We start from the raw sequence: 113,596 nt of genomic DNA on the forward strand, positions 1-113,596 counted from the left end.
GCGCCGCGACAATCAAAAACACAAACCACTTGATCGCGGCTGAAAAGACCGCCATCGTCACAAACGTCGCGACCAAGGATTCTCATCCTGATTGACGCGCTCTTCTCACCCAGATTGTCGCGCTACAACGACGTGCAAATGGACGCGCAATCGAGGCGATTTGGTCTGAGAATGTTCGGCGTGGGCAAGCGGGTGCCTGACATCGCCAACGGCAAATTGCGAGATCAACCGTTACCTCGTCTCCATGCGCGGGATAATCCTGCAGCCGCCGACGCCGCCAGCCGTGACGTCGGCGTGAATGCAATCCACAGTCTGGGCAAATGCCGTTGGGAGCCAAGACGCCAGATACAATCCACCCGCCTCTTTCACTTCGCTCAACGCTTTGAACGGCAACATCGCTCCCGGGCGACCAGTGCTTCTTCGAACTCACAACTATACCTCCTGAATTTTCCAGTTTCAGGATAGTTGCGCCACACAAAGTGAGGCAGAACCCAATTAAGGGCTACGCGACAACTGGCCAGCCTCGAAAGTACGGGATGAGAGCGAACCCGCCGTTCTTGCCGCCATGAACGACCCTGATCTCTGTGTGACGACAGGCGGTATCACTTCGATCAACCAGATGCTGACCGAACGATATCGGAAATGGTCCAGTGCGCGCCGCACAGAGCTTGCAAGGCTGCATCGTGAACTCGAAGCCTTGGCACCGCAGGATGATACCGCCGCGCTGTTGGTAGGCTATTTGCGCCAAGATGACGATGATGAAGAGCTGCAAGGCGATATCGGGGCACTACTGGAGGCGCTTGACGACAGGCGCGAGAGTGCTGACGTACCGTGGTCCGGCGACGAAATGCTGGCGCTGTTCAAAGGGCTGCTGGATGACCTATCAACCGATGAAGAGCAAGAACACGACAGTGTCTTGCGGTCTAGGCTGGCATCGTATCTTCAGGACTTTTCCGGGCGCGAGGGCAATTTTGCCCGGATGATGTCTGGTGCAACCCCACCTCAAACACGCCGCTTGCTGCAGTCCGCATTCAACCGCGCCTCCAGCTGGCCAATGGTACTTCTCGCTCAATCCCGTGTTGGGCGGGAGGGGTTAAACCTGCATGAAGCCTGCCGCACTGTGGTCATACTGCATGCAGAATGGAACCCGGGTATTGTCGAACAACAGATCGGTCGCGTGGACCGCAAGGGCAGCCGTTGGCTCCAAGACTTGGAAAATTGGTATGGGCACGCCGAGGGCGACCCACCACGTATACGCATTCATCCTGTCGTTGTCAGCGGGACCTATGATGATCACAACTGGCAGGTCCTGAAGGAGCGGTGGATGGAGCTGCGTGCACAATTACACGGGGAAGTTTTGCCGCATCAGGGAACCCACGCAGCAATTTCCCCAGAACTCGAAGCTCTTAGGAACCGTATCATTGTATCCACGCCAAACTTTGCGCCATGGGAGTGATGTGAAGTTCCAAAAATACCAACCGAATGGTCACGATCATATTCATACACCAGGAGAAGCTATTGAACCTTCATCGCGCCATTGAAATCGCTGCGGAAGCCCATCGGGGACAAACCGACAAGGCCGGCGCGCCGTATCTGCTACATCCGCTCCGGGTGATGATGTCATTAGAGACCGACGACGAACGGATCGTTGGCGTCCTGCATGACGTGGTCGAAGACGGCCCTGGCTGGACATTCAAGCGCCTTGAGGAAGAAGGGTTCTCGCCGACTGTGCTCGACGCTTTACGCCTTGTCACGAAGAGGCCCGAGGATGAAGGCGACAGCGAGGCCGTCTACGTGGCCTTCGTCCGACGCGCCAAGGGCAACAAGATCGCGCGCCGGGTCAAAACGGCAGACATCCTCGACAATCTGAACGCGTCGCGACTGTCGGCACTGACCGAAAAGGACATGCGCCGCATGAACCGCTATCTGGCTGCTCTGCGAGAGCTGCGGGACGCGGAAACCTGAAGGGAAAAAATCCGGAGATCACTGGCGCGCGGCCAGCACATCGAAGAAATCTTCAGCCAGCAGCTCATCATGCCTTTCGGGCATCGAATTTGCCTCTGTTGAGCGCGGCTCAACGATCCGCCACATTCGGTATCGTCCCTGCCCCGTAACTTCCCGGATGAGGCCCTGCTCGTCCATCCAGTCGATGTTGCGCTGAACCGTTGCCCGATGCGTACCTGTCAGTTTCTCGGCCATCTGTACTGAGACCAGCGGCCAGCTTGCGAAGAGGTTCCGCAGCATCGGCGGCGTCTTGCCCGAGAGGGGAGTCATCGCGCGCTCTGCGGCAGCCGCCCAAGCCTCGATCTCCTCGAGCCTGCGCAGGGCTGCGAATGTCGCGCTCTCCATCGCGTTCAGCCAGCGCGCTAACCGGGCGGGCGGGTCCCCGATCGCGCGAAAGCCCCCTCCCCCGCCCATGGCGGTCGGTGCGAAGATCGCGCCGGGCATGCTCCCTGACGGTGCGAGTTCGGTGATCGCAACACGCGACGCCGTCACCGCGGCCTCGAGCGGATCGTCGATCGGCGAGAGCTCCGCGACATGCCAGAGATGAAAGCCCATGCAGGCCCGCGTCACGGGGTGGAGGTTTTCGGCCTGATTCATCATCGCAAGCCATCCGGCAGCCCGGTCCTCGAAGGCTTCACGCTCTGCCATCTCGACCACGCGCGAGGGAGCATTGGCATCTTCGAACCGCTCCCCATGCCCCGGGCGGTCGCGCCGATCAAGGAAGGTCTCGAGATCGCCGACACCCGACCGACGCATCAGCGGCGCGGGTCCACCGGTCAGCCGACGCACGGTCCAGCCGATCCGGTACAAGGCCTGCGCATCATCCGTTACGGTCGAAACCCGCAGCGCCATGTAGAGTGACAGCCGGTCGAGTCCGATCCGGTCCTGCGTCAACCAGCTCAGGTCCGCAGCCTCGATCAGGGCGAGCCGCTGCCGCCAGCCTGCAGGGCCCCGACGCAGGCGTTCATCGAGGATCCCCAGGCGCGCCGCAACACGGGCGAGCTGCGCCGCCTGCCCGGCCTCGGCCCCGCGCCAGGCATCGACGATCTCGGATTCCTTCGCCTCAGACCTAGGTCCGGGAGGCAGGTAATCCGGTTCGTCCTCGATCGGCCCGGGCAGGAACCAGAGGTCGGCGTCATCCTTGTCCTCGGACGCCTCCAAGTCTTCGAGAGGCATCTCGTCATAGTCCATGTGTGTAGGGCGAAATCGGCTCATGCGCGCATTATAAAGCTATTTTGCGCGTTTGGCGATGGAGTTTGAGGGACTGCGTTTTCCTCTACTATAGAGGCGTTCGAGGATCGTGCCTTCTCGAGAGCGCTGGAGCGCCTCTCGTGGCCGTCAGCCCATAGTTACAAGGCTTCCCGAATTCAGCGCGACGAGAGAAATACCTATTGCACGCGTTTTCAAACGATCGTTTATTAGTGGTACATGAAACTGCAAACGGCCTGTTTTGATGCCCCTGATCGGCTATGCGCGCGTCTCAACCGAGGATCAGACCCCCCTGCCCCAGTCGCAGGCCCTGAAATCCGCGGGTTGCGCCGAGATCCATGAGGAACAGGCCTCGGGCGGCAATCGTGCGCGGCCAGTGCTTGCGCGGGTGTTGGAACGCATCGGCAAGGGCGACACGCTGGTCGTCGTTCGGATCGACCGACTGGCGCGGTCGCTGTCGCATCTGCTGGAGGTGATCGAGCGGCTGGAGGCCAAGGGTGCGTTCTTTCGTTCCATTCAGGACCCGATCGACACCGGATCCCCGCAAGGCAAGTTCACGCTGCAGGTCCTGGGCGCTGCGGCCGAGTTCGAGCGCGCCCTGATCCGGGAACGCACCAAGGCCGGCCTCGCCAGCGCGCGCACAAAAGGCCGCGTGGGCGGGAACCCTGGGCTGCGGGCCAAAGACCCTGCTGCTCTTCGCAAGGTGCGGCTGGCGCGACAGGACGGCTACATTGAGCGTCTGAACGAGACGGCACAAGATTGGGTGCCCCATGTGCGCCGGTTGCGCCCCGACTTGGCCTGGGAGGATGTGTTGCGCATCGTCAACGGCCCCTTGCCCGAGGCGCGTCGCTGGACCCAAAGCCGTCTTTTGCGCGCCGTGAAGGCCTATGTCCGCGATGGGTTCCTACCCAACGAGGTTCTGGCCCGCGCCGGCCGCCGCGAAAGGGACGATCGCCTGCCCGCCATTATTGCCGCCATCAAGGGCGCGGATCCCGAGATCACGCTTCAGGCGATCTGCACCCGGCTGGAAGCGATGCGCGAACGCACGCCCCGTGGCCGAACGAGATGGCAGCCCTCATCGGTCAAGATGCTGTTGGAGCGAGCCGAGAGGCTGGGGCTGCTCGATTGAGATTCCCGAGAATCGCCCATCCGATTCTGCCGACTGATTTCTGTACGCACTCACAATACATCTTGTGGTCACTACGTAGTTGGCAACGAGGTGTTGAAGTAGAGCGAGAGCGCAGTCGCCCAAGACGCTGATTTTTAACAGTTTACCGTCGACAGAAATCGGTGCCTTCAACACCCCCAGGCCGCTCAACGGTTTGGTCTGGATTTATCCACAATATCTGTTAAGCTTTGCAAAACAATAAAGACTTGAGGGCAGTGATGAACGGGATACGGGCCTCCCAGAGATTTGAAGTCATGTCCAAGCGGCTTGGTAGTCGGTTGCGTGAACATGCGCAGGAAACCTTCCCACCGGACGCTCAGAAGGGCCTCCGACGCTTCGCCATGCGGGAAGCGGCTGAACTGCTTCGCATTAATCAGAATACCTTTCGCCATCATGTGTCAAACCTCGAAGGCTTTCCCGAAGGTGTCCTGGAGGGCGGCAACCGCCGTAGCTTCTCTGCAGAGGAGATGGTCGAGGCACAACGCGTACTTCTCGAGACTGGAAGGATCAAGCCAGAAGAACACCCGCACAGAAGACCGGGAGAGGCTTGTCAGGTCTTGACGATCTTCAACCTGAAGGGTGGTTCGGCAAAGACGTCATCTGTTGCCCATGTAGGACAACTACTGGGTCTGCGCGGCTACCGGGTCTTGCTGATCGACCTCGACAGCCAGGCAAGTCTGACAAACCTGTTCGGGGTTACTCCCGAGCTCGATCCGGAGATGCCGACTTCATACGATCTTATCCGATCCGACGATCCATTGCCCGCAGCAGATATCATTCGCAAAACGAACTTCCCGACTGTGGATCTGATCCCGGCATCCATGGACATCATGGAGTACGAGTTCGAGGTCGCCCTGAGCTTCAGACACGGCGCCACCACGTTCCATAGCCGCATCCGGGAAGCGCTTGAGCCCGTCCTCAACCGATATGATGTGGTGATATTTGACACCCCACCGCAGCTGAACTTCTCGGTGATCTCTGCCCTCTTTGCATCGACCGGGGTCCTGATCCCGCTCAACGCGTCGATGCTCGATGTCATGTCGCTGGCGAGCTTTCTGGGCATGGCGAGCAACCTGATGGGCGTCGTCGAGGCACACGCCCCGGAACATGGACTGAACTTCGTGCGAGTTCTGATCACCCGCTACGAAAATACGGATGGTCCGCAGGTGCAGATTTCATCTCTGCTTCGGACAGTCCTCGGGGATGCCGTGCTGTCTGCCGAGTTTCTGAAATCAACAGCCGTAGGTGATGCTGCGAACACCCAGCAGAGCATCTTCGAGGTCGAACCTCGCGACGTGAATCGCAGAACTTACGAGCGCGCGATCGAGTCCGTCTCGCGCGTGACCGACGAAGTCGAACGCGAAATCCTGAAAGCATGGGGGCGTAGCCATGGCGCGTAAGGTCTTCGGGGACTCACTCAAGAACGCGATGGGCAAAACGCCGCCTTCGGACGAGAATCTGGATGTGAAGCGAACGAGCCCGACTGTAGCTCGCGCACAAGCATCCGTGCTCGAAGAGGATAAACACGCCACGCGGCTGATCGACCCGACCGCCATACGGATGTCCGCGGTCATGGACCGCATCGATCCAAGCGATGGTCTGGATGAGCTTGTCTCGTCGATCCGCGAGCACGGTCAAAAGGTTCCAGTGCTGGTTCGCCGAACCCAGGACGGTGCGCTTGAGATCGTCTACGGACGCCGTCGGCTTTTAGCTTGTCGCCAACTTGGTCAGAAAGTGCGCGCCACGGTCATGGAGATGACCGACGAGGAAGCTCTCATTGCCCAAGGCGTAGAGAATAATGCGCGCCAAGACCCATCGTTCATCGAAAGGGCTCTGTTTGTCGCCGGGATCATTCGAGAACTTGGGAAAACCGACGAAACGCGCAAGAACGCTCAAACGATCGCGTATCGGGCACTTCAGATCGATGAATCGCTCGTCTCGCGGATGAACCGTATCGCTACGGGCATCCCGATGGAACTGATCCAGGCTATCGGACCTGCACACGGCGTTGGCCGACGGGTTTGGGAAAAGCTTTTCAGGCTGTGCGAGAAAGACGTCGCGAGAGCCCGAGAAGTTGCCGGCGAAATCCCTCGCAACATCCCGGGCCCCGACCGTCTCGAAGCGGCGGTTGCCTTGCTGACAGCCACCAAACCATCGACGCAGAAGACACATCCGAGTGAGCGCGTGAAGATCGGCCGAAAGGGCAACCGCATCACCATCGATGTGGACGCTGATCTTGTCCCTCGTGTTGAGGAGGCAGTCCGGAAGCTGGTCATGGAGCTTCTTGACCGCGGTCAAGACGGGCCAGAGTGACGACCCCGTGTCTTGACCGCGGTCAAGACATCAAAAGCAACGAGCAGAAAACGAAAGGAGGACCGGCTAGAAAAAGAAAGACCCCCCGAAAGCGATGCTTCCGAAGGGCCTCAATCAGTCTCGACATCTGATTGATACCCCAAAAACGAATCGATTTCAACACCGCTCGCGGTGAACGGGGAAGCTTTTTCTTCCGAAACACCATGAGACATGCAACTGAAACAACGACCGCCCTGGCGGAACGGATATCTCTGCCCTGCCCTAACCCCTACGAGCTTCTGGGCCCAGTTCGCGTACTGAGGAAGGAGCTCGGTCTCACAACCAATGACCTCGCCGTTCTGACCGCGCTCATTAGCTTCCTACCCCGCAAAGAACGTGAGATTCAGGACAGCCAGCGACTTACGCTCACTGTCGTGTTCCCGTCGAACGCTTCTCTGTCAGAGCGCGCAAATGGACTCGATGAGAGAACACTTCGACGCAGCTTGGGACGCCTCTCAGCTGCTGAACTAATCGAACGCAAGAACTCAGCAAATGGCAAACGCTTTCCGCTGCGGTATGGAGGCGTTATCAGAGATGCCTTTGGCATCGACCTGAAGCCCTTGATCCAGAGGTACGGCTCGCTCGCGACGCAAGCCTTGCAACTCACCGAAGAACGCGAGCGCTTGCGCTCACTGAAGGCTGAGGCGTTGGCCCTACGAGCTTCGCTACTCCAACAGACACGCTTCGACGAAGCAAAGCTCTCTACCCTCAACATGATCAGAAATGTCCTGCGTCGAGCAACATTAACCGTTGATGCAGTCCTGAGCGTTATCTCGGAACTTAGAGCCCTCGGAGCCGATACTGACGCAAGCTACGGTGAACACCATGCTGCAGAAAAAGCTGGTTCCGAAGATAATTTACAAGCTATCGAACACCGACCTTATGCACCAGAATCCAACGATCTGCCCGCCACAAACGGACAAAATGTCCGGCACATAGAGTCTATAAAAAAAGATATTAAAAAGATTGCTCACTCTACGGTCAATCGCAGTGAACAAACCACAAAAACCAAACCGACGATGAACCGAGACCCAGCACGCATGGCATGGGAAGATTTCACCCATGTTGCAGGATTTTTCCCAGAACCGCCACGGACAGGAGAAGCCCTTACCCGCATTCTATACGACCTCGGTCGATTGCTTAGAATAAGCCAAGACGAACTTCGGTATGGCATCCAGAAAGCTGGCGCGGGAAAACTGCTTCTCGTCTTCGACTACCTGATAGCAAGAGCAGACACGATCAAACACCCTGACGCCTATTTCGAAACGATCCTACGCACACAACTTGCTCCCACATGAACTTCTTGACCGCGGTCAAGAACGATCGTGAGAGGGAAAGGAGTGTTGGTTTGAGGGTGACGGGAAGTGAGATCGGGAGAGTGGCTTCCGACGCCCGTCGTGGAGAAGATCTGATGACCAAAGCTGTCCAGAAAATCACCCTGTCCCCTTCACGGGATATCCCTTTCGACAAGCTGGTGCTCAGCCAGTCCAACGTGCGGCGCATCAAGGCTGGCGTGTCGGTCGAGGAACTGGCCGAAGATATCGCCCGCCGCGGTCTCTTGCAAAGCCTGAGCGTGCGGCCCGTCGTGGCTGACGATGGTACCGAGACCGGCAAGTTCGAAATCCCGGCCGGTGGACGGCGGTTCCAAGCCTTGTCTTTACTGGTGAAGCAGAAACGCTTGGCGAAGACCACGCCCATTCCCTGCATCGTCCGCGATGCTGCGTCCGACATCCTCGCCGAGGACGATTCCCTTGCGGAAAACATGCAGCGCGTCGCCCTGCACCCGCTCGACCAGTTCCGCGCGTTTGTGTCCCTGCGCGACAAGGGTCAGAGCGATGCAGAGATCGCTGCGGCCTTCTTCGTAACGCCGCAGATCGTGAAGCAGCGCCTGAAACTCGCCTCCGTCGCCCCTGCCCTGCTTGAGGTCTATGCCGAGGATGGCATGACGCTGGAGCAACTCATGGCCTTCACCGTGAACCCCGATCACGCGCGTCAGGTTCAGGTTTGGGATGTGATTCATTCATCCTGGAACAAGGAGCCATTCCAGATCCGGCGCATGTTGACCGAGACCTCGGTCCGAGCGTCCGACCGACGCGCGGCCTTTGTGGGTGTTGAGGCCTATGAAGCGGCGGGCGGCACGATGCTGCATGACCTCTTCCAAGGCGATGACGGTGGCTGGCTCGAGGACCCTGCCCTGCTCGATCGGCTGGTGACGGAAAAACTCCAGGCCGAGGCTGAGACGGTTGCGGTTGAGGGCTGGAAGTGGATCGATGTCGCGCTTGACCTGCCCTACGGCTACAGCCACGGTCTGCGGTCCTTGTCTGGCGATCCGGCGCCGATGACGGATGACGAAGGTGCGGCCCATGCCAAGCTGCTCGCCGAGTATAGGGCGCTGGAAGAGGAATACGCGGGTCAGGATGAAATCCCCGACGAGGTCGACACGCGGCTTGGCGTGTTGGAAACGGAGATGGAAAAGATCGAGACCCGGCCATTGATCTTCGATCCCTTGGAAATCGGACGGGCAGGGTCGTTCGTCACGCTCGACCGCTACGGCGCGCTGGCAGTCTATCGCGGCTATGTGCGCCCAGAGGATGAGCCCGTTGAGGAGACCGCGGTCCAGGATGGTACTGATCCTGCGGCGGCGGGGCAGGGGGATGGTCGTGATCTCACCGATGGCCTTGGCAGTGCTGCTCATGGCGGCACCGTCATCACGTCGGGTGGCCAGCCAATTGATGGCGACTTGCCTGAGGATGAGGATGACGGAGCGCTGAAGCCACTGCCCGAGCGGTTGGTCATGGAGTTGACGGCCCATCGGACGCTGGCGCTACGTGAAGCGATCGGGCGCTCGCCGGATGTCGCGCTGACGCTGCTGCTTCTGAAGCTGGTGACGGACACCTTCCGCACCTCCTCTGCTTCGGGCAGCTGTCTCGAGGCATCCGTGCGTCCGGTCTACATGTCGGCGCAGGCGCCCGATCTCAAGGATAGCGTGGTGGCGAAGCTGGTCGACGAGCGTCATGCGGAATGGGAAGCCGATCTGCCGCTTGGCGATGATGCGGCACTTTGGGCCTATCTGACGGTCCTCGACCAAAGCAGTCGGCTGGCCTTGCTGGCGCATTGCCTCAGCTTCGGCGTCAACGCGCTGCATGAGAAGGTGAACCCATACGGGGCAGGCATCTCCGCAGGCGGTCTGACCCGGCGGATGGCGCATTCCGATTTCGTGGCGCGTGCCACAGATCTCGACATGGTCGAGGCGGGCTGGGAGCCGACGGTCGACACCTATCTCAACCGCGTGCCCAAGGCCCGCATCCTCGAGGCCGTGCGCGAAGCGAAAGGGGAGGGGACTGCCCAGCTCCTCGATCACCTGAAGAAAGGCGAGATGGCCAGTGAAGCCGAGCGCTTGCTGAAGGGCAGCGGCTGGTTGCCCGAGGTCCTGCGCCGGAACGATCTCGTGGCGCTGGACGATGAGGACCGTGCCGAAGGGCAGGGGCCGGATGTCGATGCCGAACTGGCTGACAGCGTCAGTGAGGCTGACCTTCCTGCATTCCTGACGGATGACCTGCCTGCTCAAGGCGCGTCGATGCTGGCCGCGGAATAACGTGATCCAGCGGGGGGCGGAGATTCCGCCCCCAATCACCCTATAACGTAACAATATCAATAAGATGAATGCGATTACTCGCATTCGGAATGAGGAATCATGTCTGCAACAACCATCATCGACACCGCGCCCCTTGGGGCGCTCATTCGCTACACCGACGGCAGTCCGAAGCCACCGGCACGGTTCACCAAGAAGCTTGCCGCCTGGGAGCGATCGAACGGCGTCGGCCGTCTCGTGAAGAAGGAGCCTCCCCGGGTCTATACGACCTGGACGGCACCAGCCTCCTTCACGCTACATGAGGGCAACTTCTCCTCGGACGGGGTGATCCTCGTCACCATCATGCGCAGCCATTCTGCTGACAGCGCCCTCGTCTTCGAGGTGGCCGAAGAACCGAAGCCCGGCCAAGTGCGCGTGCTTCTCGACTTCGGCGGCAACACGGAGCTGCTGCATCTGGCGGAATCCATCACCGCGGCAGAGCTTTGGATCGCCAAGGAAGGATACAGCAATGCGCGGCTCGAAATCGTCGGCGATGAAAATAGCGAAAGGGCAGGGGGCGCGGACCTGGCCGCCTGAGCCCAACTGAAACCGAGGGGCCCGTCCAAGCGCGGGCCTCTCAACCATCACAACCTTGTCCTTTGAGTTCGCGGGGCGCCAAAGGAACCATCCCCAAGGAAGGACGTCTTCAACCAAGAGCCTGCCCGGGAGGCTGGCGGCGTTAGAAGCATCAGCGGGATAACCGGCTCCAGTCGGCAGGGCACCATCCCCCGCTCGCCATTCCCTTCCTTGGCCCGAATCCTGTCTTCGAGATCAACCCGCGAGGGGTCGGACTACGGGCAAGCCCGTGCCGCCGGGCGGATTCGGACAAGCCGAACGCACCCGGTGATGTCAGCCAGTATTCGGGCCTTCGAGGTCCTGTCGCGCGGGGGATGGTCCCCCGCCTCCCAGACAGGAGCCAAACAGATGTCCCGCAAAGATGCACACGCCTTCGCCGCCTCCCTCGCTACCACGCTCATGGTCTCGATCGTCGTCTTCCAGGCTGGGGATGGAACCTTCGGCGCCGTCCCCGCCGATGAAATCGACGGCGACGAGGTCGTGATCGTCTCGGAATACGATCCCTTCGGGTGAGGCTTCGGCCTCACTTCCCGAGGGCTTGGCGCAAAAACGGCTATCGCCGATAGATGGCCTGCTCTACAGAGCAGCCCTAAGTACATAAAAAATATAAGAAAATAGCTCTCCTATCAGAAAGCTTTCCTACGTTTCTGCGATTTTCTTCAAACTATGACGTCGCCGGTGATGCGTCAGACTTCAAGGCCAATGCTCCCGATCTTTCACACGGGCATTAGGAGCATCTGTTGGCAATCTGACGGATGCCTGAAATCCAGAAGTTTCACCGGGACGTGGTGACTGGAGCAAGAGAGAGGTTTCGATCCGTTCTGCGATGGCTGAGACGATAGCGAGGCCAAGCCCGCTACCATCAGTTTTTGCATCTGCCCTCTCGAAGCGCCCTGTCAGGCGTTTGAGTGTTTCGGCTGCTACCGCGGGGCCCTCGTTTGCCACGATCAACTGCCCCTCGCTCGTGAGTGTAACCGCGACTGGGGCATTCTGCGCCCCGTGGCGTAGGGCGTTTTCCACCAGATTCCGGCACAGAATTCCCAATGCGTCGGGGTCGATATCAGACAAGACAGGCGTGTCCGGCAAGTTCAACATAAGGCGCCCGTTCTCTGTGCTGCGCGCAATATCTTCCACCACGACCCGAGTGATGGTTCTGACATCAGCGCTCTGGTCCATCCGAAGTCTACCGCCTTCCGCCCGCGCAAGCTGCAGGAGACGCTCGGACAGCCGTGTGAGACGCTTGAGCGTCGCCTCGATCTCGGCGGCGCGCGCGTCGATGGTCGGATCTTTGGTCTCTGACCGCAGTCGCTGCGCCTGGGCGATAGCGCCCGCCAATGGTGTCCTTAGTTCATGAGCTGCATTAGCTGCAAAACTTCGCTCAGCCTCGAACGCGTCGCGCAACCGAGCCAAAAGGTTGTTCAAGGTTGCGGCCAGCGGTCCGATTTCCGTCGGCAGGTCGGCCGCGGGTACTTCTGACAGGTCGCGCACGCCGCGCGCTTCAAGCCGCGTACGAAACCGATGGAGAGGGGCGAGGCTAAAGCGCACAGCGAGAATAATCGACGCGAGCGCCAACGGCAGCACGACCAGCAGCGGCAGGCCGAGGCCCATCTGGATTTCCCGAGCAACCGATGCGCGATGCGCCAACGGTTCGGCCACGGTGATGCTGATCGTCCCCTGGAGTGCGGCGTCGCTGTAGAGGCGATGTGTGGCGTTCTGCCTAAATCCCGGCCCATCGTATGGAGGGAACACGGCAGGGTCCGCCGCATGGGATTGCAGCAGGATGCGTCCCTCGGCATCGCGTACGATGTAGGTGAAGAACTCGTCATGCTCACGGATCGGCGCGAGGCGCTGCGTCACACCCTGATCTTCCCGCCCGACGATGTCGGTCACGGCCAGCGGCAGGATGCGCTCGGCGGTTTCACGCAGGGCGCTGTCAAAGACCTCGTCCATCTCGCCCCGAACGATCACCGCGGTAACCGTGGCGGCGGCGAGCCAGAGGATCGTCAGCACAAGGCCGAGTGACAAGCCGAGCCGTACCTGAAGGCTGGATGGCCACATCATGGCTTGCCCAGTCGGTAGCCCATGCCGCGCTCGGTCTCAATGATGGCGCTCCCCAGTTTCTTGCGCAGGCGGCTCACGTGCACCTCGATGGTGTTGCTCTCGACCTCGGCGTCGAAAGCGTAGAGCTTCTCCTCCAACTGCGCCTTGGACAGGAGCTGCCCAGGACGCGCCAGGAAGGCCTCGAAGAGCGCCCATTCCCGCGCCGTCAGCGGCACATGTCTGCCATCCCGATGGACGCTTCGCGCGGCAAGGTCGATGTCGAGCGGTCCGTGGGTCACGATCGGGTTGGGGTTGCCGCTGTAGCGCCGCGCGACCGAGCCAATCCGTGCCGACAGTTCCGACAGGTCGAAAGGCTTCACAAGATAGTCGTCAGCGCCTGCCTTCAGTCCCTCTATCCGGTCTGATATCTGGTCGAGCGCTGTCAGGATGATCACTGGCGTCACGTCCCGACGCGTCCGGAGGCCCTTGAGGAACCCGATACCGCGTCCGTCCGGCAGCATGAGGTCGAGCAGGACAAGGTCGTAGGAGGTTGCGCTCATCGCGTCGCCCGCCGCGTCGAGCCGCGTGACCCAGTCTACTGACTGGCCATCAGCTGCGATCTGGTCGCGCACTGCCGCGCCGAGAGTCGTGTCGTCTTCGATCAGCAATATGCGCATGGTCGTACCCGTTCTTTCCTGATGTCCCTCCATGATCCGTCTGGCTGACACGAAGCTGAAGCTTGTGGGTCGAGCCCCTTCAGGCTGCCGTCAGCTTCGCGGCGCATGAATGGCATCAAGAGGCGAGCCACTAGGAGTGTGCCCCATGAAGAAGACATTGACAATTATCGGCTTTCTCGCGGTCTTTCCGGCCGGCGCGGCGCTGGCTGACGACGATTGCTTCGTGCCGATGGCCGACTGGCAGCCGCGCGATGCTGTTGCCATGCTGGCCGAGGAAAATGGTTGGACGGTGCGCCGGATCAAGATCGATGACGGCTGCTACGAGATCGACGGGAGGGATGCCGAGGGGCGTGCGATCGAGGTGACTGTCCACCCGGCCACGCTGGAGGTAGTCGAGTTCGAATACGAGGACGACGAGGATGATCGCCGCGAGCGGGATCACGAGAGACGCGACGATGACTGATGCAGCGCGTCGCGACGGTAATGTCCCGGTGCCGGGCCTTCCTCTACTTCCTCGGCTTACCCTAAACTCTCCTCTGGCCCTGACGGGCCCGGTGCTGGTGGCGCTGCCATGCCTTCTGGCGGCTCTGCTCGGGTTCAACACTTATGCGCCCTTTGGCGCGGAAGCGGCACTTGGCATTGCCGTCGGGGCCGCGGCAGTTGTCGCGATGGCACTGACCCTGATCCTCGCCACACGACCGCCACTGGTTGAACCATTGTTCGGCGGTCTCGATCGCATGTACCGGGTCCACAAGTGGCTCGGTATTTCCGCGATGGTCCTGATGATCTTGCACCAGCAGATTGAGCCGGACTTCGAGCGTTTGGTGCGTGAAACTTCCCTTGGTGAACTTGGCGAAGAGGCAGGCGAACTCGCCTTCAACGCGCTTCTCGCACTTGTTGTTGTCAGCTGGTTCCGGAGATTGCCCTTCATCGGGCTCGAGATTCCATATCAGCTCTGGCGGTTCAGCCATCGTTTCATGGGGGCCCTTTTTGCCATCGTGGTCTTTCACCAATTCTTCGTCGATATGCCTGCCGGGGTGGACCCGACATTCATGTTGGTGCTGAATTCCTTCGGCATTGCCGGAGTGGTCGCGTGGATATTTACCGAGCTGGTCGCCCCGTACCTGCGGCGTAGAGAATTCACCGTCACAGAGATCAGCCAGACCAAGGACACCACCACGCTGACCCTCCGCCCCGAGGGGCGGGCCATGCGGTGGCGGCCGGGGCAATTCGCCTTCTTCCGCGCGCCAGAGGCGGGACTGTCCGAGCCGCACCCCTTCACGATCGCCAGCGCCCCGCGCCCTGACGGCACCCTGACGTTCTCCATCCGGGGCTTGGGTGGCTGGACACGAAGCCTGCCCGCCATCTTGCGGACCGGAACGCGTGTGCAGGTCGAAGGGCCATATGGACGGTTCAATTTCCGCAAGGGCGGTGCGCGCCAAATATGGCTTGCCGGCGGCATCGGTATCACGCCGTTCCTCGCCTGGGCGGAAAGCCTGACAGAGGCGGAGAGTCGCGACATTCACCTCATCTACTGCGTTCCGACACAAGAAGAAGCGATTGGCGTAGAGACGCTGCGCGCTGCGGTTGCCCGCAACCCGAGGTTCAGTTTCGAGGTGGTCGTCACGACGCGCGATGGCAGGCTCACGGCCGAGCGCCTGATCGGCGCGGTCCCTTTCGCGATCCGGCAAGCCGATTTGTGGTTCTGCGGCCCAACGGGTCTGAAGGATGGGATTCTCAAGGGCTTGAAAGCACAAGGCCAAACGCCTCGCCGTGTCCGCTTCGAGCAGTTTGAATTCGCCTGAACGCGGGGCAGGGCGCATAGCCATGCCAGCCCTGTAGCCTGCGCTCGCATCTTTTTGGCCCCGCCATTATCGGCGGGGCCATTTTTTTTCCTGACGGCAAGCTGAAGCAGGAATCGCTGGGGCGTCAGGAAGCCCTCAGGTCGACGCGCCAGATTGGTCTCATCAGACGAAAGGAGACCTTGCCATGAAAAAGACCCTGACCCTTCTCGCAGCGACAACGGCGCTGACCGCCGCCATCGGCGTTCCTGCCTGGAGCGCAATGGAGGACCCGGCCGACAGCATGCTTCGGCGCGTTGCCGCGCTCTTTGATGACGCCTCACAAGACATGCCTCTCATTCTCGCAAGCGACGAAGACGACGACGACCGCTGGCGGGACGGTTCGCGTCGCGGACACGACGACGATGATGACGAAGACGATGATGATGATGACTGCGACGACGATGATGACGACGACGATTGTCGGGGCGGCGCCCGCAATCCCGCGCCCGCTGGAACGGTCGCTCCTCCTCAGAACGGCCTCTTCGGAAACGGCGCCCCTCCGCAGGTTCAGGTGAACTGAACAGCTCCGAAGCACCCTGAACAAGGATCATTCCCATGAAATCACTTCTCGCAACGCTCGCGCTTACCACAGCGCTGACGCTTCCCGGCCTCGCCATGGCGCGGCCGGTGACGCTGACCACCACCCTCAACAATTACGGCGGCGACGGCGCCTACCTCGCGCTTTACGTTACCGACGTCTCGGGCGCCTATGTCGGCAGTCTCTGGATGGCCGGCGACAAGTCCAAGTACTACGAGCATCTGAGCGACTGGTACCGTGCCACGGGCGGCGATACCGCGCAGGTCAACGGCATTACCGGGGCCAGCGTCGGCGCGGGCCGCGCGCTGGAAATCACGCTCGATCTGGCCGACGCGCTGTTCGATGCGGGCTACACGCTGCACATCGACGCGGCGGTCGAGGATATGCGCGACAGCCCGAACGAGGTGGCCGTGCCGCTGACGACGGCGGGCGCGGGTACGCCGGTGACCGGGCGGCGCTACATCGCCAACTTCTCCTACGACATGTGAGGGGCAGGGCCATGATCCGTACACTGCATCGCTGGCCGGGTCTTCTGGCCCTCGCGCTCGTCACAATCCTGAGCCTAAGCGGTGCTGCGCTCTCGGTCTTTCCGGCAGTCGAGCGCATCACCGCGCCGCAGGTGGAGACTGGCCTGACAGTCGCCACCCTCGCGGACCGCATCCAGGCCGTCTATCCGGGCGTCGAGCAGATCCGGCGGTCGCCCTCCGGTCGGATCACCGCCTATTGGTTCGATCAGGGCGCGCCGGGTGCTGCCGTGATCGACCCGGCGACGGGCGCGGGCGTGGCCTCGGCCGACCCGAACCAGGCCCTTCGTTGGCTGACCAACCTTCATCGCTCGCTCTTCCTCGGGGATGGCGGGCGCATCGCCATGGCCGCCGGGGCCGCGGCGATGCTGGTCCTCTCGCTCTCGGGTGCTGTGCTGGTCGCGCGACGGGCGGGCGGATGGGGGCACTGGTTCGCGCCCTTGCGCGGTCCGCTCGCGGGCAGGCTGCATGTCGAGATCGCCCGGATCGCCGTCGTCGGCCTCGTTCTGTCTTCCCTGACTGCCCTCTGGATGACGGCGTCCACCTTCGATCTTCTGCCGGACGGAGGTGCCATCCCGGCCATGCCGACCGAGGTAAGCGGAGAGACGGGGTTTCCTCTCGATCAGATGGCCACGCTGCTGCAAACGCCCGTCGCCGAGCTGCGCGAGCTGAGCTTTCCCTATCCCGGTGACGCGACGGACGTGTTCACGCTGAAGTCCGACCGGGGCACCGGCTATCTCGACCAGGGAACCGGCGCGCTACTGGCATGGGCCGACTTGACCGGATGGGAGCGCGTCTCGGAAACCATCTACATGCTGCACACGGGGCAGGGGGCGGCGACGCTCGGCCTTGTGCTCGGGATGACGGCGCTCGGAGTACCGGCGATGGGCGTGACCGGCGTCCTGATCTGGCTTGCCGGGCGGCGCGGGCGGCCGCGCATCCGCGGCAACCAGCCCGCAGGCCGTTCCGAGACGATCCTTCTTGTCGGCAGCGAGGGGGGCAGCACCTGGGGCTTCGCCGCGACCCTGCATGCTGCGCTGACGGCAGCGGGGCGGAGCGTCCATGTTGGCCCGATGTCGGGCTTCGCACCGAAGCGCTACGCCGCGGCCCAACGGATCATCCTGCTCGCCGCGACCTATGGCGATGGTGCAGCACCCGCCTCGGCCAAGGGGTTCCTTGACCGGATGAACGCGTCGGCCCCTGCGCCTGATATCCAGATGGCCGTGCTCGGCTTCGGGGACCGCAGCTTTCCGGCCTATTGCGCCTTTGCCAAGGCCGTCACGGCAGCGGCGCAGGCCAAGGGTTGGGCCGAACTCATGCCGCTGGACACGATCGACCGCCAATCGCCACAGGATTTCGCGCGCTGGGGCCGCGCGCTTGGCGAGGTGCTTGGCATCTCTCTCGAACTTTCTCACCAGCCCGTCTCGCCGCGCACCGAAACATTGACCCTCGTCTCGCGGCGCAACTACGGGGCCGAGACGCAGGCAGCGGCCGCGATCCTGCGCTTCGCCCTGCCGCGCACGCCGCTGTGGCAGCGGCTGACGGGCGCGGGTTTCGCGCGGTTCCAGGCGGGCGACCTGATCGGTGTCCTGCCGCAGGGCAGCGCCGTGCCACGCCTCTATTCGCTGGCCTCGGGCCGACGCGACGGGTTCGTCGAGATCGTTGTGCGCAAGCATCCGGGTGGTCTTGCCTCGGGCCAGCTGACCGCTTTGGAGCCGGGCGATACCGTCACGGCTTTCCTGCGGCGCAATCCCGGCTTTCACGCCGGTCGCGGTCGCACGCCGCTGATCCTGATCGGGGCGGGCACCGGCATCGGGCCGCTGGCGGGCTTCATCCGCGGCAATGCGCGACACAGGTCCGTGCACCTGTTCTTCGGTATGCGACATGCCGACAGCGATTTCTTCTATGGCGAAGAAATGCCCGACTGGCAGGCCGAGGGGCGGTTGACACGGGCCATCACCGCGGTTTCCCGCGGGGCGCGGCGCAGTTATGTGCAAGACGCCCTGCGCGGAGAGGCTGGTCAGGTTGCGGACCTCATCCGGAATGGGGCGCGCGTAATGGTTTGTGGCGGGCGCGACATGGCCATGGGTGTGACCGATGCGCTGACCGAAATTCTCTCACCAGTCGGGCTGACGCCCGCAGTTCTGAAGGCGGAGGGGCGGTATGTCGAAGATGTCTACTGAAAGTGCGCGCATCGCCCTGAATGGCCCGACGATGGGCACACGTTGGACGGCATTGTTCTACGCGGAAGCGGGCCGCGACACGGATGCAATTCGCGCAGTACTTCAGGCGGCTGTCGACGAGGTGGACACACAGATGTCGATCTGGAAACCAGACAGCGACCTGATGCGGATCAACGCGGCGCCGGTGGGCGATTGGGTGATGGTGCCGGAGCAACTGCGGTCGGTCCTGCGCCTCGGGCTCGAGATCGGGCGCGCCTCGGGCGGGGCCTTCGATATCGGCATGGGCGATGCGGTGATGGCTTGGGGTTTCGGGCCCGGGGCCGCCGCGCCCGAGGGTATCCGCGCCGCGATGGACGCCCTCCGCCGCCCGGCGCAGGAGGTGCTGGAGATCGAGGGGATGCAGCTGCGCAAGACCGCGCCCATCGCGCTGGATCTGAACGGCATTGCCAAGGGTCATGGCGTGGACCGGCTGGCAGAAACCCTGCGCGAACACGGAATTGGCAATGCCCTTGTCGGCATCGATGGTGAGATGCGTGCAATGGGCGTCCGGCAGGATGGCGAGGCGTGGATCATCGCAGTAGAAGCACCGGACCCTGATCGCCGGACGCCGCATGCGATCCTGGCACTTCAGGATGCTGCCGTCGCGACCTCCGGTGACTACCGCCACTGCGTCGAGGTTCAGGGACGACGCCTGTCGCATACTATGGATCCGAGACGTGGCGCGCCGCTGATCGCGTCGCCCGCCTCCGTCACCGTCGTGGCCCGCACCTGTGCCGAGGCCGACGCCTGGGCGACGGCGCTGATGGTGCTCGGTGCAGAGAGGGGTGCGGTCCTCGCAAGACAACGTGGACTCGACGCCCTGTTTCTTCTGCGCGATGATGACGGGAGTGCAAGGGGCGTGGGAGTCGGGCAGCTTTTTTCCGAAGAACCAGCGGCAATCGCCTCAGGCGGGGGAAGATGAGCCGCATGGAACAGACTCGTACCGATCGCTTCAAGACCGCGCTCCTGCTGATGGCCGCAACCGGGCTGATCGTGGGACTCGCATTCTACCTTGCGGGCCAACCAGAGATCGCGAACCTGATCTGGATTGCAGGAGTTGTTCCCGCGCTCGCAGCGCTTGTGGTCGAAATCGTCCGGAGCATTGGGCGTGGCGAGGTGGGCCTCGATATCGTTGCCGCGCTGTCAATGTCGGCGGCGCTTGTCTTCGGCGAGACATTGGCTGCGGCTGTCGTCGCAGTCATGTATTCTGGAGGCACCTTCCTCGAAGCCTTCGCTGAGGGCCGTGCTCGTCGTTCGATGAAGGATCTTTTATCTCGCGTACCCCGGACCGCGACGCGGCACCGGAACGACGGTCTTGAGGATGTGCCTCTCGAAGAGATCGTACCGGGCGATCGCCTGCTGATCCGGCAGGGCGATGTCGTTCCCGTGGACGGCACGGTGGCGTCCGACACCGCCTTCCTCGACACCGCGGCGCTGACCGGCGAGTCCCTGCCAGTCCGGCTGGCGCGCGGGGCCGACGCGATGAGCGGCTCGACCAACGCGGGCGAGGCCTTCGACCTGACGGCGACGCGCGAGGCCAAGGACAGCACTTATGCCGGGATCGTCCGTCTAGTCGAGGAAGCGCAGGCGTCCAAAGCGCCGATGTCCCGGCTGGCCGACCGCTGGTCGCTGGGCTTTCTGGTCGTCACCGTCAGTATCGCCTTCGCGGCCTGGTGGTTCACAGGCGATCCGATCCGCGCGGTCGCCGTGCTGGTGGTCGCCACGCCCTGTCCGCTGATCCTTGCCGTGCCGGTTGCGCTCGTGGCCGGCCTATCGCGTGCGACGCATTTTGGCGTGCTGATCAAGGGCGCAGGGCCGCTCGAGACGATGGCGCGGATCCGCACGCTAATCCTCGACAAAACGGGGACGCTGACGGATGGCCGTCCGCAGATCATCTCGATAGACAGCCACGATGGCATGACCGAGGACGACATCCTGCGCCTCGCTGCCGCGCTCGATCAGGCCTCCAAGCACCCTGTCGCGCAGGCCATCGTTGCCGCCGCAAAGGCACAGGGCTTGACGCTGACCGTTCCGACAGAGGTGGCTGAGATCCCGGGCGAAGGGGTCTTGGGGCGTGTGGAGGGCCGCGAGGTGATCGTCGGCGGCGACAGCTTCGTGGCGTCCCGGGTCGGGCGGATGGTGGGCGATCACCCCGCCAAGGGCGCCGGATCGGTCCTTGTCGCAGTGGCAGTTGACGGTCACATGGCCGGGCACCTCGTCATGTCCGACCCGCTGCGCGAGGGAGCGGGTGCCATGCTGGACGGTCTGCGCCGCCAAGGGATCTCGCGCATCCTGCTGGCCACTGGCGACCGCGCGGACGTGGCCGAGCGCGTGACCGAGGGGCTGGGCCTCGACGGGCTGCGGGCCGGTCTGACGCCGGATCAAAAGGTGTTGCTGGTGCTCTCCGAGCGTAAACACGGGCCGGTGATGATGGTGGGTGATGGCGTCAACGACGCGCCCGCCCTCGCCGCTGCGGATGTCGGCGTGGCGATGGGGGCACGGGGCGCCGCGGCCTCGGCCGAGGCCGCCGACGTGGTCCTGCTCGTCGACCGGATCGACCGGCTGGGGCCCGGCATCGAGATCGCACGCGCCTCACGCCGGATCGCGGTCGAAAGCGTTGTCGCCGGGATCGGCCTGTCTGTCATGGGCATGATCGCGGCCGCTTTCGGTTACCTCACCCCGGTCCAGGGTGCGCTCCTGCAAGAAGTGATCGACGTTGCCGTGATCCTGAATGCCCTCCGCGCCCTGCGTATCGCTCCCCATGAGCCAGCTACGGGCAAACCGCAGGCCATCATGTCAGAGCAAGCTGACATCGTTCAAGGAGCCACGCCATGAGCCGTCTATCACATTCTGAAATCCATATGGTGCATCGCATCGGCTGGCTGCGGGCCGCCGTTCTTGGCGCCAACGACGGTCTTGTCTCGACCGCGAGCCTCGTCGTCGGCGTCGCCGCAGCGGGCTCCGGCAAGCCCGAGGTCATGATCGCTGGGCTGGCCGGGCTTATGGCTGGCGCGATGTCCATGGCGGCGGGGGAGTATGTCTCGGTCAGCTCGCAAACTGACGCCGAACAGGCGGACCTCGCCCGAGAGAGCCGTGAACTCGAGGAAACGCCCGAGGCCGAGCTCGAGGAACTAACCCGGATTTATGTTGAAAGAGGGCTGGACCGCGACCTGGCGGAAAAGGTTGCCGTGCAACTGACTGAACGCGACGCGCTCGGATCGCATGCGCGCGATGAGCTCGGCATTTCGGAAACCGTGACGGCCCGCCCTATCCAGGCGGCTCTGGTATCCGCACTGACCTTCGCAGCTGGGGCGGTGCTACCCCTGATCGTCGTTTTGCTGGTCTCGGAGGCGCAGATCGCTCCCCTGGTAGCGGGATCGACGATCCTTGGCCTTGCGGTTCTTGGTGGATTGGGTGCTTCCGCCGGCGGCGCAGGCGTCGTCCGTGGGGCCGCGCGGGTCACGCTATGGGGAGCGCTTGCAATGGCGGCGACAGCCGGGGTCGGTGCGCTGTTCGGGGTCGCCGTAGGCTAGAAGACAATCGGGTGTGAACGTGTTGCGAGGCCACGACACTCCTTGTGTGCAAAAAGGCCCACGAAGCAACTGAGCTAGTTCGGACTTGGAAACAGTCCCGACAACGGCAGCGCCGTGCTGGCTTTCACCTGTTCGAGGGCGAAAACCGAACTCACGCTCCGCAACCTGATGCTTGATGTCAGGGTGTCGTAGAATGCGTCAAATGCCGGCATGTCGGGCACGACCACTCGCAGCATGAAGTCATGGGTTCCGGCGAGACGATAGATGTCGCGAACCGGCTCGAGCGTCTCAGTGACGGTAAGGAACTCTGTGCGCCATTCTGCCGTATGATCGATGGCTTCGACCATCACGAAGGCTGTCAACGAAAGCCCAAGCGCGTCAGGGTTCAGCAAGGCCACGCGGGCGCGGATGACACCAGCCTCTTCATGCTTCTGGATGCGCTTCCAGCAGGGCGTCTGCGTCAGACCCACCTTGTCGGCGATGCGGGCGACCGGAACGGTCGCATCCCGCTGCAGGATGTCGAGAATCTTCAGATCGATCCGGTCGAATGTCATCGCGCCTCCTCTCTGGCCGTTACAGGCTGTCACCTTCGAGTCGGGGCAAGGATGCCACAATTCTCTTAAATGTCGATCATCTTTATCGTGTTTATGTGTTCGCCCTCGCTTTGTGCACAAAACCTGATAATGTTGATCTTGTTAGTCGCAGTTTTGAGAGCCACTTACGACCGATGATCACCCACAAGACCAAGTACGCGCTCAAAGCCCTCATGGTGCTCGCCGATGAAAAGGCTGGTGAAGGCACAGCCCTGCGCATCGAGGAGATCGCGGAACGCTCCGGCGCGCCGAAACGGTTCCTCGAGCACATCTTGCTCGATCTCAAGCGCGCCGGTCTGATCGGGAGCCGCCGGGGTCGCAAGGGCGGATACGAGATGATCAAGGAACCCAGACGCGTCTCGCTGGCCGAAGTGCTGCGCCTGATCGACGGCCCGATGGCCCCGCTGCCTTGCCTGTCGCGCAAAGCTTACCAGCGCTGCGAGGATTGCACCGACGAACAGACCTGCCGGGTACGCGCTGTCTTCGGTAGCTTCTACGCCACCTACATCCTGATGATCGAATCGCTTACTGTCGCCGATCTCCAGAAGGATGCGAGGACCTTGGAAAGCTTCGGCTTGCCTGAACCCGCCGCCGGAGAATGATCTTCTAAAATCACGACCAAAAAGAGCGTGATTCTTCCTTTGCTAATCACGATTAAGTCTGTCGTTATTTAGGTGTCAGGCGGCGCTGGTGGCGTGTTCGAGGCAGGGATGATCCCTCCCGGACCGCTTCCCCGGCGACCTGGCACCAGAGTTCGACAGGGATCAGCAAAAGGACAGGCTATGTATCGCACCATCCAGATCGGCGGGCACACGCTCGCCCAGGGCATCTTCCTCCGAAGTCTCGGCGATGGCCGGATTGAAATCGACGCAGGCCATGCGCGCCGGTCGGGGCATCCAGTCGCGACCCCAAGGTCGAGCGAGACGGTCAGTTTTCACTCTGCGTTCCGCAAGGCCCTGACCGGCGGTCATCTGCGCGGCGGTCTGCTGGCAGGATTGACGGGTCTGGTGCTCGCCTTTGGCGGCACGACCCCCGCGGCAGCGCAAGATAGTATCGAGATCCTGAACGTCTCCTACGACCCGACCCGCGAGTTCTACCGGGAATATAACGAGCTCTTCAACGTGTGGTGGACCGCGCAGGGCAACGCGCCGGTTACCATCCGGCAATCCCATGGCGGGGCAGGCGCACAGGCGCGTGCCGTGATCGACGGGCTGGAGGCGACCGTCGTGACGTTGGCCTTATCAGCCGATATCGACGCGATTTCGGAACGCACGGGTCTTTTCCCGGCCGACTGGCAGTCGCGGCTGCCGCACAACTCCTCACCCTACACCTCGACCATCGTGTTCCTGGTGCGCGAAGGCAATCCGCGCGGCATCGAGGATTGGGACGACCTCGTCGCCGATGGCGTGCAGGTCATAACCCCGAACCCCAAGACGAGCGGCGGCGCGCGCTGGAATTTCCTTGCAGCCTGGGCCTATGCCGAGCGGAACGACCTGGATCCGGCCGAGTTCGTCGGCGCAATGTATCGGAACGTGCCGGTGCTGGACACCGGGGCGCGCGGGTCGACCACGACATTCACCCAGCGGGGCATCGGCGACGTGCTGCTGGCTTGGGAGAACGAGGCCTTCCTCGCGTTGGCGGAACTGGGCGAGGATGCCTTCGACATCGTCGTGCCTTCGGTCTCGATCCTGGCCGAGCCGCCGGTGACGCTGGTGGATGGCAACATCACCTCCGACGCGCTGCGGGCGGCAGCCGAGGCCTATCTCCAGCATCTCTACAGCCCCGAGGCGCAGGCGCTCGCACTCAGCCACTACTACCGCGCCTGGGACACGTCGCAGGCCGCCCCCGAGGACGCTGCGCGGTTTCCCGAGGTTGAGCTGGTCACCATCGCGGATTTCGGCGGCTGGCCCGTGGTGCAGCCCGAGTATTTCGGCGAAGGCGGAATCTTCGATCAGATCTACGAGGAGTAAGACATGAGGGCGGGTATTCTCCGCTCGCCCTCACCCCTTCCGGGGTTTGGGCTGAGCTTCGGGATCATGATGACGGTGCTATCCATCGTGGTCCTTCTTCCCATCGGGGCGCTTCTGGGCCGCGGTCTGATGATCGGCCCGGCCGATCTGTGGGAGATGCTGAATTCGCGCCGGATCTGGTCCGCGCTGTCGCTTTCCTTCCGTGCGGCGCTGATTGCGTCGCTGTTCAACCTCGTCTTCGGGCTCATGCTGGCCTGGGTGCTGGTGCGCTATCGTTTCTGGGGCCGCCGCTTCATCGATGCGGCGGTGGACCTGCCTTTCGCGCTGCCCACGGCAGTGGCGGGTATCGCGCTGACCGCGCTTTACGCCCCGAACGGCGTCTTCGGGCAGGCGCTGGCGCCGCTCGGCCTCCAGGTCGCCTACACCGAGGTGGGCATCTGGGTCGCCCTTGTCTTCATCGGGCTGCCCTTTGTTGTGCGCACCGTCCAGCCGGTCATCGAGGAGCTGGAGGCGGATCTCGAGGAGGTTTCCGCTACGCTCGGTGCCCGCCGCGCCTACACGCTGCGCCGGGTGATCCTGCCCACGCTGACGCCCGCGCTGCTGACGGGCTTCGCGCTCGCGCTGGCGCGGTCGGTCGGTGAATACGGCTCGGTCATCTTCATCGCGGGCAACATCCCGAACCTGACCGAGATCGCGCCGCTGCTGATCGTGATCCGGCTTGAAGAATACAACTACGACGCCGCCGCCGCTATCGGCATCGCCATGCTGGTCATCTCCTTCGCGATGCTGCTTGCCATCAACGCCATCCAGACCTGGAGCAGACGGAGGATCGGACTTGTCTGACATGCACATCAACCGCCCCCGACACGATGATTACGCGCCCGAGCGCTCGGGCATGGCCGCTGTGGCGCTCGGCATGATGTCGGCGCTGCCGCTGATCTGCGCCGCGATCCTGACCGGGAAACCTCTTTGGTCCGTCCTGGTCCTGTGGTTTGTCGGCGGACCCGTGCTGGCGCTGATCTTCGCCTTGCTGCCGTATCTGGCGCCGCGACCGAACAGGGGGGCGAGGCATGTCTGACATCGCTCTGACATCTCCCGTGCCCGTCACCACCGAGCCGGTGCTGATCCGCAGCCTGCTGATCGGCCTCTCGCTCGCTTTCGTGGCGCTCTTCCTCTTCGCGCCTCTTGTCACCGTCTTTGTCGAGGCGCTCCGGCAAGGCTGGGTCGCAGCCCTCGACGCGCTCCGCCTGCCCGATGCGCAGGCCGCGATCCGCATGACGCTGACCATCGCGGCCATCGCCGTGCCGATCAACGCCGTCTTCGGCATCGCAGCAGCCTGGGCGATCACCAAGTTCGACTTTCCGGGCAAGGCGTTCCTCATCACCCTGATCGACCTGCCGTTTTCCGTCTCGCCCGTTGTCGCAGGCCTGATGCTGGTCCTGCTTTTCGGTGCGAATTCCACGCTGGGCGGCTGGCTCATCGCCAACGACATGCCCATCGTCTTCGCCTTCCCCGGCATCCTGCTGGCGACGCTTTTCGTGACCTTCCCCTTCGTCGCACGCGAACTGATCCCGGTGATGATCGAACAGGGCCGGGCCGAGGAAGAGGCGGCGCTGACGCTGGGTGCGTCGGGCTGGCGCACCTTCTTCACGGTGACGCTGCCCAATATCCGCTGGGCGCTGCTTTATGGTGTGCTGCTGTGCAACGCGCGGGCCATGGGCGAATTCGGTGCGGTCGCCGTCGTCTCGGGCAAGATCCGGGGCGAAACGGCGACGATGCCGACGATGGTCGAGATGTTCTACAACGAGTACCTCTCGGTCGCGGCCTTCACGCTGGCCGCCGTGCTGGCGATGCTGGCGCTTCTGACCCTCCTGTTGAAATCCCTGCTCGAATGGCGCCATGCGGACCTGCTGGCAGCCACGCGACGTCATTGAGAAAGGACCAAATCCATGAACATCGAGATTGAGGAACTGGCCAAGGAATTCGGCACCACGCGGGCGCTGCATCCGGTGTCGTTGTCGATCCCCTCGGGTGCCCTGGTGGCGCTGCTGGGGCCGTCGGGGTCGGGAAAGACCACGCTGTTGCGAATCCTCGGGGGCCTCGAATTCCCGACCTCGGGCCGGGTGCTCTTCGGCGGGCAGGATGCGACCGGGCTGTCGGTGCAGGAACGTCGAGCGGGCTTTGTCTTTCAGTCCTATGCGCTCTTCAAGCACATGACCGTGTTCGAGAACATTGCCTACGGACTGCGGGCCCGCAAACGGCACGAACGCCCGGCGGAGGCGGAAATCGGCCGCCGGGTCAACAAGCTGCTGGACCTGATCCAACTCCCCGACATCGGCACCCGCTATCCCAACCAGCTCTCGGGCGGTCAGAGGCAGCGGGTGGCCCTGGCCCGCGCGTTGGCCATCGAACCTCGGATGCTTCTGCTTGATGAACCCTTCGGCGCGCTTGACGCGAAGGTCCGTAAGGAACTGCGCCAGGGCCTGCGCGAGATTCACGACCGCACGGGCCTTACGACTGTCTTCGTGACGCATGACCAGGAGGAGGCGATGGAACTGGCCGACCTCGTCGTTGTCATGTCGATGGGCCGTATCGAGCAAGTCGGCAAACCTGCCGAGATCCGTGCGAAGCCCGCCACCGACTTCGTGCGGTCGTTCACCGCAGCGTGAGCTCGCCATGGTCGGCGATGGGATGCAGTGGCAGTGGGTGATCCGGGCTCTCTCCCGTATCACAACAACGGCGCCGACCCGGCGGGCTCAGCCGTTCCTTCCAGAGGGGTGGGTCCGCAATGCCCAAGCACTTGGGTGGTATGTCCGGCTTGCGGGCCCCCGATACTTCATCATGTGGCGCAATCGTCTCTCGCCCGACACGGCGCCTCGGATCCTCGTTCTGCCGCATCGCGATTGCGGTCTGTCATCTATGGAGTACGAAGCAGTCCTCGTCGATCTTGCCGGCCGCGCTCGCCTCCCGGTGGCCCCTGAATGGATCAAAGGTTCGGGGCAACACTACTGGCTCGAGCGCGCGGAGCGTCGCCTCGTCGAGAGGATCGCGCCGATATCGGCGCGAATGTCATGATGAAGTGTTTCAGAACGGGAAGAAGATCGGAATGATAAGCACCGCGACCACGGCAAAGATGACGTTAAGCGGCAGGCCCACCTTGATGAAGTCAGTGAACTTGTAGCCGCCCGCGCCGTAAACGAAGGTGTTGGTCTGGTAGCCGATGGGCGTGGCGAAGCTCGCCGATGCGGCGAACATCACCGCCATGATGAAGGGGCGTGGGTCGAAACCCAGTTCGATGGCCAGCGCGATGACGATCGGCCCGATCAGCACCGCGACCGCGTTGTTCGAGACCATCTCGGTCAGCGCGCTGGTCAGAACGTAGACGGCGGCGAGGATAGCAATTGGCCCGATCCCGCCCACGGCCCCGACCACCGCCTCGACAATCACGCGGGCGGTGCCAGTTTCCTCCATGCCAAGGGACAGACCAAGCATCCCGAAGATCAGGAACAGGATGCGCCAGTCAATAGCGTCGAACGCCTCCTCGGGATCGACGCAGCGGGTCATCATCACCACGACCGCGCCGATCACCGCGAGGCCCGCGATGGGCATGACGTTCAGCGCGGCCAGCCCCATCACACCGAAGATCGTGGCGATGGCGATGGGTGCCTTGGCGCGACGCTGCGGGCGTTCGGTCGGGGTCGACAGGTTGACGATACCGCCATCCTCCATCATCCGTTGAAGTCCCTCGGGCGGGCCCTCGAGCAGCAACGTGTCAGCGAATTGCAGGCGCAGGTCCTGCAATTCCTGGCTGATGTTCTGTTCCTGTCGATGTACGGCCATGAGGTAGACGCCGTACTTCCGACGCAGCTTAAGGTCCTTGATCGGCCGCCCGCGCAGGTGCGATTTCGGTCCGACACTGGCCTCCATCGTGATGGTCTGGTCGGCGGTCACCGGCTCGACATCGTGATCTTCGCGATCCCGAAATGCGATCTGCCCGTCTTCCTTTAGCCCGAGTATCTCACCCGTGCCGGTCTTGAGGACCAGCCGATCTCCGGCTTCAAGGACCAGATCGTTCATCGTGCGGCGCATCGAAACCTCGCCGCGGACCACGTCGAGGATGCGCGTCTCGGTGGTGTTGAAGGGTAGATCGGCAAGCTGCTTACCAACGTATTTGGATCCGTTCGGAATAAGAAGGCGCGCAAGGAACCGACGCTTGCCCTCCTGTCCGAGAAGGCTCGACAGAGAGGCACGGTCGGGCAACAGGTAGCGTCCGGCGAACATCATGTACGCCATGCCCACGGCCGCCAGGATCAGCCCGGGCAGCGTCATCTCGAACATAGTGATGGGGGGTTGTCCGGCCTCCTGCGCCACGCCGCTCATCAGGATGTTGGTCGAGGTGCCGACCAGCGTCAGCGTGCCGCCAAAGATTGCGGCAAAGGACAAAGGGATCAACATGCGTGAGGGTGCCACGCCCACCGAAGCCGCGACCGAGATCATGATCGGCGTCAGGAGGATCACCACGGGCGTGTTGTTCATGAAGGCGGAAGCGCCCATCGTGCCGACCATCATCAGCAGCATTGCCCGTAGGAACGAGCCGCGCGCCTGTTGTTTCAGAACGTCGCCGATGATCGTCAGCACACCCGTCCGCTCCAGCGCCGCCGAGATGATGAACATCATCGCGATGGTGATAGGCGCCGACGAACTGAACACCGACAAGAAGTCCCGCGTTTCTATAATCCCCGTCGCGAGAAGCGCCGCCGAAGCCGCAAGCGCGGTCACCTCGGGCGGGTAAATTTCCCGGATGAAGCTCAGGAAGACAACGCCCACAAGAGCGAGAACGAAGAGCTGGTCGAGACTCATGGGCGGGTACTCTCTCAAGGCAGTGGCACTTTCCCACAATAAACGATAAAGCTACTCGTGTTTTCAATCGCAATCTGTCCGGATGGCCCGAAACCGACGGGACGCGGCAGATCGCTCCTCAGGATCAGCCGATCACATGCTGCGCAAGCTCGGCACCGTCTCAGGCCTCACCCTGGTCAGTCGCATCCTCGGCTTCCTGCGCGATGTCGTGCTGGCCGCAACGCTGGGTGCCGGGCCGGTGGCGGATGCCTTCATGCTGGCTTTTCGCCTGCCGAACCATTTTCGCGCGATCCTGGCCGAGGGTGCGTTCAACGCCGCCTTCCTGCCGACATGGGCTGCCGCGGACGCAAGCAGGCACGACAGCTCGCGCCTTGGCGCAGAGGTTCTGGGCTGGCTCACGCTGGCCAACCTCGCGCTTCTGGCGCTCGCGCTTGGTGCGACCGGCTGGATGCTGGCGGTGCTCGCACCCGGCCTGTCGCCCGCCGACGAGACCTGGCCGCTTGTCGTCACGCTCACGCGGATCACCTTTCCATACCTGTTCTGCATGTCGCTGGTGGCCTTCCTTTCGGCCATGTTGAACGGGCGCGACCGCTTCGCGGCGCCGGCGTCCGCCCCGATCCTGCTCAACCTGTTCATGATCGGCGCGCTGCTTATGGCCGCGCAGTTCCCGAGCGCCGCCCATGCCGCCGCCTGGGGCGTGATGGCATCAGGCGTGGCGCAGGTTGCGTTGCTGGTCGTAGCTGCGTGGCGCGCGGGCCTGCCCCTGCCGCGTCCCCGGCTGGGCCTGTCGCCCGATACAAGGCAGGTGTTCCGCCGCCTCGGTCCCGCGATCCTGACATCGGGCGCGCTGCAGGTCGCGATCTTCGCCGACACGATCATCGCCACGTTCCTGCCGGCCGGATCACTCTCGCACCTCTACTACGCCGACCGGCTCTACCAACTGCCCATCGGCCTGATCGGTGTTGCGCTCGGAACGGTCATCCTGCCCGACATCGGGCGCCGCGCGGGCCTCGGTGACGAGGTCGGCATGCGCCGCGTGCTCGACCGGGCGCTCGTGATCTGTCTTGTCGTGGGGGTGCCTGTCGCGGTGACCATGGCGACCCTGGGCGACTGGGCTATCCGCATCCTGTTCGTTCGCGGCGCCTTCGATCTTGCGGCGGCGGAAGCATCGGGGGCCATCCTCGCCGCTTACGCCCTTGGTCTGGTTCCGGCACTCGCGCTGCGCTCCCTCGTCGCCGGATTCCACGGGCGTGGGGATACCCGAACTCCGCTTCGCCTGCTCGTTGCGGCAACGCTCGTCAACATTGCACTGAAGATCGTGCTTGCCCCGATGCTCGGCGCGGTCGGGCTTGCCCTTGCGACATCAGTGGGCATCACGGTCTATGCGACACTGCTCTTCCGGGAAAACCGGGTCCATGGTTACCTCACCGGGCCCGCGCCGATCCCGGCGGGCGCACTCGTCGCAACGGGGGTCGGATTGGGCCTGTTTGTCTTGTGGTCACGCGATGCCGTCCTGCGCGCCGTCGAGTATTTGACTCCAGGTCTTGCAATGCCGGTCGCATTTCTGATGCTGATGATCGCCATCCTGGCGGTTCAGGGATTGGCGAGCGCCTTGGTCGTCGGACGCCGCCCGTCTGAAGCAAAGGGCACACCGAAGGAATAGCTGCGATACTCCCGTTTTCGAACTCGCCCAAAATCGAAGTGTGCGCGAAATGTTCAGCGCTCGTCTTGAGCACAGCGCAAAAAATCATGCGGACCAGTTCACAGGTCAAACCCATAGCCGTGACCGCTCCAATCCGATTTATTGATTGATGGCTAAATCCCCTGTCGTCTTCCCAGCAGCTAACGCCTCTAGGAACCACTGCGGTTTGCGACCGCGGCCAGACCAATTGAGCGACGGGTTCTCAGGGTGCCGATATTTTGCCGCGGCTGGCGCACGGGAGGATTTCGTCTCAGTCCCAACAAGTTCGGCAAGGGAGTAGCCCAGATCCCGGGCAAGAGCTTCCACTTTGGCGCGCGCTTCCGCCTTTTGCCGATCCTCAAAGGTGGAGATCGCCTTGGCGACGTCCTTCTGCATTTTGTTCAGCTCGCTGAGCGACAGCGCCTCGAGATCGAAATCAGCCATTGATGCGGTCCGTGTCCTGAATGTCCCAGTATCGAGAGCCCGTCGCGGCAGGGTGCCGCAACTCCCGCAAGGCAAGGGCAGGGGTGGCAAAGGCCCGTGATCGTCGTTTTTGCCGCCAGGGAGGTGCTGAACTGAGGGTCAGGCTGTCCCGATGTGAAGGGTGACAGTGTCTGGCATAGGCTCCCCGCGCCTCTCTGGCTTCTGGTCCATCCCTTCGACTGACAATCCCCTAATCCCGTTCGGGCTCTCGCGCGCAACCCCGCGTCAGTCCGGGCCGTGTTGGCCGCCTATGGCGTCCTGCCCGCTCCACCCCGGTCCTTTGGGGGTTTCCGGTGTCCATGCTGTCCACCGTGCACGCGTCACCCGACGGGCTTTTTCAGGGTCTTGTCGAAGGGACGGTCCCGAAGACAGGAAACACAGGAGCTAATCATGCAGAACATCGTCATCCTCGCCGGCAACATCGGTCAGAAACCCGAAACCCGCACCACCCAGGGCGGGACCAACATCACCAACTTCAGCCTCGCCACCTCACGCCCCCGCCTCTCGGAAGGTCGCGTCCTGCGCGACGAGAACGGCTACCGGGTCATGGACACCGAATGGCACCGCATCACCTGCTTCAACGGTCTCGGCAAGACGGTCGCGGAGCATTGCGAAAAGGGCATGAAGGTCCTCGTCCACGGCCGCATCCACTACAGCAAGTGGATCGACAGCATGGGCAACGACCGCTACGGCTGCGAGATCATCGCCGAGAAGGTCGACTTCCTCAGCCGCCCGAAGTCGGCCGAGAATGAAAACCCCGAGCTGGTCGACCGCGACGACGAGATCCCGTTCTGAGGAACGGGGTCTCCCCCTCGGGTCCGGCGGGGTAACCCGCCGGGTTCACTGCGGTGATGGCGAGGCAGCTTCTAGCCCAGTTTAACCCCGCTCCTACGCGCGATACAAGGAATCGATGAAACGACATTGGACTGCTGGCAGGGTGCTTGCATATTGGAAGGTGTGTGCATGGACGACAATCGGAATACTGGACAATGCCTATGTGGCTCAGTTCAGTTCTGCATATCAGGAGAGTTCGAGAGCTTCTTTCTTTGCCACTGCGCCCGCTGCCGTAAGGACAGTGGCTCGGCTCATTCGGCAAACCTGTTTTCATCAACGGCAAAGGTGAACTGGGGGTCGGGCGAGAGCAATATCAAGACATTCCGGCTTTCCGGCTCACGACACATCAAGAGCTTTTGCAAAGATTGCGGTTCCGCGCTGCCAGTTTTTCAAGCGGACCTTGGTTTGCTTGTCGTGCCTGCGGGATCACTTGATAGCCGGCTCGACATTCGGCCCAATGCGCATATCTGCTTTTCCAGCCGCGCGGACTGGGACAACGACCTAGCCTCCATCGAAAGGATAGACGGACTTCCGGCTTAAAGATTCGACCCGGTGATTGGGCCGTTAAAAACGGTCATACGACAATGACGCGACAGTCCGCTTCGTCCCGCATTTCTGCCGATTACGCCAAGATTTCTAGAGTCAGAGAAGGGCTGGTTGCTTTCGCGACGGGTTGAAGGCTGGGAGAGTGGCTCCCGGCGCCTGTCACGGGAGATTGCCGATGGGCGTTGTAGAAGTTCTGGATCCGGTTCAGCCGGTACGAGCGGGAGGCTGGAAAGTCGACGTGAGCCGAGGTGAGCGTAACGGGCGGGTGTCGTCCGAATGGTTCAACCGGCCGGATGACGAGCGGTATCTCTCGCTCGACGATCTCTGGGCCAATGTGAAAGGTCGGTCCGAGCGCAGCCGCAGCCGTGTGGTGCAGACGGCGGATATCCGCGTCGAGGCCGGGCGCGACAACCCCGAACGGCTGCACCTGGTCCTGCCGAAAGCGCATGAACCCGTCGCGCCCACGCATTGGGCCTTTGGCCAGCTTGCCAGCATCGTCGGCGCTCCGGCGTCCTACCTGCGCCAGTTGCCCGCACCGCTGGCGGGGATCAACCTGCAATACGGTCTGACCAATCACCGGGCCGAGCAGGTGAAGACCTTCGAGACCGAAGACGGTCGCACCGAACTACGCGCGGTCACCGGCCCCGACTACGGCCGCATCCATGACCATGAACTGGTCGAGGCGGTGCAGCGCATCGCGGGCAATGGCACGGGCGACACGCGCTGGAAGGTACCGGGCGTGCTGGATTGGTCGACCGGCGTCTATAACCCCGATGTCGAAATCAGCCGCGACACGACCACGCTCTATGCCTCGGACCGCGATGTCTTCCTGTTTCTTGTCGATGATCGCAACCCGATCGAGGCGGGCAAGTTGGCGGACGGCTCTCCCGACCTCTACTTCCGGGGCTTTTACTGCTGGAATTCGGAGGTGGGCGCCAAGACCCTCGGCATGGCGAGCTTCTACCTGCGGGCAGTGTGCCAGAACCGCAACCTCTGGGGCGTCGAGGATTTTCAGGAGATCAAGATCCGTCACTCGAAATACGCCGCCTCGCGCTTTGCACATGAGGCGGCGCCGGCGCTGACGCGGTTCGCCAATTCCTCGCCGCAGGGCTTCGTGAACGGCATCAAGGCGGCGCGGCAGCAGGTCGTGGCGCGCAGCGACGAGGATCGCGCGGATTTTCTGCGCAAGCGGGGCTTCTCGAAGGCGGAGTCCGTCAAGATCATCGAGAAAGTGCTGATGGAAGAAGGCCGCCTGCCCGAGAGCATCTTCGACTTCGTGCAGGGCATCACGCGGCTCGCGCGCGACAAGACCCAGCAGGATGCGCGTCTGGACATGGAAGGGCGCGCCAAGAAGCTCCTCGACCGGGTCGGCTGACAGAGCCCCCACGCAGCGGTCGCCCGACACCGGGGCGGTCGCTGTAGCTATTTCTCAATATGCACGCCGCTGGCCATGCCCCGAAAGGACAGGGGGCGTCGGCGTGCGCATTTCAACGAGACACCCATGACCCCCCAAGAAGAAACCGTCATTCTCGAGGCCCGCGATATCCTCGGCCGTTACCTCAGCCAGAACCCGGTGATCGGGAGCTGGCAAGCGCTGATGGACTATTGCGCGCTGACCGTCCGAGGTCCCATCGAGCGGTTCCATGTCCTCTATCTCGACCGCAAGAACCGCATCATCGCCGATGAGCTTTTGTCGACCGGCACAGTCGATCATGTCCCGGTCTATCCGCGCGAGGTGATCAAGCGGGCGCTGATGCTGAACGCCAGCGCCCTGATCCTGATCCACAACCACCCGTCGGGTGATCCGACGCCGTCCGAGGCTGATCTCAGCATGACAAAAGAGATCCAGAAGGGCTGCAAGTATCTCGGCCTTACGCTGCATGACCACATCATCGTCGGTGCCGGGACGGAACTGAGCCTGCGGGGTCTCGGCAAACTCTGACGCTGTGGCCAGATCCATCACCGTCGCCCCTTCGAGGAAGAGGGCGGCGGTTTGGTCTTTGACGGATGAGGCGGGGAGAGTGGCTTCCCGCGCCGTTGGAGATATTGCCATGTTTGACCTTCCCCTGCCGATCCAACCGAGCCCGCGCCCGATGGGTCCTGGCACAAATGGTGGGACTGTCGCTTCTGATCCCAGCCTGCCTTTCGCGCTGACCCGGATGCACCGGACGCCAGCGGCCCTGATGTCGGGCACCGCTGCACCCGTGGTCGTTGAGCGTTTTGCGACCTTGGCCGATGCCATGCAGGGGGCGTTTGAACTTGCCGAGGACAACGGCTCCGATGCAGCGCCGCAGCTTCTGGCCATCCTTGATTGCGACCAGCGCCTGGTTCTTGCCGGGGCCGCCAGTCATGGCGCTGTGGCTTGGTGCCACCCTGTCGCCAATGCTCTTGAGGCGCGGGCCGTCGTGACCGAGGCGGTTCAACTTCGCGCCCAGGCTGGCCGTGCCATTGATTGGCACGAGCCTGAATTGGCGCAGCGACTGCGTCACCGTGCCGATCTGCTGGATGCGCGTCTGGTCGATCCGCTCTGGCGCGCCTTTGCTGCCCGCGCGCTGCAGATCGCGGCGTGACGCCCGAGAGACAGAGGAGGGATGGGAAGGGTTTGAGCCTTCGGGGGCAGAGGAGTGCGCCACCCGGGGGGTCTGACCTGTCCTCACCGAACGGAGATATCCATGACCCAGACTGAACCCACTCTGGCAGCACCACTGCGGCCTTCCACCGTCGATTTCGGGGCGATCCTTGCCGCACATGCCGAACGTACCGCCCGGACCCTCGCCCTGCGCCCGGGCAACAAAGACCGTCTCTTCGATGGTCTTTTGGCCGTCGGCATCACCCATGTCACTGTGACATTCGACGGCGCGGGGGACAGCGGCCAGATCGAGAGCATCGGCGCATGGTCTGGCGAAACCGCCGTCGAGTTCCCTGCGATCGAGATCGCCTATGCGGCACTGACCTGGGACGACCCCGAGGTCGAGATGCGGAAGCTCTCGCTTGAGGATGTCGTCGAGCAACTCACCTACGACTTCCTCTCCGACACCCATGGCGGTTGGGAAAACAACGACGGCGCTTGGGGTGAGTTCTGCTTCGACGCGTCCGCACGCTGTATACACCTCGAGTTCAACGAGCGCTTCACCTCGTCCGAACTCTACACGCATGATTTCTGAGGGGGCGACGATGGCACATCCCTACCACCACGCCCTGTCTTCAGTGAAGAAATGGGGCGGCACGGTCGATGACTTCATCGCGGTGCATACATGGTTCGACCAAAGCAAGGAGATCAGCGCCGATTTTCGGCACCGGGCCCTGCGGCACCATGCTGAGGGCATATTCATGGCCGAGACGATCTTCGGTTCGACCCTCACCCTCTCGACCGGGCGCATCATTCCGACCCGCTGGGTCGGCGAGCAGCATGTCAAGGAAGACCTCGGCTTCATCCCAAGCTTCGCCGACTGGGTGAAGGCCATCCGGCCCGAACCCTGGATGGGCCGGTCCGAGCGGATCGAGGCGCAGGTCGATCCGCATCTCGCCTCGCCCGTGGTCGAGGTCAGCTGACATGACTGATCCCGCATACTTGCGCCTCGGTCTGCCGCCGACGGCATCGCCTCAGACAGTTCTGCGCGCGGCGGTCCGGGCGCTTCACCCCGACACGCGCGCCGTGCGCAGCTTCCGGACGGCGCGCAAGCGCTTCTACCTGCAGATGCTTTGTGCGCATGCCGCGCGACAGGCGGCGGGCGACGATCCTGCCAGCTGATCGCTCCCGACCATCCCCTCATCGCGCCCGGCCATTTGGCCGGGTCTTCCCCATTCAGGAGGTCCCCATGGCGGATTACTTCACCCATTTCTCGTGCCTGCTCGACGTTGGCACCCCCGACAAAGCTGCCCGCGCGCTCGCCCTGTTCCAGAGCTTGCGCGAAGCCGATCAGGATGCCGAGGACCCGGAGGTCGCAGGCTTCGACCTCGTGCGCCAGGACGCGCCCGAAGGCAGCACCCTCTGGATCCATGACGACGAGCAAGGTGATGTCGAGGCGGTTATCCGCTTCGTGCTGCGCCTGGCAGAAGACCTCGACCTCACCGGCCTCTGGGGGTTCCAGTACGCGCTGACCTGTTCCCGACCGCGCCTCGACGCTTTCGGCGGCGGTGCGCATATCATCGATCTCGGTGCCCGCAAATCCATCGGCTGGACCAGCACGCAAGAATGGCTGGCCGCCGCGCTGAACGGGGTGGATTTCGATGCCTGAGGTCATCTGCACAACAGTCTACCAGTTCCCTGAACTCTCCGACGTCGCCAAGGAAAAGGCGCGCAGCTGGTATCGCGAGATCGGGCCCCACGACGATTGGTGGGACGCGGTCTACGAGGATTTCGAGCGCATCTGCGATATTCTCGGCGTCCGGCTCAAAACCACGCCTATGCGGCTGATGGGCGGCGAGACGCGGGCCAAGCCCTGCATCTGGTTCTCCGGATTCTGGAGCCAAGGGGATGGGGCTTGCTTCGAGGGTTATCTCAGCCACACCAAGGGCGCTGCCGCGCGCATCCGGGACTATGCGCCGCAGGACGCGACGCTGCACAGCATTGCCGACCGGCTGCAGGCCATCCAGCGGCGTAACTTCTACCAGCTCGCTGCCGAGGTCAGCCACCGCGGTCGCTACTACCACGAATACACGATGTCGGTGGACGTCACCCGCGACAGCCCGACCTGGCAGCCGCCCACCGAGGACGCAGAAGAGACCGTGACCGAGGCGCTGCGCGACCTTGCCCGCTGGCTCTACCGTCAGCTTCAGAGTGAATACGACCACCTTACCTCGGACGAGTCCGTTGAGGACGGCATCATCGCCAATGAATACACCTTCACCGCAGGGGGGCGGCGGTTCGGGTGAGAGCACGGGCAGTTCATTTGATCTTTACAATGAGGCCATATGATCTATAGTCAGGCCAATGGAGGACGCCATGTACGTCGCAGAGAAAATCCGAGAACCCGCACAGATCAACGCCGTCGCGTTGAAGGCCTATGCGCGCGTGGCCGATGCCTGGGGCCTCAACCTGAACGAAGCGGCTAGCCTTGCCGACATGACGGTGAGCACCTGGAAGCGCGCCAAGAAGCCGGATTTCGCGGGGGAACTGACCAAGGATCAGCTTCTGCGGTTGAGCGCCGTCATCGGCATCTACAAATCGCTCGAACTCTATTTCTCCGAGCCGCTCGCGCGAAGCTGGTTCACCCGGCCGAACACCGGTCCGCTGTTCGGGGGCAACCGTCCAATCGACACCGCCATCGACGGGGGTTTGCCGCAGATCCTGGCGGTGCGGACCTATCTCGATGCGTTGCGTGGTGGGGCATGAAGCAGACCGAGATTTCCGATCGCGGTCTCGTCCGTCTTCTGCCCGCTACCTACCACAAGCCGCCATCTTTGCGGGGTCTCGTCGATACCGATGACGAGATGGAGATTCTGGCGGAGATCGAGGGCATGACCAGCGGCCGTCTTTTGGCCGAGCGCGGGCGTAACCCGTATCTGGACCCGCGCGAGCTTGCCTGGCAGCGGCGCAGCCGCGATCTGCGCATTTACGGCGACAGTCATGTCAACGCCGCCTTCACCTATACCCGCGCCGGCGGGAACCGCTTCAACACCGAAGATCGTGGCGCCTGGTACTGCGCGTGGGAGGTGATGGTTTCTGTCAGCGAAGTGGCCTGGCACCGCACCCGTGAACTCGGCTTTACCGGCAGCTTCCATGACAGCGCTCGCTATGTGGAATTGTTGGCGGATTTCATCGGGATCTTCGATGATCTGACCTATGAGCCGGAACACCCAGCGCTGCATCCCGATCCGGCTGTCGGATATCCCGAGGGCCAAAGCCTGGCCCAACATCTTCGCCGGGCTGGATCGCGGGGCCTGATCTACCCCTCAGTTCGGGCTCCCGCGCCGGGCGGGAATTGCCTCGTCTGCTTCGAGCCCCACGCCATCCAGAACGTCCGGCCGGGCGCGTCTTGGGATCTTGTTTGGGATGGGACACCGCACTACTCGCTTACTGCCGTCGGCTGACGAGTAATGGCGCATGCGCTTTTTTTGGGGGGGGCGAAGACATGAAACCGGCAAACGGCAACAGGCCGGACGTCACGCATTTGAAGCCGTGTGACCATCAGTTGTTCTTTGAGGCTTTGGACTGAGTCCGCCGGTCTTCTGGGCTTCCTATAGACGCGCTGAGGAAGGCGACGTCTCTGCCCCCAAGAGACCACTATAGTTTTCTTCGATGAGGTTGCTTTTCCAGCGTTATGGACGCTCCAATATCACCATTTCCAAAGAATTGATGGACTAGCCCCACGTGAAGGGAGATCTGAAGACGCTGGGTCGAAAGACGGCAACGACTCGCAGCGGTTGCCGAAGGTCTCAGCGGTGTACGTCCCGGTCTGCCGCCGCGACCAGACCTTGGTCCTTCGGACAGGAGCTTGACCGAGGCTGATGTCCCAAAGGGCAAATCTGCCAATCTATAGGTTGGCAACTACGCTCGGTTTGCCAAGCCACGGTATGGCAGAAGCTCCGGAAGGCCGGAGCTAGCCGGTGCCGTGCTCACTTGTTCCCGTCGATCCACTTCGACATCAGCCCCTTGTCGCGGAAACACTCATCCGGCACGGCGCGGCGTTTGATCCGGGCGAGACGCTCTGCGAAGGCGACCTGTTTGGACGAGGGCAGGCTGTCCAGCGCTGTCGCAGGTGTGAGCTTGGCTTGTGCGTCGATCCAGGCGCTCAGCGACCGCCGATCTTGCTGAACCTCCCACGGCAGAAGCGTCTGGTTGCGCAGGGCCAGAGCGCGCGCATAGGCGATCTGCTTTGGCGTCGCGGGCAGGACGTAAGTGGTGCTTTCCATCGGGGATCTCCCTTCTTAGCTTGGTTTCAAAATAGAACATAACAGGAACAAAATCAAGCCACCTGCGGAAATCATGGGGTTTGAGAGGAAGAGGATGGCCGGGGAAGGTCAGGCCTGAGGGTGCCCGAAAGAGGGTGTCTGGGCCTGATCCTGTTCCTCATTCCGGAGTTTCCCGATGACCCATCTCGCCCATTTTGCGACCGAGCGCGCGCTTGCGCCTGTTGCCCCCATCCCGTCCCTCGATACGGCTGCTGCGATCTTGAGCGTGGCCGAAGCGCTGCAGCCCGATCTGGCGCAGGGTGCGCCGATCGACGCGCTTCGCCTGCGCGTTGAGATGGAGCGCGTCTTTGGCGGCTCTGACGCGACCGGCGCCTGGGACTGGAAGCTGGCCTATGAAGCGGGCGAGGCAGCGCTGGTCCTGTTCCTGCGGAAGTTCGGCCGTGCGCTCCTGGCCCGGGCGGGCTCGCCCGCGGCTCTGCTGCCGATTCTTGCCAAGGTGTCCGGCCTTTTGCCGACCCATACGCGGCGGTCTGAAGAGATGGAGCGGTTCCAGCAATTCTCGACACCGCTGCCCATGGGGCTGGCGGCACTGGCTGCAGCACAGATCACCGTGTGCGATCTGGTGCTGGAGCCATCGGCTGGGACGGGCCTTCTGGCGGTCCTCGCAGAAATCGCGGGCGGCAGCCTCGCGCTGAACGAGTTGGCCGACACCCGCGCCGATCTTCTGCGCCGCCTGTTTCCGGGGCTTCCGGTCACGGGCTTCGACGCAGCCCAGATCGACGATCATCTCGACGCGGACCTGCGCCCGAGCGTCATCCTGATGAACCCGCCCTTCTCGGCGGTGGCCAATGTCGACGCTCGCACCACCGAGGCGACAGCCCGGCATCTGCGCTCGGCGCTTGCGCGTCTGGTCCCCGGCGGACGGTTGGTCGCCATCACCGGTGCCAGTTTCGCGCCCGATGCGCCCGCCTGTGCTGAGACCTTCGGTCGCCTGACCCAGACCGCGCATCTGGTCTTTACGGGTGCTGTGTCGGGTGCGGCCTTCGCCAAGCACGGCACCAGCTTCGAGACGCGGATTTCGGTCTTCGACAAATGCCTCGGTGGCGAGGCGGGCGGCATCACAGCCGATCTGGCGCGCCCGATTTCGCCTGATGTCGCCAGCCTGCTGTCGCTGATCACTACCCATGTCCCCCCGCGCCTCGCGCTGGCGCAGGTCGCACCAGCCCGGCAGGGCCCCTCTTCCCACTTTCCGGGAAATCTTGCCCGCACCACGCGGGCAGCCATCAGCACATCGCGCGCCACGCCAGCAACACCCGCCACCAACACCGCTCCGCAGATCGAGGCCGCAGACCTCGCCTATACCCTGCGCGATGCAACCGAGGACGGGGCCAGCGCGCGCCTGTCAGATGCCATTTATGAGACCTTCCGCCTGCAGGCGATCGACATTCCCGGAGCGGAACCGCACCCGACCAAGCTGGTGCAATCGGCGGCCATGGCTTCGGTCGCTCCTCCGAAACCCAGCTACCGGCCCAAGCTTCCAGCCGTCATCCTGCGCGATGGCCTTCTGTCCGACGCGCAGCTTGAGACCGTGATCTACGCGGGCGAGGCGCATGGCGCGTATCTCGCGGGGTCTTGGACTGTCGATGAAACCGGCGACATGGTCTCGGCCGCGCCGGACGATGCCCCTGACGCCGTCCGTTTCCGCCGGGGCTTCTTCCTTGGCGACGGCACCGGGGCGGGCAAGGGCCGCCAGTCGGCCGGGATTGTGCTCGACAACTGGGCTCAGGGGCGGCGCAAGGCGCTCTGGATTTCGAAGAGCGACAAGCTTCTCGAGGACGCTCAGCGCGACTGGTCTGCCCTCGGCCAGGAGCGGCTTCTGGTGACGCCCCTGTCGCGGTTCGCGCAGGGTCGCGACATCCCGCTTTCCGAAGGCATCCTCTTCACCACCTATGCCACGCTCCGCTCGGAAGAGCGCGGCGCCAAGAAATCCCGCGTCGATCAGATCGTCGACTGGCTGGGGGTGGATTTCGACGGGGTGATCCTCTTTGACGAAAGCCATGCCATGGCCAATGCCGCCGGATCGAAAGGCGAGCGCGGCGAAGTCACGGCCTCGCAGCAGGGCAGGGCGGGCCTGCGTCTCCAGCATAAGCTGCCGAATGCCCGTGTGGTCTATGTCTCGGCCACCGGGGCGACCTCGGTGCACAACCTCGCCTATGCGCAGCGCCTCGGTCTTTGGGGCGGGGAGGACTTTCCGTTCGCGACGCGCGCGGAATTCGTCGAGGCCATTGAGGCGGGCGGCGTGGCGGCCATGGAAGTGCTGGCGCGCGATCTGCGATCCCTTGGCCTCTACACCGCCCGGTCGCTTTCCTACGACGGCGTCGAATACGAGCTGCTCGAGCACGCGCTGACGCCGGAGCAACGTGGCATCTACGATGCATATGCGCTCGCCTTCGGAGTCATACATCGGAACCTGTCCGCGGCGCTGGAAGCGGCCAACATTACTGGCGAATCCGGCGGCACGCTGAACCGGCAGGCCAAATCCGCCGCGCGCTCGGCGTTCGAGTCTGCCAAGCAGCGCTTCTTCGGCCATCTGCTGACCTCGATGAAAACTCCCACGCTGATCGCCGCCATCGACGCCGATCTCGCCGCAGGCCACGCGGCCGTCATCCAGATTGTCTCGACGGGCGAGGCGCTGATGGAGCGCCGCCTGTCGGAGATCCCCACGGACGAGTGGAACGATGTGCGGGTGGACATCACGCCAAGAGAGGCTTGCCTGGACTACCTCGCCCATTCCTTCCCGGTGCAGCTCTATGAGCCATTCACCGATAGCGAAGGCAACCTCTCCTCGCGCCCGGTCACGCGCGATGGCCAGCCGGTCGAATGCCGCGCGGCCGCCCGGAGGCGCGACGCGCTGATCGAGCATCTGGCCAGCCTGCCGCCGGTGCCCGGGGCGCTCGACCAGATCGTCCAGCGTTTCGGCACCGACCTTGTGGCCGAGGTCACGGGCCGCTCGCGCCGCATCGTGAGAAAAGGCGATGGTCCTGCCGCGCACCTCGTCGTCGAAAGCCGGGCGGGATCTGCCAACCTCGCGGAAACCGCCGCCTTCATGGATGATCAGAAGCGCATCCTGATCTTCTCGGATGCGGGCGGCACGGGGCGCAGCTATCACGCCGATCTCGGCGCCAAGAACCAGCGCCTGCGGGTCCACTATCTGCTGGAACCCGGCTGGAAGGCGGATGCGGCCATCCAGGGTCTTGGGCGTACCAACCGCACCAATCAGGCGCAGCCGCCGCTCTTCCGGCCGGTGGCCACGGATGTGAAGGCAGAGAAGCGGTTCCTCTCCACCATCGCGCGCCGACTTGACACGCTGGGGGCCATCACCCGGGGCCAGCGCCAGACCGGCGGGCAGGGGCTGTTCCGCCCCGAGGACAACCTCGAGTCGCCTTATGCCCGCGATGCCTTGCGCCAGCTTTACTGCCGCATCTATCGCGGCGATGTCGCGGGGTGCTCACTTGGCGCTTTCGAGGATGCCACAGGTCTCAGCCTGACCGATGACAGTGGGCTGAAGGATGATCTGCCCCCGATCACGACCTTCCTCAATCGCCTGCTGGCGCTGACGATCGACATGCAGGCCGTGCTGTTCTTGGTCTTCGAGGAACTCCTCGACCAGCGAATCGAGGGCGCTATCGCTGCCGGCGTCTACGACCTCGGGCTCGAGACCCTGCGCGCCGAAAGCTTCCGCGTCACGGATGCCCGGGTGATCTATACCCATCCCGGCTCCGGCGCGGAAACCCAGCTGCTGAGCATCGCGCAAAAGCAGCGCAACACGCCGCTGTCACTGGCCGATGCGCTCGACTGGCTCGACGATCCCAAGGCACGCCTGCTGTTCAACAGCCGCTCGGGCCGGTCTGCCGTGCAGGTGACCGCGACCAGCCTGATGCTGGATGATGGCACCATCGAGCCCCGCCTGCGGTTGATCCGCCCGCTGGAGGCCAGCACGGTGCCGGCCAGGATGATGGAGGACACCCACTGGCTGGAAGCCGATCGCGCGGCATTCACCGCCGCGTGGACCGCGGAACTGGCCGAGGTGCCGGAATTCTCGGAAACCACGCTGCACATCGTGGCGGGGCTGCTGCTGCCTATCTGGAAGCAGCTCCCCGAGGATGAAACCCGCGTCTACCGGCTGCAGACCGATGACGGTCAGCGCATCATCGGTCGCCGCGTTTCGCCGTCGTGGGTCGCGACCACACTTACCGCCGATGCGCCGAAGCTCACGGCGGCGCAAGTCCATGCTCTTGTTCTGGAGGGCAAGACGGTCGTGCGCTTGGCCGAAGGGATGGAGCTGCACCGCTCGCGCGTCATGGGCGTCAACCGGATCGAGCTGTCGGGCTTTTTGGGTGCCGCCAAGGACCGGCTGAAGGCAGATGGGTTCTTCTCGGAGATCATCGCCTGGAAGCTGCGGCTCTTCTGTCCAGCAGACTCCAGCGGCATCGCAGTGCTTGATCGTCTGCTTGCACGTTGTCCCGTGACAGGACTACATGCGCGTGGAGGGTGCTGAGCCATGTATTCCGAGACTGAAGATGTGATCCGCGCTCTGGCGGAGAACGCAGAGAGCGTGTGTCGCGCCTACCTTCCCGCCGGACGGCGGGAAGGGTCCTACTGGATCGTCGGCGATTTGCAGAACAACCCCGGCCGGTCGCTCTTCGTGCGGCTGACTGGACCCACATCAGGACCGGGAGCCCGTGGCAAATGGCAGGACGCGGCTGTCGGACTGCATGGCGATCTCCTCGACATCATCCGCGAGCGAACCGGGATCTCGCGCTTTCCCGATCTTCTGGCCGAGGCCCGAGCGCATCTTGGCCGTCCGCAGCCGGTCCCCCCGAATACGCCAGTGCCGAAGAAGCCCAAGGCCCCCGGTGGCACACCAGCGGCGGCGGCGCGATTGTTTGCAGCCTCGGTGCCAGTCGCAGGCACGCTTGCCGACACTTACCTTCGCGCCCGGGGCATCACCCAAGGCGGCATGACGAGTGCGCTGCGCTTCCATCCGAAGTGCTGGCATCGGGACGAGGGCCAGACCAGCAGCATCCTCAGACCGGCGCTGATCGCCGCGGTCACCGATGGGGCAGGGGCCTTGCAGGGCGTGCATCGAACCTGGCTGGCTCTTGACGGTCAGGGGAAAGCGGATGTCGAGACGCAGCGGCGTGCCATGGGTCACCTCCTCGGCAATGCCGTCAGGCTGACCCCGCATGAAGACATCCTCGTGGTCGGCGAAGGCATCGAGACCATGCTGTCCCTGTCCGAGGCGGCCTCCGGCCTTCCCGTCTGGGCGGCTCTCTCGTCGGGTCACCTCGGGGCGGTCCAGTTGCCGGAGGGGCTGCAGCGCCTTTACATCGCGATCGACCGCGATCCGGCCGGGCAACGCGCGGCAGAGAGGTTGAGCGCCAGAGCCCTTGATGCCGGGATAGCCGTACGGGTGCTGGAGCCAGGGCTCGGGGATTTCAACGATGATCTCCGGGAGAACGGCAAAGAGGCGCTGCGCCAGCATCTGGCAGGGCAGATCGGGCTTGAGGATCGGCAGCGCCTGTCAGGCTGAGCAGCATCGCGCAGGGGGCGGTCAGGGGCAGAGGGGGGTAGGGGTCCTGCAGTCCTGTCGCGGGTGTGGATCATCACCTTTGCCTCTTCCCGGGTAAATCTCATCCACCCGACACCCGCGCGGCCTTCAAGAGATGGGCAGGCGGCCGTCAAAGGGGACGCCCCATCAAGGGCGGCAGGCAAGCTATTTCCGCCGCGGGGGGCGAGCCCCCGCTTTGCATCGCGAAACAAATAGCTTGCCTGCCGCCCTCCTCCACATGCGTTCCGGCCCCGAAAGGCGGGGTGAAGGGGCGTCCCCAGTGACAGCTTTCGCAGCCCATGAAGGCCGCGCGGGTTGTCGCGCGGATGAGACAGGCCCGGAGGCAAGAAACCGATGACGATCCACACCCACGACGACGCGTATGAACCCGCCCACACCGCATCCCAGACCGCCCATGCGCTCGACGAGTTGCAGCTTTATGGCTTCCGTCCTTTTGATGAGCCCGATCCGCGCCCGATGCCCGATGGGCAGCGCCTTGCGGTCGCCGTCGCCGACATCTTCGATGCCCTCGTCGCGAGCCTTGAAGACACCCGCATGGAACCCGACCTCGAAGAGGTGCTCTGGGGCCAGGTCAACCTCTTCCACCGCGCGACGGCCCGGATCGAGCGGTCGCTCGATGAAAACGAACAGGCGCAGCGCCGCCTCCAGCGCGAGCAGGACGGCTCCGAGGTGAAATCCACCGAACTCGAGCGCCTGACGGCCGAAGGCCTGACGCTGATCGAACGTCGGAACTGCATGGACATGATGCGCGATCACGCCGCGACCGAGTTTGTCCATCATACGGGATCGACCTGGCGCCCCCGCACCGGCTCGATGGTGAACCGTCAGCACATGACCGCCGCCCTCATTGACAGCCGCGACTTCCTCGCCGCCAAGCGCCGCGCAGAAACCGAGGTGATGTTGCCCGCAGGCCCCAAGGTTGCCCTCACCGGCGGGACCGACTTCAACGATCACCGGCTGATCTGGGGAAAGCTCGACCAGGTCCGGACCAAGTATCCCGACATGGTCCTTCTCCACGGTGGAAGCCCCAAAGGCGCGGAACTCATCGCCGCCAAATGGGCCGAGGCCCGCGGCGTGACGCAGGTGGCCTTCAAGCCCGACTGGAGCAAGCACGCCAAGGCCGCGCCTTTCAAGCGCAACGACGCCATGCTGGATGTGCTGCCCGTCGGTGTCCTCGTCTTCCCGGGCACCGGCATCCAGGAAAACCTCGCCGACAAAGCCAAGAAGCTCGGCATTCCGGTCATGAAGTTCGAGAAGGGGGCATGAGCCCCCTTTTCCCCTCGCGGGGAAATCGAGGTGGAAGCGGAGGCTTCCACCTGATATTGTGTAGAAAACCTCAGTCGATCACTACATGTACCACAGCCCGATCCAGCTCGATGTCTTCCCGACCGACGTGCAGATGCGCCGGATTGATCCGGCGCGGAACATGCGTCGCTTCTATCGGCTGAGCATTCAGCCCGATCTCTTCGGCGGGGCGAGCCTCGTACGTGAATGGGGCCGCATCGGCGCGCGCGGGCAGATGATGATCGAGCAGCATCCGGATGAAGGGCGCGCCGTCACTGCGCTGATGAAGCTTGCCGCGGCGAAGAAGCGGCGGGGGTATGCATGAAGTGCGCGCGTGCGAAACGGCGCGAAACCAACGTAAGGAGAGGGAGATGACACTCGACACGGACAAGATCGACGACGCAGCCCTCGCGATCCTCAGCCTGACGCTGCATGACGGTGATCGGGTCTGGAAGGGGATCGATTGGAACATCACAGACCGGCTTTTTGAGAAAGGCTTGATCTATGATCCGAAAAACAAGACGAAATCACTGAGCTTGACGCCAGAGGGGATCGCACATGCGCGGGCAATTCTCGCGCGGGAGTTCAGCAAGGCCGAGTGAAAACGGGTTTGTGATCGTCGTAAGCGTTTCCTGGACCGCACCTTCCCAGTTTTTGCCTGACCTGCGACTCCGCGCCTGACGGAGATCGGGGCAGGAGTTTCGCGATGGCGACTACAGTGGAGTTTCTCAGGGACTACGGGGTGGAGATACGGGCCAATGGCCAGAAGCGATGGCCGGACGAGGTCAAGGCGCAGATCGTTGCAGAAAGCCTGAAGCCTGGCGTGACGGTGAACGCGGTTGCGGCGCGGTATGGGCTTCGGGCGAACCACTTGTCGGAATGGCGTGGTCGGGCGCGGGACGGGAAGTTGGTTTTGCCTGCGTTGGCGGACGACGGCTTTTGCTTTGCGCCTCTCGTGCTGTCGGATGGACATGCGGTGTCTGTGCCAGCGCAGCCTGAGCGGTCGGGCCAGTCTGAAGCGCAGCCGTTGGGACCCATCGAGATTGCCGTGGGCCCAGTGACAATCCGGCTGGACGCTGCTACGACGGCCACAAGGATTGCGGAGATTGTGCGGGCGATTGGGCCGTCGTCATGATGCTCCCCTCGAACCGGGTGCGGTTTCTGGTCTCGACGCAACCGATCGACTTCAGAAATTATGTGGCGACGGTTATTATGCGGAGTCGAAGGCGCTGATCTGAGCTTTGCCGGGGAGGTCCGGCTCCCTCAACTCCGCATAACTATCTATCGCGCGGCAAGTATCGCGAGCAGTTTGTCGGGTGGCCGGAATTTGCCTGGTTTGATGCCGAGCGGGGCCAGCGCGTCGAGCATCTCGAGTTTTTCGGTTGGATCCGCGCGCAAGTAGATCTCGGTGCTCTGAAGCGTGGCGTGACCGAGCCACAGTGCGACCTTGCGAATGTCGCGGGTCGCCTGAAGCATGTGCATTGCGCAGCTGTGCCGCAGGACATGGGGCGTTATTGACTTGGTCGCTAGAGTGGGTGCGATGCCCGCCGCTGCAGCGGCGTGCTTTTTGAGAATATATTCGAAACCGGATCGCGTCATCATCCTGTCGGCATTGTTCAGGAAGAGCGCTGTGTCGCCAACTTCGGGTCGGATCGCGATCCAGGCGCGCATTGCGGCAGCGGTCTCCTGCCAGAGCGGCAGCACGCGTTCTCTTCGTCCTTTGCCGATGATGTGGATGCTGGCTGGCGATCGCCCGTCGAATTGGTCGAGTCCGACGCCGACGAGTTCGGAAACGCGCAGCCCTCCGGAAAAAGCCAGATGCAGCATGGCTCGATCACGGATGCCCGATGCTGTTCGTCGATCCGGCGCATCGAGCAGCGCTTGCACTTCGGCCCGCGAAAGTGACGCCACAAGTCCCTGATCGATCTTCTTCATCGGTATGGCATGTACCCGAAGCGCTTGGTCCAGCACGGCAGGCACACGGTGCTCGAGATAGCGGAAGAAGGACTTCACTGCGGCGAGCCTCGCGTTGCGCGAACGGGCCTTGTTGTCGCGCACCTGTTCGATGTGTTCGAGAAAGGCGAGGATGGTCGGCACGTCAATATCCTCGATTTGCAACAAGCACGGTCGCTTGCGCAATCGACCGGCGGCGAATGTGACCAGTAATTGGAAGCTGTAGGCGTAGGCGTCGCAAGTATGAACGCTTGCGCGGCGCTCATGGGGAAGGTGCTCACGCAGAAAGGCAGCGAGATGTTTGGCAAGGTCGGTCATCTCGACACCCCGCTGTGGAATGCCTCGCTGGCAGCCGCCATGTGCGCCATCAGTTCGGGCGTCACCTCGAGATACCAGTATGTATCGGTGACATGGGCGTGCCCCAAATAGGTACTGAGGGCCGTGATATGCCGAGCCACCAACTTGGAATCGTGCGCACAGGACTCGAGAGAGCGAACGGCAAACGTGTGGCGAAGATCGTGAATCCTGGGCCCCGGTGTTCCTGCCGCGCCGCGCAAGCCGATCGATCGTATGACCTGCAGGAAGACCGTTATCACGGTCGGATAGGCGGGCGGCGTGCCCTGATGCGAGATGAATAATGCATCGCTCGGACTGGCCGCCTTCAGGCGCGTCGCGAGATACCCGTCAAGTGCGCGTCGCGTCGTTGGATGCAGCGGCAGCTGTCGGCTCTTCTTGAACTTGGTCTGGGCAATGATAAGCCCGTCAGAGGTCACGTCCGGCAACCGCATGGCCAGCGCTTCCGAAACGCGCATGCCGGTGGCCGCGATTAGCCCGAACATCGTGGCGTAGGTGAGCGGTCGGATCGAGCCGTCGGGGCCAAGTTGCCGCGCAGCGTCGATCAGCCGTTGGATCTCAACGGGGCTGTAGATGTAAGGCGTGCGCCGCTTATAACTGGCGCTGCCGAATAGATCGACGGCGGGAACTTCATGACGCGGGTCCTCGGCACGGAGCGAGAGTGCGAAGCGGCGTACTGTCAAAAGCCGGTTGCGTCTTTGTTCCCGCGAAGGTGCCTGTAGTGCCCACTCGCGCACGGTGGCTGTCGTTACGACCTGCTCGTCGCGGCTTTCGGCAAAGGCGACGAAGTTGCGCAGAAGACTGCCCTGTGTCCGGAATTTGAACCCCAACGCCCGGTGCAGCACTACATGATCGGCGAGGAGCTGACTCAGCATGCCGGTTCTCCCGGCCAGGGTTGGGCGATCTGCGCCAGCATCGCGATATCGACCTTGGCGTAATGCGCAGTCATATCGAGGGAACGGTGACGCAGCACCGTGCCGACAGCCTCGAGTGTGGCCCCCGATCGCAGCATCGAAGTCGCCGCAGAATGGCGCAGCAAGGAAGCTCCGGCCGATGGCGGGTCGGAAATGCCTGCACGCTTCAACGCCAGCGCTACAATCGTCGAGACATGGCTGGACTGCGCAAATGACCGATAGGGGGCAACCATCATCAGAAAGACCGCTTCCTGAGGCAGGCGCGGTCGTTCCTGTTCGATATACGCCAGAAGCGCATCGCCGACCTCTTGCGGCAACGGCAGCCGAACCTGGCGACGGGCTTTGCCATTCAAGTGCAGGACACCCGACGTCCAGTCGATATCGCTTAGTTTGAGGCCAGCCACATCCCCGGCCCGCAACCCCAGGCGCGCCAGCAGAAGCAAGATCGCCCGGTCACGCAGGCGCCCCCTGGCGAGTAGATCGCAGGATGCAATGACGCGTTCGACATCGGCTGCTGCAAGATATCGCGGCAACGACGAAAGGCGCCATTGCAAGATCGGCGGAATGGCGTGATCAAGATCAGGCCGGCACAGGCCTGCGCCGGCGAGGAAACGAAGAAAGCTGCGCAAGGCGCTTGTCATGGTCCTCAGGTCGGCCGGCCCGGTTTGTTCCCGCCACTTGCGGACAACACTGCGAATCCGGGTGGCGTCATAATCGAGAGTTGCAGTGCCAAGTTCCGGCAACAGCTTGTGGAGGATGCGGTGATGGCGGGCGATCGTCCGTTCCGACAATCCCCGATGCACACGCAACCAGCGCTGATACTCGTCCAGCAGGGGATACTCTGACGCGGCCTTCAGCGCGGGTGGTGCGACGCCCGCATGTCGCAGGAAAACAACGAACCTTCCGGCGCGGCGCGCGTATTTTTGCGAAACATGCTGCCATCGCCGCCCACCGGGACATCGGCACTGGTGGGAGGCGAAGCGACGAAGAACGCCGTCATCAACTTCGTCGATCGAGATGCAAACGCCTTCGAGCCAAACCACGAAATGGCGAGCCGAAGCCCTGTAGCCATCGATGGTCAGCGGCGAATATCTCTGAGCAGCAAGCTCGGCAGCGAACTGATCGATCCAAGACAAGACTGGTCCCGGATTCAGGAACCAGCGATTACGATTTTGGGTATCCATCTTCTATCTCCTCACGATGTGAAACCATCGCGAGAAAGCATAGTTATGCGGAGTGCATATGCGTGCATGGTCTGTCTAACCGACAGTAAAAATGGCATCAGCAACGAAACGGCATACTCGACTCCGCATAATAACCGTCGCCACATAATTGCGGTTATGCAGTGCTCTGCATAACCGTAAGGGTCATGATGGCTTGGCGGCGCTGGTGTCGTCTGTTTTGCGCAAGGATCCGTTTACCGGCACGGTGTTTGTGTTCCGCTCGCGTAAGGCGGACAGGCTGAAGCTGCTCTTCTGGGATGGCACCGGTCTGGTGATGGCCTACAAGCGGCTAGAGGATGCAACGTTCACTTGGCCTGCCATCACGGACGGGGTGATGGCGCTGAATCATGCCCAGTTCGAGGCGCTGTTTGCGGGTCTCGACTGGCGCAAAGTGAAGGCGCTGGAAACCCGCCCGCCGGCTGCGGCAGAGTGAATCAACCGCTTGGTTTTGCGTGTTTTTGCGGGGGTTTTATGGTAGCTCCATCCTATGCAAACCGCACCCGCCATCGACCTTTCCACCATTCCTGCCGCGCAACGTGCGGCGGTTCTGGCGTTGATGGAAACGGTGGCGGCGCTGACGGAAATCACTCGGCGGCAAGAGCATCTGATCGCTGAATTGAACCATGCCCTGCATGGCAAGCGGTCAGAAAAGCTGTCTGAAGATGAGCGGCAGCTGGCCTTCGAGGACCTGTCCATCGCCTTGGCAGAGGTCGAGGCGGAGAAGGAAACGCGGGCCGCCAAGGCGGGCGATGGGACATCCAAGCCTGCCCTAAAGCGCACCATCGGCAATCTGCCCGCGGGGCTTCCACGCATAGAAGAGGTCATCGAACCCGACAGCCTGATCTGCCCCTGCGGCTGCGGTGTCATGCACAAGATCGGCGAAGACCGCAGCGAACGGCTGGACATCATTCCCGCCCAGTTGCGCGTGATCGTGACCGTGCGCCCAAAGTATGCCTGCCGCGCCTGCACCGACGGAGTGACCCAAGCCCCTGCGCCCAGCCATCTGATCATGGGCGGTCTGCCGACCGAGGCGACGCTGGCCCATGTGCTGGTCAGCAAATATGCCGATCATCTGCCGTTGTATCGCCAGAGCCAGATCCTCGCCCGTGCGGGCGTTGATCTGCACCGCGCAGTCTTGGCCGACTGGGTCGGCAAGGCTGCGTTCCACCTGAAACCCATCGTGGACCGGATGGCTGAACATTTGAAGCGGTCATCCAAGCTGTTCATGGACGAGACAACAGCCCCGGTGCTGGACCCGGGGCGCGGTGTGACAAAGACCGGATACCTTTGGGCGCTGGCCCGCGATGATCGCCCATGGGGTGGCGAGGACCCGCCCGGCATCGTCTACTTCTATGCCCCCGGCCGCGCGGGCGGGAATGCCGAGACCTTCCTCACCGGCTTTGATGGCATCCTGCAAATCGACGGTTACACCGGCTACAACCGCCTGACCAAACCCTCGCGCAAGGGCGGCGCGCCCGTTCGGGTGGCGCATTGCTGGGCGCATGCCCGGCGCAAACTCAAGGAAATCTTCGACCGCGACGGTTCCGAGATCGCCGCCGAAGGCCTGCGCCGCATCGCCGAGTTCTATGCCGTAGAGGCCGACATCCGCGGCATCTCGCCCGGCCAGCGCCTCTCCGCCCGTCAGGCCCGCACCGCGCCGCTGGTGGCCGCCTTCGGCGACTGGCTTCAGGCGCAGCGCCGCAAGATATCCGCGAAATCCCGGCTGGGCGAAAAGCTGACCTACATCCATAACCACTGGGATGGGTTGCAAACCTTCCTGACCGACGGCCGCGTCGAGATCGACAACAACAGGGTCGAAAACCTGATCCGCCCCATCGCCCTCAATCGCAAGAACGCGCTCTTCGCCGGTCACGATGAAGGCGGCGTCGCCTGGGGCCGCATCGCCTCGCTGATCGAAACCTGCAAAATCAACGGCATCGAGCCCTTCGCCTATCTCAAGGCAACCCTGACAGCCATCGCCAACAGCCACCCGCAAAGCCGCCTCGACGATCTGCTGCCGTGGAACTTCACGCCGTCAAGCTAACGCGACCGTGGTCTCCCGCGAACGCTTACTGATCGTCAGTGTTCAGGCAAGAAGATATGTCTGCGCGAAATCACCGCCCTCGTAGATCAGCTTCAGCCGATAAGCCCGCCCACCAGCTCCGGAAAGCATCATCCCGATGGACCAGAGGCCGACAATGGACCTAGGCCAATCGAGCTCACACTTAAGCACCATCTAGGTTGTTCCGCGCTTCTTGTCAGCAGCGGCAGCCTTCATGTCCCTGATCAGTTTTAGCTTTTCAAGTCGATTTGGATCACCAAGCGCTCTCTGCCCGACCGCACTACGAATGCCGCCCACAATACCTTCAGAATGGTTGCGCATGTCGGAGTTTCGGCCACTGCCCAAGTATTCGCGCTTTAGCGCTCGCATTGAGGCAGCAATCAGAGTTTTGTCCTGCGCGCCTTTGATGCTTTGCAGATAAGCCTCCTGGTTATCGCGTGACGGCAATGTGAGCAGAGCCTCTCGAGCAAACAGTGCTCCCATTTCCGTCAACTGTGGAAGAACCGATCGCAATGCGATTGAAAGTTGTGGATTCTTTACTGCATCGGCGAGGACGCGAGACATGGAGTTTGGTGCATTATACTTGAAATCGGCGATTGATTTTTCGCGATCAAACAATGCTCCGTTATTGATAAACCGTACTCCACCAGCCACTGTAACAGGCGACGATCCTATGTGCTCACGCGCGGCACTCATGAAGCCGACCCAAACCTCGGCGGCTTCATAAAGTTTGGCAAGGTGGCGAAGTTTGTCCTTGGCGGGGATATGAAGCGCGTTGCGGATCAACTGGCCGTATAGTCTCATCGCGACCAGTAGCCGAGCCTCAGACTCGGCCACTTCATGCCTGCGCGCAACCCCTCTTCGTCTCAGAACATTCGCGAGCCGTTGATTGTCTTGACGGTCAGCGGTGTCGGGGTCAGGATCGGAACTGTCGACCTCGATAAGCTCCTTAAAGACCTCGATGACTTCCTTGGGGTCATCTGAGACAGAATTCAGCCATTCCGTTGAAAGGTCGATGCCGGCCTTTGAGTATTGTTCAAGCAATGTTTCTTCGAGCTGATCTACCTGCCTGTAGACCTGATCAAGAACGGAGCCGGTGTCTGTCCCTTCTAGTTCTCCATAGAAAACTATCTCGCCGTGGTGTTTGAATAGACCGTTTCCCGTCGTGATCTTTTCCGCGAATACTGCGTCCGATTTCATCTGCCGTGCGATGAAGTACGAAAACAAGTAGTCGGCTCTGAAGGTGATCCGCCCGCCTTCACTCACCAGCAGACCTTTCTCCTCAAACTCTTTGAGGAGGCCGCGCGGTAGTTCCATGAGATAACCAGCTTCATAAGAGCTGCGGGCATCTTTCCACTCGTTGTCCGTGAGCCCACCTGTGTCTTGCTCAAGGATTTTTCGAGCGACATAGCTGAGAAACTCTATCTTATCGTGAGACGAAAACGTCCCCTCCCGTACATCCTCGAGCTCGAAACGGCCTAGCAGGCATTCAACGTAGCGATCTAGGAGGCGGGCCTTGTTGATCGGTCGGAAGTCATGGTCCTGAACAAGGGTTTCAACCAATACAGCTACAGTACTTGGGAAAATGGGCTCGTTGATCTGTGACAGAGACTCGATGGCATGAGTGGCAAGTTTTTCAATTGTATTGTCGTTGAGCTTTTTTCGGTGCATTGCGATGACTTCACGGATCTGCTGCACGCCAAGCTCAGCAAGCTCATAGACATCATCGTCAACAAGTGACAGTGCCGGATAGTCTAGGCTCGAAACTGCCTGCCCCACCTTCTCGGTGCGCACAAAAGCGACGATGGGCACCTTCGGAAAGAATTTGCGAATTGTCTGTCTGAAGTTATTGAAGTGCTCAGCATTGCTCAAATTCAGGCCGTCTACAATCAAACGGACCGAGCCTTGTTCCGCGAGATGTTCCATCTCTGCAGTTGTATAACGGGTAAGGCCCGTCTGAACCATCGAGCGGAGGATTGAAGCCCGATTGACGCTCGTATCGCCAGCATCAAAAAATGCAGGAATGATGCCCGTATCCCGAACGTTCTCAGCTATCCCTTTCAGCGTCAAGAATGCGCAAGTGCTCAACCCGGAGTCCGCAGGAGCGATAACAAAGTGATCTCGCATGCTTGGTTCGAAAATTCGGGACAACGCGACAGGTGCCTCCAACCATTGCTCCTCCTCCCCATATTCGACCTTGTGAATCTGTGGAGTGATGAAGCTCTCGATATAGTTCGACTTCGCGCGCACATTTCGGCGGTGCCAGTCGACAAGATCGTGAGGCTCGCCTGCCAGAAACCTTTGCGCCAGTGACGAAAGCGAAGGCGAACTCTGGAAAAACTTCCTGTCGCTTTCTTTGGGATACGATATGCCGCCAGAGCCAAAATCTTCCCCCAAGACAAAGGTGCGTCGACTCTTTGAGTAAGACCGGTATGTGATTTCTGCCGCACCGCTGACTGTGTTGCAGCGGATTACAGCGTAGCCGTTGGTTCCTTTCGACCAGTCTGCACGCAACGGTGGGGATTGGATGAACGTCGCACCGTTTTCGTTGCGCACCAGAGATGTCAGGTCCGCCGTATGAACATGCCCAAACAGAACAAGATCAAAGTTTTTCGTCGCAATAGCGGTAATCGCATCTCGCGTGGTCTCCTCAAGCCAATCCAACGGGTGGTGCAACAAGAGAAGCTTGAAACTGGCTTTGGGAAGACTTTCCACATACTTCGACAGAACATGCGGCTCGACGCGCAACTTGCCTCGATCAGAATCGCCGTTATCTCGCTCATGCGACAACCAAGTCGAATTCATGCCGACAACCGATACGTCGCCAATCTGCTTCACATAGCCATAGAAGGACCGTTCGGCATATGGCTCGAACAATTCTTCCAGCGTACGATAATTGTTCAGGGGGCCGTTTGGGTTTTCTCGGAACGGGGTTTGTTTAAAAGAGTTGCCAGAAAAAAGGTAGCTGCTAGCTCGATCCTTTATGAAAGCCGCCGCGCTCTCACTATCGGTCAGCTGTCTTTCAACATCATGGTTTCCAGGTACGATCGCGATCTGATGATTGGCCTCTATCAGAGGCCCTAGCAACAGGTCGAATAAGACATCGTACTGTTCTTGATCACCCGACTGAACCAGATCACCCGTAAATGCCGTAACGACGTTGGGCCCGAGAGGAAGTGCGGCGATATCGTCCCGCAACCTCTCAATTCGAAATCTGTTTTCGACGTCGTTCTTGAAATGCAGGTCGCTCAGATGAACGATTGAAGTTTCCATGAGTACTCGTCACTCCTACTCGGTATAGCCAATGTTTAGCGGCTTAATTTATTTTTTGGTTCGTACATCAGACACCACTGCGAAGTTCGCCTACGGTGGGCATGTTGTGCTGCGTTTGCTGAAGATACGTAGGATATCATCGCTCGGAATCAGACTTTGACATTTTGGGACGTTTGAATTTTTTTACATAATGGGTCCTCACCCAGCGGCTTTTAGCATTTGCAGCGAACGTCAGCAATGTGGGCTGCGACCGCAACATCCTGAAAGTAGGGCGAACGTTCGGTCTAGGCCAAACACGATGCTGCACCTGCGAAAGTGGCTTCCATCCTGCAATGTGCGTGACTGTCTGCAATGGTGAAGGTTTCGACATGGGCAAGCCCCGCAAGCGAGACCGGGCTGCTGAGGCTTCGCCCTGAATTCGGACCCTGCTGCCTTCCTGCGCCAATACGCCGTGGTCTGTCTCATCCTGAGCCAGGCCAAGGCGTTTGCCATATGGTCGCCATCACGATCCGCTTTCAGCTCTGACGGGTCTGCATCCCTCTTGCAAGGCGGACGCAGCCGCCAGGCGAAGCCGAGGGGCTCTAGTGTTCGCCACCTAGCATAAGATTCCGAAGGGCTATGCGTCTGGCTTCTGGTCGAACAGAATAACGTGCGCGCCTTCTTCACTGTCAGGGTTGCCTACCAGCACGAACGGCATATCCGACCCGTTCTTCTCGTAGAGACAGCGGTATTTCATCTGGCCGCTGAGCGGATCGCGCACTTGGTCATAGCGAAAGCTGTGCTGAACGCCGTCTTCGATCCAGACCTTGACGCCATCGGGGGTCACCAGTGCAAGCGGCGCGCCGTCCAACAAGATTGTCTCGCCAACGTTGAAAATCTCTTTCATCTCATGGGTCTCCTATCGGTCTTCTTTGGTAGCGTTGCAAACCGTCGTCGCATTTGCAACGATCTCTGCCCCGCGTGTTCTCTCTCTCGGTGTTATTGCCCCCGGATCACAATCGTGTCCTCCTCAGCTCGCTCACGAGCATCGTAGCGCTGATCGCGGTCTAGCCCGCGTCATCATAAGGCACGTACCTCAAGTTTGCGCCGTCCGTCTGATCGAAGCCGTCGGACCATCTAGTACGGCGCATACCGCAGCGCCATTGGAACACGACGCCGACCTCGACATCTTCACCATCTACTGTCGCCAAAATAATTTCGACCGGGTAACCCGCATAATTCTTCATGCTCAACTCCTGACCTCCATTTGGTCGGAGCCGCAGTTATCAGGTGGCAGGTATATGCCTGTACCTATATATGCTTGGCCAACACAAGACGGAGTTTACAAACTGTGCTTTACAGGCCTCTACATATTGCGCTCTTTCTGGGCGCGGCTTCATCGGCTGTCGCTGCCGAGTGGGAGATCGGCTTGTCGCGAGGTCTGGAGACCTATGCTGCGACTGCAAACGACGGAACTTTGCTCTTAGTTTGCGATCCTGACCGTGTCTACAACCCAAACGTGAGCCATGCGTACTTTTTGTCGCGTTTTGACGATGACCAATTCCCGCAACAAGTTGTTCTTCTCGCGGCGACCGGAGAGCAGGCTGCCTTTTCTGTGCAGAACGGGATCGCAACGCAACGCGATGCTGATCCTGCCGAATGGGCACAGCTCATCGACATGATCGAGGCGGGCGGTCAAATCGCTGTCGTGACTGCACGCGATGCCTTTACGCTGGATCAGGACGCGCTGCCCGGGCTTCGATGCCGCTGATCTTTTGAGCGAGTTCTTCGATCTCGGATCTCAGCAGCGCCTTGCCGAAGGCGGACAACAGTTGCGTCACCCCATAGACGTTGAGCGGGTCATCAATGCTTGTCTGCAACGCCGCCACATGGGCTGCGTCGAGCCTGATCATCGATTTCATGAAGGGGGCACCAGTGCCTTTGGACTTGGCCAGGCGTGGTCGTGCAGCGGAGGCAACCTCATGCCAAGTCGTGGTGTTGCGCAGTTTTTGCATGCGGGCGCGAACCGCTTTGATCAAGGCACGCTGAACGTAGTCTGGGTCAAGGTTAGATCGTTCTGCCAGCGCATCAATCCGTGCCTGATCTTCAGCCCCGATGCGCACGTAGTAGGTTCGAGACTGCGCTTCGGGGCTATTGCTCCAAGCATCATCCGCCGACGGCTGGGTGGATACCCCTGGGTTGATGCGCGCCGTTTCAGCCGAGGCTGCCTTTTCCCCTTTCCGGGGTTCTCTCTTGTCCACTGAATTTGCCGCTGGGCCTTCTGTCGCGACCGCTGCCGCCGTACTCTGATTGAATGCGGCATATTTCGTGGCGCTCGTGGCGAACTGCCGCGACCGCGCCAGCCTGTCTTCGTTCGAGACAGCGGTCCCGGACCGGTTTGGAATCTTCCTAGCCATTGGCAGCGTCCACCATGGCCTCGATGTCGCAAAGGACATCGCTGCACAGTGTCAGGGCTGAGGAAAGATGCCCCGCCTGCAACCGATGACGAAGATCTTGTTCATAAATGTCCCGCACATATCCCAGCGATCCGGTCAACGGCATGCGCTGGATCGCAGTGAGATGGGGCACCGGCGTGGGCAGAAGTGGCAGGGTTGAAATCACCTCGAAGACCTCAAGGTCCTGCCGGTGAACCCTGCGTCTTGCCGCATCACGCTCAAAGTCATCGCCTGCGGTCACGAAATCGATCGCGCGTTTGTCCGCGTTCATCAATACCGCCGAAAACAGCGGGGCGGGGTCATCCGGTCCAAGGGTCTCGATCATGCGCATAACCCATGTCAGGGTTTTCAGGGCCGCCACGAAATCCGATTGTACCGGCACGGCCGGCACCAGGACCATGTCGCAGGCCAGCGCCAGTGTTTCGGTGTCGGGGTGCTCGCCGGGGCGGGTGTCGATCAAAACCAGATCCACACCTTCAGCCTCAAAGCCGTCCAGCGCGTGGTAAAGGCCTTCAACGGTCTCGGGGGCATCGGCCACGGTCAAGCCTGTGGGCCATGGAAGGCGTGGCAGATCGCCGAAGTCGGCGCGTGCGCTTTTTGATTCCCATTCGAGGATCTGCTTGTCAGCATCCGCATCCATGACATGCACACGGCGGCCGCGTGCCAGCATGGCGGACGCAAGCATCTGTATGAGAGTTGTCTTTCCCGAACCGCCCTTCGCGGAGATGGCCGTCACAACAAGCATTCACTGTCTCCATAACATATATTTTGATCCGTTATGGCGATGCCTCGGGATGGCGTCCACACCTTGCGCGATACAGGCGGTCAACTTTTGGGGCAGAACAATCTGTAGCTGTTGAGGCGATCTACTGTTGCTGCAATCATCGGCGTACGCGTTTGGGCAATCGAGCATGCGTACAAAGAGGCGTTTTGTCATGCATCACTTGCGCCATCGCGCCGATGCAGCAATGCCCCAGCAATGCCCGAAGCCTTCGAGGCGTTGGCTCTCATGGGCCTTATGGCGTCTGACAATTGATCCTCAATCATCCGTGTCACCACCAACGGCATAACCACTGCGCCGTGCAGGCGTTCCAATCCCACAAGGTCTTCTTCTCCTTCCGGGAAACCCCTTTGAGCATTCAACGCCATGAAGGGATATCGTGTCGGCTGCGCCGACGTCATTCCCGCGCCTGTTCAGGATCCGGGCCTACGTCCCGGATCGCGGCGCCGGGGAGGCGGTGTCCCTTCGGTCTGTTCATTGTCGCGCGGGGTTTGCAGCAGGCATGGCCAAGGCCCTGCCTGCTGATCACCGAAGGTGCGACAACGGACCGAAGGGACGTTGACAGGAACGGTATTGTGTATGACAAAACTTGTACGACAACTCATTAGAGTTTTCGTGTTTACAAAAAATATCTAATGATAAATCTTGCCGCCCATGTCCAAACGCCTCTCCACCATAGCCCGACAAGAGGTTCTCCGGCTCGCCGCGCAAGGGCTTAGCGATGGGGAGATCGCCATGCGTGTTGGCTGCTCCCGCCCCACCGTCGCTCGGGTGCGGGTGCGCGGTGTGGTGGCGGATCGAACCACAAAGGGCCGCGTTCTGCAGGTTCGGGTGTCCGCCCGTGAGGCCGAAGCATTCGAGGCGCTTGTGGCTGAGACGGGCATGACCACGTCGGGTCTGCTCCGGCACATGATCCGTCTGTCATCCGGCATTGTCGCGTTTCGCCGGGACGAGGTCACGGCGCTCAAGGCGTCGGCCAATCAGCTCAATGCCTTGGCGCGCAATCTTGCGCAGATGCTGAAGCTTGCCCATGCGGGCAAGCTTCGGTGGAACGCGCGCGACGCGACAATGGTCGGTCGGCTTGCGGACCGGGCCGAAGAGGTTGCCGGGGCTGTGCAGGCTTTGCGCGCGGCCTCGCTGCGCGGGGCCTTTGTCCGGGTGTCCGATCTTCGGGACGTTGGGGAGGGGCAGCGCGATGGCTGAAATACGCACCCTCCAGCAGGTGGTATTGGGCGAGATACTGCCTCATGTGGGGCGGCGGTCTGCAGCCATGGCAGGCGAGGCGCGCGTATCTTCGGGCCGTCGGCGTGGCACGTCCGGCGGGGCAGTTGCGGTAATGTCCTGGAACGCGCTGCGGGTGCCGCAAAGCGTGGTGAAGCGGGTCGGCACGGGCGGGTGTCATTCACCCAAAGAGTTACGCCGGCAGATGAAATACATCCTGCGCGACGAGGCGCAGGTCGCAGCCTGGTCGAACCAGATCGGCATTGATCGTGTCTTTGGCGAGCGTGGCATGGAAAATGTCATTGCCCATTGGAGTGCATCCTGGTGCGGGGCGCCGAAACGGGGTCACACCGATCACATCATTCTGTCTTTTCCCAAGGGAACCGAGGCGGAGTTGGCGGAAGCCATCTCGCGCGAATGGGCGCAGGAGGTGTTCGGCGGGGAATACCGGGATCGATATCGGTATGTGGCGGCCCTTCATTTCAACACAGATCATGTGCATGCCCATGTTCTTGTCGACAAGGTCGGGATGGAGGACGGCAAGTTCCTCTCGATCAGCCGCCATTCCGAGATCAGCTATGACATGATGCGCGAGCTGCATGCGCAGATCGCGGGCGAGCACGGGCTGGTGCTGAATGCCTCTTCCCGTCTGTCGCGCGGCATCATGGAAAACGCCCCGCGGGACACTGATTTGCAGGCGGCCCGCAAGGAGGGACGGGCCCCAGCGGTTGCCCCGCTGGATCCTGAAAGCCGCGCTCTGCGCGAGGCCAAGATACGCAGGCACGCCGAGGGGTATCGGCAGCTGGCACAACTTGCCGGGATGGGCCTGGAGGCCGACACCCCTCCGGATGGATGGATGGGGCGCATCGCGGAGGGCGCAGAGCTTGCCGCCACCAACTTGATGAAAGGAATGCCGGTGAAAGAAGGGTTTGCCGAAGGGGTTGATATCGCCGCTGCCGGAGCGGATGTGATCGGTCGTCTGATCGCCGCCCGTGAGACATTGCAGGCGGAAGCCGACACCGCCTGGAGCGCCATTCAGGACATGGCGCCCGGTGCCGAAAAGGTCGAACTGGAACAGCTCTTTGCCGGGCAGGCCCGCGAGATGGGCACGCTTCTGGGCCGCGACTTTCTTGCGGATCATTCTTCACCGGTGTCGCCGGAGCGCGATCCCTACAGTGTGCAGGGGATTGCGGGGCTGGCTGCACGGGCAGCAGAGGAGGGCAATCCCCTCGTCGCTGAGGCCGGTGCTGCACTGGGTCGTTTCCGAGCGGAATTGGCGCAGGTTCTGGCACCGATGGAGGCACGGCTCGAGGAGGCGGGCAGCAGCGTCGAAGAAGTTGCTGCCCGCTTCACCGCACCCCATCGCAGCGAGGCGCAACTCGAAGCGTCACGCCCAGTGGACGCACAGGAGCTCTCGGACTGGCTTGGGCTCGAACGCGACCTGCAGGCGCGCGCGCGTGATGTTTTTGCGGGGCTGCACATGGATCGTGATCTTTTGGCGGATCTGGCGCGTCAGGACATTCTCGACGCGGGGCAGGGCAGCCGCCTTGCCGACATCGCCACGCTGAACAAGCTGATCTCCGACGTGCGGCATGACCTGCGCGACGGGGATATGGATCAGCTGGCAGCGGGCCGGATCGATCCGCTCATGGACCGTATCGAAGATCCCGGTCTGCGACAAGCCGTGTTCTCGGAGCTAAAGCTCATCGCCGCGGTGGATGCGGGTGATGACATTGCCGGCCGCGACAGCGAACCCGCCGCCACCTATCGGACCCGGATCGAGGCTTTCGAGCGCGCCGAGGAACGGGGGCGCGACCGGGACGATACCAGTGGCGATTACGGCCTCTAGAGGATTCAAAACATGCTGCATGCAATGGAAAGCCGTTGGCGGTATCCGATTGCCATCCTGCTCGGTCTCGGTGTCGGCACCTGGATCGGGGCCGCGATCGCCACGCTTTATCTGATGGCGCGATTTGGCGAAGACCTGGGAGGGTTCGATATTTTCGAACTTTGGCTGCTCAATCTGTCTGATCAACGGATCAAGGCAAACCCTGCGGTGGAACATACTGCGTGGCTCATCACTGCACTTCCTGCCCTGCTTCTGGCGGCGACAGGAGCGACATCTGTTCATCGCGGGTCGCTCACCGATTATGATGATGCGCATTTCCAGTCGCGTCCCGAGCTCCGCCGCAACCGTATGTCGGCATCTCTTTCCCAGAACGGCTTTCTGTTCGGCAAGCTCGGGTCACCCGCGTCCCGCGCGCCTTTCGTGTCGGCCACGCCAGATCGCTTCCCACACGCAATGATGATCGCGCCAACGGGCCGGGGCAAAGGGGTAGGCTTCGTTTTGCCGAACCTTTTGCATTTCCAGGGCAGTGCCGTGATCCTCGACGTCAAGGGCGAGAATTTCGAGAAGACATCCATCCACCGCCAAAAGGCGCTGAACAATCAGGTCTGGTATTTTTCGCCCTATGACTACGTTCAGCCCGAGGGTAAGAACGGGCCCGTCCTGACCCGCACGCACCGGTTCAATCCTCTCCAGCGCATTGCCGATCTGCCCAGCCCCGAGCAGCAATACACCGCCGTCAACACCATGGCGGACTTGTTCCTCATCGTCGAAAGCGTGAACGCGCAGAGCTTTTTCCAGGCCGGACGCAGCCTGTTCGTGGCGTCTTGCCTCTATGCCATCGAGACCGGAAAGCCGACGATCGGTGAGGCGCTGCGGATCATGACTGGCGGCGGCAATAAAAAGGAATTCTACAAACGGGCCGCGATGCAGACCGCAAACCCGGTGGTGGCAGAGATTTTCCTGAGCATGGCCGACGAAGTGGACAAGATTCTCGATTCCTATGTCAGTGTGATCCGCGGGGCCGGATTGGAGCTCTGGCTCGATCCGGCGGTGGACCGGGCGACCCAGGCAAGCGATTTCGATTTCGGGACGTTCCGACGAGAACCACAGTCGCTCTATATTGTCGTGCAGCCGGAGCACCTGAAAACCCTCGCCCCATTGATCCGGCTCCTGTTCGCCGACGCGATCGCAAGTTTGCAGCGCGCGCATCCCGGAGCGGACGAGCCACATCCCGTCATGTTCCTGATGGATGAATTCGACCAACTGGGAAAGCAACCCCTGGTCCTGCAAAGCATCAAGACGATCCGCTCTTATGGCGGGCGGCTCTTTATTATTTCGCAGTCTATCCCCGGTCTTGAGGGCATCTACGGCGAAACCGACCGCCGCGCGCTCCAAGCCGGTGCGGGTGTCCAGATTTACATGACCCCCCAGGATGATCGCACCGCCGACGTGCTGTCCGTAGCCCTCGGCAAACACACGATCGTGGGCAAGACCAGATCACAGGCAACGGTGCGCAAGCTCTCGGAGAGCGCAAATGTCAGCCGCCGCTCGGAAGAACGGGCGTTGGTATCTCCCGCTGAATTGCTGCGTTTCCCGCTCGACAAGGTCCTTGTCCTGCCCGAGGGGCAATATCCCATCAAGGCGGATCACATCCGTTACTATGCGGACCGGCATTTTGCGGAGATCGACAAAGCACGGCAGGGGCATGCCTTGCCCTATCCTCCTGCTGCTGCGCCAGTCTCGAGCAGGCCGAAGAAAATCACACTCGAGCAACCAGAGCCAGCAGCACCCGCGGCGATCTCCATGGGCGACAAGGAATTTGAGACTGCGGTGCAGACCTATGCAGGCGCGCTGCGGGGATATGCGGAGATGGCAAAGGCGCGGCCAAAGAAAACACGATCTGGTAGTCGGTTTCGGGCTCTTAATTTGGTGGAGGCCAGGTCTTCGTAAGCCCATCAATGCTATGTCTGGCAATTTTCTGGCTGCCTAGAACGCAATGCAATCCGTTCATCAAGGCTGCCTCCCGCCCTATGCTCGATTGGCTCTAAGCTCTGCAGCAGAAAATGATCACCCTCCAGTAGCCAACTTTTTTGTGGTTGAAAAGGCATGCTCGGGACCGCCCCGCTACCGGTGCCGGGCAGGGTCGAATTCGGGGTGGTTCACGACATAACAATCCACACCCTTTCGCCAGGTCTTGAATAGCACGGCAATGTGAGTGCAAGGTAGCTGGAAACAAATTTTCAGCAGATACGAGGGCAGCAGCCGTGTCACCGAAGACCCTTGCAAATATTTCAGTATCGCCTGAATTCCATGAGTTCATCCCCGCTGCGATAATGCGTCTGAAATATATCTTTCCAGATATTGCCATCGAGACAACGGAAAATGGTATTAAACTCACCGGAACAAATGAGATTGACGAACTGCGGCTCGAACGTGAAGTCATCTATCATATCTATCGCGAGAAAATCTTTCAGCAGACGCTGCCAATGCGGCGCGATCTTTATCAGATGTTGGCCATGTAATGCAGGTATGGCCGCTGCGATTTCGTGAACTTCCTGATCGGAGCATCTTCATGGCCGATGACACAGGCAGTTACTTTCTGGCAGACAGGGCTTTTGTTGATCGCTACGCCCGCGACGAACTCAATCGGTTCGATGCTGATTTTCTTTCGCAGCGGGGGCATACCTTTCAGAAAACCGGTGATCTCGCCCACACGGCATTTCTAACGAGGTGGGCGCAGCGCCAGCATATCGGTGGTGGGTCGGCATATGTCATCCTGATCCCGACGCTGCGATGTGATCTGAAATGCTCCTATTGCCAGGTCTCTCGCGCACCAGTTGCGGCCAAGGGGTTCGACTGGGACGAGCAGACCCTCGAAAGGATACTTACTTTCCTTGATGACCTGCCGGTTGACGAGATTCAGATCGAGTTTCAGGGCGGAGAGCCCTTTCTGCGCCTTGATCTTCTGAGGGCTGTCGCAGAATACGCCAGACGGAGGTTTCGGCGGGTGCGCTTCGTGGTCTGCACCAATCTTCAGACACTTGATGCGGATATCCTCGCGTTTCTTGCGAGCGAAGACGTTCTGATCAGCACCTCGCTGGACGGCCCTCATCAGGTTCATACTCGAAACCGGACCGGGACTTCTGAGCTGACGCAAGTGTTTCATCGAAATCTCGCTCGGGTTCTTGATCTAATCGGACCAGATCGCGTTTCCGCCCTGCCAACGATCGATATGGAGCATCCGCCGGTACCGGAGGAGCTTATATCGGCCTATGAAGACTTTGGATTCACATCTATCTTCTTGCGACCGGTCAATTATCAGGGGTTCGCGCGCAAGAGCCATCCTTCCGCCCGAGCATCGGAAAGCTGGCCCGGCTACTACCGGGATTTTATTGACACCCTGATCGTCCGCAACGCGCGCTCGGGAAGGGTGATGGAAGAATTTTATCTCGCGCATTGCCTGCGAAGGATTCTCGCGCCGGGTGCCGACAACCACACTGATCTGAGAAATCCCAACATTCCAACTGGCGAGAATGCCGTCATAGACTTCGACGGGCTGATCTACCCAAGCGACGAGGCTCGCATGCTCGCGCGTGTCCGGCAAGTCGATCTGTCGATCGGCAATGTCGCTGATGGGCTGGACCATGAAAAGCTCGCGTTGCTGGCGCCGAGTCACGTTAACAACTTCGATCCCGACTGCATTCACTGCCCGTATCAGCCCTTCTGCGGAACCGACCCCATAGACGATCTTTCGCGCAATGGCCGGATCGACGTGCCAAGGCATGAGAGCTGGTTCTGTCAGCGGCACCTAGCCGTGTTCGACCTTGCGATAGAACTGCTCTACAGCGGGGATCCGGCAGTCGATTTCACGTTGTGCCGCTGGCTTGGGCTTGAAACTCTCCCGGATGCCCTGAGGCCAGTCTTGTCATGATCCCATTGCGCCTCAGATCGAAATGTGACCGCTCGATTGAACCCTTCGTGGTCAGGATATCGAGCGGCGAGGGGCCAGGCGTTGACGACGCCACACTAACTTCAGAGAAACCTGGTCTCCTCAGCTACCGGGCTGAACGCGGCGATTTCCATATCCGCGACGTCGCGCCTGCACACATCGAGGGAGACGTTCTGCTCGTTGACCCACAGCGGCAGATCGCTCATCGACTGATCCGGGCGGCTTCGCAGCACAACACCTTCCTGATCACCGAGCAATGCGACCAGCTGTGCATGATGTGCTCCCAGCCTCCCAAAGCGCACCATGAGGACATGTTCACGCATTTCCGGGCGGCGGCCCGACTGGCGCCGCCGGGTGCACAGATAGGTCTCTCTGGCGGAGAGCCTTTGCTCCACAAGGAAGAGCTGTTCGGTTTCATCGACGCGGCTCTTTCAGCGCGCGAGGATCTCAGCTTTCACATTCTCACCAACGGTCAGCATTTCGATATCGGTGACCTGCCATGGCTACGCAAACATCGGAGCCGGTTGCTCTGGGGCGTCCCGATCTATTCCGATGACCCAGCCGTACACGATGAGATCGTCGGCAAGGCCGGTGCCTTTGCGCGGCTATCGGGCAACCTTGCGCTTCTGGGTCTTGCCGGCGCCAGTTTGGAGTTGCGCACGGTCGTCATGAAGCAGAACGCCGCCGGTCTTGTCGGGCTGGCGGATTTCATTTCGCGCCATCTGCCCTTCGCGACAACATGGGCCATCATGCAGATGGAACGTATCGGCTATGGCAGGATGAACTGGTGCCGTTGTTTTTTTGATAGTAGCGTGGATTTCAAGGATCTGGGTGCCGCCATCGACCTGATGCGCGCACGCCGCCAGAGCGTCATGCTCTACAACTTCCCGCTCTGTACGGTTCCCGCGGCATTTCGGGAGCACGCCGCGCAGTCGATATCCGATTGGAAACAGAAATATCTACCAGCCTGTGACACCTGCCGCATGCAGTCCCGGTGCGCCGGGTTCTTCGAATGGTATCGGGAGGAAGACGGCTTTATGGAGATACATCCGCAATGAAGAGACTTGGAAAGTTTGCCATCACGCTCGCTGCGGCCGGTTATTTGCCCCAGAGCGCGCAGGCAGCAGTGGCACCCGTCCTCTTGGATCGGGGCGACGACAAGTCCAGCTCGCTGTTCCAGATTCTTCGTGGCGAGCACAAGTATACGCTCGCCGGGCACCGGTCGCATTCGAGCCACGGCTCGCATGGCAGCCATCGCTCGTCTTCAGGCGGAGGTTATTCAGGTGGTGGGACATATCGTCCGTCTGCGCCGTCCAGTAACAGCACGCCCCCTGCATCTGTGATGCCGCGCGCATCCGAGGCTCCAAAAACGCTGCCGGGCAACAGCGCAGTCTTTCTGGACATCGTTAAACGTGTTCAGACCGCGCTTTACAGCTATGGATATTACACCGGAGCGATCGACGGTATCGTCGGCACCGGTACCAAGGCCGCAATCAGCAAGTTTCAGAAGGACTGGGGCCTGAATATCACCGGCACGATCACACCCGAGGTTCTGAATGCGCTCAATATCGTTGCGAAGTAAGCTGGCCAAATTTTTACTGGTCTTTGCGGGGGGTGTATTGGTCGGACAAATCGCCCCGCCGGTCTGGAAATGGGCGGTGATTTCCCTAGCCCAATCTTCCTATCAAGAGGCGACCTATCGTTGTGACCGCTCTATGCGTGCACATCTTCTGGCTAAACAGAAGGTCGAAGCCAATCCGTCCGAGCAAACCGTTAGGGCCCTTGAGGCAAGCGAGATTGCCCTGATCGATTGCCAGGATTACGATCTATTCCGGAAGCGCTTGATCCTTTTCGGGCTCGACGAAAATGCCCTGGGATACATGGCGCTCAAGGCCATTGAGGCGAAGGCCAAAGATTTGCAGGAAGTGATCGAGATCCATGAAATCGGTTATTAGACTTCTATTCGCACTGGCTATCTTCTGCGCCGCCCCGGCAGTCGCGGAGACCATGCGGGAAGCCGTTCTGCGTCAGGCGGCTCTTGACAACGGGCTGCGCCCCGCTGAAGAACTCTGGCCAGAATTCGAACCTGATAAGGCGGTGGCCGGAAAGCTCCTATTCGAAAGCGAACTACTCTCACTCACCCGCAATGTCTCCTGCCGCAACTGCCATCTTGACGAATTCGGATCCGCGGACGGTTTGCCGCTCGGCCATGGTGCCGGCGGCGTCGGCACCGGTATTGAGCGAATGAAGAGCCCGGCCGGAGTTCTCTCCCGCAATGCGCTGGCGCTCTGGGGACGCGGCGGAGTGGGCTTCGATGTCTTCTTCTGGGATGGCCGCGTCGATGCAAGTTCGGGCTCTGTGCTGAGCCAGTTCGGCGCGATGGTTCCTTCCAGCGACCCGCTGGTGGTGGCCGCCCATTTGCCGACGGTGGAGTTCCGCGAGATGATCGGCGAAAGCGATGAAACCGAATGGCTGCGTCAGGGAAATGTCACTGCGGCGGCACAGGTTCACCAGGAGATCGCCGGACGCATCATAGCCACGCCTGAGATCGCCGATTCGATGGCGGAGGCTTTCGATCTCGATGTCGCGGAGCTGACCTACCTGCAGATCGCCGAAGCCATTGCCGCCTTCATTCGCTCCGAATTCCGGCTGCGTGACACGAAACTGCATCGGTTCGTGTTCGGCGGCCAGGAACTGACCGGTCAGGAATTGGCCGGGGGACTGCTCTTTTATGGGCGGGGGCAGTGTTCCTCTTGTCATTCAGGGCCTTATTTCTCGGACTTCGGATTCCATGCGATCCCCTTCGCCCAGTTCGGCTTTGGTTTCAATGGCTTCGGGATCGATTACGGGCGGTATAATTTCACCCAGGACCCTCAAGATCGTTACGCTTTCAGAACGCCGCCCCTCTTCAATGTCACGAAGACTGCGCCATTTTCCCACTCAGGGGTGGAACCGGATCTGGCCGGGGCCATCCGAGCCCATGTGGATCCCCTTGCGAAGATCGATACTAGCAAGCTCTCGCCACTCGAGCGGGCAGAGATATACCAGAAGATTGCGCGATGGTCGCAGGAACCGAGTTATGCCGTCGAGCTAAACGAGCGGGATATCTTGGACCTCGTGGCGTTTCTGTCGACGCTCGAGTTCGATCCCGAGGCAGAGCAGTGAAACCGGCGCGCTCGATGTCCGTTCTCAACATCCTGTTTCGGCTCGCCGTCATTGGCATCGGCCTGTCTCTTCCGGTCTGGCTCTACCTTGCCGAACTGCACCCGCGTCTTTTGCTCAGTGTGCATCAGGCGGATTACCGGGCCCTGTCCGCCGCCTGCGATCAGGCCGTGCGTGCAGCGGAAGCGGCCGCCGAGGCCCGGGAACAAGTGTCATCGGCACAGGTGTCTCGCCTGGATCAGGCTCTTGAGATCGGGCGTCTTCCTTGCAAGAGCTACGCCACCCTGAAGGAGTATCTCCTTTCGCGGGGCGCGTCTCAGCATGCCCTTGCGGCGCTGCACCTCTCGGCGAGTTTCGACCCGGCCTATCCAGATCTGCGAGACGGCGGTGTTGCCGCCGAGGGACTCGATGCCCAATTGCGCATCGTGATCGAGCGGCACGGGCTCGCCCCGCTTCCCTTAAAAGACTATGTGCGCGGCCCAAAATTCCGTTTAGGAGAGGAGCTTTTCCATGACCAGCGCCTGAGCGGACATGCGGATCGGTCCTGTGCAACCTGCCACAGGAGAGAACTTGCCACCGCGGATGGCGCGGCACTTGAGCCGCGACTGGATGTGGCCTTAGAGTTGATCCCCGAGGTCCCGGCGCGCAACGTGCCTGATCTCTGGAACCGGGATCACAATCATGTCTCCACTATGCTTTGGGATGGGCGGCTGGAGGTGACAAAGGCGACCGATCAGGGCGGACTCGTATCGCCGGAGGGTCTCTCCACGACCGGGTTCGAGAATCTGATGGCACTTCAATCGGTGCGCCCGATCTACATCCCGGCGGAAATGCTCGGGGAACCTGGACCCTCAAACGATCTCGCACCCACAGCCACCACCGGGTTGAAACCGGACGATGTGCTGGCACGCGTCGCGCCACTACTCATTGCCGAAGAAGCAGAGGGGACCGCCTCGGACGAGGGATATCGGAGGCTGTTTCGCGATAGCTACGGTCTGGCGGCGGCGGAGGGGGTCCGGCCATCCCATCTCGGGAACGCCCTCGCGCACTATATCGAGATCGAGTTTCAATCCAGGAACACGCCATGGGATCGCTATCTTGCAGGCGATCTGACCGCATTGACCGAGAAGCAGAAGCGCGGCGCCCTTCTATTTTACGGTATTGGCAAATGCGCCGTCTGCCATAGCGGCGACGTCTTCAGTGATTTCGGGTTTCACTCTGTCGGGGTGCCGGATAACCGGGAAAACAAGGATCTTGGCAGATACTACGCAACGGGCGAGGTGGAGGATCGTTTTCTGTTTCGGACGCCGCCCTTGAGAAATGTTACGCTGACCGCGCCATATTTCCACAATGGTCAGGCCGAGACGCTCGCCGATGCCATACAGCAGCATCTCAACCCCTACCGTTTCATCCGTGCATATGCAGAGAGCGGTGAGCATCTGATGGAACTCGCCGAAGTGGAGGCGATTTCACCTGTCCTGTCTGCAACAGCACAGCTGACCAACGAGCAGGTTCTTCTTCTGGCAAGTTTTCTCTCGTCCCTGGAAGATGCGGACGCGATGCCCGCTCCCAACTAAAGTTCGGTCTCGCCATAGCGCCAGGAAAGGGCTGCGCCTTATTCCGCCAAATCGTCGAGCGCAACGTTGAGGGCATCCGCCAAGGCTCGCAGGGTTGTGACCGACCCTTGTTTGCGTCCGGTTTCGATCTCGGCCACTGTGACCCGGTTGACGCCTGCCTTTGCGGCCAGCGCTGCCTGTGTCAGGCCACGCCAATCCCGGTAGACGCGCAGGGTGCGCTCGCCATTCAGCAGGCGATTTACGAATTCCGCAGGCACAAGCTCTTCCTCTCCCGCCGCCAGCGCTGCCTTGGCACGGTCAAAGTTCTGCAAATCCGCCAGATCCTCAGCCGCAGCCTGCAGGCGGTCATATTCCTCGCGGGGGATCGTCACCATCTCGTTCATGTCATGTCCTTTCAGTCATAGATGCCGCCGCGGGGTCCGATATCCAGAACAGCCAGGACATTGCCCTGATCATCCATGATAACGCGCCAATCGCCTACCCGTAGCCGAACGCCCTCTCGCCCCTTGAGGGACTTCACATTATTGGCCTGCGAGCCTGGGTCGTGCGCATAGACCTCGATCTTGGAGCGGATCAGCGTGGCAGTGTTCACGGGCATTCGGCGCAATGCTTTGATCGCGGCTTTCGTATAGCTGATCTGCTTCATTATGTAGCTATAAGCGACATGTCTGGCAAAGTCAAAGAAAATGTCTCTGAAGGCTACATGTGCGTTTGGTTCAAGGCGCACGCACGCGCAACCTGATCTGTGAAGCTGGACCGAAAAACCACTATTCCTGCATATCGCGGGTACCCGCGTTACCCCGCTTCGCACCACATCAGCAGTTCGCGTGTGCCCGGCAATCGCTCCAGCGTCCGCTCAATCCTCTCGCGCCACCCGGGGCCGCGCGCCATTGCGTCGGTGTAAGCGTCCCAGAGGTCGGACGGGCGATCCTCGGCCATGGTTTCGATAATGAATGCGGCCTGCTGGCGATCCTTGTCGGCCTTGAAGGACCCGGGCCCGTCGCGGCGGCGATCCGCGACGATCAGCTTGTGGATTGCGAATTTCTCGGGGCGTGGGATCTGCACAAGGATACCGTCCCGATAAAGCGCGACGGCGTGGATCGGGTCGGAGATCAGGTAGTTCAAATGATGCAGGGCCCGCGCCTTGACGCCCAGGGCGGGAAGGTCGCGAATGCCTTCTTCCGCGTCAAAAGATGGCGTCAGGAATTCGATCATCATGCCGGCCTGTCCGCTTTGCCGCCAGCGCCAGACACTGTCGCGGTCAAGACCCTGAACGGGGTCAAACTTGAGCGCCGCGAATGTCTGAGCCAAGGATGGCTCGACGGCATCTTGCAGGGCAACGGACAGACGCTCGAACTGCGCGATGTCGACATCCCCCGTGTTGGCCACGCTGCCAAGGGGGAGGGTGACGCCCATCTCTCCCTCCATCAAGCGAAAGGCATTCGTGCCGACCAGGGTGCCGCCGAGCCGGAACGTTCCGACCTTGGCCATGGCAAGCAGCAGACCGCCTGTGCCCCGGTCGACCGGCGTCATACCCTCGGCGCGCAGCAGACGCGCGAGGCGGGCGCGTTCGCGCTTGCGCTCGGATGCTTGTTCGCGCAGGTCGTTCATGCGGTCCACGCGAGAGCGCGTCTCGGGGCTGTCCGGACCAATATACCAGAACTTCACATCGCTGCCGATTTTCTCAGCCGCGTACCAGTAGGTCTTGCCGCCACGCTCCTTTGTGACGAGCGAGCCGCGGACATTGGCGACCATGTCGTCCTTCAGAAGACGCAAGAGATCACCATAGGCAGAGCGTGCCACTGAGCTCAGATTCGCCATGTTGGCCTCCGAATTGCTGCCTCGGTAAACCTATAATTTTGGGTTGACCGTGGCAACCGGTAAACCGATTGCTTTCCGTTGACCGAATAAGCCGTTGCGCTATAACGCATTTGCGGATGCAGGCCCCATCCGACGCAGACCCGCAGATCTCTTCAGGGATTTGAGCTGCCCGGCAGCCACACCTGTTCGACCCCACGTCTTCCGTCCTTCCGACCAAGCTGCACCACGACATCGATGCTGGACGCGGCATAGCGCCGTACCTCCTCAAAGCTCATGTTGATGCCCACGGACATGACCATGAGGGCGAGGCGGTCGAGCGCCTTTTGAGCGGTATCGGCGTGAATTGTGGTTAATGAGCCTGAATGGCCTGTGTTGATCGCGTCGAGGAATGTCTTGCACTCGTCGCCGCGCAGCTCACCCAGAATGATCCGGTCTGGACGCATGCGCAAGGATGTCTCGAGCAACTTGGCTGCGGTGCGTTCACTTGAGGGGATGCGATCAGCCTTGAGCATCGCGCGATTGGGTTGTGGCGGGAAGAGCTCGAACGCATCCTCGATGGTCACGATACGCTCCGTCTCGGTCACCAGCGCGAGAAGTGCCCGGGCAAAGGTCGTTTTGCCGGTAGATGTCCCGCCGCTGATCATGATGTTCAACCGCTTGTCGATGCAGAGTTCCATGGCGGCTCGAATATCCCCCGCCTGGGTCAGCGCGATCACCCGTTCGGCTTTTGCCTGTCGTTCGGCGTCCAGGTCCACCAGTGCACCGTGCAACAGACCGATGTCGCCCAAGGTAAGTTGGTCTTCACTATAGCGGCGCAGGGTGATCGACGGCCCGCCATCCACGACCGGTGGATAGACGACCTGTGCCCGGATCGGCTTGCCATTCATCTCGATCTTGCCGGAGACCAGCGGCTTTTTCTCGCTGATCTGTCCGTGCGTGGCGCTGGCAATCGACGTTGCAAGGTCCCGAGCTTGGGCAGGGGAGTAGTACACGCCCATGAGCTCAACCATATGCTCAGCGCCCCGCGTTTCCACCCAGACCTTTCCATCGGGATTGATGGCGATTTCGACGACGGCGGGATCGCAAAGCGGTGCAGCCAGCGGTTTCAGATAGGTCGAAAGAAAACTGGTTTTTTCTGCCGCCTGGTTCATCAATAGAACTCGAGATCACGGTCAACGATCACACTGATCGCGGCACCTGGTTGAACCGAAATAATCGGCGGCAGGCTGGCGTATTCGCCGATCACGGCATCGGTGGTCTGGGTGAAACTGCCTGCGACACCCTCGGCAACGTCTGTGCCGGTGTCGGAGCTCGCTTCCGACGCGGCGATTGCCGGTCCTGCGCCGATGATCGACAGCAACGCGGCTGTGCCAAAGCGCAATCCGAAACGTGAGTTTACGGAGCCCGTTACGCCAGAACGGCCCTGATCATCCGCACCGAATGCGGCGAGCTGAACCGATTGCCCCTCGGGTGTGACGATGCGTGACCAGCCAACCAGAATGCGGGCCTGACCCAAAGAGACATTCGAATTGTACGTCCCGAAGAGGCGGGAGCCCTCGGGAATTAGAATGCGGGACTGATCGAAGCTCCAGACCGGGTAGTTCACGATGGCCGTGATCTGTCCGGGCAATGTGGAGTCAATGGCGGTTTCCAGTGACGCTTGGATGAGCGTGCCCTGCAGAACCGTGTTGGAAGGATTGGCGATGATTTCCACAGTCGCGACTTGAACGGGCTGGGCACCGTCCAACACGAAGGCGCGCGCGGCGGCATCCCCGATCGCCGGACCCGTCTCGGGGTCGGATGCCGGACTGCCCGTCTTGCCGCCCGTGTCAAAAATCACCCCCTCGGACCGGATTTGTGTGTCGCGCAGCGCCGCCGCCTCGGCTCGCCGACGCTCCAGCTCAGCCCGTCGCGCGGCTTCCTCGGCGGCGAGTTGGTCCCGCTCGGATTGCGCGCGCAGGGCGTCACTCATGCCGCTGTCTATTTGCTGTTGCAGGGCGTCGTTCTGGCGCTGTAGGCCGAGAATTTGCTCCATCAACTGCTCCATCCGGCCATCGGCGACACGTGCGCGCGCGGCAACCTCATCCGTAATCCGTTTTTGTGCCACCAGATCGGCTTCTGCCAATCGAGTGTCCATCTCGCTTTCCAGTTGGGCAATGAGCGCCGTGTTCTGTTCCTGGACCGAGCGCAGCGCTTCAGCCAGCTCACCGGAATTGTCGGGGGCTGGGGCCTCTGCCAGTCTTGCCAACTGGGCTTGCAGGGCGACCACGTCGCGCGCAAGCTTGGCATTCTGCTCCTCCAGCGCCAGGCGCTGCACCGCAAGTTCATCCTCGATCGGGCCGGGATCGAATCGGGGCACCGATCGTGGTTCGGTCGGTTCCGCTTCGGCTGTCATGCGGCCAAACCCGTCCCCGTCGACCTGATCCTGAAAGTCATCGGCTTTCGATGTCTCAACGGCCGAAGTGATCCCGCTGCCTTGCACAAGCGGGTAGGCAATGATGGCGGTCCCCGCCAAGAGGAGCGCACCCAGACCAAGCCTGAGCCCGAGAGATGCGCGCCGCTTTGGTGCAAAACTGTATTCCTTTTCCGGGGTCTGTTTTTCGGACATGATCAGAACTCCCGCCCACGCAGGGCACCCACGGCGGCAGCCTCGGTGGTGAACCCACCGGCCTCGCGGATAATGCAGATATGATCGTCGCCCATGCGGATGGTGTAGGTGTTCCGCACGCCTGTGACCCGCACGACCGCGCCTCGGGTCTGGCTGTTCTGGGTGATTTCGTAGCCTTGGGCATTCAAGCCGAAAATCGAGGGCCGCACGCCGGGCTGGAATTCAAAGAAGGTCGAGCGCCCATCATTCCAGACTCGCACCGGGCGGATCGCACCGCCTCCCGCAAATTGATAGCCGGTATCACGGCCCCCAGCCGCAAGCTGGCGCCCTGCGGGGCGCTCGTCGGGAAAGTTCACGACAATCCGGAAAGACTGTGTCCGCGAGCGGCCCTCTGTCAGATAGAAGGCGACAGCGCGGCGGCTGGTATAGATCGTCAGGTTTGTCGCAGCCCGTGCCTCGACAGGCTTGATCGAGATCGTATTGCGGTTCGATAGGACCTCAACTTCATAGGACGCGGAATCTCCGATGAGGACTTGATTGATCCGTTCGCCGGGACCGAGTTCGATTGACGTGTTTACCCGAAGGTGGGTGTCGATCCGGATCACATCCGTGGGGTTGAAGTTGACGTGACGAACGCGGGCGTCCTGTCCCATGGTGACCGGCGCGCGCTCAGCCAAGGCAGGCGCTGCGAGCAACCCGGTGACGATTGCAGTGGCAAGCAGAAAGGTTTTCATGAATTATTCTCGTGTCAGTGTTTCGGCGTCGACCCGGTATGCTGTCACCGAGAAGCCAAGGGGATTTTCCCAGACGCGTGTCAGGGAGCGTTCGCGACGGGGGGCAAACTCAAACCCGACGGTGGCGATGAACGTCTGCGTAACCGGTGTCTGGTTGGGCCGGGTGAGGCGCTTGTCGAACCGGATCTGGGCCACGTCGTCCTGCAGGAAGGTGATCGCCCGCACGCGGACATCGACCTGCGCATTCGCACCATAGCTGCGCGGCGGGTAATTCTCGGACCCCGTGGTCCAGAGTTCGATCAGCGAGGCGCGGGCGGGCCCACTGGAACGCCGCTGGACACTTTCGAGCCGTTCCTGAATACCGGCCCGAAAATAGCTCTCGCGGTCACTGATATAGCTCACAAGCAGGGATTCCTTGATCGCTTCCTCATCGGTGATACCGGTTGGCTTCACCTGGTAGATGCGTTCGGCTGCCCCTGTGGTGCTGTCGACGAGGACGGTAAACACTTCGGTTTCGCGCAGGGGCAACATGACCGTGATGGTCAGGGCCAACAGCACGGTAACGGCGCAGGAACAGCCCGCAACAATCCATGCGGCGCGCGCGGCCCGACGCGGACCCATCACCAAATCGATATCGAAATCACTCATGGCTATCCTTTCTTCATCTTTCCGGCGAGCGCGACCGCACTGCCCGCATAGCTCCCGGCACGGGCCGCGCTGGACGATCGGTCAGAGACGCCCTGTCCCTGAAGCCCTGCGTTGAAGCCCCGTCGCATGTCATCGCCGCCCCGGATCGCGGCACCGGTATTGCGCAACGCATTCCCGGGCATCCGCGCGGCATTTGCACCGATCGAGGCGAGGCCGATGTTCGTGGCGGCAAGCCCTTGGGCGAACGTTGGCACGAGCAACATCAGACCGGTGCCGATCATCATCACCACGACAAAAGAGATCGCGTCCCCGAGCGTTTCAACGCTGTTGAGCTCCTCTGGCGCAACTGCATTTCCGGTGGCAATGGTGAACCCGGCCATGGCAGCAACGAATAGCGGCACGAAGGCAAATCCGATGGCGAGTTTGACCCAGGCCTCGAAGATCGGCGCCGATTGCTTGAACAATGTGCAGGCCACAGCCAACGGGGCGATGGCGATCAAGACCGCCAACATGATCTTGGCGGCAGATAGAACAATGATGGTGATCGTCGCCATGGCGGCCGCTACGAGGAACATGATCACGCTGGTCATGGCCCCGGCCAGCCAGCCCCCATTCTGGCTGATCGCCTGTCCGACATTCAGGGCTTGGGAATAGAGATCGTCGATGCCGTCGTAGAGATTTTCGACACTGCCCCCAGAGAGGGAATCGAGGATCCCGGCGCCAAGTTCGGCCGGGGCGTTTGTCAAAGCGTCATAGGGGACCGAGAGATTGGCGAAGGTCAGGAACACATTCACCAGCACGAGCCGCAACCCAAGAGCGACGATAGTCGCGCGCGATAGCTCGACCGTCTGCACAACGAGGTTTGCACCGACGAACGCTGCGACCAACACCGACGCGGACCGCACGACAGGGCGCACGGCGGCGACCGTATCGCCATAGGTGTCGGCTGCGACACCAGCCACGGTCGCATCCACCATGGCAAGAACCTCGGCAATGATGGCCATCAGTCGCCGCAGCTTTCTTTGCGAAATGCCGCATGGCGTTGGTCGATATCGACCCATTCGCCGCTGCGATATCGACGCAATGCGTTGAAATCTGCTGCAGTAAGCTCTTCCGGGGTCTTTCCGATACGTGCCTGCGTGTAGTCGTCCAGCGATCCGAGATCATAGATGCAGCCGCAGAAACCGTGCGATATGGCAAGCTCGCGCAGGTCGGTGCCAAAACCCCATCGAACCGCCCCGCGGAAAATCTCGTTGCTGAAGAATTCCGTGTCCGGATAGGTGAGCGAGCAGGCTTGCGGCTTCGGGAACATCAAAAGCCCCCTCGCCTTTACCTCACGCATCAGCTTGAGAAGCCGGTCTTCCTCTCCGGTTTCGGTGGCAATGACGACCTCTCCGAGCAACTTATCGTCGGGCAGGTCTTGCGGGCCTTCGGCCCAGGCATTGCCTGCGAGGGTGATGAAAACGGCAAGTGCTGTGAGTGATGTGTTCAAGGGTCAGTCCTCCGCGCCGGAAAAATCAAAGAAGGAGCGTGTGCGGGCCTGCTCGGCCGCGAAATCGATGCCATTTTGACCTTGCGCCAAGCCTTGGGCGGCATTCAGGCGCCACATCTGGCCCAACATGAAATTCGTCTCCGCGGCCATACGCGTGTTGAGATCGATCGATTCCTTGAGCGTTTCCTGATCGCCAATCGCTTCCACCAGCCCATCGATACGCTCAATGCTCTGGGCGGCTTCCTCGTAGGAAATCTGTGCTTGCCCGATGACCATGGCATTGGCAGCCGCCAGATCGGCTATGGCAGCGCCTTGCGGGTTCCCGGCGTCGTTCAGCTCGGTGAGTTTTTCCGAGGTGAACCCCGCACTGGCCATCGTCTCGCGCATGGCATCAGCGGCCCGGCGCTCTCCCATGGTGACGTCGCCATCGAGCAGATCGTCCAGCAGGCTGTCAAAATCCCCGAGCGACAGGTTGTCCATGAAACCCGATAGATCGGTGATCTTCTGGGCGCGGGCACGCAGGTCCTCCACGCCGTTGTAAAGGGCGGCGATATCGTTCAGGCCGGTAATTGATCCCAGGACGTCATCAAGCAGGCCCTGAATATCAGTGAGGCGCTCGATCTGGGTGCGCAATTCCTCGATTTGCTGGAGCTGGTTTTCCGCATCGCGCAGCGCGGCCTGCAGCTGCTCGACATTCCGCGCGAGGTTTGATCCATCGATTACAGGCACACCCTGAGCGAAGGCTGGGGGGAGGTGGGCCGCCATGAGCGTGCCCGCGACAATAATTGCGGCAAGGCGGGTGTCAGCCCTCATCGGAATACCTCCAGAAAGTGGATTGCTCCAGGTGATCGGCGGCCTCGGTCAAACCTTGTGCCGCTTCGACTTTCACATGGGCCGCGCGCAGACGCAGCGTCAGCGCCATGAGCCGCGCCCGTTCAGCAAGCATATAGGTGGAGCGGTCCAGCACCTCTTTTGCGTTATCGGGTGGATCTTTACGCAAAAGCGCCGCGATCCGGGTCATGGCCTGATCGATCTGGGTGCCCACGTAGGCGCCATAGCCGACCGAGGCATCCGCCCAGTTGCCCCAGGCGGCCGAGGCACCATCGAAGCCCGCCAGTGACCCCGTCATGTCGACGCCGGTGATGGTGCCAAGATAGTCGTTGTAATAACCGTTGATGCGCCGGACGTAGGTCTGGGTTTCCTCGAAAGGAGGCACACCACCATACTCGAGAACACGGCCGGGGCCGGCATTATATGCCGCCAGAGCGTGATCGATCCGACCGAAGCGGTTCAGTTGCGTGAGAATGTAGCGTGCTCCACCGTCCAGGTTTTCCCAAGGATCATATGGGTCCACACCGAGATCCGATGCTGTGCCCGGCATCAGCTGGCAAAAACCGCGCGCACCCACGGGGGAGACGGCTGCATTGTTGAAACGACTTTCCTGCTTGATTAGTGACTGAAACAGGATACGCCACGTCAGTGGCGTCAGACCGGCGGCCGCAACACCGGGATGACCTTCATAGCGCCGCGCCACCGTGATGATCATGCGTTCCACGTCGCTTGGCTCACCGAAGAGGCGATCGGCATCAGGATGATCTTCCTGGGCTGGGTAAGTCTCTGCAGCGCTCGCCCAGCCGGGCCCACCAGCCTCGAACCCACTCAGGTCGGTGACACCGGTGGTCTCCGCAAGGAAACGCTCATAGGCTTCAAGCTGCTCTCGATAGATATCCGCTTGTTCCTGGCGGGCGTCGCGCTTCTGGCCCTGCCGCAAGGCGTCGCGCGCAAGTTCCTCAACGCGAGACACGGCCCGGGCAAGATTGGAGCCATCGATCACGGGCACGCCCTGCGCGGCAGCAAGCGAGCCAAGACCCAAAGCCAACGGAACCGCCATTCTAGAAGCTCTGGAAATCACAATGCGCATTCCGTGAAACAAGGTCGGGGGCAGGGGCCGAGAACGCCATCGCAGGCCGCTCGAAACATGGCGAGCGCACGCCTGTTGATGCACCTTCGCAAGCGCTCAGGGCCGCCATGGCGACCAACAGAAAAAATCGTGCCTTCACATCATGTCCTTCCAGAAGTCTTCTTTCTTGCGCCAATCGGCAGGCGCTTTTTCCTCGCCGGTCTTGCCGCCACCAAGAACAGTGACCAGACTGCCAAGGCCTGCGAGATCGGTATTGACGAACACGCTGTCGGCGCCTGAGCGGATCAATGCCAGCCGCAACCCGGCTGTCGGGCTTGAGAGGAACTCCGCCTCGCGCGCGTTCAGGCGCAGGATGCCGTAATCCCCCGGATTCGCCCGTGGATTGGGAAACAGGATCTGGGTGGCCACACTTTCCGCGATGATCTGGCCGACCGAACTTTGGTCCAGATGGCCCGGTGTCTGGGTCAGCATCATTACCACGCAGTTGCGCTTGCGCATGGTAACCAGCCAGTCGTGAAGACGCTTGACGAAGATATCGTCAGCCAACATCTTCCAGGCTTCATCGATCACGATGATTGTTGGTGTGCGATCCTCGATCACGCGCTCGATACGGCGGAAGAGATAGGCGAGCAGGGCGGAGCGTTCCGCGTCCTGATCGAGAAGTTCCGTCATGTCGAGACCAAGGACATCCTCGCCAATGGCAATCGATTGGGCACTGGGCCTTGAGAAAAGCCATCCATACCGGCCGGTTTGCGTCCATTCTCGTACGCGGGACACCAGATCACCGTCGTCATCGGTAGAGGCCACGAGGCTTGCCAAGCCGTCGAATGTTCTGAGTTCCTGCTCCGCAGCAATGATCTGACGGACTGCCTCATTCAGTGCGACGGTCTGAACCGTCTCGAGTGGACGGTGGCGGGCCAGAATGTCGCCGAGCCAATCTGTCAGCCAGGCGGCCCCTCGCGCATCGGTCTCCGTGGTCATCGGATTGAAACCGGTGGGCTCGCCCACCTTGATTTCGCTGTAGCTGCCACCCAAAGCGCGGATCGCCATCTCCAACCCCTGGTCCTTGTCGAAAACGATGACGCGCGCGCCCGCTCTGCGCGCCTGAGCCATGAGAAACGCCGTGCCGAGGGTCTTGCCAGACCCGGTGCGGCCCAGAACCAGCGTGTGCCCGACGCTTGGCTCATCGGTCCGGCGCCCCGCTTCGTGAAAGTTGAACCGGTAGAGGCTGGAGGTCACGGTCGGGAAGGCCGTGATCGTCTTGCCCCATGGGCTTGCCTTAGGTCCGCGTCCCGGCCTTGTCTTGTGAAACGCCGCCAGTTCCGCGAAATTCTGCGACGAAACGATCCCGTCACGGATCCGGTAGGCCCAGTTCCCGGGCGCCTGCGCGAAATAGAGCGCCTTTGCTGCCCAGGACTCCCGGACCAGAACGGCACCGGTTTCTTGACCCGCCCGCCAGATCTCGGAAGCTGCTTGTTCCAGTTCCTCGGTGCTGTCACAGAATACCTGCACGGAGGCATGATGTGTCCCAAAGGTTGAGCGGCCGGATGCCACGGCGTCGGCGGCTTCGATCAACTGCTCAGTCAAGCTGACGCCGGCATCTTCGGAGGCACCCCGCTGGCGAAAGGTGCGTTGAATGCGCTCAACCATCTCATTGGCGCGCCGCGGCGTGAAAGAGTTGGTGATCGTGATGTCATAGGGCAGTTCCAGTGCGTCAAGCATGGTTGGCCAGGTGCGACTGGGATAGGATTTCATCCCAAAAATCGCGCCGTATCGTGCGCTGTCGCCGCATTCCAGCCGCATGGATTTGCCCTGAAAGCTGACGTCGAAATTGCTCATAGTGTCGGCCAGCAATTGTCCGGGGGCGGCGATGATCTTGGCGTAGCCCTGTCCGTGAACCGCGGCCAACAACGCAAGCCAATCCCCGCTTGAGACCGTAAGTCGCGTCACACCCGCGCCGGAATACATCGCCATGAGCAGCGTCATGGCCTCTTCCAGGGCAACAATCCTCGTGTCGATGTCTTTCTGGAAATCGCGGCCGCCGCCAAGGACGCCCAGAACTTTCGAGAAGGCCTGCGGCATCGACGGACGCATAAGAACCGTCAACATCAGGGTGCGGGCTTTCAGATCGCGGGCGCGCAGGCTTCTTTGCCAGGCGGCGTCTACAGCAGTCGCGAAAGGCATGCCGTCTGGAGGGGCCAGGTCCAAGACGTCCGGGCGCGAAACCTTGTTGATGTGGAAACCGAAGCGCTCCCCCAGTTGCCCGACGATCCGGGCAAAGCCTTCGCTGATCTCATCGATCCGCGCGTCGTCGCTGGTGAAGCTGTCGACCCCGTCGAGCGTCACCGACGCCATCAGATCGCCCTGCCGTGTCAGGATGACACTGTCCCGCACCGCAGCGATATAGGGAAGATGGCGCCCAAGACGCTCGGCTTTCAAGGCCTTGTCCCCGAGCGCGTCCCGAACAGCACTGCTGGCACGAAATCCCCGAAACTCACGCGACATAGAGATCGCCTCCCTCATCTGATCGCGCGCTCGTTCGCGGGGTGCGCGACATCACGACGTTCAAAATCTGAAACAGATGTGGATTGCGGTCAGCGACCAGCCAAAGCGGCGGGTAGCCAACGATGAAGACCAGCAGGAACCGCATGTCGTCAACCAGAATGAAAGGGATCACGGATGCGAAAACCAGTGCCACGAAATATCCGATCGGCAGACCGAATATCCGTGGCGGCTTGGTTAGCCCCAGAAAAAGTGGTGTGTCGCGCATGTGGGTCTCTGCCGCAGATCAGATCAAGGAGCCGCAAAGCCGTCGATGATGGTCTCGGCCGAAAAAATCAGAACCACGCCGACAAAGACGGCAACGAAGATCGGCCAGTTCAGGCGCCCGAAAAACATCATGACACCGGAGCCCACGAGCGCGAGCACGCCAAGGCCACGACCGATGGGACCTGTCACGGCGTCAACGACCGTGTCAATCATGTCGGAGACCGGGCTGAGATCCTGCGCGACGGCCGGGCTGGCGGCCAGCACAAGCACGGCCAAAAAGGTTGCCGGGGTATAATCGATGCGTTTCATGTCTGGTCTCCGATGGATTGGGCATAGACGGCCATGACCTTGCGGACATGGCCTTGGGTTTCACGGTAGGGGGGCACACCGCCGTGACGCGCCACGGCTTCGGGGCCGGCGTTATAGGCCGCGAGCGCAAGCTGCGGCGTGCCGAAACGATCAAGTTGTGTCAGCAAGTAGCGGGCGGATCCATGCAGGTTTTGCTCAGGATCATGCGGGTCGACGCCAAGCACACGCGCGGTGTCCGGCATCAACTGCCCAAGCCCGATTGCACCGACATGCGACCGCGCGCCTGGGTCAAACGCGCTTTCAACAGCGATGTTGGCGCGAAAAAAGGCCACCCAGTCGCGAGAGGTCATGCCCGCCCGGCGCAGGGCCGGGTGGTCCGCATAGACCGACCCCACATTGAGGATCATAGCCTCGATAACGGGACGGCCTGATGGGGTCCGAGACGGGGAAAGGCGTTGTAACTCAAGAGGATCAGCCTGAGAACGTGCGACAACGTCGCTGTGCTCGGGTTGAGGTCTTGCGAAGTCGAGAACGCTGCTGGTCAGACGGCCAACACGGTCTGGAGCATCGAGATCGATAACAGATTGTGCATGGGAGGAAGGGCTTGAAAGCCCCCAGAAAACGAGGCTAGCCGCTGCCAGGATACCTTGTCGTCTCAAACTCCCACGTGCCTCTCTCACCTTCTCGGAGAGGGCAGCTGAATAGCTTTGCGCCCAGCTCCAGGCAGAAGCTCATGAGCCCTGCGGCGGTCTTGAAGACGCGTGGTTTCAGATCCCGGTTGGTCACATAGACCGACCGGTGCACACCGCCTTGACCGTCATTGGAGCAGACGAAAACCGTCCAGCCACCCCTATGCGTATTGCCGCCCTTTTCCGGGGCCTCGACGCATTCCACCTCTATCCATGCCCCACCCTCGATCGCCTCTTGCATGTGCGATGTTAGGATCACGGGATATTTTGTTCCTGCCATTTTGCCTCCGAAGGAAAGAAGTTCCTACGGAAGTAACCTGCTTTTGCACCGCTTCAAACAGTGCATGTTGCAAGATATGCGGCGACGTAGCGTAAGACATATGACATGGTCAATAAATATCTTTTGATTGATTGTAATATTTTTTCGGTGATAGGTCGAGCACACGATTCGCCCCCAGATTGTCGGGAGACCACCAGATGTCGCGGTTGCTGGCATGTAGCACATTCATCGTCCTTGCGCTCCCGGCACATGCCGAAACGCTGGCGATAGATTGCGTGACGCCGTTGCGGCCGGAGCTGGCGGCCTCGCCTGCGCTCCTGAACGAGTATGGCGACGACATCAGAGCCGAGTTCAACGCCTACTTCGATGAGGCGCAAACCTATCTGAATTGCCTTGCTGCGGCATCGACTTCTGCACAGGCCGAAGTCCGTCTTGTGCTTGACGCTTACCAGGAGATGTTCCAATGAAACGACGTGCAAAATATGTCAGTAATTATGACGCACTTAACATAAGTATCATTATGCGCCAACGGGTTAGTGGCGGGGCTCTGTCATGAGGCGGCTCCTCTCAACTGCCGCGATCGTCGCGATAGGCCTCGTGCCGCTTGCGCTCAAACCCGCCGCCGCGCAAGGCTATCAGATCGATTGTGCGATCCTCTTGTGCCTTGCCGGCGGTTGGCCCGCGTCGGTTCCCTGTGCCCGGGCACGCGCGGAGTTCATCCGCCGCATCACACCATGGCCGGTCGAGCCACCGCTGCAGATCTGGCGCTGCCCGATGCGCGCGGCGCTTGAAGCGCCGGACCCAGTCGCGCGCCTTCACAGACTGACGGGGTTCAACCCCGGGCCAGCCGTCCCCCAGCACCCTGAGCAAGAAACGCTCCAGCTCGCGCAAGCGGTCGGGCGCGGGGCTGATATTGATGTCAGCGGGTCTGCCTTTGCGTTCATTCGCTCCATTGATGTGTTCGACGCCTCCTTGTCCCAGGGCGTGGTCGGTGAAGGCGAGCATTGCCGTCGCACGGCCCTGATCCGGCATGGTTCATACGACAGCACTGGGCAGTTCCGGTGGCGTATTGCATCACCGGGCGAGCTACCCCCGGCTTTTGAGGGGGACGAGGGTTTTGGGACCGTCTGTCCGAGCATCCGGGTTCGCGCGGTCTTTGTCGATTGGGAAGACCACCAAGGCACCTACGGATCTGAGCAGGTCAATTATTGACCCCTACCCCGATAGAAGGACTCGACACCCCAGAAACGAGAAACCCCCGCAAGGCGGCAACCATGCGAGGGGCTCAAAGAACAACGGAATTGGCGTTCCGATAGGTCAACTCAAACAGTGATTTTGTTCTAGCAGTCCCGACAGTCAAGGCAACGAAAAAACGTATCCTTTATCGGGATGCGGATGCCCTGTTGCGGCCTTGTCCCATACTGACAAGGACGAGATATGAACTCTACTCGAAACCACCCGGCCTTGCCGGACGGCTGGACCAAAGGCGCTGTCATGGCGCTTCTCTCGGAGATAGCCCCGCATATCGGTCTGCGCCCGGCGCGCCTCGCGGTGCTGAACTACATCATTGGGCGGACCCGAGCGTCCGACTGGACCTCTCCACACCGAGAACCGGCGTTCTTCGGTGCGCAGGACCTGGCGGCTATTGAGTTGGGCAAGACAGCGAGGCAGTTGCGCACGGATGAGGCTGCGCTGGCCAGGCTCGGCCTGATCGTCAAACGTGTCGCGGCGAACGGGGCCCGCTTTGGTCGCGCCGGTCTCGGGTTGATCCTAACGCCGCTGATCGCGCGCCTGGAGGAGTTCATAGCCCTTCGCGACCGGCTCCGCGCGGAACGGAAACATTTGTGCGCTTTAAGGGATCTTCGATCACTGCGTCTGCGGCACATGAAGCGGGCCATCTCCGCCCTGCCCTTGTCGGCTATTGAGGATCCGGAGGTCACAGATATTCTTGCCAGTTTCGCAAGCTGGCCACGTAGCGACGCCTTGAGCCGCTTAGGTCTGGACCAGCTTACCGCACACCTGCAGGCGAGTTCCGAGTTGTGCAGCCGCATCGATGACTGGCTTGAAAAACATGGCCTTTCTTCCGGCCAACCAGCGGAAAACTTCCGGCCTTTTATACAGAACACCAAGGAAGACTCTCAAAATGTAGAGGAGCCTTCTGCTGTGGATAATTCCGCAACACGCGAGGAATTTGCAGAGAGTAAATCGTCGCCATCACCTCCCTGCCCCGCGTCACCCACTCTGTCGCCTGAGGGCCTTTACAACATTGCCGGCGACGGACTGCGCCTGATGCTCGAGGCGCGCCGAGATCAAAATCGCCCACTCAGAGAGCGCGACATCATCGAAGCCGCCTGGCAGTTATTGCCAATGCTCGATATCCATCCATCAGTCTGGTTTGAGGGCCAGAGCGCCCTTGGCGACCACGGATTGGCGCTCTGCCTTATTCTGGTCGATGCTGGGCGAGATCATCCCACATATCCCGTCCGCAACCCGGGCGGCTTGATGCGCGAAATGGTCCGGCGAGCCAAGGCTGGGAGGCTCGACATCAATGCAGGTATTGTTGCTCTACGGCGGCGGCAACATTATCTGTTCAAAATCGACCAATCTGATTGGGGGAGTGGAAAGGATCTGGGGTTCAAGCGGCGTTCGGGCTGCGGGTCAACAGTCTTCCATCCAGAACGGCCGCTCTAACGTAAGCGTCCGGCGTCACCGCTCTGCCTCGTATAGAGGGTCGATCGCATCCACCACGAGATAGTGAACACTATGGGGGCGTCATGGCGCGTTGGACGAAGCGGCTTTGGACGGACGAGGAGAAGCGTTCGATCTGTTTGCAGACGACGGTACCGGGAGTGTCGGTTGCGCGTGTAGCACAGCGTTACGCGATGAACGCCAAATGGCGCATCGCGAGGGCATGGTGTTCATGCCGCGTATTTCGCCTGACGGCATATTCACCCAGAGAACAAACATCGATCTGAAGTTGCCCTGCAAGCCAGACGATGAGGGTTCAGCTGGCGGCATGATGCCTTCGCTCCACCCCAAACCAGGGTAGCGCAACAGACAAATATGCACCGCAAAGCCAAGGTGGTTTTCGGCGCGGCGGCGTGTTGATATTCGACCGTTCTGCCGGGCAACTTTCAACTTGCCGCATGAGAGCCGACAACACGTCAAAATGCCTTCGCTCGGGTGCCAAACCTCTGTCGTAGCCAGTTTGGAATCGTTTTCGTGAAGCTGACAACATCAGCCTGCCAGGAAGCTGCATCCTCGAGCAGTTTCCGGGCGCTCTTGTCGGGCTTGCCAAGCTTTGCCTTCGGCCAATACTCCAGATTTCCCTCCCAGGCCGTCAGGTAGCCGTCTGCCCAGATCGAGATCAGCGTCCCCTCCTCGGGGATCAATGCGAGCCCGACAGGCGTACGAAGATTTGCCAAGGCGCCATTGTAGCGCAGCATCAGCAGGTCGAGTATCCGCTGAAGTGCCTTGTCGCTGTCGATCTCGGGCCCGATGATGTTCAACAGGACTTGGACCCAGGCCCCCGGGGGAACAAACTCGGGCGCGGTGCAAACGCCCATCATGTAGCCATCGACCCACCATTCCGTCAGTCCGGCCGGTTTGAGCAGCTTGCCCAGTTCGCCGGCTTTCTCCGGACGGATGGCGGGCATTTTCATGCCCTCAGGTGCGGGACCGCTGGTGATCTCAAAAGGGATATGGTCACCCGTGTCCGGGGATGCATTCCCCAGGACATTTTCATGCAGCCAAACCTGGAAGGAGTGATCAAAGATCATCTCCATGATCGGGATCTTCTTCAACGCGCGCCCCTCTTCCAGGGCCATGGCCACGGCAACGAACTGCAGTGCATTTGGGTCGCCGGTAGCATGCAGCAAATGGGCCATGCGTGCGACCACGCGGGCCCAATGGGATCTGCGGGTGTCAAGCGTCTGCCACAGGTCGCGTTTCATCGCGGCAGGCGTCTTTGCAGATTCGATCGTCGTCGAGAAGGCATCGCTGTCTTCAAACCAGCTTTCGGAAATCATGGGGAACTGCGTTTCCCACTCGGAACTGGCATTGATCATCCGGCCCCGCGCCTGCGCTGACATCTCCGGAACTTGCCCCTCAGGATCAGCCAGGGCAGCAATGTCGAACACCGATGCGGGCTTCGGGCGCAACTCTGACCAACCCATGGCCTGTACAACGCCGACAAGACCCGCGGCGGGCGGATGTCCGGTCTGCAAGCTATCTGACAGGCCGATCGCGATTGCCTCTTCAACGTAGGCGACCGGCACGTCTCGTGTCTCCACCTCGTTCGTAATCATGTCGATCAGCCGACGCTGTTCGCTGGCACTCGAGCAAGGGACCAGATAGGCATCCTTGATCCCGAACCCTTGCTTGATCAGCACCACGGCAACGACGCGCGTCCCGCCGTCCTGGAGCGCGATGGTCATGCTCTGCGCGCCGGTACCGTCCACAAGGCTCGTGAGCCCGCGATGCACCTTTGGGGCGGTGCTGGAGATCGCGCGATCGACCCCCTGGCGCAGGGCATTTCGGACAAGTGCGTCGATTCCCGCCCGCGTATCGCCATCTGCGATCCAGCTGCGCATGACGCTCAGTCGCCCGATCAAGTCTGATGTCATCGCATTGGCGGCCATCCGATCAGCCAGGCCATTGATCGCGCCCCGGCGGATGTCGGCCCTGCCATCGAGTAACAAGGCGCAGCCAAGTTCTCCCAGAACGGTCTTTGGGCGCGACACGACGTGCCGAACAACGGCTTGCCTGACGGGGGCAGGAAAGGTGGCCATCAACTCCACAAAACCGGAATGGAGGGCCGAGATGCTGTCCATCTGATCGCCTGAAATCTCCGCCAGCAATTTGTCGATGAGCGGCTCAAGGTCAGGCGCGTCAGTAAGGTCCAGCTCTTCTGCCATGTCATCTGGAACAGAGAACTCGCCAGCCAGGGCATCCGGGGCAGGCAGGCCGGCCCGAACCCAGCAAGATGCCAGAAACAGGCGCCCGGGATCGGTGAGGGCATCTTGTGCCTTGAGCGCCTGAATGCCGTCCTCGAGCTGATCGATGAAGCTTGCGCCGACCGTCTTGCCGTTCTCCCGCGCCATGCGGGCCTCATCCAGAGCGGATGACAGGAGCAAGACAAGCCGTTCATCATGATTATGGCGCGTCTCGAGACGGCCGATGGCGTCAACGACTGCTATCGCCTGTTCCGGCTCGGACATGAGAGAAAGAGCGACCCGTTTGAATGCATGGCGCGCGCCTGTCGCGTCGGGGTTCTTTGGCAGCGCATCCAGAAGGGTCTGGATCTTGGGAGACAGCATGGGATTTCCGATTTATGAAAGGCAGGGCCAGTGATTGATTTGCCTTGCAAGGGTGCAGGAAATTCCACCCGACTGCAATTCGTGGGGGCCTGCTTTTCCTAATCCCGACCACGGTAGACGGCTCACCAGCCAATGCCCGCAGATCGTCTTGGTTTTTCGAGCTAGACGCCCGCCATCAGGATATCTACCGCCCGCGTAATCAGATCACCCTGATCCGCAACGCTCCCTGTCCGGCGCAAGCTCGAGCGTCGCACCGCCGCAATCAGCCGTGTCGCAAGCACCAGACGTCTGCCGTCGATCTGGAGTTCAGGGTTCAGGTGTCGCACCGCAAGATAGTCGGAAAGAAGCGGGATGACGACGATAGACGCATCGGGCGGCAGAAGGTCGCTTTCGACAACGACCATGGACACACCACTGTACTCCGCGACATCAAAGCGGGTCAGGTAGTCCATGACGACCCGCCGGGCGCTGTAATGATGTCAGCCAGCGGGTGTCCGTGACGCTCGTGCCAATCCGATTGGGCCGCAAATGCGCCTGCGTTCTCGGTGAGCCACTTGTTGCGTCGAGTTTCGGCAACGGCCTTGATAAGTGCCGTCTCGGCCACCGCAGAGACGTTGATCCCAAGTTCCTTTGCGCCCTCAAGCGCCTCGACATCGAGCGTCAGGGACGTCTTGCGCTTCGTCGCAGCTACCATGGGATAACACTCCTATTAAATACCGTCAGAGTATACCGTATCTTGGCGCAGCGCAAGCTCCAAGAGCGCAAACCCCGGATAGGGCATTGCCAAGTCGTTGTGTCGTGAAGCGCCTGCTAAAGGATCTCGGATGAAAATGCCATCATCCCTGCCGCGCCTGAAGGGCTTCCGCTTCCCCCGCGAGATCATCGCTTATGCCGTCTGGGCCTACCACCGTTTCGCTCTGAGCACTGCCAACGTCGAGGACCTTCTGGCAGAGCGCGGCGTGATCGTCAGCCGCGAAACCGTCCGGCTGTGGGTCAACCGCTTTGGCGCCCATTACGCCAGTTGTATTCGGCGTGACCGGCCCCCGCAGTCGGACAAGTGGCATCTGGACGAGGTCGTCATCCCGATCCGCGGCAAGAAACACTGGCTCTGGCGGGCGGTTGACGCCAATGGCGACACGCTCGACATCCTCGTGCAAACCCGCCGGAACGCCAGAGCTGCAAGGCGTTTCCTGACAAGGCTCATGGTGCGTTTCGGGCGGCCCCGTGTCGTGATCACCGACAAGCTGCGCAGCTATTTCGCGCCAATCCGCAAGCTCGCTCCCGGCGCAGACCATCGGGCACACAAGGGCTTGAACAACCGGATCGAGGGCTCACACCGACCAACGCGAAGGCGAGAGAAGATCATGGGGCGCTTCAAGTCCCAACGACAGGCGCAGAGGTTCCTCGCTGCCCATGACCAGATCAACACCCTCTTCCATCCCCGACGCTATCGCCTCACCGCTTCCTCATACCGCCAGGCACGGGCTGATGCCTTCAGCCTGTGGAGCGACTATGCGATCGAGATGAATGCGTAATTGGTAAGGCTACGTACCCTCGCGCACACGCTCAGATAACTTGGCAATGCCCGCGCAGGACATCCGCCTGACGTTTGAGGCACTGTGCCTCCAGGTAATCGTTGAACGCGCCCCAGGTTGCAAACCGCGGGATCGGCACCATGAAGTTGCGGCGCGAGTAACCGACCAGCCCCTCCGCGTTGCCCTTGTCATTGCCCTTGCCGGGCCGCCCGTAGCGGTCACGGAACAGGTAATGTGACATGAACCCGCTGAACAGCGTGGCCCTCTGACGTGTCCCATCCGGCAGGATCTTCGCAACCAGACAGCGGTCGTTGTCGTAGAGGACCGACACCGGCACCTTGCCGAAGAACGCGAAGGCGTGAACGTGGCCATCCACCCAAGCCTCGGCAGTGGCTGCCGGATAGGTTCGCACGAAGCAGGCATCACTGTGCGGCAGATCCATGACAAAGAAATGCGCCTTCTGCTCGATGCCGCCGATGACGACCACCGCCTCGCCGAAGTCAGCCTGGGCATGACCGGGCGGATGCGCCAGCGGCACGAACATCTCGCGGCCGCGCCGTTCGCGCTGTCGCATGTAATCCTTCACGATCGTGTAGCCCCCGGTGAACCCGTGCTCGTCGCGAAGCCGTTCGAACACCCGCTTCGCCGTGTGCCGCTGCTTGCGATGGACCTCCCGATCGCCGTCCAGCCAACTGTCGATGATCCCGGTGAAGGCATCCAGCTTCGGTCGCTTGATCGGGGCCGACCGCCGATACCCAGGCGGAACTGAAAACGCCATCATCTTGGCTACGCTGTCGCGCGAGATGTTGAAATGCCGCGCCGCCTCACGCTGGCTCATGCCCTCAGCGCAGGCCAGCCGAACCTTCCGATACAAATCCACAGTGAAAATCCTCCCACCCTCCCTGTCACCAGAAAGGGTAAAGGTGGACGACTTTTACGCCGCCCGCAGCAGGCTCATCCCGCCGCTACCGTGGCCGACTTTCGCACCGCCGTTCTCAGTCAGTCCAGCATTGGAATAGTCAATTTCAATTCATCAGCTTCACCGGTCACATCAGCCGTCTTTAAAACTAACAGAACATCCTGTGCAAAAATTGGAAAAGCTTCAATAGGTATCGGTGTCAGCTCTGGACCACCGCCAATGAACAATAGACGAGCCGAAATCTGATCGTAGCCAACGTGCAAAAAGCAGTTCATGGACTCCGTTGGGTGACGATCGAGCTCCTTCGAGCATGTGATGATGTGCGGAGGTAAATTCTTCCTGTCAGGATTAAGCTTAGGCACATATCGGTATAATTTTCTTCCCCAGACGGGATCCCAATACGGCCGATAATGTTGATAGGTTTCATAGACAACGCCGCCAAATTCCCGAGTCCCCACAAGCTTTGTTCCGCGCAGTGATGCTTCGAGCCATACCGGCCAACCACCCCGAGCGGTAACGATCAGTTCAACGGATTTGTCGTAGCGCAGCCCCTCGACCCGCCGCGGGTTAAAGAACATGCGCATCCGACGATCATCTGGTGAGGGTGTGTAACCGTCATCCTGACAGACGCGGAAGAAATACGGGCCGACCGGGATAATCGCTCCGTCTGGAACAAATTTATCTAGTCCTGATGACCAACCATAAACGCCTTCACACCAAGCCTGGCTTAGCGCTGCAGGCGGCGCAGGTGCGTAGGGACCGCCGTCTGCTATGCTTTCACCCACGAAAGCTAGCACAACAACCCAAGGGAGAAAAAACTTGCGGAGAATCACGCTTGACGCTCATATGGTGGAAGCATTTTTAGAGGATGACGTGTGTCGTATCAGATTTCAACCACGCAGATCGACCCCGAAACAGGCTTTACACATTTCAAAACGCTGGAAAGTATTGCAGGAGACCCGAATCCAGATTGGGCACGATTCTACTCAAAGATTTACGACTACACGGCCAATCTGGATGATCAGAGCAACAGTGCCAATCCCAATGTGCGAGAATGGTTCAGTGTCGCAGCACAGGCAAACGCTGGTGTCGGTGCACCCTCTAATCTGATACGCGATTACACTGCGGCGCAGGTTGGCATTCGAACTGGCGGTACGGTATCATCTGCAACGCTAGATGATGCATCGGATGCAATCGCTTCCTCCATTTGGCAGGCCATGTCTAGCAATGGCGACCTACCGACTTTCGAAGACATTCGGACTGAAGATGCCCAGAACGTTGTAAACGTTCTACAAAACGACGGGCACAACGTCGGCTTCAATGTCTGGTCGGGTAACGTTTTGTTTGTCGGGCTTGGTGATAACGAACCATTGATAGACAATCTTATCCCGTCTTCGAGCAATTCGTCGTACGACCTATTTGCGGCTGGGCAGGCTCTCGGTGTCGCTGGTTTAGGCTCAATACTTGGTTCGGGATGGGGCTCCGCGTTAACACTTTTAAGCAATACAACCAGCGTCCTGGCAGCCAACGCGGCAACAGATGATTTTTTGAGTCGCCTCTATGGCAACTTCGCCCCAACCGTCCTTGGCGTAGCTTGGTCAGCTAAGGTGGGTCGGCAAGATAATAGCAGCGATTTGCTGACGGGAACAAATTCCCAAGACGTTATCCATAGTGGCACTGGCGACGATGTAATCGTTGGTTCATTGGGATTCGATTTACTCGATGGCGGTGAAAATTTCGATTTCGTGGACTTCGGCTCATACTTGAACCCGTACCTGCTCGATCTGACCAATCAGGCAATGGGCTCCTACAATGGATCAGTCAGTTATTCTGGCAGCGTATTCAATGCAGAGCTGCTTTCGGATTCTGTATCACATCTTTTCAATATCGAAGCTCTGCGTCTTGGTCGTAGTGATGACATCTTGCGCCTGGATGCAAATCCGACGCTGCAACGGATCGACGGCGGTGGCAGTCTGGAAAAAGGGGATTTGATCGACCTTTCTGATTCAACAACCGGTGCGACGGTTTTTTTAGAAGAGGTTGGCAGCGGTTCGGGTTCTGTAGCGCTGACAAGCGGATCGCTTGAAATAATCGGTTTCGACAACGTCAACGGCACCCAACACGCCGACACGATCACGGGTGGCAAGGACCGCAACACGCTTAGGGGTGGCGCGGATGTCGACACGATCGACGGCGGCGCTGGCCACGACGATATCCACGGCGGAGAAGGTAACGACAGCATCCAAGGCGGAGATGGGGCGGACTGGCTCTATGATCGTGGTGCCGATGACGGCATCAGGGAAAACGAAACCCTGAACCAATATTTGAACCGTGTCTTGGCCTATGATGGCGAAGGCAACGATACGCTGGAGGGCGGTGCCGGGGCGGATGTTCTGATGCACTCGGGTGGTACGGATGTGTTTGAAGGCGGTGAGGATGATGATCTTTATATGGTCGCTCCGCAGGTGGCTTTGGGTAATGTCGCGACAGATGATCTGACCATCGTTTTGTCGGGCAATTTCGGCCATGACCTGATCACCGGTGGACCAGCAGGTGTGAACACGGTTGAGTTTCAGGGTATTAACAGCTCTGACATCACGGTGAACTACGAGTATGCCTCCACCCTTCTGCAAAGCATCTATTCCAATTTCGACCCGATCTTCGGCTGGACGCTCGATCCAAGTTCGGTGGAAGCGGGGATATTTCAATCGGTTGGCACGCTCGAAATCATCGTCAATTCGACTGGTGCCAGCATAACGGTGGAAAACGTTACCGGCTCATTCAGTCAGCAGCTGAGTGGAAATGGAAGCTTTCAGCCCGCCGCATTCATCCGCAATCCTTTTGAACTGGTGTTGGATGATGGTCTGCTCGACCTCAACACAGTCCTGGTCACCAACGGTAGCATCACCAATGGCCAGGTCAGCAACACCGCGTTCGATGCTCTGGGGGCGCTGGAGGATGAACGAGCGATTCCGGAAGACACGCTCACGGGCGGCAGCGAAGACGATACCCTGTATGGCTCAACGGCGTCTAACGTTGTGAGAGGCTTCGAAGGCGACGACACGCTGTTTGGCGGCGGCGGGGCGGATATTCTTTTCGGCGGCGAAGGAGCCGATCAACTGATTGGCGGGTCAGGTATTGATACGGCAAGCTATGCAAACGCAACCGCTGGCGTTAGCGTTCGCCTGTTGAACAACAGCTTTCAGTCAGGTGAGGCTGTCGGTGACGAGTTGATCTCGATTGAAAACCTGACCGGGTCCACCTTTGACGACACACTCGGCGGCGATGGCAACTCGAATGTCATTCATGGCGGTGACGGCCACGATCAGCTTTATGCTCTGGGCGGCGGTGACGACAGCTATTATGGTGAGGCAGGCAATGACACGCTTGAAACCGCGGATGGCAACGATTTTCTCGACGGTGGCGAGGGGGATGATCAGCTTAAGGCGGGCATCGGTATCAATACCGTTCTGGGCGGCGCGGGAGATGATCTTCTGATCAATGATGGTTCGCCCGATTTGGTCTATGATCCCAGCCAGGGATGGATCACCGTCTGGCAAGGCGGCCAGGGAACTTACGATGGCGGAATCGGCACCGACACGTTCGAGGTCTATTTTGAAGGCGGCCTCGTCGTGGACCTGGCGGCAAATCGCGCTGATTTCGGGTCGACCGGTCATCATGCCACGCTTGTTTCAATCGAGAATGTGACGACAGGTCGGGGTGATGATCTCATTCGTGGGAGTGATGGAAGCAATGTCCTTGATGGCGATCAGGGCAACGATACCATTCTTGGTGGGGGTGGCCACGACACCTTGATCGGCGGCGACGGCAATGATGTCATTTTCGGCGGCACGGGCAACGATACCGCGCAGCTGAATGTCATCAGCACCGCCGTGACATTCGAATATGTCGATGGCGGTGTTAAAGTCGTCATAGACGATACACATCCGGATTATAGCTACGAAATGGAGACGGGTACTGTCATTATCTATGACGATGTTGAAGATATTGCGTTCTCAGACCAGACCTTTACTTACGCATCCATTGCTGGTCCGCTGCAAACCGAATTCGATGTGATTGACGACAATTTCCGTGTTGATGAAGGTCAAACGGTCGCGATTGATCTGTTGGCAAATGACCTGGAATTCGGCGGCGACCCAATCGGCTTGACCGAGATCAACGGGGTCGCGGTGTCGCCAGGAGACACCATTCGGCTTGACAACGGCGCACTGATTACGGTGCTGACCAACGGCCAGATCGAGTTTAATCAGCAGGGAGCGTTTGCTGCTCTCAATGACGGCGACACCGCCGTTCAGGTTATTACCTATTCCGCCACAGATTCATCAGGCGTGAACAAAACCGCGTCGCTTACCATCGTGCTGGATGGTGTCGCCAGCGCCCCCAATCAGGTCCATATCGACAACAACCTTGTCGCAGTCGAAACCGATCCGGACGAAGCAGCGGCCACCCGGGTTGCGAATTTCTACATCGCAAGTTCCATCGTTGTGGTCGATGGCGTGTATATCGATCCCAATGATCCGCAGACCGATGTGACCCTCGATGAAATCAACGGTGATACCTATATTCTCTTCGGCTCAGACGATGCGATCATCCTGAACGACGTCGCTCTTGCGGCTTGGCAACATGTCTCGGCGCAGCAGATCCAAGGTACATCTGAAAACGATCTGATCGGCGGCACTGATGAGGCAGACGTCATCATCGGAGGCGATGGTCATGACACTATCAACGCTGAGGGCGGCGATGATGTGATTGTGGGTGGCGCAGGCAATGACGACATCAATCTCGCTGGCGGCAATCACGTTGTGCTCGGTGGTGAGGGAGATGATGACGTCCGATCGGGCACCGGCGATGACCTCATCTACGGCAATGCCGGAGATGATTACCTGAGCGGCAATCACGGTTCCGATACGATTTCCGGTGGTGACGGGGCGGATACGCTCATTGGCGACGGTGGCGACGACACGCTTCAGGGCAGTGACGGAAATGATGTCTTGCTTGGCGGTGCGGGTCAGGACGTGTTCGACGGTGGTGGAGGCGACGATTGGATTGAGCTGTACCAAGAAGATATCCTGGGCGTCGCGCCTGGTGCAGTGGTTGATCTCAGGGCGGGTATCCTAAGCTGGCACAACCTGATGCCGGTAGAGCAACTAATCAGCATCGAAAACGTCCTTGGAACCGGTGGGGATGACCTCATCTTCGGTGACGACGGGGCGAATATCATCGGTGGCAATGATACATTGCTTGGCAGCACGGGTGATGACACATTCGATGGCGGTGATGGCATCGATACGCTCGACTTTTCCTACACCTCCTCCAATCTCACGAGTCTGAACCTGGCCACAGAAACGGTGACCTTCGAAGGTGGGTTTTCAGAAATCATCGCCAATTTTGAGAACGCTATAGGCGGCTCCGGGAGTGACACGCTGATTGGCAATGGTCAGGCCAACATGCTGGATGGTGGACAAGGAGACGACAGCCATTTCGGCGGAGGCGGAGATGACCTGATAGTTGGCAGCCTCGGCGACGATACATTCGATGGCGGTGACGGCGTCGATACGATCGACTTCTCCTACACCGCATCGAACCTGACTGACTTCAATCTTGCAACGCAAACCGTCACTTTCGCGGGTGGCTTTTCAGAAACCATTACGAATTTCGAGAACGCGATTGGCGGCTCCGGCAATGACAGCGTCACCGGGACCGCGTCGAACAACGTTCTCGAAGGGGGCGCAGGCAACGACACGCTCGACGGCGGCGCGGGCAATGACGTGCTGCGCGGCGGGATCGGGGCGGATACCTTCGTGTTCCGCCAGAGTTCGGGCAACGACGGGATCGCGGATTTCGGCATCGAGGACTCGATTGCACTTGAGGCCGCGCTGCTCGGCGGCGGCAGCCCTGATGCCGAGGACCTCCGGGATATTTCCACGCTAAACGACGACGGCTTCCTCGTGCTAAATTTCGGGAACGGCGACACGCTCACCTTCACCGGCATTACCAATACCGACACCATCTTGGGTGATGTCAGCTTCATCTGATGCTGTCAGCGCCTATAGGACAGATTGGAGGGCATTGCCAACTTGAGGAATACGGGTTTGCCTGGAAGTGGACCCCTGGTGCCATCGACTGGCTGCTCAAGGCCACCAAAGACCTGATACCCGAGCCGCGGGGGCATGGACCGGTGCAATGAAGGTGTCATTACGGGTATACCCAAAGCGGCGCGGCGCATGAACACCAACCGCCGTGGAATACCTGTTCATTTTGGGCCTATTTTTATATATTGAACACATATCGTCATAGGCACACCAAAAATGAACAGATCGAGCCCCAAAATCGGCTATGCCCGAACATCGACCGTCGATCAGAACCTCGATGCCCAAATCGAGGCGCTGACAGCCGCAGGATGTGGGATGGTGCGCCAAGAACAGCGCAGTGGGGCCACGCTTGAGGGTCGTCCCGAGCTGAAGACGATCCTCGACTTCATCCATCCAGGTGAAACCCTGATGGTCACACGGATCGACCGCCTGGCCCGCTCGATGCAGGATCTTCAGGCCATTGTCGCCAGGCTGAAGGAAAAGGGTGCCCATCTGGCGGCCACCGAGCAGCCCGTGGATACCTCCACGGCGACGGGCAAAGCGTTCTTCGACATGCTTGGCGTCTTTGCGGAGTTTGAGACCAACCTCCGCCGCGAGCGGCAGGCCGAAGGGATCAAGGCCGCCAAACGCAAAGGGGTCTATCGGGGTCGCCCGCCCAGGATCGATATGGCGGCCATTCAGACCAAACTCGGTGCTGGCCTCTCCCCAACGGAAATTGCCCGCGAGATGGGGATCTCGCGCGGGACTGTCTATAATGCAAAGGCTGAAATGCTGACTGTCAACGAGATCACAGAGGTGCCAACTGCATGAAGAAGCCCCCGCGCAAACGAAAGCCATCCGCGCCCAAGGCACCTGCGCAAACTTGGGTCAAGGTGCCACCACCACGTAACCTGACCCCAGAGCTTTGCGATCGGCTGCGCCGGGACATGATGAAGGCATGCCTCGCCGTGGCAGAAACCCACGGGCTGACAGTGGAAGGGGGCTATCTCGCGGATATCGACCTGCGCCACAGTTTTGAGATCAGCTTCCGCGTCGGCATCCCGCAGCAGGACGGCGCGATCTATTCCCCGGACAAGGCCATGTTCGAGGTTCTTGCACCTCATTTTGGGCTGGAGCCCTCAGACTATGGCCGCACCTTCCGGTCGAAGGATGAGTTGTTCCGCATTGTCGCCATCAATCCCAACAGGCCGAAATACCCAGTCAGTGCTGAACGCGTCTCAGATGGAAGGGGCTTCAAGTTCCCCGCAGATAACGTCGCCATGTACCTGCAGCATTCAGGCCCATAGCTCGTACACCTTTTGTTCCATCAAACGATCAAATATGGCACCGCCCAGGGAGAGCTTTCGCAAGGGTCGTGACTTTGCCGCCTGGACTGGTCTGACACCGAAACAACATTCGACAGGTGGCAAGACGCGTCTGGGGCGAACCTCGAAAATGGGCCAGAAGGATATTCGCAGATTGCTCATCTTAGGGGCCATGTCCGTCATCCAGTCGGTAGAACGCAAAGGTGGCGCCCCCGACGGATCTTGGCTTGATCATATGCTGAAACGTAAACCTAAGCTGTTGGTGGCGGTTACTCTGGCAAACAAGATGGCCCGAATGGCCTGGGCCCTGATGAAAAATGACGATGTATATCGAGTACAGCTGGCAGCCTGACGCAAGCCAGTTGTCAGCCGGAATGCGGTAGATCTTAGCGGAGGATTATGGGCGAACAGTCGAGAATGACGGGATTGGGAAAACCAGGGAGCGTGTATGGAGTAAACACCCCGCAAATATGATTTGGATCCGATCTTCGAACTATCCATAAGGGCCCGCGGCCACATGCGCCGCAACCAGAGGCCGGACACACGTAGGAACTCGACCGCATTTCCCAAAATTACCAAAAGATTCTGCTTGCGTTCCCGGAGGCGTCCACACACACGCTCGGGCCTGTTGGGCCGTCAAGCTGAAAAGCCCGTGGGGCCCAGCTGGCGCTTACGAATCAATCAATCTAACAATTTATTGAAGCGTCGCGGGAACATCGCTTTGCTATGTTTTAGTTTGATCTGCGCAACCACCCCGCGATTTCAGATCTATGACTTCTGGTCGTAAATTCTTCTTTTGGTTTTCTTTGCTAAATCTGCCGCCGCCAATTTAATTTCTTGCTCGGGCGTTTTGATGGCAGCGGCACCAAGGATTGTCGGTCGCGCCCCTGAACTTCCACTCACATCCATGCCCCGCCCGACCAGAGCGCCGTTATCCGTACGGAACAACCTAGTCTTGGCGGTAATGGAACTGGCACTACTGCCCAGAAGAACACCCGTGGCACCGTTAGCGATAAAGACGTTCAGTACAGTCACCTCAGCTTTCACGGGAGTGCCTCCGCTCGGGTTAGCCCTCGTCAACTCTTGCAGCATGGCCTTCTTGACCTCTGCCAGAATCCCATCCTTGGGATAATCAAAACTTCTGCCGGATTGCGTGATGTGGTCCACAAAACTGACATCGACATCCACGATCCTGACATCTGACATAGAAACAGATCCACTGGCATTGGCCGTCGTCGGAGCCGTAACAGGCGTTTGGGTTGACGTTGCAGTGTCGCCTGTTGTAGTTTGGCATCCTGCCGCCAGACCGGCAAGGGAAAATCCCAGAAACAGCCTTCTACTTATCATTTGTTTTACCTCTTGTTTTGCGCGCCGATCACGCCGGGCTGAATTTCGTACGTGTTCCATCTTAAACGAACATGAAATCATCAGAAGACAGGTCGATCAGGGCCGTGTCTGATAAACGCACGGTTCCTCCAGTCCAAGAGATCAGAGCATCACCATTCTGTGCTGCAATACTTAGATCACCATACTGAATTCCCTCGAACTGAAGGTGATCAATCCCGGCCTCGAAGTCAGTGATGGTATCCACCCCATGCCCGGCTTTGAAGATAAACAAATCCGTGCCTGCTCCACCGATCATCAAGTCATTTCCGCCATCACCGCGAAAGGTGTCATGGCCATTCCCGCCAAGCAGTCGATCTGCGCCTGCTCCACCAATCAGGATGTCATTGCCGTTCCCGCCCGATAGCGTATCGTTACCATTGCGTCCGAAGAGCTTATCCCTACCATGCCAGCCCCAGATCGTGTTGTTCTGACCGTCCCCGCGGAGATCGTCATTGTATTCTGATCCATATAGATTCTCGATAGAATTGTAGATGTCGCCCGCAGCCTCCCCGGTGTTCGAAGACGCGATTTGCAGATCGGCAATGACACTGGCCGCAGCTCCGCTGTATTGTGCCCGATCTCTACCCGCGCCCCCAACCAACTGATCGGCTCCTGATCCACCAATCAGGACGTCATTACCATCTCCGCCGCGAATTATATCCTGTCCATCACCACCCAAGATGCTGTCGTTACCAGCCGCACCTTCTAAAATATCGTCCCCATCACCCGCATCCAACGTATCATCGCCGTTGCCTCCGATAAGTATGTCGTTGCCACCATAAGATTTTATGAGATCATCCCCACCTAGCCCACGCACTTTGTCATCGCCATTGGCGGTGTAGAAGACGTTGTCGATATCATCGCCCGTCGCATCATATGGGTCCGAAAGACCCAAAGCCCGCGCTTGGGCGATCGTTGCTACCCAGCCTGCGGATAAAGCGGTATCCGGTGCCGAAAGGAGCAGGGCGTCAATTGCATCCTGGTTTTCGAGGTAGGTGTGATAATCATGCGCAATCTGAAGGTTGCTTGCTACCAGATGGTGAATCGCCTCATCATCGTAGGTCACCTCTGGCAGATCAAAGGCTGCAACAAAGTCTTCATAGGTGACGAAGTCGCTCTGAGTGAGAAAGTCAAACAGGGTGTCCGATTGCGTGAGTTGTTCGATAGCCAGCAAGGTCTGGACATCAAAAGCTGTTTCCTGAAATCTGATAGTCCCATGCTCTTCGTTTACAAGAACCGTCGTGAATGGGGAGGTGCTGACTGCTTCGGCACCGTCACCCGGTTCCCGCTCCTGAACAAGAATGTCGCTGCCGTCCTCTGAAAAATAGATGATTTTGTCCCTGAACGTCACGGCATATTCGTACTCCCGCACCGCAATGGTATCATCGCCCTGTCTGACCATTACATCATAGGAATCTACAAGAACATCGTTCTCATGCAGAGCATCAACAAAAAGCTTCAATCGGTGTTCAAGGCGAAGCTGGGCAACGTCAATCCCCTCAAATACCCGAACAGCGCCCAGTTGGCCATCATTTACCTGAATATTTGTAAGGTCTGTCACGTAAGCGTTGAGATAGGTGTCCTGAAAATCCGCAAATGTCTGGCCCTGAGCGCCCGCGTTCATCAATGCATCCTCGTAGTGCCCGAATGACCATTGTGCCAAATCGCTGTAGTTGTGCGATTGCGCCATGATTGCATCCACAAAGCCGTTCATGCCTTCGACATAGGCCTCGGCAAGAGAACGACTCAGTTCGACATTTCCTCCGTCATCCGACCAGGTCTCTAAAATCGCAAACCGTCCAGTCTCCGCATCGAACCCGACATTGGTCCAGGCTTGCGGGTCTTTGTCGAAAATTGAATCAAAGAGGTTGCCGACAAACCATCCGACAATCGCCCCCGCCGGTCCGGCGAAAGCACCCAATGCGTGTAACGCGTTGAACGCCGCCAGGGCTGCTGAGGTGATGGCGGAAGCAATCTGCCCCTCAAGGGTTTCCAGATCGGGTAAAACCTCGTTGATGACTGCCGTGAACACAAGTCCCGTCCACCCAACAACGCCTTCGTTAAGAGTGGTGCTGGGGTTGTCGGACGGAAAACCGCCGATCTCGATATTCTCGATCGTCTTGATCGATGCCTCTGAAAGGCCGATGTTTTCAAAGATCTGCAAGGTCTGCGGCGACGAAAGAAAGCTCTCCAAACCGTTTCCGAGAATCTCTGTCAATCCGGCATTGACGACAGCATCGAAAATCGCTCCCGGCGTATCTTCAAGCGCAGTTATCTCGAACACCTCGGCAAGGATCAGTTGGTTGATCACCGAAATCGCGGTCTCGGCACCGTTGACAACCAGTTCTCCGCCGAAATCCTCGAAACTGACCTCAAAGGCCGTGTCGATCTGAGCGCCCAAGTTCAGATCGCCGTAATCGATCAGACCGCGATGCGTCACACCGCCGATCACCTCGCCAAGGTTCTCCAGCACGGTTCCGATCATCGTGTCGGTTGCGATCTGCTCCATCACATTGGCACCATCGCCCAGAAACGCATGGCTCAGGAACGGCGTCAGCGACCCGGCTATGCTCTCCCCGGCTTGCTGTCCGGTCAGATATTTCTCCTCATATGAGATGACATTGCCGTTGCCGTCCTCGACCGCCTTTATGTAGATCAGGTTGCCCGCCCCGTTCGAGGCAGTTGTTTCCCGCACCACCGACTGTGTGCCATCCGCATTGGTGATCAGGGTTTTCTGGATTTCCGTATTGGTGCCGGGAATGTTCACGACGCCGAAATACGGCGCGCCGTCACTGTCGTACCGGAGGGTGTCCCAATCGAGATTGGCCAGTTCGTACGGAGTCATATGGCTGAGCACCGAGTCGTTATGCACCCGGACGCCACCGGCGACGTAGTTGTGATATGTCTCCACCTCGAAATTATAGGTGGTCCAGCCTTGTGCGGCGTCCTCTTTCAGAACCGCATTGCCCTCGAACGCTACGGACTTCGTTGCCGATTCCGGAAAGAGATGAGCGGTTGCGGCAGAATAGGCGATCACTTCGCCCTTCGCTTCGACGATCTCGCCCGACGCGTCCACCAGCCGCACCCTGCCGCCGCCGAGGCGCAACATGTGGCCGATCTCCACGTAATCGCCGGTCTCGGTCAGAAACCGGTGGCCGGGGGTGGCGACGAGGTTATTACGATCCTCGAAGGTGAGGCGGATGAAGTCGGAGGTGGTGTTTCGGAAGAGCTTGGTGACGCGACCGGGGACGGGGGTGCCGTCGGCGTCGTGGGCGAGGACGCAATCATCAGGGGTGATTTCCTCGATGACTTTGGTTGAACCGTCCCACATGTGTACCGGAGTGTCGCCAAGAAAACACTCTTGAGGCTCCGACACATTGAATTGGAACGCGTCTTTCAGGGTGCCGTCAATGACGGTGTTTGCTTGCGTACCCGATGTCCTGTTGCCGTCTTTGTCATATTCTATGATTACTGAATGAACGATATTTGCACGCTCGCCATTCACCCACGTCTGCCCGATAATCTCATGCTGATAGTATGTCCAAGACCCGTCTGGATTGATCGTGATCAATTCAACCGGCTTTTGGAAATACCCCTGTTCTACCATGTGCTCGTAGAGTGCGGCGCCAGCATCATGGCCCATTTTACCGCCTGAGGCTGCACCGGCTGTTCCGATTGATGCTGCCAAGAAGGGGTTTAAATTAGCAGCCCCGGCAGCAGTCCCCGCAACACCGCCAATTATACCCCCAACGAAGTCGCCGACACCTTGATAGGTGTCCTTTATCGTTATTCCGCCGTCTGAACCCTGATCATATATAATCGCGCCAATGTCGATCACGGTACCAGCTACGCCTTTTAGCTCAACATTGCGCCAGTCCAAGATGAATCCAATACCAGTCGATACAATTTCGCCAGTGTTTCCTTCGTCGCTATCACTCATTTCTTGGCCTTACCATTATTACTAGATCCCTGACCGCCGACATAATCGCTACACACAAGGCAATGAGGTTTGCATACCAATAGCGTTGCATGACAACATGATCATCGAAGAGATTTCGGAATAAAATCACTGCAACTATCACACCAACAATAAAAGATCCCCAACTTCCGTCATTCTTCCAACGGCGCTCAAATAACCAACGCCACTTCATATTTTTCTTATCCACTTTCGGAGATTTCATTTTCAATCCGCTGAACGAGCACCACCCCTTTGGGTAGCGCCTTCTGATGTGTCTGCTGCCGTTTTCAAAAACTTCTCCATAAACACCTCCCTCGAATTGAACGGTGACACGCAATCCACCACCACGACGGTTTCCCCTGACCGCCAATCTTTCAACTCCAACGGGGTTCCGACCTCAACCTTAGCCTTCACCGCGTCCGTGACCTGTGCCCAACTCAGGAACGCCACCGGCGATTTGCCTTTCGAGTAGATCTTGAATTGTCGCAGAAAGATCGGTGTTGCGACGATGCGCTCGATCTCGCGGATCGGCAGGTCGCGATAGCGTTTATCCATGGTCATCAGCCAGACGGCCTGTCCGAGCGCGGAGCCGAAGGTGCTGGCATCGACGCCGACATCAGCGCTACCTTTTCCTGCGGTCTGTCCAGACGTCATTCGCTCTACCCAACCCACGCTATCGTCGCGATCACACCATTTTGGGTTGTTCTCGTATAACAAAAAAAGATTGTCAATCGCTCGCGCACTTGCATTGTGTCACCGCACTTTCTTCAAAATCACTTCCATTGTGGTCACGCCATACTGAATACGCGTGCCTGCGTCGATATCCAGTCGCTTGCCATCCTTGATGAACTGTTTCTCCGAAACGTAGTAATTAATCCGCTTAAGCGTCACATCGTAACCGTTCTGCTTCAAGGCATCTCCGGCAATACTGAGGAGGTTTGTCAAATCCCCCATACGGCCCGGTGTTACCGTTACCCGGCACAAGTTGCTCCGCGAAAGCACGCCGACGGTCGAAGGTCCGATGATCGTCGGGTTTGACACGCTCATACCCCAGCGGTCTTTCCGGCGCGACCCCGTAAAGCCATGCGACACAAGACTGCCCAAATCCTGTCCCGCCAACTGGTGCCCGGCACAGGCCACCACCGCCGCGCGGACTTTTGTAATGATCGCTTCGTTCAGGACTTCTGCCTGTAGGGGTCCGCCTGCCCCAACTATAAAGAACAGCGCCAGCGTTCGCCGGGAAATATTCTGAATGGTCATGGTTGGGTCTCCTGAGCAGATGCGCAGGCATTGCCAACTTGCTGAGGCATCTTGGTGCGTCTAACGTTATGTCATGAGAATTCCAACCGAGATGCCGCGCCTGAAGGGCTATCGTTTCCCCCGTGAAGTCGTGGCCTATGCCGTATGGGCCTATCATCGCTTCGCGCTCAGCACGGCGGACGTCGAGGATCTGCTGGCTGAACGCGGTGTAACCGTCAGCCGGGAAACCGTGCGCAAGTGGGTGAACCGGTTTGGTAAGCATTTTGCCGATTGCATCAAGCGTGACCGTCAAACCGCGGCTGACAAATGGCATCTGGACGAAGTTGTCGTTCCGATCAACGGCGTGAAGCAATGGTTGTGGCGGGCGGTCGATACGAACGGGGACGTTCTGGATATCCTTGTTCAGCCGCGCCGCAATGCCAAAGCCGCCAAGCGTTTCCTTGCGCGGCTGATCGCCCGCTTTGGCAAACCGCGTGTCGTCGTGACTGACAAATTGCGCAGTTACATCAAACCGATCCGGGCTCTTGCGCCTAAGGCTGATCATCGGGCGCACAAAGGGCTCAACAACCGCATCGAAGGTTCCCATCGACCGACCCGCAAACGAGAGAAGCTGATGGGGCGGTTCAAATCGCCCCGACAGGCTCAGCGATTTCTGGATGCCCATGATCAGATCAACGTCGTCTTTCGTCCCCGCCGCTATCAACTCTCTGCCATCTCATATCGCCACGCCAGGGCCGACGCGTTCGACCTCTGGAAAGTCTACGCTGCCGAAATAACCGCCTGCCAGCCGCAGTTCTCACGCCTCTCAATCACGCAAAAACAAGTTGGCAATGCCTTCCACGTCCTTGCGGCCGGGCCACGGCCGAAAACACCAGCCGAAACCGCAAGGCGGCGGCCGCCTGGTCGAGATGGTCGGAGGTGAAATCGCTGCCGTGATCGACGTAGAGGACTTCCGGAATGCCGCAGACCGGCCAGTCCGGGTTTTGTTTGCGCCAGATGGCCTGCCGGAGCGCCAGCGCGGTTTGCAGCGCCGAGGGTGCGCCCAGAAACACCAGATATCCGGCAATGACGCGGGAATGATCGTCCATGATCGCGGTCAACCAGGGCCGCACAGCGGTGCCATCCGCATCGAGGATCAACATGTCGAGCATCGTGTGGTCCGCTTGCCAGAGGGCATTCGGTGCAGCGGCACGATGCCGGTAGATCAGTTCGTAGCGGTCGCGATACGCGGCGGCACCCTCCTGAGCGAGCGTAACCATCGCCGGATCGAGCGCCTGAATGATCGACCAGACTGTGCTGTAGGACGGGATGTGCCAGTCTTGGTTTGTCGCCACTGCCGCGATGCGTCGGTAAATCGCGGCACAGGACGGTCGGGGTTTGCGCAAGGCCATTCCCTCGATCAGCCGCACCAACTCGTCGGGCAGCTTGCGCCTGTCTCCATCGGATCGGCGACGGCGGTTCAATCCATCAAGTCCTTCCGTCTTGTAGCGAGACAGCCATCGCTGCGCAGTCCGGATAGGCACCTCTGCCGCGCGGGCGGCAGCCGTCAGTGAAACGTCGTCTTCCAGATGCGGGCGAATGACGGAAAAACGGCGCATCGCTTCGTCCATCATCCTGTCCTTTCGCATGTCCGTAAGGGGATCGATCAGCGGACGTTTTGGCATCACGGAGTACCTCGCATAAAACCAGCATCCCTACTGTATCACATAAATGGTACGATTAAATTTGCAAAAGAGGCCCCTTATCCGTACAATGCTTACATGATTTCCACAAAAATCGGATACGCGCGCTGCTCGACCGACCGACAGGACCTGTCGGCGCAAAAACAGGCGCTCGAAAATCTGGGCGTTGCCTCAGATCGCATCTATACCGACCACGGGCTGACCGGCACCAACCGTGACCGCCCCGGTCTGGACCAGGCCCTCGCCGCCGTGCGCGAGGGGGATACCCTCGTCGTGCCCAAACTCGACCGGCTGGCGCGCTCCGTGCCCGACGCACGCGACATCGCCGACAAGCTGAAGGCGCGTGGCGTGAACCTCGCTTTGGGCGCGTCGGTCTATGATCCAAGCGATCCGATGGGAAAGATGTTCTTCAACATCCTCGCCACCTTCGCGGAATTCGAAGCCGACCTGATCCGCATGCGCACCCGCGAAGGCATGGCCATCGCCCGCGCAAAGGGTAAACTGCGCGGCAAACAGCCGAAGCTCTCGGAGCGCCAATCCCGCGAGTTGCGACGGATGTACGATACAGGCGACTATTCCGTCAGCGATCTGGCCGAGGTGTTTTCCGTTTCCCGACCAACGATCTATCGAACGTTGCAGAGAGTGCCGGGCGTGGGGTAGGTTGGAGCTGAAGTCGCTCGGAAATTGAGCGTGACGAGAAGGACCGTCTGTGAACATATTCGCTTACAAATTTGATCTCAGTGCAGAAAGGTAGACTAGATGACTGAAAAATCACCTGTCACCGTTATTTCATATATTTCCAATCGAGGTGCACTTGTTCGCATTGATCCTCAGCTCATGCCAGTACCTTTTGAGGAAGGTCAAAGCTTCTCAGCACAAATAGAAGTCGGATGTACCGCAGAAAAAATGACCTCCTATGAATTTAATTTTGAGTTCAAGAAGGAAGCGTCATCTGCCACGGGACGGGTTTCTCCAAAAGCGGCTATGGGAATAATCGAAGGCTTAACGGAAGGTCCAGCGACCTTTGAGTTCTTCAAGATAGACAACGTGCTACGCACCACTGCGGCTTAAATAGGGCTATTCAAATGGCAGACCCAAACTCCGATCCCAGTACTATTGCCGTTTTAGCTGATATCTTGGTGTCAGACGGATATGTTCCGTTAAATTTTGGTGGCAACACATTCGAAATTAGGTATCAAGCTGGATACGTTACGCCGGATAGCTACGATCAAACAGAAGAAGCTATCAACGTAATTACAACAGTAACGTCGTTTGCGTTATCCTCGACAGGCTCAACCCTCATTCAAGGGCAAGGTGAAATCGTTTGGATCAATGTCACAAATGACCCAAACGGACAAGATTCTGGTGCGACTCGTCTGATGGGACAGCCGATTGTGAACATTAACACTACCCAAGTCGGCGACTTGTATCGTGCTGCAGATGGCACCTATCAAGAATTCAATTTGCAGCACATAGTGAACCACGAATTGGTACATATTTTTGGGGACCCGGAAGACACCCCAAATCATAATGCCATCACCAACGCCGCTAACGGTGAAACCTTTGGCGGGCCACCAAGAAGCGACAACTATTTCGATACGATTACTCAGGACAATTTCTGTTTCGGCCCTGAAGTCCCCATCGACATGTGGCCGCTCGATCCCGACCTCAAACCCGGCCTAGATGGCATCTACGATCAAGACGCGGTGCGCGCGAAGGTCTGGAAGAAGCCGATAGAGCTAATCCGCGTCGGCGATCTGGTGGTGTCGTTTGACGACGACGGCAACCTGGTCCCCGGCCCAGTAACGCGCACCTTCCAGAACAACGCCAAAATCCTGCTGGATTTCCACGGCACGCGCGTGACCCCCGGCCACGTCTACTACCGCCCGGACAGCAAGAAATCCTACAAATACGAAGCGCTGATCGACGTGCTGCGCGACGATGGCATGATCAAGCACCAGGATGGAACACTGATCCGCGCGGCCACCAATGTCCCCGTGGACAGCCCGCGTGACGGCTTCGTCCGCGCCATTGCTGGGAAGCGCAAAGCAGACGGCACATTGGAACAAACCGACGAAGGCCGCATCCGCCTCGGTACGCGCTTCCTTGTCGGCACTGGCAAGGAGCGCAAATCTTGGGCTGTGGCTGACCTGATTGAACACGGTGGCGGCTTCGTCGGCGATGACGAACTGATCCGCGTCGGTGATGGCGAGCCTATGCCATTCCTCTGGGATTTTGGCGAAACACTACCCAAACCTGAAGATTTCGTGCTCGCCTGTTCCGGTACGACGCTTGAGGACATCTACAAAGCCGCTGAATGGGAAAGCCAAGGCCCGCGCCTGCCTGCCCCGATGGTGCTGGATCGCGGCCCTGTTCAACCGCTCAAAGGTGCGGCGCTATCGGCCATGCCCCGCAACGAACCTCTCAATGTCGCACATGCTCCGATGGCACCCGCCAAGCCGCAACGCACCCTGAACCGCAAGCAGCGCAAGGCGATGGAAGCCAAGCAACGCAAAGCGGCCAAGTCCGGCAAACGGATCGCGGGCTGAGAGATGAGCCCCAAGGAGATCAAGCCCGGCGATACGGTCAAAGGGCATTGCCAACTTGCTGAGGCATCTTGGTGCGTCTAACGTTATGTCATGAGAATTCCAACCGAGATGCCGCGCCTGAAGGGCTATCGTTTCCCCCGTGAAGTCGTGGCCTATGCCGTATGGGCCTATCATCGCTTCGCGCTCAGCACGGCGGACGTCGAGGATCTGCTGGCTGAACGCGGTGTAACCGTCAGCCGGGAAACCGTGCGCAAGTGGGTGAACCGGTTTGGTAAGCATTTTGCCGATTGCATCAAGCGTGACCGTCAAACCGCGGCTGACAAATGGCATCTGGACGAAGTTGTCGTTCCGATCAACGGCGTGAAGCAATGGTTGTGGCGGGCGGTCGATACGAACGGGGACGTTCTGGATATCCTTGTTCAGCCGCGCCGCAATGCCAAAGCCGCCAAGCGTTTCCTTGCGCGGCTGATCGCCCGCTTTGGCAAACCGCGTGTCGTCGTGACTGACAAATTGCGCAGTTACATCAAACCGATCCGGGCTCTTGCGCCTAAGGCTGATCATCGGGCGCACAAAGGGCTCAACAACCGCATCGAAGGTTCCCATCGACCGACCCGCAAACGAGAGAAGCTGATGGGGCGGTTCAAATCGCCCCGACAGGCTCAGCGATTTCTGGATGCCCATGATCAGATCAACGTCGTCTTTCGTCCCCGCCGCTATCAACTCTCTGCCATCTCATATCGCCACGCCAGGGCCGACGCGTTCGACCTCTGGAAAGTCTACGCTGCCGAAATAACCGCCTGCCAGCCGCAGTTCTCACGCCTCTCAATCACGCAAAAACAAGTTGGCAATGCCCCTGAAACTCGCCGCCGTGGCCCCTGCCCTGCTCGAGCTCTACGCCGAGGACGAGATGACGCTGGAGCAGCTGATGGCCTTCACGGTCAATCCGGATCACGAGCGTCAGGTTCAGGTCTGGGAGGCGATCAAGTCTTCGTGGAACAAGGAGTCCTATCAGATCCGGCGGATGCTGACGGAAACCTCGGTGCGGGCATCGGACCGGCGCGCCGTCTTTGTCGGCGTCGAGGCGTACGAGGCGGCGGGCGGCACCATGTTGCATGACCTCTTCCAAGGCGATGACGGCGGTTGGCTAGAAGATCCTGCCCTGCTCGATCGTCTGGTCAGCGAAAAGCTTCAGGCTGAAGCCGAAGCGATTGCGACCGAAGGTTGGAAATGGATCGAGGTCTCGCTCGACCTGCCCTATGGCTACAGCCACGGTTTGCGGCGGCTAAGCGGAGACCCGGCGCCGATGACGGATGACGAAGGCGCGGCCCATGCCAAGCTGCTTGCCGAGTGCCGGGCGCTCGAAGAGCAATACGAGGGCCAGGATGAATTCCCCGAAGAGATCGACGCGCGACTTGGCGAGTTGGAAGTCGCGATGGAGAAGCTCGAGGCCCGGCCGCTGATCTTCGACGATGAGGAGATCGCACGGGCAGGGGCGTTCGTGACGCTTGACCGCTATGGCGAGCTTGCCGTTTATCGGGGCTTCGTGCGGCCCGAGGATGAGCCTCGGGAAGATGCCGACGTCCACAGCGGTGAACAGGCGGCAGACGGGCAGGGCGTTGAGCTTTCAGCGGGGAGCAATGTGGATGGTATCGGCCACGGCACGGTGATCACCTCTGCCGGTCAGGCGCTTGGTGCCAACGTGCCTGACGACGAGGACGATGGTGCACTGAAGCCCTTGCCCGAGCGGCTGATCATGGAGCTGACGGCGCACCGGACATTGGCACTGCGCGAAGCTGTCGGTCGCTCCCCTGACGTCGCGTTGACGCTGCTGCTCCTGAAGCTCGTCAACGATACCTTCCGGACGTCCAGTTCGGCCGGCAGCTGCCTCGAGGCTTCGGTGCGTCACGTCTACATGTCGGCGCAGGCGAGCGACCTGAAGGACAGCGTAGTGGCCAAGCTGGTGGACGATCGCCACGCGGAGTGGGAGACCGACCTTCCGCTTGGGGACGATGCCGCTCTCTGGGATTACCTGACCTCCCTCGATCAGGTGAGCCGGCTGTCCCTGCTCGCGCATTGCCTCAGCTTCGGGATCAACGCGCTCCACGAGAAGGTGAACCCCTATGGTGTTGGTATCTCGGCCAGCGGTTTGACCAGGCGGATGACCCAGTCCGACTTGGTCGCACAGGCGGTCGAACTCGACATGGTCGAGGCGGGCTGGAAGCCGACGGCCGATACCTACCTGAACCGCGTGCCCAAGGTGCGGATCCTCGAGGCTGTGCGCGAGGCGAAAGGGGAGGGGACGGCGCAGCTCCTCGATCATCTGAAGAAGGGCGAGATGGCGACCGAAGCCGAGCGTCTCTTGAAAGGCAGCGGCTGGTTGCCGGAGGTTCTTCGCCGTCACGACCTCGAGGCACTCGACGGTGTGGAAGGGCAGGGGGCGTCTGACTCCGACACCGAGCAGGCCGAAGATGTCGACCTGCCCGCCTTCCTTA

The 113,596-nt window shown here is 60.4% G+C and carries 109 protein-coding genes and 4 pseudogenes (1 of these 113 cut by a window edge); 69 read left to right on the top strand and 44 right to left on the bottom strand.

Annotated elements, in window-relative coordinates:
- Positions 1-82 precede the first annotated feature (82 nt).
- Positions 83-430, bottom strand: coding sequence for a transposase family protein (locus BHD06_RS24760; protein WP_176214347.1), 348 nt, complete (start codon positions 428-430; stop codon positions 83-85).
- A gap of 135 nt (positions 431-565) precedes the next feature.
- On the opposite strand from BHD06_RS24760, the gene BHD06_RS12505 reads away from it, so the two are divergent.
- Together BHD06_RS12505 and BHD06_RS12510 are read left to right on the top strand one after the other, a co-directional pair.
- A complete protein-coding gene (locus BHD06_RS12505) occupies positions 566-1,456 on the top strand; it encodes a helicase-related protein (RefSeq protein WP_254892399.1) in 891 nt (296 codons plus the stop codon).
- A 62-nt stretch (positions 1,457-1,518) separates the two neighbouring features.
- The gene (locus BHD06_RS12510) at positions 1,519-1,965 is read left to right on the top strand and encodes an HD domain-containing protein (RefSeq protein WP_148380059.1); all 447 of its coding nucleotides are present in this window, start codon (positions 1,519-1,521) and stop codon (positions 1,963-1,965) included.
- Positions 1,966-1,983: 18 nt separating this feature from the next.
- Here BHD06_RS12510 and BHD06_RS12515 read toward each other — a convergent pair whose 3' ends face one another.
- Positions 1,984-3,219, bottom strand: coding sequence for a helix-turn-helix domain-containing protein (locus BHD06_RS12515; RefSeq protein WP_376764852.1), 1,236 nt, complete (start codon positions 3,217-3,219; stop codon positions 1,984-1,986).
- A gap of 238 nt (positions 3,220-3,457) precedes the next feature.
- Between BHD06_RS12515 and BHD06_RS12520 the strand changes: the two genes are divergently transcribed.
- The 7 genes from BHD06_RS12520 to BHD06_RS23765 all read left to right on the top strand — a co-directional run bounded on the left by BHD06_RS12520 (position 3,458) and on the right by BHD06_RS23765 (position 11,453).
- The gene (locus BHD06_RS12520) at positions 3,458-4,342 is read left to right on the top strand and encodes a recombinase family protein (RefSeq protein WP_080457345.1); all 885 of its coding nucleotides are present in this window, start codon (positions 3,458-3,460) and stop codon (positions 4,340-4,342) included.
- 293 nt (positions 4,343-4,635) lie between these two features.
- A complete protein-coding gene (gene repA / locus BHD06_RS12525; RefSeq protein ID WP_176214348.1) occupies positions 4,636-5,781 on the top strand; it encodes a plasmid partitioning protein RepA in 1,146 nt (381 codons plus the stop codon).
- Positions 5,771-6,694, top strand: coding sequence for a ParB/RepB/Spo0J family partition protein (locus BHD06_RS12530; protein WP_080457347.1), 924 nt, complete (start codon positions 5,771-5,773; stop codon positions 6,692-6,694). Before repA ends, BHD06_RS12530 begins: the two co-directional genes overlap by 11 nt.
- Positions 6,695-6,897: 203 nt before the next feature.
- Positions 6,898-8,031, top strand: a complete 1,134-nt coding sequence (locus BHD06_RS12535; protein WP_080457348.1) for a helix-turn-helix domain-containing protein — start codon at positions 6,898-6,900, stop codon at positions 8,029-8,031.
- A 113-nt stretch (positions 8,032-8,144) separates the two neighbouring features.
- Entirely contained in the window at positions 8,145-10,328 is a 2,184-nt protein-coding gene (locus tag BHD06_RS12540; RefSeq protein ID WP_080457349.1) for a ParB/RepB/Spo0J family partition protein, read from the top strand.
- Between the two features lie 99 nt (positions 10,329-10,427).
- Positions 10,428-10,901, top strand: a complete 474-nt coding sequence (locus BHD06_RS12545; RefSeq protein ID WP_080457350.1) for a hypothetical protein — start codon at positions 10,428-10,430, stop codon at positions 10,899-10,901.
- Between the two features lie 387 nt (positions 10,902-11,288).
- Positions 11,289-11,453 (top strand): hypothetical protein, encoded by a 165-nt coding sequence (locus BHD06_RS23765; protein WP_176214349.1) that lies wholly within the window; start codon positions 11,289-11,291, stop codon positions 11,451-11,453.
- Between the two features lie 180 nt (positions 11,454-11,633).
- Here BHD06_RS23765 and BHD06_RS12550 read toward each other — a convergent pair whose 3' ends face one another.
- Positions 11,634-13,001, bottom strand: a complete 1,368-nt coding sequence (locus tag BHD06_RS12550; protein ID WP_080457351.1) for an ATP-binding protein — start codon at positions 12,999-13,001, stop codon at positions 11,634-11,636.
- The gene (locus BHD06_RS12555; protein ID WP_080457352.1) at positions 12,998-13,657 is read right to left on the bottom strand and encodes a response regulator transcription factor; all 660 of its coding nucleotides are present in this window, start codon (positions 13,655-13,657) and stop codon (positions 12,998-13,000) included. Before BHD06_RS12555 ends, BHD06_RS12550 begins: the two co-directional genes overlap by 4 nt.
- Positions 13,658-13,802: 145 nt before the next feature.
- On the opposite strand from BHD06_RS12555, the gene BHD06_RS12560 reads away from it, so the two are divergent.
- The 8 genes from BHD06_RS12560 to BHD06_RS12595 all read left to right on the top strand — a co-directional run bounded on the left by BHD06_RS12560 (position 13,803) and on the right by BHD06_RS12595 (position 22,318).
- Positions 13,803-14,120: a PepSY domain-containing protein gene (locus BHD06_RS12560; RefSeq protein WP_080457353.1), complete on the top strand. Its 318-nt coding sequence runs from the start codon at positions 13,803-13,805 to the stop codon at positions 14,118-14,120.
- A complete protein-coding gene (locus BHD06_RS12565; protein WP_254892400.1) occupies positions 14,113-15,462 on the top strand; it encodes a ferric reductase-like transmembrane domain-containing protein in 1,350 nt (449 codons plus the stop codon). Before BHD06_RS12560 ends, BHD06_RS12565 begins: the two co-directional genes overlap by 8 nt.
- 184 nt (positions 15,463-15,646) lie before the next feature.
- Entirely contained in the window at positions 15,647-16,021 is a 375-nt protein-coding gene (locus tag BHD06_RS12570) for a hypothetical protein (RefSeq protein WP_080457355.1), read from the top strand.
- A 35-nt stretch (positions 16,022-16,056) separates the two neighbouring features.
- The gene (locus BHD06_RS12575; protein WP_080457356.1) at positions 16,057-16,527 is read left to right on the top strand and encodes a DUF2271 domain-containing protein; all 471 of its coding nucleotides are present in this window, start codon (positions 16,057-16,059) and stop codon (positions 16,525-16,527) included.
- An 11-nt stretch (positions 16,528-16,538) separates the two neighbouring features.
- Entirely contained in the window at positions 16,539-18,746 is a 2,208-nt protein-coding gene (locus BHD06_RS12580; RefSeq protein WP_080457357.1) for a PepSY domain-containing protein, read from the top strand.
- Positions 18,727-19,707 carry an FAD:protein FMN transferase gene (locus BHD06_RS12585; protein WP_080457358.1) on the top strand — a complete coding sequence of 327 codons (981 nt, stop codon included), beginning with the start codon at positions 18,727-18,729 and terminating at the stop codon, positions 19,705-19,707. The genes BHD06_RS12580 and BHD06_RS12585 overlap by 20 nt, the downstream gene beginning before the upstream one ends.
- A 5-nt stretch (positions 19,708-19,712) precedes the next feature.
- Complete coding sequence (locus BHD06_RS12590) at positions 19,713-21,620, top strand: heavy metal translocating P-type ATPase (RefSeq protein WP_080457359.1); 1,908 nt, start codon at positions 19,713-19,715, stop codon at positions 21,618-21,620.
- Positions 21,617-22,318 carry a VIT family protein gene (locus tag BHD06_RS12595; RefSeq protein WP_080457360.1) on the top strand — a complete coding sequence of 234 codons (702 nt, stop codon included), beginning with the start codon at positions 21,617-21,619 and terminating at the stop codon, positions 22,316-22,318. The genes BHD06_RS12590 and BHD06_RS12595 overlap by 4 nt, the downstream gene beginning before the upstream one ends.
- 74 nt (positions 22,319-22,392) lie before the next feature.
- Here BHD06_RS12595 and BHD06_RS12600 read toward each other — a convergent pair whose 3' ends face one another.
- Complete coding sequence (locus tag BHD06_RS12600; protein WP_080457361.1) at positions 22,393-22,872, bottom strand: Lrp/AsnC family transcriptional regulator; 480 nt, start codon at positions 22,870-22,872, stop codon at positions 22,393-22,395.
- A 173-nt stretch (positions 22,873-23,045) separates the two neighbouring features.
- Between BHD06_RS12600 and BHD06_RS12605 the strand changes: the two genes are divergently transcribed.
- The 6 genes from BHD06_RS12605 to BHD06_RS12630 all read left to right on the top strand — a co-directional run bounded on the left by BHD06_RS12605 (position 23,046) and on the right by BHD06_RS12630 (position 27,550).
- Positions 23,046-23,513, top strand: coding sequence for an Rrf2 family transcriptional regulator (locus tag BHD06_RS12605; protein WP_080457362.1), 468 nt, complete (start codon positions 23,046-23,048; stop codon positions 23,511-23,513).
- A gap of 180 nt (positions 23,514-23,693) precedes the next feature.
- A complete protein-coding gene (locus BHD06_RS12610; RefSeq protein WP_080457363.1) occupies positions 23,694-24,881 on the top strand; it encodes a sulfate ABC transporter substrate-binding protein in 1,188 nt (395 codons plus the stop codon).
- Positions 24,882-24,884: 3 nt separating this feature from the next.
- Entirely contained in the window at positions 24,885-25,724 is an 840-nt protein-coding gene (cysT, locus tag BHD06_RS12615; RefSeq protein WP_080457364.1) for a sulfate ABC transporter permease subunit CysT, read from the top strand.
- Between the two features lies 1 nt (position 25,725).
- On the top strand, positions 25,726-25,959 hold the full coding sequence (locus tag BHD06_RS12620) for a hypothetical protein (protein ID WP_080457365.1): 234 nt from the start codon (positions 25,726-25,728) through the stop codon (positions 25,957-25,959).
- On the top strand, positions 25,952-26,815 hold the full coding sequence (gene cysW / locus BHD06_RS12625) for a sulfate ABC transporter permease subunit CysW (protein ID WP_080457366.1): 864 nt from the start codon (positions 25,952-25,954) through the stop codon (positions 26,813-26,815). Before BHD06_RS12620 ends, cysW begins: the two co-directional genes overlap by 8 nt.
- Before the next feature lie 15 nt (positions 26,816-26,830).
- Complete coding sequence (locus BHD06_RS12630) at positions 26,831-27,550, top strand: sulfate/molybdate ABC transporter ATP-binding protein (protein WP_080457367.1); 720 nt, start codon at positions 26,831-26,833, stop codon at positions 27,548-27,550.
- Positions 27,551-27,965: 415 nt separating this feature from the next.
- On the opposite strand, the gene BHD06_RS12640 is transcribed toward BHD06_RS12630, so the two are convergent.
- On the bottom strand, positions 27,966-29,741 hold the full coding sequence (locus BHD06_RS12640) for an SLC13 family permease (protein ID WP_080457369.1): 1,776 nt from the start codon (positions 29,739-29,741) through the stop codon (positions 27,966-27,968).
- Between the two features lie 136 nt (positions 29,742-29,877).
- Here BHD06_RS12640 and murJ point away from each other — a divergent pair, with 136 nt between their 5' ends.
- A complete protein-coding gene (murJ, locus tag BHD06_RS12645; RefSeq protein WP_080457370.1) occupies positions 29,878-31,404 on the top strand; it encodes a murein biosynthesis integral membrane protein MurJ in 1,527 nt (508 codons plus the stop codon).
- 138 nt (positions 31,405-31,542) lie between these two features.
- Here the strand turns inward: murJ and BHD06_RS12650 are convergent, their stop codons facing one another.
- Positions 31,543-31,866, bottom strand: coding sequence for an H-NS family nucleoid-associated regulatory protein (locus BHD06_RS12650; RefSeq protein WP_080457371.1), 324 nt, complete (start codon positions 31,864-31,866; stop codon positions 31,543-31,545).
- 429 nt (positions 31,867-32,295) lie between these two features.
- On the opposite strand from BHD06_RS12650, the gene BHD06_RS12655 reads away from it, so the two are divergent.
- From BHD06_RS12655 to BHD06_RS12710, 12 genes are all read left to right on the top strand, one after another.
- The gene (locus BHD06_RS12655) at positions 32,296-32,700 is read left to right on the top strand and encodes a single-stranded DNA-binding protein (protein ID WP_047998258.1); all 405 of its coding nucleotides are present in this window, start codon (positions 32,296-32,298) and stop codon (positions 32,698-32,700) included.
- 168 nt (positions 32,701-32,868) lie between these two features.
- A complete protein-coding gene (locus BHD06_RS12660; RefSeq protein WP_080457372.1) occupies positions 32,869-33,279 on the top strand; it encodes a GFA family protein in 411 nt (136 codons plus the stop codon).
- A 181-nt stretch (positions 33,280-33,460) separates the two neighbouring features.
- Positions 33,461-34,660: a DUF932 domain-containing protein gene (locus BHD06_RS12665; RefSeq protein WP_080457373.1), complete on the top strand. Its 1,200-nt coding sequence runs from the start codon at positions 33,461-33,463 to the stop codon at positions 34,658-34,660.
- Between the two features lie 126 nt (positions 34,661-34,786).
- Complete coding sequence (locus BHD06_RS12670) at positions 34,787-35,227, top strand: RadC family protein (RefSeq protein ID WP_009827207.1); 441 nt, start codon at positions 34,787-34,789, stop codon at positions 35,225-35,227.
- A gap of 109 nt (positions 35,228-35,336) precedes the next feature.
- Positions 35,337-35,855 carry a hypothetical protein gene (locus tag BHD06_RS12675; RefSeq protein ID WP_009827206.1) on the top strand — a complete coding sequence of 173 codons (519 nt, stop codon included), beginning with the start codon at positions 35,337-35,339 and terminating at the stop codon, positions 35,853-35,855.
- 102 nt (positions 35,856-35,957) lie between these two features.
- Complete coding sequence (locus tag BHD06_RS12680) at positions 35,958-36,449, top strand: DUF6878 family protein (protein ID WP_009827205.1); 492 nt, start codon at positions 35,958-35,960, stop codon at positions 36,447-36,449.
- A gap of 10 nt (positions 36,450-36,459) precedes the next feature.
- Entirely contained in the window at positions 36,460-36,837 is a 378-nt protein-coding gene (locus tag BHD06_RS12685; RefSeq protein ID WP_009827204.1) for a DUF6915 family protein, read from the top strand.
- 1 nt (position 36,838) lies between these two features.
- On the top strand, positions 36,839-37,036 hold the full coding sequence (locus BHD06_RS12690; RefSeq protein WP_009827203.1) for a hypothetical protein: 198 nt from the start codon (positions 36,839-36,841) through the stop codon (positions 37,034-37,036).
- 67 nt (positions 37,037-37,103) lie between these two features.
- A complete protein-coding gene (locus BHD06_RS12695; protein WP_080457374.1) occupies positions 37,104-37,523 on the top strand; it encodes a hypothetical protein in 420 nt (139 codons plus the stop codon).
- On the top strand, positions 37,516-38,160 hold the full coding sequence (locus BHD06_RS12700) for an antitoxin of toxin-antitoxin stability system (RefSeq protein WP_080457375.1): 645 nt from the start codon (positions 37,516-37,518) through the stop codon (positions 38,158-38,160). Before BHD06_RS12695 ends, BHD06_RS12700 begins: the two co-directional genes overlap by 8 nt.
- A gap of 58 nt (positions 38,161-38,218) precedes the next feature.
- Positions 38,219-38,620, top strand: a complete 402-nt coding sequence (locus BHD06_RS12705) for an MbcA/ParS/Xre antitoxin family protein (protein ID WP_080457376.1) — start codon at positions 38,219-38,221, stop codon at positions 38,618-38,620.
- Positions 38,617-39,318, top strand: a complete 702-nt coding sequence (locus BHD06_RS12710; protein WP_080457377.1) for an RES family NAD+ phosphorylase — start codon at positions 38,617-38,619, stop codon at positions 39,316-39,318. The genes BHD06_RS12705 and BHD06_RS12710 overlap by 4 nt, the downstream gene beginning before the upstream one ends.
- Before the next feature lie 525 nt (positions 39,319-39,843).
- Here BHD06_RS12710 and BHD06_RS12715 read toward each other — a convergent pair.
- On the bottom strand, positions 39,844-40,140 hold the full coding sequence (locus tag BHD06_RS12715; protein WP_009827198.1) for a hypothetical protein: 297 nt from the start codon (positions 40,138-40,140) through the stop codon (positions 39,844-39,846).
- A gap of 175 nt (positions 40,141-40,315) precedes the next feature.
- Between BHD06_RS12715 and BHD06_RS12720 the strand changes: the two genes are divergently transcribed.
- From BHD06_RS12720 to BHD06_RS12745, 6 genes are all read left to right on the top strand, one after another.
- Entirely contained in the window at positions 40,316-44,698 is a 4,383-nt protein-coding gene (locus tag BHD06_RS12720; protein WP_080457378.1) for a bifunctional class I SAM-dependent methyltransferase/DEAD/DEAH box helicase, read from the top strand.
- Positions 44,699-44,701: 3 nt separating this feature from the next.
- On the top strand, positions 44,702-45,733 hold the full coding sequence (locus BHD06_RS12725; protein ID WP_080457379.1) for a toprim domain-containing protein: 1,032 nt from the start codon (positions 44,702-44,704) through the stop codon (positions 45,731-45,733).
- Positions 45,734-46,105: 372 nt separating this feature from the next.
- Positions 46,106-47,038 (top strand): DUF2493 domain-containing protein, encoded by a 933-nt coding sequence (locus tag BHD06_RS12730; protein WP_009827279.1) that lies wholly within the window; start codon positions 46,106-46,108, stop codon positions 47,036-47,038.
- A gap of 85 nt (positions 47,039-47,123) precedes the next feature.
- Positions 47,124-47,381: a WGR domain-containing protein gene (locus tag BHD06_RS12735; protein WP_009827278.1), complete on the top strand. Its 258-nt coding sequence runs from the start codon at positions 47,124-47,126 to the stop codon at positions 47,379-47,381.
- Between the two features lie 46 nt (positions 47,382-47,427).
- Positions 47,428-47,658: a DUF6429 family protein gene (locus BHD06_RS12740; protein ID WP_037954952.1), complete on the top strand. Its 231-nt coding sequence runs from the start codon at positions 47,428-47,430 to the stop codon at positions 47,656-47,658.
- Between the two features lie 104 nt (positions 47,659-47,762).
- Complete coding sequence (locus BHD06_RS12745; protein WP_009827276.1) at positions 47,763-48,191, top strand: transposase; 429 nt, start codon at positions 47,763-47,765, stop codon at positions 48,189-48,191.
- Positions 48,192-48,337: 146 nt separating this feature from the next.
- Here BHD06_RS12745 and BHD06_RS12750 read toward each other — a convergent pair whose 3' ends face one another.
- Genes BHD06_RS12750 through BHD06_RS12760 form a run of 3 tightly spaced genes read right to left on the bottom strand, consistent with a single transcriptional unit; the run spans position 48,338 to position 51,461 of the window.
- The gene (locus BHD06_RS12750) at positions 48,338-49,327 is read right to left on the bottom strand and encodes a tyrosine-type recombinase/integrase (protein ID WP_009827275.1); all 990 of its coding nucleotides are present in this window, start codon (positions 49,325-49,327) and stop codon (positions 48,338-48,340) included.
- On the bottom strand, positions 49,324-50,238 hold the full coding sequence (locus BHD06_RS12755) for a tyrosine-type recombinase/integrase (protein ID WP_009827273.1): 915 nt from the start codon (positions 50,236-50,238) through the stop codon (positions 49,324-49,326). Before BHD06_RS12755 ends, BHD06_RS12750 begins: the two co-directional genes overlap by 4 nt.
- Positions 50,232-51,461 carry a tyrosine-type recombinase/integrase gene (locus BHD06_RS12760; RefSeq protein WP_080457380.1) on the bottom strand — a complete coding sequence of 410 codons (1,230 nt, stop codon included), beginning with the start codon at positions 51,459-51,461 and terminating at the stop codon, positions 50,232-50,234. Before BHD06_RS12760 ends, BHD06_RS12755 begins: the two co-directional genes overlap by 7 nt.
- Positions 51,462-51,609: 148 nt before the next feature.
- On the opposite strand from BHD06_RS12760, the gene tnpB reads away from it, so the two are divergent.
- Together tnpB and BHD06_RS12770 are read left to right on the top strand one after the other, a co-directional pair.
- Entirely contained in the window at positions 51,610-51,933 is a 324-nt protein-coding gene (gene tnpB, locus BHD06_RS12765) for an IS66 family insertion sequence element accessory protein TnpB (RefSeq protein WP_037954949.1), read from the top strand.
- Between the two features lie 54 nt (positions 51,934-51,987).
- Positions 51,988-53,544, top strand: coding sequence for an IS66 family transposase (locus BHD06_RS12770; RefSeq protein ID WP_080457381.1), 1,557 nt, complete (start codon positions 51,988-51,990; stop codon positions 53,542-53,544).
- Positions 53,545-53,736: 192 nt separating this feature from the next.
- Here the strand turns inward: BHD06_RS12770 and BHD06_RS12775 are convergent, their stop codons facing one another.
- The 3 genes from BHD06_RS12775 to BHD06_RS12785 form a co-directional block, all read right to left on the bottom strand.
- Positions 53,737-56,835 (bottom strand): metallophosphoesterase, encoded by a 3,099-nt coding sequence (locus tag BHD06_RS12775; protein ID WP_080457382.1) that lies wholly within the window; start codon positions 56,833-56,835, stop codon positions 53,737-53,739.
- Positions 56,836-57,451: 616 nt separating this feature from the next.
- Complete coding sequence (locus tag BHD06_RS12780; protein ID WP_080457383.1) at positions 57,452-57,721, bottom strand: hypothetical protein; 270 nt, start codon at positions 57,719-57,721, stop codon at positions 57,452-57,454.
- Between the two features lie 160 nt (positions 57,722-57,881).
- Positions 57,882-58,061: a hypothetical protein gene (locus BHD06_RS12785; RefSeq protein WP_080457384.1), complete on the bottom strand. Its 180-nt coding sequence runs from the start codon at positions 58,059-58,061 to the stop codon at positions 57,882-57,884.
- A gap of 182 nt (positions 58,062-58,243) precedes the next feature.
- On the opposite strand from BHD06_RS12785, the gene BHD06_RS23025 reads away from it, so the two are divergent.
- On the top strand, positions 58,244-58,585 hold the full coding sequence (locus tag BHD06_RS23025; RefSeq protein ID WP_217805669.1) for a hypothetical protein: 342 nt from the start codon (positions 58,244-58,246) through the stop codon (positions 58,583-58,585).
- Here BHD06_RS23025 and BHD06_RS23030 read toward each other — a convergent pair.
- The 3 genes from BHD06_RS23030 to BHD06_RS23035 form a co-directional block, all read right to left on the bottom strand.
- Entirely contained in the window at positions 58,542-59,231 is a 690-nt protein-coding gene (locus BHD06_RS23030) for a hypothetical protein (protein WP_139784721.1), read from the bottom strand. The genes BHD06_RS23025 and BHD06_RS23030 overlap by 44 nt on opposite strands.
- Complete coding sequence (locus BHD06_RS12795; RefSeq protein WP_080457386.1) at positions 59,224-60,015, bottom strand: AAA family ATPase; 792 nt, start codon at positions 60,013-60,015, stop codon at positions 59,224-59,226. The genes BHD06_RS23030 and BHD06_RS12795 overlap by 8 nt, the downstream gene beginning before the upstream one ends.
- A gap of 188 nt (positions 60,016-60,203) precedes the next feature.
- Positions 60,204-60,419, bottom strand: coding sequence for a hypothetical protein (locus BHD06_RS23035; protein WP_217805670.1), 216 nt, complete (start codon positions 60,417-60,419; stop codon positions 60,204-60,206).
- 286 nt (positions 60,420-60,705) lie between these two features.
- On the opposite strand from BHD06_RS23035, the gene BHD06_RS23040 reads away from it, so the two are divergent.
- The 10 genes from BHD06_RS23040 (at position 60,706) to BHD06_RS12840 (ending at position 71,809) form a co-directional block, all read left to right on the top strand.
- On the top strand, positions 60,706-61,254 hold the full coding sequence (locus BHD06_RS23040; RefSeq protein ID WP_139784723.1) for a helix-turn-helix domain-containing protein: 549 nt from the start codon (positions 60,706-60,708) through the stop codon (positions 61,252-61,254).
- On the top strand, positions 61,247-63,121 hold the full coding sequence (locus BHD06_RS12800) for a relaxase/mobilization nuclease domain-containing protein (protein WP_139784724.1): 1,875 nt from the start codon (positions 61,247-61,249) through the stop codon (positions 63,119-63,121). Before BHD06_RS23040 ends, BHD06_RS12800 begins: the two co-directional genes overlap by 8 nt.
- Before the next feature lie 114 nt (positions 63,122-63,235).
- Positions 63,236-65,071, top strand: a complete 1,836-nt coding sequence (locus BHD06_RS12805; RefSeq protein WP_217805671.1) for a type IV secretory system conjugative DNA transfer family protein — start codon at positions 63,236-63,238, stop codon at positions 65,069-65,071.
- A 314-nt stretch (positions 65,072-65,385) separates the two neighbouring features.
- A complete protein-coding gene (locus BHD06_RS12810) occupies positions 65,386-65,643 on the top strand; it encodes a hypothetical protein (RefSeq protein ID WP_139784725.1) in 258 nt (85 codons plus the stop codon).
- Positions 65,643-67,052, top strand: coding sequence for a His-Xaa-Ser system radical SAM maturase HxsB (gene hxsB / locus BHD06_RS12815; protein ID WP_080457390.1), 1,410 nt, complete (start codon positions 65,643-65,645; stop codon positions 67,050-67,052). The genes BHD06_RS12810 and hxsB overlap by 1 nt, the downstream gene beginning before the upstream one ends.
- A complete protein-coding gene (gene hxsC, locus BHD06_RS12820; protein ID WP_080457391.1) occupies positions 67,049-68,128 on the top strand; it encodes a His-Xaa-Ser system radical SAM maturase HxsC in 1,080 nt (359 codons plus the stop codon). The genes hxsB and hxsC overlap by 4 nt, the downstream gene beginning before the upstream one ends.
- Positions 68,125-68,652: a His-Xaa-Ser repeat protein HxsA gene (gene hxsA, locus BHD06_RS12825; RefSeq protein WP_080457392.1), complete on the top strand. Its 528-nt coding sequence runs from the start codon at positions 68,125-68,127 to the stop codon at positions 68,650-68,652. Before hxsC ends, hxsA begins: the two co-directional genes overlap by 4 nt.
- Positions 68,653-68,689: 37 nt before the next feature.
- Entirely contained in the window at positions 68,690-69,025 is a 336-nt protein-coding gene (locus tag BHD06_RS12830) for a TIGR03982 family His-Xaa-Ser system protein (protein WP_254892401.1), read from the top strand.
- Positions 69,009-70,235, top strand: coding sequence for a His-Xaa-Ser system-associated MauG-like protein (locus tag BHD06_RS12835; protein WP_080457393.1), 1,227 nt, complete (start codon positions 69,009-69,011; stop codon positions 70,233-70,235). The genes BHD06_RS12830 and BHD06_RS12835 overlap by 17 nt, the downstream gene beginning before the upstream one ends.
- Positions 70,130-71,809: a cytochrome-c peroxidase gene (locus BHD06_RS12840; RefSeq protein ID WP_080457447.1), complete on the top strand. Its 1,680-nt coding sequence runs from the start codon at positions 70,130-70,132 to the stop codon at positions 71,807-71,809. The genes BHD06_RS12835 and BHD06_RS12840 overlap by 106 nt, the downstream gene beginning before the upstream one ends.
- A gap of 38 nt (positions 71,810-71,847) precedes the next feature.
- Here the strand turns inward: BHD06_RS12840 and BHD06_RS12845 are convergent, their stop codons facing one another.
- The 16 genes from BHD06_RS12845 to BHD06_RS12920 form a co-directional block, all read right to left on the bottom strand.
- Positions 71,848-72,192: a helix-turn-helix transcriptional regulator gene (locus BHD06_RS12845; protein WP_080457394.1), complete on the bottom strand. Its 345-nt coding sequence runs from the start codon at positions 72,190-72,192 to the stop codon at positions 71,848-71,850.
- 11 nt (positions 72,193-72,203) lie between these two features.
- Positions 72,204-72,407, bottom strand: a complete 204-nt coding sequence (locus BHD06_RS12850; protein ID WP_254892402.1) for a type II toxin-antitoxin system RelE/ParE family toxin — start codon at positions 72,405-72,407, stop codon at positions 72,204-72,206.
- 197 nt (positions 72,408-72,604) lie between these two features.
- On the bottom strand, positions 72,605-73,630 hold the full coding sequence (locus tag BHD06_RS12855) for a GSU2403 family nucleotidyltransferase fold protein (RefSeq protein WP_080457396.1): 1,026 nt from the start codon (positions 73,628-73,630) through the stop codon (positions 72,605-72,607).
- 152 nt (positions 73,631-73,782) lie between these two features.
- The gene (gene virB11 / locus BHD06_RS12860; RefSeq protein ID WP_080457397.1) at positions 73,783-74,781 is read right to left on the bottom strand and encodes a P-type DNA transfer ATPase VirB11; all 999 of its coding nucleotides are present in this window, start codon (positions 74,779-74,781) and stop codon (positions 73,783-73,785) included.
- The gene (locus BHD06_RS12865) at positions 74,781-76,238 is read right to left on the bottom strand and encodes a TrbI/VirB10 family protein (RefSeq protein ID WP_080457398.1); all 1,458 of its coding nucleotides are present in this window, start codon (positions 76,236-76,238) and stop codon (positions 74,781-74,783) included. Before BHD06_RS12865 ends, virB11 begins: the two co-directional genes overlap by 1 nt.
- A gap of 2 nt (positions 76,239-76,240) precedes the next feature.
- Complete coding sequence (locus BHD06_RS12870; protein WP_080457399.1) at positions 76,241-76,972, bottom strand: TrbG/VirB9 family P-type conjugative transfer protein; 732 nt, start codon at positions 76,970-76,972, stop codon at positions 76,241-76,243.
- A 3-nt stretch (positions 76,973-76,975) separates the two neighbouring features.
- The gene (locus BHD06_RS12875) at positions 76,976-77,620 is read right to left on the bottom strand and encodes a virB8 family protein (RefSeq protein ID WP_051922114.1); all 645 of its coding nucleotides are present in this window, start codon (positions 77,618-77,620) and stop codon (positions 76,976-76,978) included.
- A 2-nt stretch (positions 77,621-77,622) separates the two neighbouring features.
- Entirely contained in the window at positions 77,623-78,624 is a 1,002-nt protein-coding gene (locus tag BHD06_RS12880) for a type IV secretion system protein (protein WP_176214350.1), read from the bottom strand.
- Entirely contained in the window at positions 78,624-79,112 is a 489-nt protein-coding gene (locus BHD06_RS12885; protein ID WP_080457401.1) for a hypothetical protein, read from the bottom strand. Before BHD06_RS12885 ends, BHD06_RS12880 begins: the two co-directional genes overlap by 1 nt.
- 3 nt (positions 79,113-79,115) lie before the next feature.
- Positions 79,116-79,925 (bottom strand): type IV secretion system protein, encoded by an 810-nt coding sequence (locus tag BHD06_RS12890; protein ID WP_080457402.1) that lies wholly within the window; start codon positions 79,923-79,925, stop codon positions 79,116-79,118.
- Positions 79,915-81,003, bottom strand: a complete 1,089-nt coding sequence (locus BHD06_RS12895) for a lytic transglycosylase domain-containing protein (protein WP_080457403.1) — start codon at positions 81,001-81,003, stop codon at positions 79,915-79,917. The genes BHD06_RS12890 and BHD06_RS12895 overlap by 11 nt, the downstream gene beginning before the upstream one ends.
- Positions 81,004-81,168: 165 nt before the next feature.
- Positions 81,169-83,538: a type IV secretion system DNA-binding domain-containing protein gene (locus BHD06_RS12900; protein ID WP_176214351.1), complete on the bottom strand. Its 2,370-nt coding sequence runs from the start codon at positions 83,536-83,538 to the stop codon at positions 81,169-81,171.
- Entirely contained in the window at positions 83,528-83,803 is a 276-nt protein-coding gene (locus BHD06_RS12905) for a type IV secretion system protein VirB3 (RefSeq protein ID WP_080457405.1), read from the bottom strand. Before BHD06_RS12905 ends, BHD06_RS12900 begins: the two co-directional genes overlap by 11 nt.
- 23 nt (positions 83,804-83,826) lie before the next feature.
- On the bottom strand, positions 83,827-84,111 hold the full coding sequence (locus BHD06_RS12910) for a TrbC/VirB2 family protein (RefSeq protein ID WP_080457406.1): 285 nt from the start codon (positions 84,109-84,111) through the stop codon (positions 83,827-83,829).
- Positions 84,108-84,518: a lytic transglycosylase domain-containing protein gene (locus tag BHD06_RS12915; protein WP_080457407.1), complete on the bottom strand. Its 411-nt coding sequence runs from the start codon at positions 84,516-84,518 to the stop codon at positions 84,108-84,110. Before BHD06_RS12915 ends, BHD06_RS12910 begins: the two co-directional genes overlap by 4 nt.
- Positions 84,519-84,738: 220 nt before the next feature.
- Positions 84,739-85,080, bottom strand: a complete 342-nt coding sequence (locus BHD06_RS12920) for a hypothetical protein (RefSeq protein ID WP_080457408.1) — start codon at positions 85,078-85,080, stop codon at positions 84,739-84,741.
- Between the two features lie 197 nt (positions 85,081-85,277).
- On the opposite strand from BHD06_RS12920, the gene BHD06_RS12925 reads away from it, so the two are divergent.
- From BHD06_RS12925 to repC, 3 genes are all read left to right on the top strand, one after another.
- Positions 85,278-85,547 carry a hypothetical protein gene (locus BHD06_RS12925; RefSeq protein WP_080457409.1) on the top strand — a complete coding sequence of 90 codons (270 nt, stop codon included), beginning with the start codon at positions 85,278-85,280 and terminating at the stop codon, positions 85,545-85,547.
- Positions 85,548-85,632: 85 nt separating this feature from the next.
- Positions 85,633-86,292 carry a hypothetical protein gene (locus BHD06_RS12930; protein WP_080457410.1) on the top strand — a complete coding sequence of 220 codons (660 nt, stop codon included), beginning with the start codon at positions 85,633-85,635 and terminating at the stop codon, positions 86,290-86,292.
- 225 nt (positions 86,293-86,517) lie between these two features.
- The gene (repC, locus tag BHD06_RS12935) at positions 86,518-87,771 is read left to right on the top strand and encodes a replication initiation protein RepC (protein ID WP_254892403.1); all 1,254 of its coding nucleotides are present in this window, start codon (positions 86,518-86,520) and stop codon (positions 87,769-87,771) included.
- Between the two features lie 473 nt (positions 87,772-88,244).
- Here the strand turns inward: repC and BHD06_RS12945 are convergent, their stop codons facing one another.
- The 3 genes from BHD06_RS12945 to BHD06_RS12955 form a co-directional block, all read right to left on the bottom strand.
- Entirely contained in the window at positions 88,245-90,398 is a 2,154-nt protein-coding gene (locus tag BHD06_RS12945; protein WP_080457411.1) for a UPF0149 family protein, read from the bottom strand.
- A 161-nt stretch (positions 90,399-90,559) separates the two neighbouring features.
- Positions 90,560-90,850, bottom strand: coding sequence for a CcdB family protein (locus BHD06_RS12950; protein WP_080457412.1), 291 nt, complete (start codon positions 90,848-90,850; stop codon positions 90,560-90,562).
- A complete protein-coding gene (locus tag BHD06_RS12955; RefSeq protein ID WP_080457413.1) occupies positions 90,838-91,092 on the bottom strand; it encodes a type II toxin-antitoxin system CcdA family antitoxin in 255 nt (84 codons plus the stop codon). The genes BHD06_RS12950 and BHD06_RS12955 overlap by 13 nt, the downstream gene beginning before the upstream one ends.
- A 130-nt stretch (positions 91,093-91,222) precedes the next feature.
- On the opposite strand from BHD06_RS12955, the gene BHD06_RS12960 reads away from it, so the two are divergent.
- Complete coding sequence (locus tag BHD06_RS12960) at positions 91,223-91,933, top strand: IS6 family transposase (protein ID WP_080457414.1); 711 nt, start codon at positions 91,223-91,225, stop codon at positions 91,931-91,933.
- Positions 91,934-91,967: 34 nt separating this feature from the next.
- Here BHD06_RS12960 and istA read toward each other — a convergent pair.
- Both istA and BHD06_RS23045 read right to left on the bottom strand, forming a co-directional pair.
- A pseudogene (istA, locus tag BHD06_RS12965) lies at positions 91,968-92,813 on the bottom strand (IS21 family transposase); the annotation flags it as partial.
- Between the two features lie 119 nt (positions 92,814-92,932).
- Positions 92,933-93,685 carry a hypothetical protein gene (locus tag BHD06_RS23045; protein WP_139784727.1) on the bottom strand — a complete coding sequence of 251 codons (753 nt, stop codon included), beginning with the start codon at positions 93,683-93,685 and terminating at the stop codon, positions 92,933-92,935.
- Between the two features lie 42 nt (positions 93,686-93,727).
- Here BHD06_RS23045 and BHD06_RS24645 point away from each other — a divergent pair, with 42 nt between their 5' ends.
- The 4 genes and pseudogenes from BHD06_RS24645 to BHD06_RS12985 all read left to right on the top strand — a co-directional run.
- Entirely contained in the window at positions 93,728-98,908 is a 5,181-nt protein-coding gene (locus BHD06_RS24645) for an Ig-like domain-containing protein (protein WP_139784728.1), read from the top strand.
- A gap of 273 nt (positions 98,909-99,181) precedes the next feature.
- The gene (locus BHD06_RS12975) at positions 99,182-99,775 is read left to right on the top strand and encodes a recombinase family protein (RefSeq protein WP_080457416.1); all 594 of its coding nucleotides are present in this window, start codon (positions 99,182-99,184) and stop codon (positions 99,773-99,775) included.
- The gene (locus BHD06_RS12980; RefSeq protein ID WP_254892404.1) at positions 99,772-100,251 is read left to right on the top strand and encodes a hypothetical protein; all 480 of its coding nucleotides are present in this window, start codon (positions 99,772-99,774) and stop codon (positions 100,249-100,251) included. Before BHD06_RS12975 ends, BHD06_RS12980 begins: the two co-directional genes overlap by 4 nt.
- 55 nt (positions 100,252-100,306) lie before the next feature.
- Positions 100,307-100,621 (top strand): annotated as a pseudogene (locus BHD06_RS12985) (transposase); the annotation flags it as partial.
- A gap of 416 nt (positions 100,622-101,037) precedes the next feature.
- On the opposite strand, the gene BHD06_RS12990 reads toward BHD06_RS12985, so the two are convergent.
- From BHD06_RS12990 to BHD06_RS13005, 5 genes are all read right to left on the bottom strand, one after another.
- A complete protein-coding gene (locus tag BHD06_RS12990) occupies positions 101,038-101,676 on the bottom strand; it encodes a hypothetical protein (protein WP_139784729.1) in 639 nt (212 codons plus the stop codon).
- Position 101,677: 1 nt separating this feature from the next.
- Positions 101,678-105,595, bottom strand: coding sequence for a hypothetical protein (locus BHD06_RS12995; protein ID WP_139784730.1), 3,918 nt, complete (start codon positions 105,593-105,595; stop codon positions 101,678-101,680).
- The gene (locus BHD06_RS23050; RefSeq protein WP_139784731.1) at positions 105,588-105,836 is read right to left on the bottom strand and encodes a hypothetical protein; all 249 of its coding nucleotides are present in this window, start codon (positions 105,834-105,836) and stop codon (positions 105,588-105,590) included. The genes BHD06_RS12995 and BHD06_RS23050 overlap by 8 nt, the downstream gene beginning before the upstream one ends.
- Positions 105,837-105,838: 2 nt before the next feature.
- The gene (locus BHD06_RS13000) at positions 105,839-106,267 is read right to left on the bottom strand and encodes a toxin-activating lysine-acyltransferase (protein WP_080457449.1); all 429 of its coding nucleotides are present in this window, start codon (positions 106,265-106,267) and stop codon (positions 105,839-105,841) included.
- A gap of 99 nt (positions 106,268-106,366) precedes the next feature.
- On the bottom strand, positions 106,367-106,873 hold the full coding sequence (locus BHD06_RS13005) for a hypothetical protein (protein WP_080457419.1): 507 nt from the start codon (positions 106,871-106,873) through the stop codon (positions 106,367-106,369).
- 73 nt (positions 106,874-106,946) lie between these two features.
- Here BHD06_RS13005 and BHD06_RS13010 point away from each other — a divergent pair.
- Positions 106,947-107,654 (top strand): annotated as a pseudogene (locus BHD06_RS13010) (IS6 family transposase); the annotation flags it as partial.
- A 28-nt stretch (positions 107,655-107,682) separates the two neighbouring features.
- Here the strand turns inward: BHD06_RS13010 and BHD06_RS13015 are convergent.
- Complete coding sequence (locus tag BHD06_RS13015; RefSeq protein WP_080457420.1) at positions 107,683-108,537, bottom strand: helix-turn-helix domain-containing protein; 855 nt, start codon at positions 108,535-108,537, stop codon at positions 107,683-107,685.
- Between the two features lie 96 nt (positions 108,538-108,633).
- On the opposite strand from BHD06_RS13015, the gene BHD06_RS13020 reads away from it, so the two are divergent.
- The 5 genes and pseudogenes from BHD06_RS13020 to BHD06_RS13035 all read left to right on the top strand — a co-directional run.
- Positions 108,634-109,215, top strand: coding sequence for a recombinase family protein (locus BHD06_RS13020; RefSeq protein ID WP_080457421.1), 582 nt, complete (start codon positions 108,634-108,636; stop codon positions 109,213-109,215).
- Positions 109,216-109,314: 99 nt separating this feature from the next.
- Positions 109,315-109,626, top strand: coding sequence for a hypothetical protein (locus BHD06_RS23055; RefSeq protein WP_139784732.1), 312 nt, complete (start codon positions 109,315-109,317; stop codon positions 109,624-109,626).
- Positions 109,627-109,640: 14 nt separating this feature from the next.
- Positions 109,641-111,104, top strand: a complete 1,464-nt coding sequence (locus tag BHD06_RS24335; RefSeq protein ID WP_254892405.1) for a hypothetical protein — start codon at positions 109,641-109,643, stop codon at positions 111,102-111,104.
- A gap of 90 nt (positions 111,105-111,194) precedes the next feature.
- Positions 111,195-111,902 (top strand): annotated as a pseudogene (locus BHD06_RS13030) (IS6 family transposase); the annotation flags it as partial.
- Between the two features lie 49 nt (positions 111,903-111,951).
- Positions 111,952-113,596, top strand: the 5' portion of a protein-coding gene (locus tag BHD06_RS13035; protein WP_254892406.1) for a DNA-binding protein. The gene runs 47 nt beyond the window's last position; only the first 1,645 of its 1,692 coding nucleotides appear in the window; its start codon is at positions 111,952-111,954; the stop codon falls past the right edge of the window.

Origin of the sequence: Roseovarius sp. A-2, from assembly GCF_002072155.1 — a bacterium.
In the GTDB taxonomy this organism is placed as follows: Bacteria; Pseudomonadota; Alphaproteobacteria; order Rhodobacterales; family Rhodobacteraceae; genus Roseovarius.

Coding starts and splice junctions, on each gene's coding strand:
- BHD06_RS12675 (WP_009827206.1), top strand. CDS start 35,337: ATGTTTGACCTTCCCCTGCCGATCCAACCGAGCCCGCGCCCGATGGGT.
- BHD06_RS12920 (WP_080457408.1), bottom strand. CDS start 85,080: ATGGCAGGAACAAAATATCCCGTGATCCTAACATCGCACATGCAAGAG.
- BHD06_RS13015 (WP_080457420.1), bottom strand. CDS start 108,537: ATGCCAAAACGTCCGCTGATCGATCCCCTTACGGACATGCGAAAGGAC.
- BHD06_RS12925 (WP_080457409.1), top strand. CDS start 85,278: ATGTCGCGGTTGCTGGCATGTAGCACATTCATCGTCCTTGCGCTCCCG.
- BHD06_RS12655 (WP_047998258.1), top strand. CDS start 32,296: ATGCAGAACATCGTCATCCTCGCCGGCAACATCGGTCAGAAACCCGAA.
- BHD06_RS12785 (WP_080457384.1), bottom strand. CDS start 58,061: ATGAAGAATTATGCGGGTTACCCGGTCGAAATTATTTTGGCGACAGTA.
- BHD06_RS23050 (WP_139784731.1), bottom strand. CDS start 105,836: ATGAAATCTCCGAAAGTGGATAAGAAAAATATGAAGTGGCGTTGGTTA.
- BHD06_RS12900 (WP_176214351.1), bottom strand. CDS start 83,538: ATGTCGCGTGAGTTTCGGGGATTTCGTGCCAGCAGTGCTGTTCGGGAC.
- BHD06_RS12650 (WP_080457371.1), bottom strand. CDS start 31,866: ATGGCTGATTTCGATCTCGAGGCGCTGTCGCTCAGCGAGCTGAACAAA.
- BHD06_RS12610 (WP_080457363.1), top strand. CDS start 23,694: ATGTATCGCACCATCCAGATCGGCGGGCACACGCTCGCCCAGGGCATC.
- BHD06_RS12575 (WP_080457356.1), top strand. CDS start 16,057: ATGAAATCACTTCTCGCAACGCTCGCGCTTACCACAGCGCTGACGCTT.
- BHD06_RS12840 (WP_080457447.1), top strand. CDS start 70,130: ATGGTCGCAGGAACCGAGTTATGCCGTCGAGCTAAACGAGCGGGATAT.
- BHD06_RS12735 (WP_009827278.1), top strand. CDS start 47,124: ATGTACCACAGCCCGATCCAGCTCGATGTCTTCCCGACCGACGTGCAG.
- BHD06_RS12710 (WP_080457377.1), top strand. CDS start 38,617: ATGAAGCAGACCGAGATTTCCGATCGCGGTCTCGTCCGTCTTCTGCCC.
- BHD06_RS12955 (WP_080457413.1), bottom strand. CDS start 91,092: ATGGTAGCTGCGACGAAGCGCAAGACGTCCCTGACGCTCGATGTCGAG.
- BHD06_RS12910 (WP_080457406.1), bottom strand. CDS start 84,111: ATGAAACGCATCGATTATACCCCGGCAACCTTTTTGGCCGTGCTTGTG.
- BHD06_RS12630 (WP_080457367.1), top strand. CDS start 26,831: ATGAACATCGAGATTGAGGAACTGGCCAAGGAATTCGGCACCACGCGG.
- BHD06_RS12695 (WP_080457374.1), top strand. CDS start 37,104: ATGGCGGATTACTTCACCCATTTCTCGTGCCTGCTCGACGTTGGCACC.
- BHD06_RS12565 (WP_254892400.1), top strand. CDS start 14,113: ATGACTGATGCAGCGCGTCGCGACGGTAATGTCCCGGTGCCGGGCCTT.
- BHD06_RS12775 (WP_080457382.1), bottom strand. CDS start 56,835: ATGGAAACTTCAATCGTTCATCTGAGCGACCTGCATTTCAAGAACGAC.
- BHD06_RS12520 (WP_080457345.1), top strand. CDS start 3,458: ATGCCCCTGATCGGCTATGCGCGCGTCTCAACCGAGGATCAGACCCCC.
- BHD06_RS12545 (WP_080457350.1), top strand. CDS start 10,428: ATGTCTGCAACAACCATCATCGACACCGCGCCCCTTGGGGCGCTCATT.
- BHD06_RS12515 (WP_376764852.1), bottom strand. CDS start 3,219: ATGAGCCGATTTCGCCCTACACACATGGACTATGACGAGATGCCTCTC.
- BHD06_RS12855 (WP_080457396.1), bottom strand. CDS start 73,630: ATGGCGAATCTGAGCTCAGTGGCACGCTCTGCCTATGGTGATCTCTTG.
- BHD06_RS12845 (WP_080457394.1), bottom strand. CDS start 72,192: ATGAACGAGATGGTGACGATCCCCCGCGAGGAATATGACCGCCTGCAG.
- BHD06_RS12730 (WP_009827279.1), top strand. CDS start 46,106: ATGACGATCCACACCCACGACGACGCGTATGAACCCGCCCACACCGCA.
- BHD06_RS12720 (WP_080457378.1), top strand. CDS start 40,316: ATGACCCATCTCGCCCATTTTGCGACCGAGCGCGCGCTTGCGCCTGTT.
- BHD06_RS13000 (WP_080457449.1), bottom strand. CDS start 106,267: ATGACGTCTGGACAGACCGCAGGAAAAGGTAGCGCTGATGTCGGCGTC.
- BHD06_RS12750 (WP_009827275.1), bottom strand. CDS start 49,327: ATGACCGACCTTGCCAAACATCTCGCTGCCTTTCTGCGTGAGCACCTT.
- BHD06_RS12890 (WP_080457402.1), bottom strand. CDS start 79,925: ATGAGGGCTGACACCCGCCTTGCCGCAATTATTGTCGCGGGCACGCTC.
- BHD06_RS12780 (WP_080457383.1), bottom strand. CDS start 57,721: ATGAAAGAGATTTTCAACGTTGGCGAGACAATCTTGTTGGACGGCGCG.
- BHD06_RS12580 (WP_080457357.1), top strand. CDS start 16,539: ATGATCCGTACACTGCATCGCTGGCCGGGTCTTCTGGCCCTCGCGCTC.
- BHD06_RS12605 (WP_080457362.1), top strand. CDS start 23,046: ATGATCACCCACAAGACCAAGTACGCGCTCAAAGCCCTCATGGTGCTC.
- BHD06_RS12930 (WP_080457410.1), top strand. CDS start 85,633: ATGAGGCGGCTCCTCTCAACTGCCGCGATCGTCGCGATAGGCCTCGTG.
- BHD06_RS12995 (WP_139784730.1), bottom strand. CDS start 105,595: ATGAGTGATAGCGACGAAGGAAACACTGGCGAAATTGTATCGACTGGT.
- BHD06_RS12990 (WP_139784729.1), bottom strand. CDS start 101,676: ATGGAACACGTACGAAATTCAGCCCGGCGTGATCGGCGCGCAAAACAA.
- BHD06_RS12850 (WP_254892402.1), bottom strand. CDS start 72,407: ATGCCCGTGAACACTGCCACGCTGATCCGCTCCAAGATCGAGGTCTAT.
- BHD06_RS12570 (WP_080457355.1), top strand. CDS start 15,647: ATGAAAAAGACCCTGACCCTTCTCGCAGCGACAACGGCGCTGACCGCC.
- BHD06_RS13020 (WP_080457421.1), top strand. CDS start 108,634: ATGATTTCCACAAAAATCGGATACGCGCGCTGCTCGACCGACCGACAG.
- BHD06_RS12530 (WP_080457347.1), top strand. CDS start 5,771: ATGGCGCGTAAGGTCTTCGGGGACTCACTCAAGAACGCGATGGGCAAA.
- repA (WP_176214348.1), top strand. CDS start 4,636: ATGTCCAAGCGGCTTGGTAGTCGGTTGCGTGAACATGCGCAGGAAACC.
- cysT (WP_080457364.1), top strand. CDS start 24,885: ATGAGGGCGGGTATTCTCCGCTCGCCCTCACCCCTTCCGGGGTTTGGG.
- BHD06_RS12685 (WP_009827204.1), top strand. CDS start 36,460: ATGGCACATCCCTACCACCACGCCCTGTCTTCAGTGAAGAAATGGGGC.
- BHD06_RS12585 (WP_080457358.1), top strand. CDS start 18,727: ATGTCGAAGATGTCTACTGAAAGTGCGCGCATCGCCCTGAATGGCCCG.
- cysW (WP_080457366.1), top strand. CDS start 25,952: ATGTCTGACATCGCTCTGACATCTCCCGTGCCCGTCACCACCGAGCCG.
- BHD06_RS12755 (WP_009827273.1), bottom strand. CDS start 50,238: ATGCTGAGTCAGCTCCTCGCCGATCATGTAGTGCTGCACCGGGCGTTG.
- BHD06_RS12560 (WP_080457353.1), top strand. CDS start 13,803: ATGAAGAAGACATTGACAATTATCGGCTTTCTCGCGGTCTTTCCGGCC.
- BHD06_RS23030 (WP_139784721.1), bottom strand. CDS start 59,231: ATGGCTAGGAAGATTCCAAACCGGTCCGGGACCGCTGTCTCGAACGAA.
- BHD06_RS12745 (WP_009827276.1), top strand. CDS start 47,763: ATGGCGACTACAGTGGAGTTTCTCAGGGACTACGGGGTGGAGATACGG.
- BHD06_RS12960 (WP_080457414.1), top strand. CDS start 91,223: ATGAAAATGCCATCATCCCTGCCGCGCCTGAAGGGCTTCCGCTTCCCC.
- BHD06_RS23040 (WP_139784723.1), top strand. CDS start 60,706: ATGTCCAAACGCCTCTCCACCATAGCCCGACAAGAGGTTCTCCGGCTC.
- BHD06_RS12975 (WP_080457416.1), top strand. CDS start 99,182: ATGAACAGATCGAGCCCCAAAATCGGCTATGCCCGAACATCGACCGTC.
- BHD06_RS12540 (WP_080457349.1), top strand. CDS start 8,145: ATGACCAAAGCTGTCCAGAAAATCACCCTGTCCCCTTCACGGGATATC.
- BHD06_RS12550 (WP_080457351.1), bottom strand. CDS start 13,001: ATGATGTGGCCATCCAGCCTTCAGGTACGGCTCGGCTTGTCACTCGGC.
- BHD06_RS12875 (WP_051922114.1), bottom strand. CDS start 77,620: ATGAGTGATTTCGATATCGATTTGGTGATGGGTCCGCGTCGGGCCGCG.
- BHD06_RS12660 (WP_080457372.1), top strand. CDS start 32,869: ATGGACGACAATCGGAATACTGGACAATGCCTATGTGGCTCAGTTCAG.
- BHD06_RS12880 (WP_176214350.1), bottom strand. CDS start 78,624: ATGGCCATCATTGCCGAGGTTCTTGCCATGGTGGATGCGACCGTGGCT.
- BHD06_RS23055 (WP_139784732.1), top strand. CDS start 109,315: ATGACTGAAAAATCACCTGTCACCGTTATTTCATATATTTCCAATCGA.
- virB11 (WP_080457397.1), bottom strand. CDS start 74,781: ATGAACCAGGCGGCAGAAAAAACCAGTTTTCTTTCGACCTATCTGAAA.
- BHD06_RS12680 (WP_009827205.1), top strand. CDS start 35,958: ATGACCCAGACTGAACCCACTCTGGCAGCACCACTGCGGCCTTCCACC.
- BHD06_RS12555 (WP_080457352.1), bottom strand. CDS start 13,657: ATGCGCATATTGCTGATCGAAGACGACACGACTCTCGGCGCGGCAGTG.
- BHD06_RS12770 (WP_080457381.1), top strand. CDS start 51,988: ATGCAAACCGCACCCGCCATCGACCTTTCCACCATTCCTGCCGCGCAA.
- BHD06_RS12740 (WP_037954952.1), top strand. CDS start 47,428: ATGACACTCGACACGGACAAGATCGACGACGCAGCCCTCGCGATCCTC.
- BHD06_RS12835 (WP_080457393.1), top strand. CDS start 69,009: ATGAAATCGGTTATTAGACTTCTATTCGCACTGGCTATCTTCTGCGCC.
- BHD06_RS12690 (WP_009827203.1), top strand. CDS start 36,839: ATGACTGATCCCGCATACTTGCGCCTCGGTCTGCCGCCGACGGCATCG.
- BHD06_RS12865 (WP_080457398.1), bottom strand. CDS start 76,238: ATGTCCGAAAAACAGACCCCGGAAAAGGAATACAGTTTTGCACCAAAG.
- hxsB (WP_080457390.1), top strand. CDS start 65,643: ATGCAGGTATGGCCGCTGCGATTTCGTGAACTTCCTGATCGGAGCATC.
- BHD06_RS12700 (WP_080457375.1), top strand. CDS start 37,516: ATGCCTGAGGTCATCTGCACAACAGTCTACCAGTTCCCTGAACTCTCC.
- BHD06_RS12945 (WP_080457411.1), bottom strand. CDS start 90,398: ATGCTGTCTCCCAAGATCCAGACCCTTCTGGATGCGCTGCCAAAGAAC.
- BHD06_RS13005 (WP_080457419.1), bottom strand. CDS start 106,873: ATGACCATTCAGAATATTTCCCGGCGAACGCTGGCGCTGTTCTTTATA.
- BHD06_RS12595 (WP_080457360.1), top strand. CDS start 21,617: ATGAGCCGTCTATCACATTCTGAAATCCATATGGTGCATCGCATCGGC.
- BHD06_RS12505 (WP_254892399.1), top strand. CDS start 566: ATGAACGACCCTGATCTCTGTGTGACGACAGGCGGTATCACTTCGATC.
- BHD06_RS12870 (WP_080457399.1), bottom strand. CDS start 76,972: ATGAAAACCTTTCTGCTTGCCACTGCAATCGTCACCGGGTTGCTCGCA.
- BHD06_RS12895 (WP_080457403.1), bottom strand. CDS start 81,003: ATGGCGGTTCCGTTGGCTTTGGGTCTTGGCTCGCTTGCTGCCGCGCAG.
- BHD06_RS12670 (WP_009827207.1), top strand. CDS start 34,787: ATGACCCCCCAAGAAGAAACCGTCATTCTCGAGGCCCGCGATATCCTC.
- BHD06_RS12600 (WP_080457361.1), bottom strand. CDS start 22,872: ATGACATTCGACCGGATCGATCTGAAGATTCTCGACATCCTGCAGCGG.
- hxsA (WP_080457392.1), top strand. CDS start 68,125: ATGAAGAGACTTGGAAAGTTTGCCATCACGCTCGCTGCGGCCGGTTAT.
- BHD06_RS12665 (WP_080457373.1), top strand. CDS start 33,461: ATGGGCGTTGTAGAAGTTCTGGATCCGGTTCAGCCGGTACGAGCGGGA.
- BHD06_RS24335 (WP_254892405.1), top strand. CDS start 109,641: ATGGCAGACCCAAACTCCGATCCCAGTACTATTGCCGTTTTAGCTGAT.
- BHD06_RS12905 (WP_080457405.1), bottom strand. CDS start 83,803: ATGCGCGACACACCACTTTTTCTGGGGCTAACCAAGCCGCCACGGATA.
- BHD06_RS12980 (WP_254892404.1), top strand. CDS start 99,772: ATGAAGAAGCCCCCGCGCAAACGAAAGCCATCCGCGCCCAAGGCACCT.
- repC (WP_254892403.1), top strand. CDS start 86,518: ATGAACTCTACTCGAAACCACCCGGCCTTGCCGGACGGCTGGACCAAA.
- BHD06_RS12705 (WP_080457376.1), top strand. CDS start 38,219: ATGGAGGACGCCATGTACGTCGCAGAGAAAATCCGAGAACCCGCACAG.
- BHD06_RS12535 (WP_080457348.1), top strand. CDS start 6,898: ATGAGACATGCAACTGAAACAACGACCGCCCTGGCGGAACGGATATCT.
- BHD06_RS12725 (WP_080457379.1), top strand. CDS start 44,702: ATGTATTCCGAGACTGAAGATGTGATCCGCGCTCTGGCGGAGAACGCA.
- hxsC (WP_080457391.1), top strand. CDS start 67,049: ATGATCCCATTGCGCCTCAGATCGAAATGTGACCGCTCGATTGAACCC.
- BHD06_RS23035 (WP_217805670.1), bottom strand. CDS start 60,419: ATGGCGTTGAATGCTCAAAGGGGTTTCCCGGAAGGAGAAGAAGACCTT.
- BHD06_RS12800 (WP_139784724.1), top strand. CDS start 61,247: ATGGCTGAAATACGCACCCTCCAGCAGGTGGTATTGGGCGAGATACTG.
- BHD06_RS12715 (WP_009827198.1), bottom strand. CDS start 40,140: ATGGAAAGCACCACTTACGTCCTGCCCGCGACGCCAAAGCAGATCGCC.
- BHD06_RS12760 (WP_080457380.1), bottom strand. CDS start 51,461: ATGGATACCCAAAATCGTAATCGCTGGTTCCTGAATCCGGGACCAGTC.
- BHD06_RS12640 (WP_080457369.1), bottom strand. CDS start 29,741: ATGAGTCTCGACCAGCTCTTCGTTCTCGCTCTTGTGGGCGTTGTCTTC.
- BHD06_RS12620 (WP_080457365.1), top strand. CDS start 25,726: ATGCACATCAACCGCCCCCGACACGATGATTACGCGCCCGAGCGCTCG.
- BHD06_RS12805 (WP_217805671.1), top strand. CDS start 63,236: ATGGCGCGATTTGGCGAAGACCTGGGAGGGTTCGATATTTTCGAACTT.
- BHD06_RS12795 (WP_080457386.1), bottom strand. CDS start 60,015: ATGCTTGTTGTGACGGCCATCTCCGCGAAGGGCGGTTCGGGAAAGACA.
- BHD06_RS12950 (WP_080457412.1), bottom strand. CDS start 90,850: ATGGACTACCTGACCCGCTTTGATGTCGCGGAGTACAGTGGTGTGTCC.
- BHD06_RS23765 (WP_176214349.1), top strand. CDS start 11,289: ATGTCCCGCAAAGATGCACACGCCTTCGCCGCCTCCCTCGCTACCACG.
- BHD06_RS12590 (WP_080457359.1), top strand. CDS start 19,713: ATGGAACAGACTCGTACCGATCGCTTCAAGACCGCGCTCCTGCTGATG.
- BHD06_RS12915 (WP_080457407.1), bottom strand. CDS start 84,518: ATGATCCTCAATGTGGGGTCGGTCTATGCGGACCACCCGGCCCTGCGC.
- murJ (WP_080457370.1), top strand. CDS start 29,878: ATGCTGCGCAAGCTCGGCACCGTCTCAGGCCTCACCCTGGTCAGTCGC.